The following is a 111505-nucleotide window of genomic DNA, read 5'->3' as shown; positions in this document are numbered from 1 at the left end:
CGCCGACGCCGCGCCCAGCTCGAAGCTGCGCTGGTTGAGCCGGTACGAGTCGCTCTGGCTCTGCAGCGTGTCGCGTGCCAGCTGCAGGCGGTCCTGGTCGGCGGCGAGTGTGAGGTAGGCGGTCGCCACCTCGGCCACCAGCGTGATCTGCGTGCTGCGGCGCGCCTCGGCCGTGGACAGAAACTGCTGCAGTGCCTGCGCGCTCAGGCTGCGCACGCGGCCGAACAGGTCGATTTCGTAGGCGCTGAAACCGAGCGATGCGCTGTACTGGTGAGCGGTCAGCGCCGAGCCCGTGGACGACAGGTCGGCCGGGGTCCGGCTGCCGCTGCCGCCGGCGCTGGCGCTGACGCTGGGGAACAGCGCCGCATCCTGCACCCGGTACTGCGCGCGGGCTTTCTCGATGTTCAGCACCGCCACGCGCAGGTCGCGGTTGTTGGCAAGGCTCATCTCGATCACGCGCTGCAGCGACGCGTCGGTGAACACATCGCGCCAGCCGAGATCGGAGACCGGCGTGGCGGCCGTGTCGGCGCCTGTGTCTCCGGCGAACCTGAGCGGCACGGGGGCCTCGGGTTGCTGGTAGGCGGGCATCAGGCTGCAGCCGGCCGTCAGGGCCGTGAGGGCGCAGAGCGCGAGGGGTGTGAAGCGGAACAGGTTCATGACGGACACCTCAGGATGCGGCCGCGGCCGGTTGTGTGTGCGATGCGGTCGGCGCGACCGGTGCGGACGTGCCCTTGAACAGGCGGCGCACCAGCACGAAGAAAAGAGGCACGAAGAAAATCGCGAGCAGCGTGCCTGACAGCATGCCGCCGATCACGGCCGTGCCCAGCGCATGCTGCGCGCCGGCCCCCGCACCGCTGCCCAGAACCAGCGGCAGCACGCCGAGGATGAAGGCCATCGATGTCATGAGGATGGGGCGCAGGCGCAGGCGCGCCGCTTCCAGCGCCGAATCGACCAGGCCCTTGCCCTGCGCATGCAGGTCTTTCGCGAACTCGACGATCAGGATGGCGTTCTTCGACGCGAGGCCGATGGTGGTCAGCAGGCCCACCTGAAAGTAGACGTCGTTCATCTTCCAGGTGAGGATGGCGCCGATGAGCGCACCCAGCACCCCGAGCGGCACCACCAGGATCACCGAGAACGGAATGGCCCAGCTCTCGTAGAGCGCGGCCAGGCAAAGGAACACGATCAGGATCGACAGCCCGTACAGCAGGCCGGTCTGCCCGCTCGACGCCTTTTCCTGGCGCGACAGGCCCGTCCATTCGTAGCCGATGCCCGCCGGCAACTGCGCCACTGCCGTTTCCACGATGGCCAGCGCCTCGCCGCTCGATGCGGCACCCGGCATGGCCATGCCCAGGATCTCCACCGACGGAACGCCGTTGTAGCGCTCCAGGCGGGGCGAGCCCGAGTTCCAGCTCGCCTTGGCGAACGAGGTGAAGGGCACCATCGTGCCTGCGCCGTTGCGCACATACCAGCGGTCGATGTCCGCGGGCAGCATGCGGTACTGCGCGTCGGCCTGCAGCATCACCTTCTTCACGCGCCCCTTGTCGATGAAGTCGTTGACGTAGCTGCTGCCCCATGCGGCCGAGAAGGTGTCGTTGATGTCGCTCATCGAAAGACCCAGGGCCTGCGCCTTGTGCGGATCGATCTCCAGCCTGAATTCGGGCGTGTCCTCCATGCCGTTGGGGCGCACGGCCACCAGGCGCTTGTCCTTGGACAGCGTGCCGAGCAGCTGGTTGCGCGCCTGCATCAGGGCCGCGTGCCCGAGGTTGCCGCGGTCCTGCAGCATCAGGTCGAAGCCGGTCGCGTTGCCGAGCTCGGCCACGGCCGGCGGCGCGAAGGCAAACACCTTGGCGTCGCGGATCGTGTTGAAGAAGGCGCCGGCCTTCGCCGCCACGCCCGTCACGCTCAGTGCCTCACCCTTGCGTTCGTCCCAGGGCCTGAGCTTGATGAAGGCAAAGCCCGTGTTCTGCCCGCTGCCCGCGAAGCTGAACCCCGCCACCGTGAAGATGCCCGAGACGGCGTCTTTCTGGTCGACCAGGAAGTGGTGCTCCACCTGGCGGATCACTTCTTCCGTGCGCGCGTTCGTGGCGCCCGGCGGCAGCTGCACCAGCGCATACATCGTGCCCTGGTCCTCGTCCGGCAAGAAGCCGACCGGCAGTTTCATGAAGCCGAACACCACGACGGCGAGCAAGACGGCGTACAGGGCCATGTAGCGCCAGCCCTTGCCCACCATGTGCCGCACGATGCCCTGGTAGCGATGGTTGCCGCGGTCGAAGCTGCGGTTGAACCAGCCGAAGAAGCCGGTGGTCGCCATCGCGTGGCCCTTGTGCACCGGCTTGAGCAGCGTGGCGCACAGCGCGGGCGTGAGCACCAGCGCCACCAGCACCGACAGCGTCATGGCGGAGACGATGGTGATCGAGAACTGCCGGTAGATCACGCCCGTGGAGCCGCCGAAGAACGCCATCGGCACGAACACCGCCGCCAGCACCAGGGCCACGCCGACCAGCGCGCCGGTGATCTGCCCCATCGACTTGCGCGTGGCCTCTTTCGGCGACAGGCCTTCTTCGGTCATCACCCGCTCGACGTTCTCGACCACCACGATCGCATCGTCCACCAGCAGGCCGATGGCCAGCACCATGGCGAACATCGTCAAGGTGTTGATGGTGAAGCCGAAGGCCGCGAGCACGCCGAAGGTGCCCAGCAGCACCACCGGCACCGCGATGGTGGGAATGAGCGTGGCGCGAAAGTTCTGCAGGAACAGGTACATCACCAGGAACACCAGCACCACGGCCTCGATCAGCGTGCGCACCACCTCCTCGATGGAGATCCGCACGAAGGGCGTGGTGTCGTAGGGCTTCTGCACCTTCATGCCCGGCGGAAAGAACTTCTCGAGCTCGGCCACCCGCGCGTCGATGCCCTTGACCGTGTCGAGCGCGTTGGCGCCCGCGGCCAGCTTGATCGCCAGGCCGGCGGCCGGCTTGCCGTTGTAGCGGCCAACGGTGCTGTACGACTCGCTGCCCAGCTCGATGCGGGCCACGTCGCGCAGGCGCACCTGCGCGCCGTTGGTCTGCGTGCGCAGCAGGATGTCTTCGAACTCCTGCGCGGTCTTCAGCCGCGTCTGCGAGGTGATGGTCGCGTTGATCTGCTGGTTGTCCGCCGCCGGCATGCCACCCAGTTGCCCCGCCGACACCTGTGCGTTCTGCGCCTGGATCGCGGTCTTCACGTCCAGCGGCGTGAGGCTGAAGTTGGCGAGCTTGTTCGGGTCTAGCCACACGCGCATGGCGTACTGGGAACCGAAGAGCGTGGTGTCGCCCACGCCTTCGACGCGGCTCAGGGCGTCCTGCACGTTCGCCGCCACGTAGTCCGACAGGTCGGAGCCGTTCATGCGGCCGTCCTCGGAGACGAAGGCCAGCACGTTCAGGAAGTTGGTGGCCGACTTGGTGACGGTGACGCCCTGCTGCTGCACTTCTTGCGGCAGCAGCGGCGTGGCCAGGGAGAGCTTGTTCTGCACCTGCACCTGCGCGGTGTCGGGGTCGGTGCCGTTCTCGAAGGTGAGCGTGATGGTGACCGAGCCCGACGACTCGCTGGTCGAGGCCATGTAGCTCAGGCGGTCCAGCCCCTTCATCTTCTGCTCGATGACCTGGGTGACGGTGTCTTCCAGCGTCTTGGCGGAGGCGCCGGGGTAGTTGGCGGTGATGGCCACGGCCGGCGGCGCGATGCTGGGGTACTGCGCGATCGGCAGGCTGGCAATGGACATGACGCCGCCCAGCATCACGATGATGGCGAGAACCCACGCGAAGATGGGGCGGTCGATGAAGAAACGTGCCATGGCGGTCTGTTCCGATCAGTTGGCCGTATCAGCCGGGGCGGCTTGGGCGGCCCTGGCGGTCTCGGTGCCCGCCTTGGGGTCGGGCTGGGCCTGCGCCTGGGCCTTCGGCTTGGGCGTCCATGGCACCGTCTTCACCTGCACGCTGGGCGCCGCGCTTTGCTGGCCGTCCACCACGAGCTGGTCGCCGGCCTGCAGGCCGCTGCGCACCAGCCACTGGTCGCCGATGGCGCGATCGGTCTCGAGCACGCGTTGCTGCAGCTTGTGCCCGGCGTCCACCACATAGGCCGTCGGCTTGCCCGCGCCGTCGCGCGACACCGCCTGCTGCGGCACCAGCAGCGCCTGTTCCTTCACGCCTTCCTGCAGCACCGCGCGCACGTACATGCCGGGCAACAGGTCTGCCTTGGGGTTGGGGAACACCGCGCGCAGCGTGATGGCGCCGGTGGTCTGGTCGACCGTGACGTCGGAGAACTCGAGCTTGCCTTCCAGCGGGTAGGTGCTGCCGTCTTCGAGCAGCAGCCGCACCCGGGCGGCATTGGCACCGCTTTTCTCGAGGTCGCCGCGCGCCATGGCCTGCTTGAGCCGGAGCATGGCCGTGCTGGGCTGGTTCACGTCCACGTAGATCGGGTCGAGCTGCTGGATGGTGGCCAGCGCGGTCGACTGGCTGGCCGTGACCAGCGCGCCGGGCGTGACCGACGACTTGCCGATGCGGCCCGAAATCGGCGCATCGATGCTTGAGTAGGCCAGGTTGATGCGGCTGGTTTCCACATTGGCCCTGGCCGCGGCGACGTCCGCCTCGCCCTGCTGCAACGAGGCTGCGGCGTCGTCGTAGTCCTGCTGGCTCACCGCCTTGATGGCCACCAGCTCCTTGTAGCGCTCGGCCTTGAGCCGCGTGGTGACCAGGCTGGCCTGCACCTTGGCCAGCGCGGCGACGTTGCTGTCGTAGGTGGCCTTGTATATGGCGGGATCGATCTGGTAGAGCGCCTCCCCGGCCTTCACGTCGCTGCCTTCGCGGAACTTGCGTGCCTTCACGATGCCGCCGACCTGCGGGCGCACGTCGGCAATGAGGAAGGGCACGGTGCGCCCCGGCAGCTCGGTCGTGAGGGCCACGCGCTGCGGCTGCACCGTGACCACGCCGACCTGGGGTGTGCCGGGCGCAGGCGCCGGCCCGCCCGGCGGCTTGCCGCAGGCCACGAGCATGCAGGTGGAGACGAGGGCCGCGGCACAGGTCAGGCCGTAGGTGAGAGGGGGGCGCATGGCGGTTCTCCGGGGGAAAAGCGACGGGACATGGAGGGCCCGATCGGCGGTTAAATAGACAGTACTGTACTGAAATGTATTTTGACTTCGAGGGCGTGTCAAACAATAATGATCAAACGTGTACAGAAATAGGAGACAACGACATGCGGGTGAAAACCGAAGCGAAGCGCGACGCCATCGTTCAGGTGGCGTCGGAGGTCTTCAGGGAACTGGGGTTCGAGGGCGCCTCCATGGTGGAGATCGCCGCGCGCGTGGGCGGCTCCAGGGCGACCCTGTACGGGTACTTCAGCTCGAAGGAAGAACTGTTCGTCGCGGCGATCCACGCCTCGGCAAGCCAGCATTTCGACCCCATCTTCTCGGTGCTGGCGCAGGAAGGGGAAGACGATCTGGCGCAGGTGCTGCAGCGTTTCGGCGAGAAGGTGCTCGCCGTGGTGTGCTCGCAGGAGGTCGTTCAGGGGCACAGGGCCGTGATCGCCGAGGCCGGCCGCAGCGACATCGGGCGGCTCTTCTACGAGGGCGGGCCCAAGAAGGGCGTGACCGCGCTGGCAGGCTTTCTGTCGCGGCAGATGCAAAGGGGCCGCTTGCGAACGGCCGACCCGGTCTCGGCGGCGCACCATCTGATGAGCCTGCTGGATTCGGAGACCGTCAAGCCGAGCCTGCTGGGCATCCAGGGGCCCTTGACCCGCAAGGAGCTCCGAGAGGCAACGCGGCGCGCGGTGCAGGTGTTTCTTGGCGGCTACGCCGAAAGAGGCGAGGTCGCCGAATAAGCCAACCGATGGCCCGGGCCGGGCCGGTGGCCATGGCCCGCGCGTTGAAGTTCAACGGTGCGTGCCGCGGCGATCTCACCGTGCGAAGAATTCCCTCAGTGCGCCTTCAGGCAAGCGTCCCCGCAGTCCGATGGCGACTACCCCCGCGCGCGCGTCGTCCGCAGGCGGCGCTGCCTTGCGCAGCGAGCCGTGGCGCCCGGCGAACTGAAGCTCCGACCATTCGCCGTCGGCGGTGCGCAGCAGCCCCTTCAACCGCAGCACGCCCGGCGGCATCTGGCGCAGCCAGGCGCGCAGCGCGGCCGCGGGAATCACGGCCTCGGGTTTCGCGCTCCAGGTCTGGAACATCGCGCCGTGGTCGGGCGCGTCATGTCCGTGGTCGGCGTGGCAGCCAGGGCCGCAGGCATGCGCTGCTTGCTCCGCATGCGGCAACCCCGACAGCAGCGCCAGCGGCACCGCCGCGTTGCGCGTCTCGATGCACGGCGTGCCGGGCACCGTCGCCTCGACCCAGGCCGTTGCGGCAGCCAGCGCCTCGGCTGACGCCAGGTCGGCCTTGTTCACCACCACGAGGTCGGCCGACTTCAGCTGCCGCACCAGCGTGTCGGCCAGCAGCGGGTCTTGCGCCTGCTGCGCCACCGCGCTCGCATCGACCAGCACGATCACGCCTTCCAGGCTCAGCTCCGGCGCGGCCATGCCGATCTGTGCAATGCGCCAGGGGTCCGACACGCCGCTCGCCTCGATCACCACTGCGTCGAACGGCGGGCTCGCCTCGATCACGCTGACCAGCGCGCGGCCCAGGTCGTCGCCGATCTGGCAGCACACGCAGCCGTTGGTCAGCGCGGTGGTGTCGCCGTGGGTGGCTGCGATCAGTTCGGCGTCGATGTTGAGCGCGCCGAAGTCGTTCACCAGCACCGCCATGCGCAGCCCGTTGGCCTCGCGCAGCCAGCGGTTGAGCAGCGTGGTCTTGCCCGCGCCCAGGAAACCGCCGATGACGGTGAGGGGCAGGCGCTTCTTGGTTGCGGTCGTCACGCGGCCTTCAACCCCTCTGTGCCTCGAACACGCGGCCCGACAGCACGGTGCCCCACACGCGCGCGTCCTTCAGCGCCATCGGGTCCATCTCGAGCGGGTCGTCTTCCAGCACGCAGAAGTCGGCGCGCTTGCCGCATTCGATGCTGCCGATCTCGCCGTCGAGCTTCAGCGTCCATGCCGCGCCGAGCGTGATGGCGCGCAGCGCCTGCGCCACCGTGATGCGCTCGGCCTCGCCCAGCAGCCGGCCCTTGGGCGTGACGCGGTTCACGGCGCACCACGCGGTGAACAGCGGCCCCAGCGGCGTGACCGGCGCGTCGGAGTGAATGGCCAGCGGCACGCCCGCCGCCAGCGCGCTGCCGCAGGCGTCCAGCCGGTTGGCGCGGTCGGGGCCCATGGTCATCTCGTAGTGCTGGTCGCCCCAGTACCAGATGTGGTTGGCGAACAGGTTGGCGCACAGGCCCAGTTGCGCCATGCGGCGGAACAGCGGCGCGTCGATCATCTGGCCGTGCTGCAGTGTGTGGCGGTGGTCGGGGCGCGGTGCGCGCGTGAGCACGCGCTCGATGGCGTCGATGGCCACTTCGCTGGCCTCGTCGCCGTTGGTGTGCGTGTGGATCGTGAGGCCGGCGCGGTGGTACGTTTCGAAATCGGCCTCGTACTGCGCGGGCGCGGTCACCCAGATGCCGTTGGGCGCGCCGTTGAAATGCCCGGGCCAGCGCAGCCGCGCCGAGAAGCCCTGGATCGAGCCGTCGAGCATCATCTTCACCAGGCCGTAGCGCAGGCGGTCGGTGTTGCGCGGCAGCAGCGCCTTCACATGCTCGGCGCCCTGCGGCGCACCGTGCGTGCCATGGAAGGCCTGGAACGCCGGCAGTATGCGCACGCCGAAGCCGTCGTCGCTCGTCGTCTTCTCCAGCACGCCGCAGTCTTCGGGCGTGAGCTTGTTGACGAGGTCGGTCGCGGTGGTCACGCCCTGCAGGCACGCCAGCCTGGCGAAGGAGCGCACGCCGGCCTCGGTCATCGGCGCGAGCAGGCCGGCGTTGCCGATCTTGCGCAGCACCAGGAACATGGCGGCCGGCTCCTGCAGCTCGCCGGTCGGCTCGCCTTCATCGGCGCCTTCAGCAAACTTGACCACGCCCTCGACCTCGTTGTCGCGGGTGATCTGCGCCATGTTCAACATTGCGCTGTTCACGTTCATCAGGTGCCCGTTGGCATGGCCGATGACGATGGGCCGCGTGGCGCTCGCGCGGTCGACGTGCCGCACCGTCATGCGCTCGCCGCCAAAGTAGATGGGGTCGAATCCCCAGGCGATCAACGGCTCGGTGTCCGGCACGCCGTCGGCGGTCATCTTCGCGGCCACGTCGCTCAGGCGCGACACCACCTCGTCCATGGAGCGCAGGCCGCTCCACACCTTGCCGGCCGGGTCTCGCCGGTCGAACCAGCCGAGGTACGTCCAGTCCCACATGCTGCCTTCCTTCAGGTGGCAATGGCCCTCCACGAGGCCGGGCATCAGCACCTTGCCGGCAAAGCGCTCGTCGAGCGTGAAAGTGCCCCAGGCCTGCATGTCCGCGAGCGTGCCGACGGCCAGCACGCGGCCGTCGCGCACCGCCACATGCGTGGCATGCGGCTGCATGGGGTTCATGGTGATGACCTTGCGGGCCGTGTAGACGGTGGTGGTTGCTTTGTTGTTGGGGCTCATGGCGATTCAGGGAGCGAAAGGGGCGGGCGCGCCAGGCCGTCGACCACGTCGACGCGCCGGCAGCGCACCCGATGATCGGGCGCGACTTCGCGCAGCGGGGGCGCCTCGGCCGCGCAGGCCGGCTCCGCCACCGGGCAGCGGCCGGCAAAGCGGCAGCCCTGGGGCGGGTCGATGGGGCTCGGCGGATCGCCGCTCAGCTTGATGCGGTGCGCCGCGCGACGCCGCCCGCCGCTCACGGTCGGCACCGCCGACATCAGCGCCACGCTGTACGGATGCAGCGGCCGCGCGAAGAAGCTGCGCCGCGGCGCGCGTTCGACGATCTGCCCCAGGTACATCACGGCGATGTCGTCGCAGATGTGCTCGACCACCGCCATGTCGTGCGAGATGAACAGGTAGGTGAGCCCGAGCTCGCGCTGCAGGCGTGCGAGCAGGTTCAGTATCTGCGCGCGAATGGCGATGTCCAGCGCCGACACCGGCTCGTCGCACACCACCAGCTCGGGGTTGGTGGCCAGCGCCCGCGCGATGTTGATGCGCTGGCGCTGCCCGCCCGAGAACTGGTGCGGAAACAGGTGCTGCTGTTCGGGCCGCAGGCCCACGGCCTCGAACAGCTCGGCCACGCGGCGCGTGCGCTCCTCGGGCGTGCCCACGCGCATCAGGTCGAGCGGCGCGCGCACGGCGGCGCCCGCGCGCTCGCGCGGGTTCAGCGAAGAGAACGGGTCTTGAAAAATGATCTGCATGCGCGTGCGCGCCTGGCGCAGCGCCTCGCCCTGCAGCGCGCCCAGGTCGGTGTTGCCCAGACGTATGCGGCCCGAGGTGAAGGGCGCAAGCCGCATCACCGCCAGCGCGGTCGTGGTCTTGCCCGAGCCCGATTCGCCCACCACCGCGAGCGTGCTGCCGCGCCGCACCTCGAACGAGACGCCGTCCACCGCCTTCACCACCTCGGGTGTGCGGCCCCAGCCGCCCTTGCCGCGCGGAAAGTGCACCTTCAGGTCGTCGACCGAGAGCAGGGTGTCGATGTTGCCGATGAATGTCATGCGGCCACCTTGTCGCGTCGATCCAGGGATTGCGATGGCGTTTCGGCATGCAGCCAGCAGGCCGCGCCGTGCGGCAAGCCTGCCGCCACCTCGCCATGCACCGCGAACATCGGCGGCACTTCCACCGCGCAGCGCGCCATGGCGCGCGGGCAGCGCTCGCGAAACGCGCAGCCGGTGCCCAGCTCCCAGATGGACGGCACCACGCCCGCGATCTCGGCCAGGTCTTCGCGCGCACCGTCGCCGTACGCGGCGCTGCTGCCGAGTTCCGGCAGGCAGTCGATCAGCCCGCGCGTGTAGGGATGGCCGGGCTCGCCCAGCACCTGCTCGGTGGTGCCCTGTTCGATCACGCGGCCCGCGTACATCACCATCACGCGGTCGGCCATCTCGGCGACCGCGCCCATGTCGTGCGTGATGAGCAGGATGGCCGTGCCCTTCTCGCGCTGCAGCTCGCGCAGCAGGTCGAAGATCTGCGCCTGCACCGTCACGTCGAGCGCGGTGGTGGGTTCGTCGGCAATCAGGATGTCGGGGCGGCAGGCCAGCGCCATGGCGATCATCACGCGCTGGCGCATGCCACCGGACAGCTGGTGCGGGTACTCGTCCACGCGCCGCTCGGGCGCCGGAATGCCCACCTGCCGCAGCATCTCGATGGCGCGCTGGCGCGCCGCGTGGGCGTTCATGCCGGCGTGCAGCTGCAGCGATTCGCCGATCTGGTCGCCCACGGTGAACACCGGGTTCAGCGAGGTCATCGGCTCCTGGAAGATCATGGAGATGCGGTTGCCGCGCACTTCGCGCATGCGCGCGTCGCTGGCCTGCACCAGGTCTTCGCCCTGGAACAGCACGCGGCCCTGGCGAATGCGCCCCGGCGGCGACGGAATGAGCCGCAGCAGTGCCAGCGCCGTCATGCTCTTGCCGCAGCCCGACTCGCCGACCACGCACAGCGTTTCGCCGGCGCGCACTTCGAAGTCGACCCCGTTGAGCACCAGCGCCTGGCCGCGGCGGGTCTTGAACTCGACGTGCAGGTCCTGCACGCGAAGCAATGCGTCGTGGGTGGTGTGGGTGCTTGCCATCAGCGTTCCCTCAGCTTGGGGTTGAGGGCATCGTTCAGGCCGTCGCCGATCAGGCTCACGGCCAGCACGGTGACGAAGATGGCCGCACCGGGAAAGGCCACCGCCCACCAGCAAGACAGCACGTACTGCCGGCTGGAGCCGATCATCAGCCCCCAGCTCATCTGGTTCGGGTCGCCCAGCCCCAGGAACGACAGCCCGGCCTCGAACAGCACGGCCGCGCCGATGGCCAGCGTGGCCGACACCACCAGCGGCGGCAGCGCGTTGGAAAGAATCACCTTCCAGATGATGCGTGCGTCGCGCGCGCCGATGGCCCGCTCGGCGCGCACGAACTCCAGCCCGCGGAACTTCATGAACTCCGCGCGCGTGAGGCGGGCGGTGCCCGTCCAGCTCACGATGCCGATGGCCAGCGTCACCGTCACCAGCGTGGGCGAGAACAGCGTGACCACCACCATCGCGAACAGCAGCGCGGGCAGCACCTGGAAGAACTCGGTCAGCTTCATCAGCGCCGCGTCGACCTTGCCGCCGTAGTAGCCCGCGAAGGCCCCCAGCGTGATGCCGATCACCACCGACAGCAGCGCGGCCACCGCACCCACCAGCAGCGTGGCGCGCCCGCCGTAGATCAGCGCGGTGAGCACGTCGCGGCCCAGGTAGTCGCTGCCCAGCCAGGCGTCTTCGCTGAAGGGCGGTGTGAGCGGCGCGGTCTTGATTTCGAACGGGTCGGCCGGGTAGAACCAGGGCCCGGCAATGGCCACCACGAGCACCGCCAGCAGCATCGCCATGCCGACGATGGCGGCGGGGTTGCGCAGGAACATGCGCAGCGCCTCCATGCCGGGGTGTTCCACGCGCACGGCGGGTGCAGCAACAGAAGGCATAGTGCTCACCTTGTTCATGAGGCCTTGATCCGTGGGTCGATGAAGCGATAGCACAGGTCGGTGAGCTGGTTCATCACCACCACCACGATCGAGGAGAACAGCAGCACGCCGAGGATGGTCGGGTAGTCGCGCCGCAGCACCGACTCGAAGGCCAGCCGGCCGAGGCCCGGCCAGTTGAACACCGTCTCAACCAGGATGGCGCCGGCCAGCACATTGCCGAACTGCAGCCCCAGCACCGTGACCACCGGCAGCAGCGCGTTGCGCAGCGCATGCTTGTAGAGCACCACGCGCTCGGCCAGGCCCTTGGCGCGCGCGGTGCGGATGAAGTCCGAGCCCAGCACGTCGAGCATCGACGAGCGCGCCAGCCGGCTGTATTGCGCCAGGTACACCAGGCTCAGCGTGAGCGTGGGCAGCACCAGGTGGTAGGCCACGTCGATCATGTCGGCGAGCCCGCCGGCGCCGCTCGAATCGATGGCGCGCATGCCCGCCACCGGCAATATCGGGAACACCGAGGCCAGCAGGATCACCAGCATGATCCCGAGCCAGAACACCGGTGCCGCGAAGCCCACGAGCGACAGCACCGTGATGAACTGCGACAGCCAGCCGTTCGGCTTGCGCGACGACAGCACGCCCAGCGCCGTGCCCACGAAGAAGGCCAGCAGCACCGAGCTCAGCACCAGCAGCAGCGTGGCCGGCACGCGCTCGGCGATCAGGTGCGTCACCGGCAGGTTGAAGAAGTACGAGTAGCCCAGGTCGCCCCGCGCCACCTTGCCCAGGTACACGCCCAGCTGCACCGGCAGCGACCTGTCCAGCCCGTACTGCGTGCGCAGCTGCGTCATCAGCTCGGGCGACATGCCGCCGCTGGCGCCGGCAATGGTTTCCACCGGGTCGCCCGGCGCGGCGTGTACCAGCACGAAGTTGAGGACCACCACCGCAATCACCAGGCCCAGCGCCTGAAGCAGTCGCGATGCGATGTAGCGCAGCGTGCCCATGACCCGCGCCTTACTTGAAGTACACCTCGTCCATCGGCGACATCGGTCCCCAGATGGTGGTCGGCACGTTGCCCAGCTTCTTGCTGGTGATGGTGTGGTACGGCACCTGGTTGATGAACTCGATGGGCAGCTCGTCGGTCACGATCTTCTGGAAGGTGGCGTAGTAGGCCTTGCGCTGCGTCGGGTCCGTCAGGCTGCCGGCGGTGTTGAGCAGCTCGTCCACCTTCGGGTTGGCGTAAGACTGGGTGTTGGTCCAGACGATGGGCTTGATGTTGGTCGACAGGTAGGTGCGATGCACGCCGATGATCGGGTCGCCCCAGTTGAACACCGTGTCCATCGACAGGTCGAAGTCGTGCGAGGCCAGCCGCTTGGCCCAGGCCGGAAAGTCGGCCGAGGCGCGCACCTCCACCGTGATGCCCACCTTCTTGAGCTGCCCGCGGATGTACTCGGCCACGTTCTTCTGCTGGTCGTCGGCGCCGGGCAGGTAGTCGATGGTGAGCTTGAAGCGCCCGCCGCCGGCACCGGCCTTGTAGCCCGCGGCGTCGAGCATCTCGCCGGCCTTCTTCAGGTCGAGCGGGTAGCGCACCAGGTCGGGCACCGCGAACGGGCTGCTGGCCACCAGCGGGCCGTCGGACACGGTGGCGAAGCCGCCCATCAGCGCCTTGGTGATGAAGTTCTTGTCGAGCGCCGTGGCAATGGCCTTGCGCACCTGCACGTCGGACAGGGGCTTCTTCGCGGTGTTGAAGGCCAGCCAGTTGAGCGCGCCGATGCCGTCGTAGCCCTTGGGCGTGAGCGACACCTTGGGGTCGTTGGCCAGGCGCTTCAGGTCGGTGGGCAGCGTGGCGAAAGGCACCATCTGGATGTCGCCGCGCTCCAGCCCGAGGATCAGGCTGGCCGAGTCGGGCGTGATGTTGACGATGATCTTGTCGAGGTAGGGCCTGTTCGGCAGAAAGAACTTGTCGAAGCGCTCCAGCACCACGCGCTGCGCCGGCTTGAAGTCGGTCACGCGGAAGGGGCCCGAGCCGATCACGTCGGTGCTGTTGCGCGGATGGTTCTTCAGGTCCTGCCCGTCGCCGTAGATGTGCTTGGGAAGAATGGGGCACAGCGCGGGCGACATCGCCAGCACGATGGCCGGGTGCGGCACGCCCATGCGCACGATGGCGGTGTAGGCGTCGGGCGTTTCCACCTTGTCCACCGGGCCCATCATGGTGGTGAAGGGGTGGTTGGCCTTGATGGCCATGATCGAGAAGGCCACGTCGGCCGAGGTGACGGGCTTGCCGTCGTGGAACACCGCGTCCTTGCGCAGCTTGAGCGTGAGCGACTTGCCGTCCTCGGCCAGCTTCCACGATTCGGCCAGGTAGGGCTGCGGGTTCCACTTGTCGTCGAAGCGCAGCGGGCTCGCGAAGATCTGCGTGGAGGGCAGGGCGGTGGCAATGCCCGACTGCACCGCGCCGTTCAGGTGCCGGGGCGTCTGCGTGCTGCCGATGACCAGCGTGCCGCCGCGCTTGGGCTCGTCGGCCGCGAACGCCGGCAGCGGCAGCAGGCTGCTCGCGGCCATGAGCGTGGCGGACAGCAGCGTGGTGCGGCGCGTGAAGACCGCATCTGCAGGATTCGAGGGCAGCGAGGGAAGCGTGGGGATCGGCATGACAGGACCTCAGGGAGTTCGACACAGGCAATCGGTTTCGGTCCGCGGCGTTGCAGGACCTCGGTGTCGAAGATAGGCGCTTGGTGCGTGCCGGCGAAGAGCCAACGCCGCGCGAGTCACAGGGCCAGAAGGCACGGGTTTGCCCCGTTGTGCGACGGGGCCGTGCGCCACATCGGGGAATGCGCGCGCGCGGTGCGTTTCCCGTCGTGGCGAGGCGCCTTCTTTTCTACTTTTCGTCGCGCAGCCAGTACCACTTGTAGAGCATGCGTTGCCCCATGCGCCGGAACGGCGCGAACGCGCGCGACTCCACCATGCCCAGCACGTTGGGAAAGGGCAGCGGCGAGTGGTAGATGGGCAGTTCGAACACGTCCTTGCCCGTGTCCTTGCCCGCCACGCGCTCGGCCAGCCGCTTGCCGGCCCAGGTCGAGAACGACACGCCGTTGCCGCCGTAGCCCACCGCGTACCAGACCTTCTTGTCCGCCTCGGGCTGGGTGATGCGCGGCATCATGTCGTGGCTCATGTCGACCCATCCCCACCACGAGTAGTCGATGCGGATGCCCGCCAGCGGCGGAAACTTGCGCGCGATGGCGTCGGTCAGCAGCTTCAGGTGCACCGGGTCTTCGGCGTCGGCGCCGGTCACGGCGCTGCGGCTGCCGATCTGCAGGCGGTTGCCCTTGAGCAGCCGGTAATAGAAGCGCAGCGTGCGCGTGTCGGTCAGGAAGGTCTTCGAGCGGAAGTTGGTGGCCTGCAGTTCCGCATCGGTCAGCGGCCGGGTGACCACCGAGTTCGACAGGATCGGCATGAGCCGGTTCTTCAGCAGCGGGCTCAGCGCCTGTCCCGTGTAGCCGCCGGTGCACACCGCCACGCGGCGCGCGCGCACCACCCCGGCCGGCGTCTGCAGGTGGTGCACGCCGTCGATGGTGTGCCAGCCCTGCACCGGGCTGGAGGTGTGCACCTTCACGCCCAGCGCACGGGCGCGCTGCATCAGGCCGAAGGTGAACTTCAGCGGGTGGATGCCGATGCCTTCGGCCTCGAACATCGCGCCCACGGTTTCGCGCTCGTCGCAGTAGTCGCGGCGCACTTCCTCCGCGCTCATCATGCGGGTGGCGTAGCCGAATTTCTCGCGCATGAGCCGCGCTTCGGCGTCGAGCACCGGCAGCTTCTCGGGCCGGTGCGCCAAGTAGAGGTGGCCGCCGTCGTACGCGTCGCAGTCGATCTGCGTGGTCAGGTGGCGAAAGTTCTCGAAGCCGCTGCGAATCTCGGCGTCGAGCCGCCTGGCGGTGTCCATGCCCCAGCGCTGGATCCATTGCGAACGCTTCAGGCGTCCGCTCGCGTTCTGCCCCTGGCCGCCGCTGCGGCTGGAGCAGCCCCACGCGGCCTGGTTGGCCTCCAGCACGGTGGCGCGAATGCCGTGTTCCTGCGCCAGGTAGAGCGCGGTCGACATGCCGGTGGCGCCCGAGCCGATGATGGCCACGTCGACATCGATGTCCTGCACCAGCGGGCCGTCGTCCTCCGGCGGGGTGCCGGCGCTGGCCACCCACCAGGTGGGCGCGTAGGCGCGGCCCGCGCCGGGGTCGGGCGCGTGCAGCGGGTCGTATTGCGGGTCGTAGGGGCGCATGGGCACCTGCAGCGGCTGCGGCTCGAACGATGCGGCGTCGATGGCTGCGCTGGCGGTGGCGAACTGCACGGTGCCTGTCATGGTCATGAAGGGCTCCAGGAAGGGGAAAAGGAAAGGGTTCGGCTTACTTCGCGGCGGGCAGGTTGGGCCGGGCCTTGCGGAACACGTTCTTCAGGTGGATCTTTGCGCCCCGGAAGGTGAACACGTCGATGCCGTCGGTCTCGATGCGGCTGCCGTCGGCGGCGGTGCCGGTGAAGGTCCATTGCGAGGTGCCGAAGTCACCGTGCACGAAGTGCTGGCCGTTCACCCACTGCGCGTCGGGCACCGCGGCCCACGCGGCGGCGAAGGCCTTGCGCACCGCCTCGGTGCCGACGTGGCGCGTGCCGCAGGCGTCGGGGCCGGCGGCGGTCTGGAAGATGCAGTCGTCGGTCATGAAGCCCATGAGCGCGTCGACGTCGTGGCGGTTCCAGGCGTCGCTGAAGGCGGCCAGGGTGTCGGTGGTCACGGTAGAGGAAGAAGAGGCGGTCACGCGGGAGCTCCGGAAATTGATGAGGCAAGCGTAGGCAGCCGGCTGCCTGCGCGATAGGGCCAGTTGCGGGAATTCGACCGAGCCAGAGCGCCGTTGAAGCGCACGAACGGCACCGGCTGCCCTAAACTGCGGCGCACCATGCCCCCGAACCCGCGAGCCACCCAATGGGCGCAGCTCTTCGCGCTGCCCGACCAGCCGGCCCTGCCGCTGCAAGCCCGCTTGCGCACCGCCGTGGTCCAGGCCATCCTCGAAGAACACCTGAGCCCCGGCGCGCCGCTGCCTTCGTCGCGCGAGCTCGCGGCCCTGCTCGGGCTGAGCCGCAACACGGTCACCTCCGCGTACCTGCAACTCATCGACGAAGGCTTCCTGGAAGCGCGCCCGCGCAGCGGCGTGTTCGTGGCGCGCAATGCGCGGCCGGTGTCCGCCGCGCATGCGGAGCCGCTGGTGAGCCGCAGCGGGCAGGCGAGCCAGCCGCCGGACTGGTCGGGGCGCGTGCTGCGCTCGCTGATGGACAAGCCCACGCTGTCCAAGCCCGACCGGTGGCGCGACTACCCGTACCCCTTCGTCTACGGCAACTACGACCCGCAGCTGTTCCCCACCGAAGACTTTCGCGAGTGCTGCGCGCGCAGCCTCGCGCGCTCGCAGCTGCCGCACTGGACGCCCGACTTCGAGACCGACGACGTGCCCGACCTCATCGAGCAGATCCGCACGCGGCTGCTGCCCAAGCGCGGCGTGTTCGCGCTGAAGGAAGAGATCCTCGTGACCATGGGCGCGCAGCACGCCTACTACTTGCTGGCCGAGGCGCTGTTCGACGAGCACACGCGCGTGGGGCTCGAAGAGCCGGGCCATCCGCATGCGCGCAACAGCTTCTCGTTGCGCCAGCCGAAATGGGTCGAGGTCGACGTCGATGAAGACGGGCTGGTGGTCGATGCGCTGCCCGCCGCCGACTACCTGTTCGTGACCCCGTCGCACCAGAGCCCCACGACGGCCACGCTGAGCCTGGAGCGCAGGCAGTGGCTGTTGCGCAAGGCGGAGCTGCAGGACTTCGTGATCATCGAGGACGACTACGAGGCCGAGAACCTGTACGAAGGCAAGCCGATGCCCGCGCTCAAAAGCCTGGACAAGACGGGGCGGGTGATCTACGTGGGGTCGGTGTCCAAGAGCCTGTCGCCGGCGCTGCGGCTGGGGTTCATCGTGGCGCCACGCGCGTTGATCAAGGAACTGCGCGTGATCCGGCATGCGATGGTGCGGCACCCGAGCGCCTTCCTGCAGCATGCGTATGCGCTGTTCCTTTCGCTGGGGCATCACGAGTCGCATGCGCGGCGCGTGAACCACGCCATGCAGGAGCGGCTCGCCCTGGCGGCCCAGGCGCTGCGCGACCATCTGCCCGATTTCGAATTCCGGCTGCCTTCGGGCGGGGCTTCGATCTGGGTGCAGGCGCCGACCTGGGTGGACGCGACCGAGCTGTCGCTGATGGCGCGCAGCCATGGTGTGCTGATCGAGGCGGGCGACGTGTTCTTTGCCAAGCCGCCGTACCCGTGCCCGTTCTTCCGGCTGCGGTTGTCGTCCATTGCGGCGGCGCAGATTCCGGCGGGCATCCGGGCGTTGGGGCTCGCGGTCGAAGAGTTGGCGCTGGCGCGGGGCGAGAAGCGCCCGGCGGGTGGTCGAACGCACTGAGCCTTGCGGCTTGCCGGAAGGCGGAGGCGCACCGCTGGCGTGCAGCACGCACCAGAACGAGGGTAAGTCCCGAGCCACTGGCTCCACGCCCGCGCAGGCGCTGGCACTTCCTGGCTGGCGGTGTTGGGTGCAAAGTCCGCAGCGAGATTCACCCTCCAGGAGAAAACAGATGACCTTGTCCCGACGTCTTTCCCTCCAGTGCGCAGCCCTCGCGGCGGCAATGACCCTTGGCGGCGCCGCCTTCGCGCAAACCAAGGAAGTCACCTTCGCCCACCAGGACATGCTGGTGCCGCTGCGCCTTGTCATGGAGTCCGGCGAGGTCGAGAAGGCCACGGGCTACAAGATCAACTGGCGCATGTTCTCGGGCGGCGGCGACGTGATTCGCGCCATGGCTTCGGGCGACGTGCAGATGGGCGAAACCGGCTCCAGCCCGCTGACCGCCGCGGCCAGCCAGGGGCAGGACATCAAGCTGTTCTGGATTTCCGCCGACATCGCGGACGCCGAGGCGCTGGTGGCGCGTAACGGCTCCAACATCAACAGCATGAAGGACCTGGCCGGCAAGAAGGTGGCCACGCCGTTCGTGTCGACCGCGCACTACCAGCTCATGGCCGGCATGAAGATGGACGGCGTCGACCCCAAGAGCGTGAACGTGATGAACCTGCGCCCGCCCGAGATCGCGGCGGCATGGGAGCGCGGCGACATCGACGCCACCTTCATCTGGGACCCGGTGCTCTCCAAGATCAAGGCCAGCGGCAAGACCATCGCCACCTCGGGCAGCATCGGCAAGCGCGGCGCGCCCACGTTCGAAGGCATCGTGGTCAACGCCAAGTGGGCTGCCGCCAACGAGCCGTTCATGGTCGCGTTCGTGAAGGCGCTGAACCGCGCCAACGAAGAATACAAGGCCACCGGCAAGAGCTGGAAGCCCGACTCGCCGCAGACCAAGGCCATGGCCAAGTGGACCAAGGCCGACCCGAAGGACGTGGGGCCGGCGATGGCGCTCTACACCTTCCCGACGATGGCCGAGCAGCTCTCTCCGGTGTGGCTCGGCGGGGGCGCTGCGAAGGCGATGGCCAACACGGCGGCCTTCCTGAAGGAACAGGGGCGCGTGCAGGAGGTGAAGCCTGACTACAACGCTTTCGTGACCACTGCTTATGTCGAGAAGGCGATGGGCAAGTAACACTGCCTGTGGTTTCGGGGGGCGCCTTTGTTCGGGGTGGCGCTCACGCCGACGGGGTACCTTGCTCCGCGAATGTCCCCCGGCCTTCGGCCTCCTCCTTTATTTCGCTGCGCAAGGCACCCCATCGACGTGAGCGTCGTCAGCAGCGGTGGTTGATCAGCCGCAAACCGACAGCGTGCCCGGGTGAACAGGGCGTCGGGTGCTCCCCGCAGCGAAATAAAGGAGGAGGGGCGCAGCCCCGGGGGACATTCGCGGAGGGGAGTACCCGGCGGCCTGTGCACCCGCCCCGAACAGCAGCGCGCAACAGCAACCCGCATTGGAGAAAAAGACATGCCCACGCTAGACATCCGAGACCTCACGGTCAACTACGCAGTCAAGGGCGGCACGCTGCAGGCGCTGGCCCCGGTCAACCTCACGATGCACGACGGCGACTTCGTCGTTGCATTGGGTGCGTCAGGCTGCGGCAAGACCACGCTGCTCAACAGCATCGCCGGCTTCCTGCCGCCTTCGACCGGCGAGATCCTGCTGGACGGCAAACCCGTCGTCGGCCCCGGTGCAGACCGCGGCGTGGTGTTCCAGAAGCATGCGCTCATGCCCTGGCTCAATGTGCGCGACAACGTGGCACTGGGCCTTCGGCTGGCCGGTGTAGGCAAGGCCGAGCGCGACCGCGTCGCTGAAGAAAAGCTCGCCCTTGTCGGCCTGGAAAAGTACGCCGACCGCGCCGTGTACGAACTCTCCGGCGGCATGCAGCAGCGCGTGGGCATTGCGCGCGCGCTCGCCAGCGACCCCGCCGTGCTGCTCATGGACGAACCCATGGGCGCGCTCGATGCGTTCACGCGCGAACAGGTGCAAGAGATCTTGCTGCACGCCTGGTCCAAGTCCAACAAGATGGTGTTCTTCATCACGCACTCGGTGGAAGAGGCGCTGTTCCTGGCCACCCGGCTGATCGTGATGAGCCCCAGCCCCGGGCGCATTTCGCACATCTACGACGACGTGCCGTTCTCTCGCCAGTTTTTGTCGCACGGCGATTCACGCAAGGTGAAGTCCGAGCCCGAATTCATTCGCATGCGCGAAGAAGTGCTGTCCATCATTCACCACCGCGAGGCCGCCCATGCCTGAGGTCACCATCGCATCGCCTCGAGTGGTCAACGCTGCCATGACGCCACCCTCCAAGCCCGCGGCATCGCCCGAATCTTCGGCGCAGGCGGCCGGCACCAAGCTCAAGACCAGCGCCTTCAAGGTGCCGGGCGAGGGCTCCAGCGTGGTCATCAGCGTGGTGACCGTGACCGTGCTGATCGCGCTGTGGTTCCTGGTCACGAACATGGGCTGGGTCAAGCCGCTGTTCCTGCCCACGCCGCAGGCCGTGTTCCAGCAGTTCTACGAATACCTGACCGGCCAGGCCAACGACAAGCCGCTGTGGCAGCACTTTCTGGCGAGCATGTTCCGCGTGTTCTCGGCCTTCTTCCTGGCCTGCGCCACCGCCATTCCGGTGGGCATTGCCATGGGCATGAGCCGCTTCTGGCGCGGCATTTTCGACCCGCCGCTGGAGTTCTACCGGCCGCTGCCGCCGCTGGCGTACCTGCCGCTCATCATCATCTGGTTCGGCATCGACGAGCTGCCCAAGGTGCTGCTGATCTTCCTGAGCTGCTTCGCGCCGCTGGCACTGGCCGCGCGCTCGGGCATGCGCAGCGCGTCGCAGGAGCAGATCAACGCGGCGTACTCCATGGGCGCGAGCTACATGCAGGTGATTCGCCACGTGATATTGCCGTCGGCGCTGCCCGACATCCTGGTGGGCATGCGCATTGCCATCGGCTTCGGCTGGACCACGCTGGTGGCCGCCGAAATGGTGGCGGCCAGCATGGGGCTGGGTCAGATGGTGCTGAACGCGTCGAACTTCCTGCGCACCGACATCGTCATCATGGGCATCATCGTCATTGGCGTGGTGGCGTACCTGTTCGACCTGCTGATGCGCTGGCTCGAGCGGCGGCTGGTGCCTTGGAAAGGGCGCATGTAGGCGCCAGGGTCGGCGCAAGCGGCGACACCTGCAATGCGGGCGGCAAGGTCGGCATCGTCTGGCCGGCCGGCACCATGGACTGCTCCAGAAAGTCGAGCATCGCGCGCATCGCAGCGCTGTTGTGGCGGCGCTGCGAGTAGGCCGCGTACAGCCAGTGGTCGCGCGGCATGTGCTCTCGCAGCACCGGCACCAGCGCGCCGCGCTCCAGGTGCGACTGCGCCAGCGGTTCGGGCACGTAGGCCACGCCCACGCCGCGCAGCGCCAGCTCGATCAGCGCCACGGCGTCGTTGGCTTCCATGCGGCTGTGCACCGTCACGTCGTGCGGCTTGCCGTCGGTCTCGAAGGGCAGGTGCGTGGTGGGCATCGACGAATAGCTCAGCATCTCGTGGCGGCCCAGGTCCGCGGGCACCTGCGGCATGCCGCGCTGGGCCCAGTAGGCCGGCGTGGCGCACACCACCATGTCGTACTGCACCAGCCGGCGCACGATCAGGTTCATGTCGTCGATGCGCCCGCCGGTCAGGTGGATGTCGATGCCCTCCTCGATCAGGTCGATGTCGCGGTTGGTGAACACAAGGCTCACGTACACGTCGGGGTAGAGGCGGATGAACCCGGCAATCACGTCCGACAGCCAGCCCGCGATCAGGCCGTTCGGCGCGCTCATGCGCAGCCGGCCGCGCGGGTGCGAGCCGTGGGCCTGCAGGTCGTTCAGGGTGTTTTCGGCCATGGCCACCAGCTCGGTGCTGCGGTCCAGCAGCACCTGGCCGGCGTCGGTCAGGCTCAATGATCGGGTGGAGCGGTTCAGCAGGCGCACGCCGCTGCGCTCTTCGAGCTCGGCCACGTAGCGGCTGACCGTGGCTTTGGACATGCCCAGCGAAATCGCCGCGCGGGAGAAGCTGCGTCGGAACGCGACTTCGCGGAATGTTTTGATGAGATCGAGGCCGTCCATGGATGGGCGGATTGTTCCAGCTTCGGGATGCCGGGGTCTTTCGCCGGGGCATCGCCGGTTTCCCCCTTCGAGGCGACGATGCCTCGTGGCTATACTGCCGCCGTCGCGCCAAAAACAGGCGTGATCGGGATTGGACTCCCGCTGAAATCACTGCGACGAAAGCCGCAGTCACCCCGCAGGGTCTGCGGCTTCGTCGTTCGTGCAACCTTTTTAGGCGGCTCGATGGGCGGGCGCAAGCTCGGCCGGTTTCACGCAAGTGGTTTCCCGGTAGTCCAACCCGTCGAGCCGCCGCCCCCGCCTGGACTCGGGTGCGTCGGTTTTTGCAAACCGAAACCCTTGGAGGCCATGCATGGCTCACGTTCCCCCGTTCCCCGAATCTTCTTCAGCAACCGCCCGCGCCGAATCACTCGCGCTGCAGGCATGCGACGACGTCGACAGCCTTCGCGTCGTGCAGCGTGCGTATGCGTGCATCGAGAAGCTCATCGATCCGCAGCCTGTGCAAGACACGGAAGAGGTCTGTCCGAACCGGTCCGAACTCAGCGCGCTGGTGCAGGTGGTCAATGAAGAGCTGCATCGGCGGATCGAGACGGCCGATGCTGCGGTGCGGTCGTTGCGTGTTGCTGTGAGTGAAGGCGGCGCGACATGAAGGCCTTCGATGCCGATTTCATGTCTCGGCTCGCGTCCGAGGAGTGAGAGGCGTTGAGGTCACAAACTGTGACCTCAAGCACCGGCCGGCTCACGGCCCGGCTGTCGTCCGAGCGGCTTTGAAATCACAAGCTGTGATCTCAAACGACGGCCAGCGCGTGGCGTTGCGTCTTTACCGAGCAGGGCTTGGCAATGCAGCAGCCGGCGGTGTCAGGAGGTACCGTCCGACACCTGTCTTCCAGGAGCGGAGAGGCAGGTTTCGTCGAACGCGCGCAGGGTGGCCTCGTCGATAGCGCCGACTTTTTGCAAGGCGCTCGCAGAAGCGTGAACTGCCTCGAAGGCATCGCTCTTGAACTCAGGCTGTTTCGTCATGGCATGTCTCCCCAAAATGTTTTTCGCTCACCGACGAGCGCGCTACTTCGGCCGGCGCAAGCGCACCGGTCCCCCCGGGGACGTCGCATCGACCTCGTCTGTGCCCCGCGTGACCCGCAGCGCTCCCTTCGCCGCCAATTTCGCGGCCACCCGACGCACGGCAGGCATCAGTGCGCGCCAGGCGACATCACTGCTCGCCAGCGCGCGTGCAACCTCCGACGGGCAGATCGAAGCGGATGCATCGCGCCGGTCGAGCAGCGCAAAGATGGTCTGTTCGATCTTCGGGTCGCTTGCAGGCATGGGCGCATCGCTTGTCATCGCGGTGCACCCTAAAGTGAATCCGGCCGCGCGCGCATGCCATCCGCAGTGCTTCGGATCGCGGCCCGCTCCTCGTCGCTGAAGCGCTGCAGGTTGCGGGTCATCATGAGCGTGCGCGGGTTGTTCTCCAGCAACTGCTCATGCCGCGCGACGAAGTCCCAGTACATCACCGTCATCGGGCATGCGCCTTCGCCGCTGCGCGTGGCCGGCTTGTAGCGGCAGCCGTCGCAGTAGTTGCTCATGCGCTTGATGTAGGCGCCGCCCGCCGCATAGGGCTTGGTCACGAAGCGCGCACCATCGGCAAAAAGCGACATGCCCACGGTGTTGGGCAGCTCGACCCATTCCACCGCATCGACGTACACCGACAGGTACCAGGCATGCACCTGCGCCGGCGCCACGCCGAAGGTGAGCGCGAAGTTGCCGGTGACCATCAGGCGCTGGATGTGGTGCGCATAGCCGGTGCGCAAGGTCTGGCCGATGGCCTGCTTCATGCAGTTCATGCCGACCTTGCCCGTCCAGTACCAGTCGGGCAGCGGGGCGTGGTGGCGGAGCGCGTTGGCCTCGGCCAGCTGCGGCATGCGCCACCAGTACACCCCCCGCATGAACTCGCGCCACCCGAGTATCTGCCGCACGAAGCCTTCCACCGACTCGATGGACACGGCGCCCGCGCGCCAGCGTGCCACGGCCGCATCGATTACCTCGCGCGGGTCGAGCAGCTTGAGGTTCAAGCAGGACGACAAGAGCCCGTGGTACAGAAAGGGCTCGTCGGTCCACATGGCGTCCTGAAAACGCCCGAAGTCCTGCAGCCTGCAGGCCATGAAGTCGTTTAGTGCCACAAGGGCCTGCTCGCGCGTCACCGGCCAGTCGAACTGCGCTGCGCTGCCGTAGTGGTCGCCGAAGTGCGCCTCGACGTCGGCCAGCACCCCGCGCGTGATGGCGTCCGGCGCGAACGAGGGCGGCGGGGGCAGCATGCCGGGACCGTTCCGGCCGAAGGCGCCGCGGTTGTCGTGGTCGAAGTTCCATTGCCCGCCCTCGGGCTGGCCGGCCTCGTCCAGCAGCACCTGGTGCTTCGTGCGCATGCGCCGGTAGAAGGCCTCCATCACCAGGCGCTGCTTGCCCTGCGCGTGCTCCGCGAACTCGGCGCGCGAGGCCATGAAGTGCAGGTCGTCCCGGACCAGCAGCCGCACGTCGGCCGCGTGGCAGACCTTGGCGATCGCCTGTTCGAGGCGCCATTCCCCGGCATCGACCGTCACGACCGCGCCGGGGCGGTGGCGCGACAAGGTGTCTGTCAACGCGGCCTCCAGCGAGGCGAAGGGGTGGGTCCCCAGCTTCAGGTAGTCGAGGGGCATGCCGCGCGCGGCGAGCGCCTCGGCAAAGTGGCGCATGGCCGACAGGAAGAGCGCGGTGCGCATCTTGGTGCTGGGCACATGCTGCGACTCTTGCGGCACCTCGGCCATCCACACGCGGTCTTGCGCGGCATCGAAGCCTTCGAAGGCCACGCTCGTGAGGCTCAGCTGGTCGCCGAGGACCACGATCAGGTTGCGCATGGGGAGGTAGGAATGTGGGGGCCGGGAATGTCCGAACCCACCGCATCGTAGCCCCGGGCGCGCGAATGCGCGTCCGCGCGGTCTTCAGTTGTTCCCCTTCGAGGCGGCGTCTTTCTTCTCTCCGGCCTGCTTGCGGCGGAACTGGGCGACGTCCGCGATCCGAAGGTCTTCGGGCAAGGCCTGGCGGTGCTTGCTGTGGCCGACGCGCTGTGCGTGATAGATGCCGGTGTGGCCCGAGACCAGGTAGCTCGCGATGCACGCGATGGCAGCGAGCGGGCCGATGGCCGGCCCGAACAGTTCCACGGCCATGACGATGGTGGCGACCGGCGTGTTGGCCGCGCCGGCAAAGACGGCGACGAAGCCGATGGCGGCCAGCATCGGGAACGGCAGTTGCAGCAGCGGCGCCATCGCATTGCCCAGGGTGGCCCCGATGTAGAAAAGCGGCGTGACCTCGCCGCCCTTGAAGCCCGTGCCCAGCGATGCCACGGTGAAGACCAGCTTGCCCAGGAAGTCCCATGGCGCGACAGGCGCCTGAAAAGACTCGACGATCGTCGGAATTCCCAGGCCGATGTAGCGGTAGCCGTCGACGGCCCAGACCGCCGTTGCAACGACGATGCCGCCCAGCAGCGGGCGCAGGGGCGGGTAGGCAACCCGGCGCTTCATCAGCGCGCCGAGCTTGTGCGTGGCCGTGGTGAACACCAGCCCGGCCAGGCCGAACACGATGCCCGCGGCGACGATGGCGACCACGCTCCAGAAGGCGACCGGCGCCACGGCGGTGACGACATAGTGCGTGTGATGCACGCCCCAGGCCAGCCCGACCTGGTCGGCCACGATGGCGGCCACCATGCAGGGGAACAGCGCGTCGTAGCGCATGCGCCCGATGGCCAGCACTTCCAGTCCGAAGATGGCGCCGGCCAGCGGTGTGCCGAACACGGACGCAAAGCCCGCGCTGATGCCGGCCATGAGCAGGATGCGCCGGTCTTCGTGCTTCAAGCGGAACAGGTGCGTGAGCTGGTCCGCCAGCGCACCGCCCATCTGCACGGCAGTGCCTTCGCGGCCCACGGAGGCCCCGAAGAGATGCGAGATCACGGTACCGCCCAGCACCAGGGGCACCATGCGCAAAGGCACGACCTTCTTCGGATCGTGGATCTCGTCGATCAGCAGGTTGTTGCCGGCGTCCACCGGCTTGCCCAGGCGGTGGTAGACCCACCCCACCGCAAAGCCGGCCAGGGGCAGCAGCCAGACGACCTGGCGGTGCGCCTCGCGCCAGTTGGTGGCCCAGTCGAGGGCGAAAAGGAAGAAGGCGGAAGCGGAGCCGGCCAGAAAGGCGACGACGCTGGCGATGACGAGCCACTTGCCGATGTAGGGCAGGAGCTCGAGCTGTTCGGGGCGGCGAAAACGGGTCATGTGGATCAGGTGCGAAAAACGAGGGGCCTGATCGACCGGCAGGGCAACGCGGTGTGTGAACGCGAACGCCTGCAGCCCTGCGATGTGATCAGGTGTCTGCAGGCATCATCAGCTGCGGGCGATGCCGCTGCGGTTCATGGAGGAATGCCATCTCCAGGGTGGGCGATGTTAGCCGCCCCGCCGCTCTCTAGCAAGGGTCGGACATGCCCAGCGAGTGCCCGCGCCTTTCCTTTTCAGTGCGTTCGTGCAGCCAGCGCAGCAGGGCGGTCTTGTCCATGGGCGGGGCGATGTAGTAGCCCTGGCCCTCGTCGCAGTCCATGGCCAGCAACGCCCGCAGGGCGGCTGCGTCCTCGATGCCCTCGGCCAGCACATGCAGGCCGAGCTTGCGGCCCAGCTGCGCGATCATTTCGGCAATGCGCGCGCCCTGCGCCTCGCCCAGGCGGCGCACGAAGGTGCCGTCGATCTTGATGCGGTCCAGCGGCAACCGTTCCAGGTAGCTGAGCGAGGAGTAGCCGGTGCCGAAGTCGTCGATGGCAATGGAAATGCCCTTGGCCCGCAAGGCCGTCAGGGTGGACTCCAGCAGCTCGGTGGGCAGCGCGGCCACGGACTCGGTGATCTCCAGTTCCAGGTGGTGGCCCTGCAGCCGGCTGTGCGCCAGCACCGCGCACACGGTGTCGTAGAACGCCGGGTCCTGCAGCTGCACGCTGGACACATTGACGGCCATGCGCAGCGGCGCGAGGTTCGCGTCCAGCAGCGCGCGCATGGCCAGGCAGGCGGTGGACAGCACCCATTGCCCCAGCGCCACGATCAGGCCCGAATGCTCCGCCACCGGAATGAAGCGGTCCGGCGGTATGAGGCTGCCGTCTTCGGCACGCCAGCGCACCAGGGCCTCCAGGCCCACCAGCGCATGGGTGTTCAGGTTGACCTGCGGCTGGTAGACCAGGAAGAGCTGCGCGTTGTCGACGGCCGCGCGCAGGCTGGACAGCAGCAGGGCGCGGTCGCGGGCCTCGGCGCCCATGTGGGCCGAGTACTGCAGGTGCCGGCCCCGGTGGTCGCGCTTGGCGCGCTTCAGGGCGATGGTGGCGTCCTTGACCAGGTCGGCGCCGGCCTGCGCGTCTTCGGGCAGCAGCACGTAGCCGCAGGTCAGCGACACCTTGTGCGGCACGCCGTCCACGGCCAGCGGCTGGCGCACGCAGTCCAGCAATTGCTGGGGCGCCACTTGCTGCAGCGGCCCGAGCACGCCGAAGGTGTCCGCGCCCAGGCGGGCGAGCAGCACGCCGGCCGGCAAGGCCTCGGCCAGGCGCTGCGCCACCGCCTGCAGCACGCGGTCGCCGAAGCGGTGGCCCATGACGTCGTTGGCGGCGCTGAAGTCGTCGATGTCGACCAGCGCCAGGATGTGCTCCCGCATGCCTTGCCGTGCGCAGTCGTCCACCTTCTCGACGAAACGGGTGCGGTTGGGCAGGCGCACGAGCGGATCGAAGTAGGCATATTCGTGCAGCCGCTCCATCAGGCCCCGCTGGTGCAGCAAGGTGCCGAGGTGGAGGCAGAGCACGTCCAGCAGCTGCCGGTCGAGCGCGCCGTGCAGGCAGGTGGTGTCGATGAAGACGGCCATGGGCTGCTCGCCCTTGCGGCCGATGTGCAAGGCCAACCCGCGGCCTTCGCCGTTTTCGCTGTCCTCGCTGCCCTCGCCGTGGACGTTGCAGCCGCATGCCAGCGCGCGGCGCAGCAGCGTCACCGCCGGCTGCTCGGGCACGGCGTCCAGCGGCAGGCCGAGCAGGGGAGCGAAGCGGCCGGTCGCCGCCAGCACCCGGTGTCCGCTCGCTGGCGGTGCTGGCGGTGCGCAGGCCAGGCCGTCGCCGCCGGCCAGCAGGGTGGTGAACTGCGCGATGACGCCGCGGGCGAAGGTGTGCAGGTCGGGTTCTTCCAGCAGCGAGGCGCTGGAGCGCACGATGAGCTCGAGCATGCGCGGATCGGGCGCCGTGTCCGGCGCAAGTGCAAGCGCAAGCGCAAGCGCTGGCGCGGGCCGGTCGGCGGCGTCCCCCGGCCAGCCCGCATCAGTCTCGCGCTTCATGCGGGCTGCGCGTGCACCTGGCCGGATGCGAGCGCCACCTGGTTGCGTCCGCCGCGCTTGGCGACGTACAAGGCTTCGTCGGCCAGGCCATAGGCCTCGTCGAAGCTGCTGCCGTGCGGCAGCCAGCTCACGCCGAAGCTGGCCGTGACGCTGCTGCCGTCGGGCAGGTCGAACGCAAAGCACTCGATGGCGCGGCGCAGGGCCTGCGCGACCTGCCCGTCGGCGTCGCTGCCCGGCCCGGGCAGCACCACGGTGAATTCCTCGCCGCCCACGCGGCCGATCTGCGCCGTGGCCGGCGCCGCATTTTTCAGGCAGGTGACCACGCCCTGGATCACGCGGTCGCCCGTGGGGTGGCCGAAGCTGTCGTTGATGCGCTTGAAGTGGTCGATGTCCAGCACGATCAGCGCGAGGTCATGGCGCTCGAAATGGCGGTTCACCAGCTCGATGACGGCCGCCCGGTTGAGCACGCCGGTCAGCGGGTCGTGCGTGGCGCGGTATTCGAGCTCGGCCGCCAGCGCCTGCAGGCGCAGGTTCAGCTGGTTCATCTCGAGTTCGGCCCGGTCGCTGCGGCGCACCAGCCGGCGCGTTTCGCGCAGCAGCCGCTCGTAGACGGTGAGCAGTTCGCCCAGGGCCAGGCGGCAGGGGGAGGGCTGCGCCGAAGCGCAGTCTTCATAGGCGGCGCGGGCGGCTTGCAGCGCCTGGTGCTCGGCATCGAACAGGTCCGGCGGCGCGGCGGTGGCGGCTGCGGTGTCCATTCAGGCGGGCCTCACCGGATGGCTGGCGAAATCGATTGCGGGAAAGTCTTCGCTCAGCTCCTGGCCGAATTCGAGAATGGTGTCGTCTTCCTCGTCGTGGTACCAGTTCAGGGCCACGCGGTTGCCCGCCGCCACGGCGTCGGCGAGCGCCGCAATCAGGTTGAACAGCATCTTGGTGCTGGAGCTGTTGAAGTAGGCCAGGGCAATGTTGACCTCGATGCGGCTGCCGCTCTGCCCGGCCAGGTAGTCCTTCAGGCGCGCGATGATTTCGCCATAGAAGGCGGCGGCATTCTCGGGGTACGACTCGCCGCGCAGGCCGAGCGTGTGGGTGTCGAACCTGAAGTCCACCTGGGGCGAACTGGGCGTCGGGGCGATGTAGAGGTTTTCCATCTGTGGTCTCGATTCGTTGCCGGGCGTGGCGCGCATCAGATTGCCGCCTTCAGGTAGAACACCGGGGCGCCGCCGGCGCTGTCGGCGGCGTCGAAGTCGAACTCCAGCGGCTCCCGTGCGTCGCGCGCGACCGTGAGAAGTCCCATGCCCGCGCCTTTGCTGCCTTCGGGCGTTTCCTCGCGCAGCGTCTGGCGGTAGGCCTGCTTGATTTCGTCCAGCGTCATGCTGCGCAGCATTTCCAGCTTCACGCGCAGCGCATCGGCGATCTCGGGCTCCACGGGGTTGGCGCACAGCAACAGAAAGCCGCCGTCGCTCTCGCGGCGGATGCACACCGAGCCGTGGCGCAGTTCGCCGCTCTGCTGGCTCGTGGCGGTCAGCGTGTCGGCCGAGTAATGAATGATGTTCTGCGCCATCTCCACGAACGAGGAGAACAGCCTGCGCCGGGTCGGCCCGGCCACGCCGGCCACCTCGAGCTGCAGCTTCACGGCGTCGGACATGGCGGCCACGATGTGCTGCGAAAAGTAGCCCACGTAGTAGAAGATGACCTGGTGCTGGCGCGCCAGGTTGAAGAAGGAGCCGTACTTGTCGGCGATCTGCGGGAACGGCACGGTTGGATTCCCCTGTCAGGTGCGAAAGCAGAAAAAGGTCAGGTCGTCGCGGCGGTGGTGCTCGCCCTGCCAGAGCCTCAGGGTGTCGAGCACGGCCTCGTTGATCTGCGCGGCCGTGCGCTCGCGCTGCGCGAGCAGCAGTTCGCGCACGCGCCGCTTGCCCAGCGCAATGGCGCGCGGGCCGCCGACCTGGTCGACCAGCCCGTCGGTGCTCACGAAGACGAGGCTGCCCGCGGGCAGCGTGAGTTCCTGGTTGCTCCAGGCGAAGTCGAAATCGCTGTCCATGTAGCCCACGCCCTTGCGCTGGCCCTCGACAACCTCCACGCCGTCGGCGCCGGGGCGCAGCACGAACAGCGACAGCCGCGCGCCGGCGAACACCAGCCGGCCGTGCGCGGGCTCGAACCAGAAGCACGCGGCATCCATGCCGTCGTCGGAGCCGGGCGTTGCGTCGTGTTCGCCCATCTGTCCCAGCATCTGCTTGATGCTGCGGTTGACGCTGCCCAGCAGCCGCGCCGGGTCGCGCGCGCCGTGCTGCTCGATGGCCTGGGTCAGGCTGGTGGAGGCGATCAGCGTCATGAAGGCGCCCGGCACGCCGTGCCCCGTGCAGTCGGCCACGGTGGCGAACCAGCCGTCGGCCTCGGTGCTGAACTGGTAGAAGTCGCCGCCGACCACGTCGCGAGGCTCCCACACCAGGTGGGCCTCGGGGCAGGCGCGCGCCAATGCGTCGAGCGAGCTGCGCAAGGTGGACTGCTGGATCACGCTGGCGTACTCGATGCTGTGCATGATCTGGCGGTTGCGCGAAACCTGCAGGTCCGCCACCACGCGCATGAGCTGCAGGCCGTTGCCCACGCCGGCAAACTGGCCGTCGCGGGTGATGATGAAGCCGTCGGTCAGGGCCTTCTCGCCGTATTCCACGGTCTTGAAGGTGAGGGACTCCAGGTCGAGCGCCGCATCGACGATCAACGGGTCCTTGTCCATGAAGGCGATGCAGCTCTTGCGGCCATACAGCTCCACGCGGAACGGCTGGCTCATCTGCGACAGGAAGATGTTCCGGTTGATCAGGCCGATCGGCTGCTGGCCTTCCACCACGGGCAGGCTGACGAGATCGCGATGCCGGCTGAAGACGTCCATCACCTTCTCGTTCGTCTCCTCGGTCGTCATGCACGGCACCGTGGTGCAGAGATCGCCCGCGCAGGGCTGGCGGAACCGGGGCCGGAAATCGCTCAAATATTCGGAGGTTTCGGGCATGACGGCTGCATTTGTTCAATAAGTGTGAACTTATGTTATGTTTTTAACATTTCGTGCCCATGACAAAAGGGGGTGTCGCCGCGCCAAGAATGGAACCGCCTCATCCAAAACCAGGACCGCTGCGTACAGGTGCCTATGGCACGCGCATCGACGTGCCGCTATCGAGGAACAGTCATGCCGCAGGACATCGCATTCGCCATTCGCTGGGTCGAAAAGGGCCTGGTGCCCGACACCGTGGTCCGCCGCGGCATTCGCCGCCTGCTGAAAGACCGGCTCCACGAGCTGCAGGCGGGCAATGCGCTGGCCGTGGCCGAGCTGACGCAGGACTTCGTCGCCCGCATGGGCAAGGCCAACCTGGCGCCGCTGCCCGAGAAGGCCAACGAACAGCATTACGAAGTTCCGGCCGCCTTCTTCGGCGAAGTGCTGGGAAACCACCGCAAATACAGCAGCTGCTACTGGCCCGAAGGCACGCAGACGCTGGAAGAGGCCGAGTCCGCCGCGCTGGCCGCCACCTGCGAACGGGCCGGCCTGGCCGACGGGCAGGACGTGATGGAGCTGGGTTGCGGCTGGGGCTCGCTCACGCTGTGGATGGCGGCGCACTACCCGAACAGCCGGATCACCGCGCTGTCCAACTCCAATTCGCAGCGTGAATACATCGAGGCGCAAGCGGCCCAGCGCGGCCTGCGCAATGTGCGCGTGCTGACCCGCGACATCAACGTGTTCGACACCGACCAGCGCTTCGACCGCGTGGTGTCGGTCGAGATGTTCGAGCACCTGCGCAACTGGCCGCAGGCCTTTGCCAACGTGGCGCGCTGGCTCAAGCCGGGCGGCAAGTTCTTCATGCACGTGTTCGCCCACCGGGAGGCGCCGTACCCTTTCGAGGTGCGCGACCCCAGCGACTGGATGAGCAAGTACTTCTTCTCCGGCGGCATGATGCCCAGCGACGACCTGGCGCTGCACTGCCAGGACGACCTGCGCCTGCTGCGCCGCTGGCGCTGGGAAGGCAGCCACTACCAGCGCACGGCCGAGGCCTGGCTGCGCAACATGGACGAGCGCCGCGACACGCTGCGCCCGCTGTTCCAGGCCACCTACGGCGCCGACGCGAACATCTGGTGGACGCGCTGGCGGCTGTTCTTCATGTCGGTGGCCGAGTTGTTCGGCTTTGACAACGGCCAGCGCTGGTGGGTGAGCCATTACCTGTTCGAGCGCCGCGCATGAGCGGTTCCATGGAAGTGGCCCTGGCCGGCCTGGCACTGACCGCATCGCTAGCGTTCCTGACCTGGGTGGCCAGCCTGGTCCGCCACGACGCCAGCCTGATCGACCGCATGTGGCCCTTGTGCATCGTGGGTGCGGGGCTGGTCTATTTCGGTCTGCTGCCGGTGCAGACGGTGCGCGGCCTGTGCATGGCGGTGATCGGCGCGGCGTGGGCGGTGCGGCTGTGCCTCTACATCACCTGGCGCAACTGGGGGCACGGGGAAGACCGGCGCTACCAGGCGATCCGCGCGCGCAACCAGCCGAATTTCGGTTTCAAGAGCCTGCACCTGGTGTTCGCGCTGCAGGCGGTGCTGGCCTGGGTCGTGTCCGCGCCGTTCCTGCCGGGCATGGCGGCGCCGCGTGCGCTGGGCGCGCTCGACGCGCTGGGCATCGCGCTGGCGCTGTTCGGCACCTTCTTCGAGGCGATCGGCGACGCGCAGATGGCGCGCTTCAAGGCCGATCCGAAGAGCAAGGGGCAGGTGATGGACCGCGGCCTGTGGCGCTACACCCGCCACCCCAACTACTTCGGCGAAACCTGCGTCTGGTGGGGGCTGTGGCTCATGGCCATGGGCGGGGCGGGCTGGGGCGGCGCGTGGAGCGTGGTGTCGCCGCTGCTCATGACCTGGCTGCTGCTGAAGGTGTCGGGCGTGCGCATGCTCGAAGGCGACATCGGCGAGCGCCGCCCGGCGTACCGCGACTACATCGCGCGCACCAATGCCTTTCTTCCGGGGCCGGTGCGCGGCAACCACAAGGCGTCATGAGAAACAACAAGCACCGGGTCCTCGTGGTGGCCGCACTGGCCGCACTCTCGAATGGGGCGGCCACCGCCTCGGCGGCCGGGCCCGCCGGTGGCGAATGGGACTTTCGCGTGCTGCTGGACGATGCGCCCATCGGCGAGCACCGCTTCGCGCTGGCCACCTCCGGCGACGAGCGCAAGCTCACCAGCGAGGCGCGCTTCGCGGTCAAGCTGCTCGGCGTGACGGTGTACCGCTACCAGCACAACGCCTCCGAGATGTGGCGCGGCGACTGCCTCAAGCGCCTGAGTTCGAAGACCGACGACGACGGCACCCCCGAGCGGGTGAACGCCGAGGCGGCCGGCGACAACGCGCTGGCCGTGACCACGCCCAAGGGCACGCAGTCGCTCGAAGGCTGCGTGATGAGCTTCGCCTACTGGAACCCGGCCATCCGCACGCAGGACAAGCTGCTGAACGCGCAGAGCGGCAAGTTCGAGGCGGTGAAGGTCAGCCGCGCCGGCAACGGCACGGTCGAGGTGCGCGGCCAGCAGGTGGCCGCCACGCGATGGCGCATTGCGACCGACGCGCAACCCATCGACGTCTGGTATTCGCAGCAGGGCGAATGGCTGGGGCTCGATTCCATGGTCAGCGGGAACCGAAAGCTCAGTTATCGGCTCAAGTAGGTGTGCATTGGTTGTACTTTGTGAACTATTCCATGGTTCCGGCCTTGGAATGCCCCGGCGGCGCGCACAGACAGGCTGCGTTCAGCTCTGGTACTTATAAGCAAGGACAGCAGACCATCTGCAGTGCCGAAAGGGAAGCGATGAACGGTTCGAAATTCCAGCTGCTCGACAGCTACTTCGACGCAAGGCTCCTCGAGCCTCGCCAGGACGCGGACGTGGCCGACCGGGCCCGGCGGGCGCGGCGCATGTCGCAACGGCTCAACGACCTGGCCTATCCCGTCTTTTGCGAGTTCGCCGAATACTTTGCGGCCAAGCTCGGCGACGCGGCCGAGTGCTACGTCGACCGGGAAGAAGGCCTCAGCCGCGACGCGCACCCGCATGTCGGCTTTCGCTGGGGCGCCCAGGGCGGGCGGCTCAACGCGGTGGTCTTTACCGGCGACATCGAAAGCGGCGAAGTCCACGCCACGTGGCGCTGCTGGAGAAACGGCATTCCGGCGCACGGCGACAAGACGCTGGACCCGTTCTGGTCGCCCGAACTGGTGCATTCGATGCTGCAGGAGCTGATCTTCCAGTTCCCGCCGGTGTGATGCGCCGGTGACCGCGCGCATCGCCCTGGGCGCCGTGGCCGTTCTGGCGCTGGCCCTGCTGCTGGGCGCGGTGTACGAGCAGGCCGGCCGCTACCGCGCCGCGCGCGACTTTCCGCCGCCCGGGCGCATGGTCGACATCGGCGGGCGGCGCATCCAGCTGGATTGCCGGGGCTCGGGCTCGCCCACCGTGGTGTTCGAGGCGGGTCAGAGCGTCGACGGCGCGCTGAGCTGGTCGGCCGTGCAGCCGAAGGTGGCCGCGCACACGCGCGCTTGCGCCTACAGCCGCGCGGGGTTGATGTGGAGCGACCCTTCGGATGCGCCTTCCACTGCGAGGCAGGTTGCGCAGGACCTGTATGCCGCATTGACCGGCGCCGGCGAACACGGCCCGTTCGTGATGGTGGGCCAGTCGATCGGCGGACTTTATGCCGTCACCTTCACGCGGTACTTCGGCGCCGAGGTGGCGGGGCTGGTGCTGGTCGACCCCTCGCATCCGGACCAGGTGGCGCGCGTGGCGAACTACATGACGGAGTCGCGCTCGCTGCGCTCGCGCATCGTCATGAGCCTGGGGTGGTCGGGCCTCTTGCGCGCGGCGGCACCGGTGCTGCTGCCGCAGGCGCCGAACCAGACGGCGCGCGACCTGCAGGCGGTTCGTGCCTTTGCACCGCAGTCGTTCCGCACGCAGTGGGCCGAGGGTGACGCGACCGACCGCACGCTGGCCGAGGCAGGCGCCTTTCGCGACCTGGGCAACCGCCCGCTGGTGGTGCTCACGGCGATGGCGCCCTATGCCGAGGGCGAACTGCGCGGCATGAAGATCACGCCCGGGCAGGGAACGCAGGTGCAGGCGCTGTGGAAGCAGATGCACGACGACATTGCCCGCTGGTCCACGCGCGGCACGCACCGGCTGCTGCCCGGCTCGGGGCACGACATCCAGTTCGACGACCCCGAGGCGGTGGTCGATGCGGTGCTGTCCGTGGTGCGGCAGGTGCGCGCGGCCGCCCCCGCCGTGGCCTCACCGTGAGGCCGAGGCCTGGGGCGCGTCGGCCGGCGACGGCGAGCGCCCGATCAGCCACGCGCACAGGGCAGACACGGCACCCGCGAACAGCACGTACATGCAGATCTGCCACGGCTCGCCCGCGCCCGACTTGAGCAGCGCGGTCGCGATGATGGGCGTGATGCCCGAGGCGAAGATGCCCGAGAACTGGTAGACGAAGCTGATGCCCGTGTAGCGCACCTTCGCGTCGAACAGGTCGCAGAACAGCGCCGCCTCCGGCCCGTACACCGACGCATACAGGATGCCGAAGGGCACGATGATCGCAAGCCACACCAGCAGCACGTTGCCCCCGCTGTGCGTCATGAGCCAGAAGCCCGGAAAGGCCGACACCGCCGTGACGATCGACCCCCACATGTACACCTTGGGCCGCCCGATCCTGTCGGACAGCCGGCCGAAGAAGGGAATGAAGAAGATCATCACCACCGCCGCGGCCATCACGCCCAGCAGCGCGTCGGTGCGGCTGATCTTGAGCGTGCTGGTGAGGTAGTTGATCGAGAACACGCCGAAGATGTTGAAGAACACGCCGTCGATGTAGCGCGCGCCCATGCCCTTCAGCACATTGCCCGGGTAGCGCCGGATCATGTCCATGAACGGAATGCGCAGCTCGGCGTTGCGCGCCTTCACGGCCGCGAACTCGGGCGTTTCCTGCACGTGCAGGCGGATGTACATGCCCACCAGCACCATCACGCCGGAGATGAGAAAGGCGATGCGCCAGCCCCAGGCCATGAACTGCGCGTCGGTCAGCAGCGACGACAGCAGCGCCACCACGCCCGAGGCCAGGCACAGCCCGATGGCCAGCCCGATCTGCGGCAGCGAGGCATAGAAGCCGCGCTTTTCCTTCGGTGCGTACTCGTACGCCATGAGCACCGCGCCGCCCCATTCGCCGCCCAGGCCGATGCCCTGTGCAATGCGAAGCAGCAGCAACAGGATGGGTGCGGCGACGCCGATCTGCGCATAGGTGGGCACCAGCCCGATCAGGAAGGTGGCCACGCCCATGATCATCAGCGTGATGATCAGCATGCTCTTGCGGCCGATCTTGTCGCCGAAGTGGCCGAAGATCACGCCGCCCAATGGCCGCGTGACGAAGCCCACGGCAAAGGTGGTGTAGGCCAGCAGGACCGACACCACCGGGTCGCTGCCCGGGAAGTACAGCTTGCTGAACACGATGCCGGCCACCACGCCGTACAGGAAGAAGTCGTACCACTCGATGGTGGCTCCCACCAGGGCCGAGATGACCACCCTGCGAATCGCTTTTTCGTCGGTTGCGCTCATGTGTTTGTCTCCAATGCGTTGTTGTCTGAATGGCCTCTTCGGGCCTTCGGGTGCTGTTATTGCCTGGCGTCCTCCCTGATCAGGTCGACGGCCTTCTCGGCCATCATCACGGCGGGGGCGTTGGTGTTGCCCGACACCAGCGTGGGCATGGCCGAGCAGTCGATCACGCGCAGGCCCGCGATGCCGTGCACGCGCAGGCGCGCGTCGACCACGGCGAGCGGATCGCTGCCCATGCGGCAGGTGCCGGTGGGGTGGAAGATGGTGGCGCCGTTGTTGCGGCAGAACTCGAGCAGGTCTTCGTCGCTGGCCGCGGCGGGGCCGGGCTTGACCTCGCGCTTCACGTAGGGCCGCATCGCGGGTGCATCGGCGATGGCGCGGGCCGCCTTCACGCCGGCCACGGTGGTCGCGCGGTCGAGCGCGGTGGCCAGGTAGTTGGGCTGCATCTCGGGCGGCTCGGCCACGTCGAGCGAGCGAATGCGCACGTGCCCGCGCGACTCCGGCCGCAGCTGGCACACCGACATGGTGAAGCCCGAGTACGGATGCACCTTGCCGCCGGCCATGTCGGCCGAGAGCGTGGCCACGTGGAACTGGATGTCGGGCGTGGCCGCCACGGGCTTGCCGTCGGCGCCTTTCAGCGCGCGCATGAAGCAGCCGCCCTGGTTGATGCCCACGGCCAGCGGGCCGGTGCGGTGCAGCAGCCATTCCATGCCCATGCCCATCTGGCCGAACCAGGAGTTGAGCTGGTCGTTGGTGGTGATGGGCTTGGCGCACTCGTAGCCCAGGCGGATCTGCAGGTGGTCCTGCAGGTTCTCGCCTACCCCGGGCAGGTCGTGGACCGGCGCAACACCCACGCGCTCGAGCAGCGCGCGCGGCCCGATGCCCGAGAGCTGCAGCAGTTGCGGCGACTGGATCGAGCCGGCCGCGAGCAGCACCTCGGCGCGGCAGCGCGCGGCCTTGAGTTCGCCGCCTTGGCGGTAGGTGACGCCGGCGGCGCGCCTGCCTTCGAACACCAGCTTGCCGGCCAGCGCCTCGGTCTCGATGCGCAGGTTGGGACGGCGCTTCACGGCCGGCGTCAGGTAGGCCGTGGCCGTGCTGCAGCGCCAGCCCTTGTGCGTGGTCAGCTGGTAGTAGCCCGCGCCTTCCTGTGCGGCGCCGTTGAAGTCGCGGGTGCGGGGCACGCCGGTCTGTTCGGCGCCGCCGATGAAGGCCTCGATCAGCTCGTGCTTCGCGGCGATGTCGGACACCTTCAGCGGCCCGCTCCCGCCATGGAAGGCGTCGCCGCCGCGCTGGTTGCCCTCGGACTTGATGAAGTAGGGCAGCACGTCGTCGTAGCCCCAGCCGGCGTTGCCGAGCGCGGCCCAGTGGTCGTAGTCCTCGCGCTGGCCGCGGATGTAGATCAGCCCGTTGATGGCGCTCGAGCCGCCCAGCGTCTTGCCGCGCGGCCAGTAGATGCGCCGGCCGTTCATGTTGGGGTCGGGGTCGGTTTCGAAGCGCCAGTTGTAGGTGGGGCTCCACATCGTCTTGCCGTAGCCGATGGGCAGGTGGATCCACAGCGAGCGGTCGGCCGGACCGGCTTCGAGCAGCAGCACGCGCACGGCCGGATCTTCGCTGAGCCGGGCGGCCAGCACGCAGCCGGCGGAGCCGGCGCCGACGACGATGTAGTCGAACTCTTGGTCAGGCATTCGGCGAGGTCCGGAGGGATCCTGTGTTGAGGGAGTGGAACAATCGAAGGGCTCGGCCGCATCCTAGGCCAATGATTTTCGGAACGCAATGTTCCACTTTTAAGGTTTACCCGCATGCCCCGTCCCGCGAGAGCCGCTGCCGCCGTGATGTCCCCCGTGGAGCCGGAGCCCGGTTCCGGTTCTTCCGCCGAGCGCAGCCTGCGCCTGCTGGCGTTGCTGGCCAACGAAGGCCGCGCCCTCACGCTGGCCGAACTGGCCGCGCAACTCGGCCTGCCCAAGGGCACCGCGCACCGCATCTGCACACAGCTTCTGGCCACCGGCTTCCTGGCGCGCGACGTAGACGAGCGCTCCTTCAGCGTCGGCCCGGCGCTGCGCAAGCTGGCCTTCGACACGCTCAACCACGGCGTGGTGCGCGGCCTGCGGCACGAGGTGCTGTCGGAACTGGTGCGCGAGGTGGGAGAAACCTGCAACCTCACCACGCTCGACGGCGCAGGGGTGCTCTACCTCGACCGCGTCGAGGCGCAATGGCCGCTGCGCCTCACGCTGGACGTGGGCTCGCACGTGCCGTTGCACTGCACGGCCAGCGGCAAGCTGTTCCTGGCGCTGATGCCGAAGAAAGAGCGCGACGCGCTCGTCGACCGCCTGCCGCTGGAGCGCATGACAGCCAACACGATGACGACGGCCGATGCGTTGCGCGCCGAATGCGAGGCCATCGCGAAGGGCGGCTACGCGTGCGACCGCGAGGAGTTCATTGCCGGGCTGGTGGCGGTGGCCGTTCCCGTGCGGGACGCCGAAGGCGCGGTGCGCGCCGCGCTGGCGGTGCATGCGCCGACGGCGCGCATGTCGATGGCCGACGCCTTGACGCGCATCGATGCATTGAAGACCGCCGCGGGCAAGATGAGCACGCTGCTCTGAGCAGCCGCGCCGCGCCGGCTGCCCGCGAAGGCGGCTACTTCACCAGGCGGCACTGCGTGAGCTTGGGCGAAGGCACCATGGCGGTGGCCAGGAAGCCTTCGTTGAGGCAGTCGAACACGATGCTCGACGATGGCTGGAACGGGGTCAGCTTCTGGTCCTTGAACTTCGGCTTCAGGGCCTCCTGGTCGCTCACTGCGAACTGCGTGTCGAACTGCGCGCCGTCGTCGGCCACCGCGCCGAAATAGGTGGTGTCCGCGCTGCTGCCCATGCGCATCACGCGGCCGCTGAATGCCAGGCGCTTCTGCGTGTACTTTGCCGCCGCCTCCTTGGGGTTGGCCTTGTACGCCTCGACGAGCTTGCCGTAGCTCAGCACGGGCGCGGCGTTGTCGGCCTGCGCGTTGCCGTGCCACAGGGAGGCCGCAACGATCAACGGGAGCGCGGGAAGAAAGGCAGCGAGCCTGCCGGTGTTTTTCTGCATGTGATTCACCCTGAATTTTTTGGATACGGCGCTGCCGTGCGCCGCATTTTTCGCGTGGCGGGCAGCGCCCTCATGCCTTGATGGCCGGGCGAATATACAGGGTGAATGCGGGGCGAAAAGACGTCGCTTCGCCCCAGTAGAAGCTTCCCTTTACGGGGCTGACGTCGGGTGGCTTGCCGCGGCCCTCAGGCCTTCGGAACGTCGAGCGCGAGCTGCGGGAGACATGGCCGGGGTGGCATGCGCGGATCGCGTCGCAGAAGCAGGCTCGCAGGCTTGAACGGATGCGCCAAGGGCGCCCCACAGGCTGGCAAAACGAACGTCGGCTTCCTTGCGCAACCGGGCGATCTGTTCGATGCGGTGGTCCGGCGGCGCGAAGCGCCCGCCTTGCGTTCGCTGGTGGAGCGCATGAATGGCAGAGTAGGCGGCCGTCTCTGCGGCGATCCAGGCGGCCAGATCAGGGTTGCGTTCTTCGGGCATGGTTTCTTGGGGCGGCGTAACGGTAAGGATGGGGCAATCTAGGGCGTCCCCGCGCCGCAACTTGTAGGCTTGCGCCGTCAAGCCGGGCCGGACGGGCCGTACCCGGCACCGTCGTGGCCCACAATCCCCCAACCACGCACTGCGCGCCGTGCGCGTGCGACGCAAGGAGCCCATGCCGAAAGTCGTCGACGCCATCCGCAACTTCAACGCAGGCCGCGACCCCGAGCGCTTGGCGATGAAGTACGCCAACCTGCGCAGCAACGCCTTCGTGTTCCTGCGGGGCACCTGCCATCTCTTCTACGACCGCCTGCCGAACGATGCGCTCTTCGCCAAGGCGCCGGCGGGCTGGCTCTGCGGCGACGCGCACCTGGAGAACTTCGGCAGCTACAAGGGCGACAACCGGCTCGTGTACTTCGACCTCAACGACTTCGACGAGGCTGCGCTGGCGCCCGTCACCTGGGAGCTGGTGCGCTTCCTGTCGAGCATCCTGGTGGCGGGCGACAGCCTGTGCGCGGCCGGCGACGCCGATGCCTTGTGCAAGACCTTCCTCGATGCCTATGCGGCCGCGCTGGTGCCCGGCAAGGCCCGCTGGGTGGAGCGCGACACCGCGGACGGGCTGATCGGGCAACTGCTGGACACCCTCAAGGCGCGCACGCGGCCGGCCTTTCTCGACCGGCGCACCGACAGGAAGGGGCGCGGCCGTGTCATTCGCTGCGACGGCGAGCACGCGCTGAGCGTGAGCGACGACGCGCGTGCGAAGGCAACGGCGCTCATCGACGCCTTCGCGGCCTCGCAGGACAAGCCCGGCTTCTTCAAGGTGCTCGACGTGGCGCGGCGCATCGCGGGCACCGGCAGCCTGGGGGTCGAGCGCTACATCGTGCTGGTCGAAGGCAAGGGCTCGCCCGACGGCAACTACCTGCTCGACCTGAAGCAGGCGCTGCCGTCTTCGCTGGCGCCGCACCTCGCGCTGAAGCAGCCCGCGTGGCCGTCGCAGGCACACCGCGTGGTGGGACTGCAGCAGCGCATGCAGGCGGCATCGATGGCATTCCTGCACCCCATCGTGGGGGCCAAGGCTACGTCTGCTTCGTATGTGCTGCGCGGCCTGCAGCCGAGCGAAGACCGGGTGAGCCTCGATGCCCGCCGCAACAGCCTTGCGCAGATTCGCGGCGTGATTGGCGAGATGGGGCAGCTCGTGGCGTGGGCGCAGCTGCGCAGCGCGGGCCGGCAGGGATCGGCCGTTGCCGACGCGCTGGTCGATTTCGGGGGCTCGGCCAAGTCGTGGCGCAAGGACCTGCTCGGGGCCGCCCACGAATGCGCCGCACAGGTCGAGAAAGACTGGAAGACCTACAGCGCGGCTTTCGATGCGGGGGCAATGGCCCCCTGAGCGGACCGGCGCTCGGCTCGGGGCCGGCGCAGGGGCTCAAGCCCACCCGATGGCCAGCGCGCGCACCACGCTGAACGTCGCCAGCGCGATCAGCAGGTTCAGCACATGCCGCCTGAACTGCGCCGGCGACACACCCTTGAACGAGCGCTGCCCGTACCAGATGCCCGCGAGCATTGCCGGTGCGAGCCACAGCGCCCACTTGAGCGTGTCCGGCCCGATGAGGTTGCCGGAGGCATGCGCCGGCGAGGGCATGAGCGCCGCGCAAACCAGCGACACCACGTCGCTGAACAGCAGCAGCGCAATGAGCGTGGCGCGCAATGCCGCGGGCGCCATCTTCGCGGTGCTCAGCAGCACCGCGATCGCAATGCCGCCGATGGCCGCCACGCCGTTGATGAACCCCGACGCCAGGCCCGCGGCCAGCCGCACGCCGCGCGTTGGCACCAGCGTGAGGTGCGCGCCCGCCCGCAGCAGCAGCGCGGCCGCCATCAGCAGCACACCGATCAGCAGGCGCAGCGGCGTCTCGGGCAGCCAGGCGAGCAGCGCCACGCCCAGCGGAATGCAGACCAAGTTGCCCAGCATCAGCCAGCTCAGCCACGGCATGTCGATGTCGCGCGCAATGCCGCGCAGCTGGCTCAGGCTCGCAAGAATCTCCAGCATGAAGATTGCGGGCACCACCAGCGCGGGCGACACCACCAGCGACATGCCGGCCACCGTGATGGCCGAGAAGCCGAAGCCCGCGAAGCCGCGCACGATGCCGGCCGCGAATACCACGCACAGGCTGTAGGCCAGCGTGGCCGGGGCCAGTGGCGGCACCAGCAGTTCGGCCGTCGTCATGCCTCGAACAGCGGCAGCAGCTTCAGGCGCTGCACCTTTCCGGAAGGCCCGCGCGGCAGGTCGCGCACGAAGCGGTAGTGGCCGGGCGCCTTGTAGCGGCCGAGCGCGGCGGCGCTGAACTCGCGCAGCTCTTCCTCGGTGCAGGCGCAGCCTTCGCGCAGCACGATGCACACGCCGATCTCCTGGCCGTAGTGGCGGTCGGGCACACCCACGGCGGCGGCTTCGCGCACGGCGGGGTGGCGCAGCAGCGCCTCGTCGATCTCGCGCGGCGCGATGTTCTCGCCGCCCTTGATGATCAGTTCCTTGATGCGGCCGGTGACGAAGAAAAAACCGTCCGCGTCGCGGTGGCCCAGGTCGCCGGTGCGCAGCCAGCCGTCGGGCGTGAAGGCAGCGCGGGTGGCTGGCTCGTTCTTGTAGTAGCCCAGCATCACCTGGGGCCCGCGGATCACGAGCTCGCCGGTCACGCCGTCGGGCACGGCCGCCAGCTTCGCGTCGACCACGCCGGCCATGCAGCCCGAGGCGCGGCCCACCGAGCCGAGCTTGCGCGCGGCCGGGTCCATCGGGTTCGAGAAAGAGGGCGCGGCCGTTTCGGTGAGCCCCATGGTTTCGACGATGCCGATGCCGAACATCTGCTCGAAGGCGCGATGGTGCTCGGGCGGCAGCGCGGCCGAGGCCGAGCGGCAGAAGCGGATGCCCAGCGTCTGCGCCAGCGGCGGCTTCGCACCTTCGAGCAGGTACGAGATCATGGTGGGCACCACGTTGATCCAGCTGCACTGCGCGCGCGTGGCCTGCGCCCAGAAGCGGCCGGCCGAGAACCTCGGCGGCATCGCCAGGCTGCCGCCGTGCGCCAGCGGCGCGAGCATGGTCACCGCAAAGGCGTTGATGTGATACAGCGGCAGCACCGCGAGCACCCGGTCCGACGGCTGCAGCGCGTGCTCGGCGCTGATGGCGTGCGCATTGGCCGCGAGGTTGCGCTGCGTGAGCATCACGCCCTTTGGCATGCCGGTGGTGCCCGAGGTGTACATCAGCAACGCGACGGCGTCGGGAGAAGGCGGCGACGCCGCCTGCGCCATTTCTTCTTCGTCCGGCAAGGCATTGCCTTCGGGGTCGGCCACGATCACCTTCACCGGCCGGCCGAAGCCGTGCACGATCTCGCGCACGCGCGCTTCCCATTCGGGCGCGACGCAGACCACGCGGCAGTCGGAATGCGCGAGCACGTAGCGCATCTGCTCGGGCTGCGACAGCAGGTTGACGGGGTTCACGCAGAAGCCGCCGTGCATCGCACCCAGCAGCACCCGCAGCGTCTGCAGGCCGTTGGGCATGACGACCGAGACGGTGTCTCCCGCCTGCATGCCATGCCCCTCCAGCACCGCGGCAACGCGGCGGCACGCGCGCGCGAGCTCACCGTAGCCGAGATGCCGCTCCGACTCGGTGGCGCGCGCATACACCGCGTGCGGCTGGCGAAGCGCCTGCTGCTCGATCAGCGCATGAACGGTGAGGGCCGGCGCCGCCATGCTCAGTCGGCGCCGTGCGCGGCGAAGAACGCGCCGAAGATCTGCTCCTCGGTCGGCACCACCTCCGGAATCGACCGCGACACGCGCGTGATGTTCAGGTAGTGGCGGTAGTTCATGTTGTCCGAGAAGTTGTTCTTGCCCCAGGTGCCGCAGCCCATCGACAGCGAGAACGGCAGGCCGTTGTCGAAGCTGCCGCCGGTGGCGATGCAGTGCGCCTGGTCGACGATCACGCGAGCCACCGGCAGCGTGAGCCCGAGCGTGAGCGCGCGTTCGGGCACCGCGCTGTGCAGGCCCACCGAGTGGCCGGCGCCTTCGTAGGCGTAGATGCGCGCGACGGTCGCCATGGCGTGCGCGAAGTCGGGCGCGGCGTACACCGCGAGCACCGGGCTGAGCTTCTCGCCGGAGAACGGATGGTCGTGGCCCACGCCGTCTTCGGCCACCATGAGGATGCGCGGGTCGGCCTCGGCAATGGCCTGCCACGCCGCGCGGTTGGCCCCGTCGAGCGCCGCCGCGCGTTCGGCGATGGCGCGTGCCGACTGGCCGATGACGGCGGGCGAGAGTTTTCCTTCCGGCCACATCAGTGCCTGCAGCGTGGCTTTCTGCGGGGCGGCGAGCATCACTGCGCCCCGGTCCTTCAGCGCGGCGAGCATCTGCGCGCGCACCGCATCGACGATGACCAGGCTGTTCTCCGACGAGCAGCTGGTCGCGTTGTCGAAGGTCTTGGAGCGCACGATGCGGTCTGCCGCGGCCGCCACGTCGGCCGTTTCGTCGACGATGCCGGCCACGTTGCCCGCGCCCACGCCGAAGGCCGGGGTGCCGCTCGCATAGGCCGCGCGCACGTTGGCTTGCGAGCCGGTGGCCACCACCAGGTCGCACAGCCGCATCAGCTCGGCGGTCGATTGCTTGTTGACAGGCGAGGGCAGCAACTGCACCAGGTCGCGCGGCGCGCCGATGCGGTCGAACTGCGCGTGGATGAACCCGATGAGCCGCGCCGCCGTCGACCAGCCCTTCGGCGAAGGCGCCACGATGACCGCGTTGCGCCCTTTGAGCGCGTTGATGATCTTGTTGGCCGGCGTGGCGCCGGGGTTGGTCGAAGGCGTGATGGCGCAGACCACGCCCACGGGCCGCGCGATCTCGACGATGCCGCGTGCCGGGTATTCTGCAATCACGCCGACCGAGCGCGCCCCGTGCAGGTCGCGCAGCAAGCCGAAGGTCTTGCGGTGGTTCTTGCGCACCTTGTCCTCGACGTTGCCCACGCCGGTGTCGGCCACGGCCAGCTCGGCCAGTTCGCGGTTGCGCGCCGGCTCGACGATGGCCCAGCCGGCCGCGACCACGGCGGTGTCGACCTGCGCCTGCGACCAGGTTTCGTAGATGCGCTGTGCGGCGCGCGCGCGCGCCACGAGTTCGGCGATGGGGGAGGGATTCGAATGTTCCATGGCGTCTGTCCGTGTCGGTCAATCGACTTTGATGCTGGCCTCTTTCGCCAGCTTTTGCCAGCGCACGAGTTCGGTGGTGACGACCTTGCCCAGCTGTTCGGGCGTGCCGCCGACGCCTTCGCTGCCCTGGGCCAGCAGCTTGTCGCGGATGTCGGGTTCCTTCACCACGGTGTTGATCACGCGGTTGAGCTTGTCGATGGCGGGTTGCGGCGTCTTCGCGGGCACGAACACGGCGTACCAGGAGTCGACGTCGAAGTCGGCAATGCCGGCCTCCTGCATGGTGGGCACGTCGGGGAAGGCCGCGCTGCGCCGGGTGGTCGACACCGCGAGCGCCTTCAGCTTGCCGGCCTTCACGAACTGCGCCGCGGCGGGAATGGACACCCACAGCAGCGGCACCTGCCCGCCCATCACGTCGGTCACTGCGGGGCCGCCGCCGCGGTAGGGAATGTGCGTCATCTGCGTGCCGGTGCGCAGCTTCAGCAGCTCGCCGGCCAGGTGCCCGGGCGAGCCGTTGCCGACCGAGGCGAAGGAAATGCTGTCGGGCTTGGCCTTGGCCATGGCCACCAGCTCGGCCACCGTGCCGGCCGGAAACTGCATGTTGGCCACCAGGATCTGCGGCAGCGAAGCGACCATGGCGACCGGTGCGAAGTCTTTCGCGGTGTCGAAGCCCAGCTTGTTGTAGATGGCCGGGTTGATGGTGTGCGACGACAGCGTGAACAGCACCGTGTAGCCGTCGGGCGCCGACTTGGCGACCAGCTCGGTGCCGATGGAGCCGGCCGCGCCGCCGCGGTTGTCGATGAGCACCGGCTGGCCCAGCAGCGTCTGGAAGCGCTCCTGCACGATGCGCGCGATGACGTCGGTGCCGCCACCGGGCGGGTAGGGCACCACCAGGCGGATCGGTTTGGTGGGGTAGTCGGCGCCGGTGTCGGCGTGCGAAGAATGGGGCGTCAGCAGCGCCGGGATCGCGGCCGCCGCCCACAGCAGGGGGCGCAGGCGGGAGGTGAAGAACAGCGTCATTCGAGTCTCCTTTTCTTCGGGGTGTCAGCCACGGGGCCTGCCGCCGCACGCGCGCGGTAGCCCAGCGTGACGCTGGCGTCGCGCGCGCAGGCCGTGAGGCGCCCGGCCAGCAGGCGCGCCTGCGTGCGTGCGAAGCGGATCGACGGCACGCTCATGCCCACGGCCGCGATCGCTTCGCCGCGTGCGTTGAACACCGGCGCCCCGAGGCCGCATACGCCCAGGCGCCATTCCTCGCGGTTCTCCGCATAGCCGCGTGTGCGTGTGCGCGCCAGTTCCAGAAGAAGGGCATCGACGTCGGTGATGCTGTTCCCGGTGTGTGCCACCAGCGCCCCGAGGCGTTGCCGCAGCGCGGCGGCATCGAGCGACGCGGCCGCCAGCAGCGCCTTGCCCGAGGCCACGCAGTACGCCGGGGCCCGGCCGCCGACGCGTGAGTACGCGGCCACGGGCAGGGGGCTGTCGAACTTGTCGAGGTAGACGATGTCGGCGCCGTCGAGCACGGCCAGGTGGATGGTCTCGCCCGTGGCCTGCGCCAGCGCGGCCAGGTGCGGTCGAAGCAGGGCCCCCACATCGGCGGCCTCGCCGACCAATGCGCCCAGTTCGAAGAGCTTGAGGCTGGGACCGTAGGCGCTGGTGCCGGGGTCTTGCACGGCCCAGCCGCATTCGACGAGTGTCTGCAACGTGCGGTGCGCGTTGCTGCGCGCCATGCCGAAGGCCTGGGCCAGGTCTGTGACGCGGCAGTCGCGCTGCTGGCGCGCCATCCATTCGAGGGCGGCCAGGCCCTTGGCAAGCGTGGAGTCCATGGATTTGTCTCCGGCGTTCCAAATGTTGGAACAGCGTTCTTGGATTTGAAACGCACTGTAGGAATGTCGGTGGCGCTTTGTCAACCAGGGACCTGGATGCAGTGCCAAACGCTTCAGCGCCGGTGTCGCCCGGCCATGAGGTCGATCACTTCGCGAAAGATCGTGTTGCCGCTGGAGGCCGCGAGGTCGAGCACATGGCTGCGGCTGTAGTACGGGCTCAGGTCGAGGCCCACGCCGATGCCGGCAATGGCGATGTCGCCGCGCTGCTCCTGGCGCGCCACCACGTCGCGCAGGTGGTGGTCGAGGTAGTGCGCGTCGTTGGCCAGGTGGGTGGCGCTGTCCATCGGGGAGCCGTCTGAAATGACCAGCAGCAGCTTGCGCGACTCGCTGCGCGCGCGCAGCCGCGTGCAGGCCCAGTCGAGCGCCTCGCCGTCGATGCCTTCGCGGAACAGGTCGGGCTTGAGCAAGGCGGCCATGGCCGGGCGTGCGCGGCGCCAGGGCGTGGCCGCGGCCTTGAAGACGAGGTGGCTGCGTTCGTTCAGGCGCCCGGGGTGGGGCGGGCGGCCCGCGCGCACCCACTCGCGTTGCGGGCGTCCGCCGTTCCACGCGCCGGTGGTGAAGCCCAGCACCTCGCTGGTCACGCCGGCCTGTTCGAGTGCGCGCGCGAACACGTCGACCATCATCGCCACCGACTCGGCGTGCTCCTTCATCGAGCCCGAGCAGTCGATGAGAAAAGTGACCATGCAATCGGCCACCGGCTCCATGCGCTCCGTGCGGAACAGGCGCCGCTCGGTGGGCGAGGCGACGAGCTGTGCGAGCCGGCGCCCGTCGATCAGGCCTTCTTCCTGCCCGCCGCTCCAGCCGTCGCGCTCGGGCTCGGCCAGCAGGGTGCGCAGTTCGCGCGCGAGGCGGGCGATGTTCACGCCCTGCGCGGCAATGCGGCGGTCGAGCCTGTCGCGGTGCTCGGCCAGCACGTCCTTGCGCGCGAGCGTGGCGGCGTCCTGCTCGCGGTCGTAGGCACTGGTGAACACGCGGTAGCTGCCGCCCGCCTCGTCGAGCACCGTGCTGCGGCCCGACTCCGCGGTGGTGAAGCGCTCGATGATCTCCCGGTCCATGTCCGTGACCAGGCTGAACACGCTGCGCTTGTCGTCCACATGCGGGTCGCGCGCGGCTGCGCTTTCTTCGCCGGCCTCGTGCAGCATCGCGGCGACGGTGCGTGCGATGGCCAGCGCGTGCACCGCATAGGCGGCCTGGTCGGTGCGGTCGCGGCGAAGGCCTGCCAGCGCATGGCCAATCAGCGGCGCAAGCGCGAAGCGGGTGGCTTCGAGCATGTCTTCGGTTGCCTCCACCACCTGCTGGCCGCTGACGCGGGCGCGGCAGATCTGTGCCACGGCATACAGCAACAGGCCGCGCGCGGTGTCGGTCAGCCCCGAGTGATGGAAGGCCAGCGACCACTGTTCATGCCGGTGGCGCAGGTTGCGGCGCATGCCGGCCATGACCTCGGGCGCCATCGCCTCGGCGCGGAACTGCTCGAGCATCTCGAACAGCATGCGCTCGACGGGTTCTTCGGGCCGCAGGCTGTCGTGCAGCGCCGCGTTCGATTCGGTGAGCCGCAGCGCCAGGCCGTCGGCCACGCCGCGGAACGATGCGAAGTCGTCGGTGTCTGGCGACGGATGCAGGTGCGGTGCGAACCACGGGAGCGCCACGCGTCCCCGATGCAGCCGCCGACCGCGAAAGTGCAGGTCGCGCTCGCCGCTGAAGGCGCGCACCACGCCCGCGCACAGCTCGGCCACCAGCTCTTCCTGCCGCACCTTGCGCTGCATCGCGCTGGCCGATGCAGGCGCTTGGCTCATTCGCGCGCGCCCGCCGACAGCTGGTGCGACTCCTGCAGTTCGCGGTCGAAGCAGCGCTGGAAATACTCGGCGACCAGGGGCCGTTCGGCGTCGTCGCACTTGTTGACGAAAGACAGGCGAAACGCCAGCGCCGGGTCCTTGAAGATCTCGACGTTCTCGGCCCAGGTGATGACGGTGCGCGGCGACATCAGCGTCGACAGGTCGCCCGCGGCAAAGCCCTTGCGGGTGAGGTCGGCCACCGCGACCATCGAGGCGACCAGCCGGGTGCCGGCCTCGTCGGCCAAAGACGGCACGCGCGCCTGCACGATCGCGATCTCTTCGGCGGCCGGCAGGTAGTTGAGCGAGGCGACGATGTTCCAGCGGTCGATCTGCGCATGGTTCAGGCGCTGCGCGCCGTGGTAAAGCCCGTTGAGGTTGCCCAGGCCCACCGTGTTGGCCGTGGCGAACAGGCGGAAGAACGCGTGCGGGCGCAGCACCCGGTTCTGGTCCATCAGCGTGAACTTGCCGTCGCGCTCCAGGATGCGCTGGATGACGAACATCACGTCGGGCCGGCCCGCGTCGTACTCGTCGAAGATCAGCGCCACGGGCCGCTGCAGCGCCCAGGGCACGATGCCCTCCTGGAACTGCGTGACCTGCTGGCCGTCGCGCAGCACCACCGCGTCCTTGCCGACGAGGTCGAGCCGGCTGATGTGGCCGTCGAGGTTCAGGCGCACGCAGGGCCAGTTCAGCCGCGCGGCCACCTGCTCGATGTGCGTCGACTTGCCGGTGCCGTGCAGCCCCTGCACCATCACGCGCCGGTCGCGCGTGAAGCCCGCGAGGATGGCGAGCGTCACGTCGGGGTTGAAGCGGTAGACCGCGTCGACCTCGGGCACGTGGTCTTCGAGGCCACCGAGTCCTTCGCGATGGCTGAAGGCGGGCACCTGCAGGTCGGTGTCGATGCCGAACACCTCGCGCACGCTGAGCATTCGGTCCGGTCGGAGGTCTGCGGTATCGGTCACGGGGGGCTTTCTGTGGATTCTGTGGAAGAGGTCAGGCCTGCGCGCGCTCGGCGGCCGCATCGGTGCCGATGCGGCTGAGCGCAAGCGCTGCGCGTTGCAGTGCGGGCAGCAGCGCCTTCGCCTTGGCGGCGTCGAGCCGCATCACCGGCGCCTGTACGGCAATGCACAGGTTGGAGGGCGCGTCGTCGCCGGACGGCACCCGCGTGGCGATGCACAGCAGGCCGGGCAGGAACTCTTCATGGTCGATGGCGTAGCCGTCCTTGCGCACGCGCTGCACTTCCTTTTCGAGCGCGTCGGGGTCGGTCAGGGTGCGGGGCGTGCAGGCTTCCAGCGGCGCGCTCTGGAGCAGGCGGCGGCGCTGCGCCGCGCCCATCTGCGAGAGAAAGATCTTGCCGCTGGCCGAGCAGTGCACCGGCACGCGCGAGCCCGGGTGCAGGTAGAAGCGCAGCGGCGCGGCGGTCTCCACGCGGTCGAGGTACACCACCTCGCTGCCCGACAGCGCCGTGAGGTTGCAGCTTTCGCCGATTTCTTCCACCAGTTGACGCAGCACCGTATGGCGCGCACCGTGCAGGCTGTCGTTGAGCAGCAGGTTCTCGGCCAGCCGCCGCAGCCGCGTGCCGATGCCGTAGTGGCGCCCGTCGCCTTCGCGCTGCAGCAGGCCCGCGCCTTCGAGCTGCTGCAGCATGCGGTGCAGCGTGGGCTTGGGCAGGCCGGTCTGCTCGACCAGGCCTTGCAGCGAATGGCGCTGGTCCTTGGCCGCCATGACTTCGAGCAGCGCGAACAGGCGCATGGTGGGCGAGTCGCCGTCCAGGCCGGCGGGTTCGGCGGCGTCGACGGTCTCCGACGGGAGCGCTTTGACGATCTTCATGGCGCGGATCATAGTCTTTTCACAAAAAAAGAGACGTGGCGTATCGAATTTTGTAAATTGTTTGACGAGATGCCAGTGGCGTCCTATATTCCGCCGAAACGAATTTCGGAACAAGCAGTTCCGACTTTCAAGTTTCAACCCGACCGCCCCATTCCACCAGGAGACGACTTCCATGAGCCAGAAGCAACCCGCCGCCCCTGTTCGAGCCTCGCGAGAAGCCGTCACAGGCGTGCAGAAGATGACCCCCTCCGAGGCCTTCGTCGAGACCATGGTCGCCAACGGCGTGACCGACATCTTCGGCATCATGGGCTCGGCCTTCATGGACGCGATGGACATCTTTGCGCCCGCCGGCATCCGCCTCGTGCCGGTGGTGCACGAGCAGGGCGGCGCGCACATGGCCGACGGCTATGCGCGCGTGTCGGGCCGCCACGGCGTGGTGATCGGGCAGAACGGCCCCGGCATCAGCAACTGCGTGACGGCCATCGCGGCGGCCTACTGGGCACACAGCCCGGTCGTGATGATCACGCCCGAGACCGGCACCATGGGCATGGGCCTGGGCGGCTTCCAGGAGGCCAACCAGCTGCCGATGTTCCAGGAGTTCACCAAGTACCAGGGCCATGTGAACAACCCCAAGCGCATGGCCGAGTACACGGCGCGCTGCTTCGACCGCGCCATCTCCGAGATGGGCCCGACGCAGCTCAACATTCCGCGCGACTACTTCTACGGCGAGCTCACCACCGAGATCCCGAAGCCGATGCGCGTGGAGCGCGGCGCGGGCGGGGAGAACAGCCTGAACGCGGCCGTCGAACTGCTGGCCTCGGCCAGGTTCCCGGTGATTCTTTCGGGCGGCGGTGTCGTGATGGGCGACGCCGTGGAAGAGTGCAAGGCGCTGGCCGAGCGCCTGGGCGCCCCGGTGGCCAACGGCTACCTGCGCAACGACTCGTTCCCCGCGAGCCATCCGCTGGCGGCCGGCCCGCTGGGCTACCAGGGCTCCAAGGCCGCGATGAAGCTCATCGCGCAGGCCGACGTGGTGCTGGCGCTCGGCTCGCGCATGGGCCCCTTCGGCACGCTGCCGCAGCACGGCATGGACTACTGGCCCAAGGACGCGAAGATCATCCAGGTCGAGGCCGACCACACCAACCTCGGGCTGGTGAAGAAGATCACCGTGGGCATCCACGGCGACGCCAAGGCCACCGCCAAGGAGCTGCTCAAGCGCCTGCAGGGCAAGACGCTGGCGTGCGACGCCACCAAGGCCGAGCGCGCGGAAAAAATCAAGGCCGAGAAGGCCGCCTGGGAAAAGGAACTCGACGAGTGGACCCACGAGCGCGACCAGTACAGCCTGGACGCCATCGAAGAGGCCAAGGGCGAGAAGACGCCCACCGGCGGCACCTACCTGCACCCGCGCCAGGTGCTGCGCGAGCTCGAGAAGGCCATGCCCCCGCGCGTGATGGTGTCCACCGACATCGGCAACATCAACGCCATTGCCAACAGCTACCTGCGCTTCGAGGAGCCGCGCAGCTTCTTCGCGCCGATGAGCTTCGGCAACTGCGGCTACTCGCTGCCCACCATGATCGGCGCCAAGTGCGCCGCGCCCGACCGCCCGGCCGTGGCCTATGCCGGCGACGGCGCCTGGGGCATGAGCATGTCGGAAATCATGACGGCCGTGCGCCATGACATTCCGGTGACGGCCGTGGTCTTCCACAACCGCCAGTGGGGCGCGGAGAAGAAGAACCAGGTCGACTTCTACAACCGCCGCTTCGTGGCCGGCGAGCTCGAAAGCGAAAGCTTCGCGGGCATCGCCAAGGCCATGGGCGCCGAAGGCATCGTGGTCGACAAGATCGAAGACGTGGGCCCGGCGCTGAAGAAGGCCATCGACATGCAGATGAACGAAGGCAAGACCTGCGTCATCGAGATCATGTGCACCCGCGAGCTGGGCGACCCGTTCCGCCGCGACGCGCTGTCCAAGCCGGTACGCTTCCTCGACAAGTACAAGGACTACGTCTGAACGCATGACCGATTCGCTGCTGACGCTGAACGCGGGCTCCTCGTCCATCAAGGTCGCATTGTTCGATGCGATGCAGCCGGGCAGCGACGGCGCGTTGCCGCCGGCACGCTGGTCGGGCCAGGCCGACGGCCTGGGCGCGGGCCTGAAGGCGCGGCTGCGCGTGCACGACGCGCAGGGGCAGCCGCTGCTCGACGAGGCGCTGGACGGCGCGCAGGCCTCGCACCAGGGCGCGCTGGCCGCCCTGCTCGAATGGCATGCGCACGAGGCCGGCAGCGGGCGCATCGCGGCGGTGGGGCACCGCATCGTGCACGGCGGCACGGACTTCGTGGCGCCGGTGCGCGTCGATGCGGCGTTGCTCGACGCATTGGCCGAACTCGAGCCGCTGGCGCCGCTGCACCAGCCGCACAACCTCGCGGGCGTGCGTGCGGCAATGAAGGCGTTCGAGGGCGTGCCGCAGGTGGCGTGCTTCGACACGGCCTTCCACGCGGTGCAGCCCGAGGTCAACCGGCGCTTCGCGTTGCCGCGTGCCCTGCATGACGCGGGCGTGCGGCGCTACGGCTTCCATGGGCTGTCGTACGAATCGATCGTTGCGCAGTTCACCGCCCTTGCGCCGGCGCTCGCGCAAAAGCGCGTGATCGTCGCGCACCTGGGCAACGGTGCGTCGATGTGCGGCATGGTGCAGGGCCGCTCGGTCGCGACGACGATGACGTTCTCGCCGCTCGACGGGCTGACCATGGGCACGCGCTGCGGCCACATCGATGCGGCCGTGGTGCTGTACCTGCTGCGCTCGCGCGGCATGACGGCCGACGAGGTCGAGACGCTGCTGTTCCGCGAGTCGGGGCTGCTCGGCCTGTCGGGCGTTTCCAGCGACATGCGTGCGCTGCATGCCTCCGCCGAGCCTGCCGCGGCCGCAGCCATCGACCATTTCGCCGAGCAGGTCGTGCAGCACATGGGAAGCCTCGCGGCCGCGCTGCGCGGTGTAGACGCCATCGTGTTCACCGGCGGCATCGGCGAGAACGACGCGCTATTGCGGGGCCGCATTCTTGAAGATTGCGAGTGGCTGGGCGTGAATGTCGACGGGGCTGCCAAGGACGGCGCCGCTGCCCTTCTCACCACAGCAGAAAGCCCTGTCAGCGCGTGGGTGCTGCGCACCGACGAAGAAGCGGTGATTGCCCGGCACACCGCGCGCGTGCTGCGCGCGGGCTGATCACTCAACGCGCCGTGGCCGCGCGCGGCACGCTGGCGCCGCAGTGGCGAAGAAAGTCCGCCGTCGCGCCCCCCAGCAGCTTGTCGCGGTGCATCACCGTGGCCAGCTTGCGCATGCCCGCGGGCAGGCGCGTGCGCAGCTCGACCAGGTGCCCGTCTTCCAGCGCCTGCGCCACCGTGTAGCGCGACAGGCAGGCCAGGGCGGTGCCCGAGGCCACCACCCGCTTGATGGCCTCGGTGCTCCCGAGCTCGAAGCCCACGATCACCTGTTCGAGGTTCTGGATCAGCCACGCGTCGGTCACCTGCCGCGTGCCCGAACCATGCTCCCGCAGCACCCAGGTCGCTTGCGACAGCTGCCTGTGCGTGGCCACGCGGCCCGCCAGCGCGTGGCCCGGCGCGGCCACGATCACCAGTTCGTCGCTGCGCCAGGCGCGTACCACCAGGTCGGGGTGCGTCTGCGGCCCTTCGATGAAGCCGACGTCGACGTCGAAGCCCGCCACGGCCTCGATCACGTCGCGCGTGTTGGCGATGTGCAGGTGCACCTGGCTCTGCGGATGCAGCGCCATCCACTGCGTCATGCGCTCGGGCAGCAGGTACTCGCCGATGGTGAAGCTCGCGGCCACGCGCAGCGGCGCCGCATGTTCGCCGCTGAACAGGGCCTGCACTTCACCGGCCTGGTCGAGCAGCCCCTGGGCCTTGGGCAGCAGGGCGCGGCCGTTCTCGTTGAGCACCAGCCGCCGGCCGATGCGGTCGAACAGCAGCACGCCGACCGACACCTCCAAGTCGGCCAGCGCGCTGCTGGCCGCCGACTGCGAACGCGCGATGCGGTCGGCCGCGGCGCGCGTGCTGCCACCGCGCGCGGTGGCCACGAACACCTCGAGCTGGCGCAGGTTCAGGCGCAGCCGCTGCGCGGGAAGTTGATCTGTTTTTCCGGTCATGGTGAAAGATATTCTGCGCTTTTCCGATTGATGACGGGCCCCTACGATCGGTCTTGCCACGCATGAAAACAAAGGACCGACCGTGTTCAAGTTCCTGTCTCGCGAGCCGGTGCACGACCCGCTGTCGGCACCCACCCCCACGGCCGAGACCACGGTCAAGACCACCACCTGCTACATGTGCGCGTGCCGCTGCGGCATCCGGGTGCACCTGCGCGACGGCGAGAAGGGGCCCGAGGTTCGCTACATCGACGGCAACCCGGACCATCCGCTGAACCAGGGCGTGATCTGCGCCAAGGGGTCGTCGGGCATCATGAAACAGGTGTCGCCCGCGCGCATCACGCAGCCGCTGTTGCGCAAGCCCGGCAGCGAGCGCGGGGCGGGGGAGTTCGAGCCCATCAGCTGGGACCGCGCCTTCGACATGCTGACCGAGCGGCTCGGCAGGATTCGAGCGACCGACCCGAAGAAGTTCGCGCTGTTCACGGGGCGCGACCAGATGCAGGCGCTCACGGGCCTGTTCGCGCGGCAGTTCGGCACGCCCAACTACGCGGCGCACGGCGGCTTCTGCTCGGTGAACATGGCCGCGGGAATGATCTACACCATCGGCGGCAGCTTCTGGGAGTTCGGCGGGCCGGACCTGGATCGGGCCAGGCTGTTCGTGATGATCGGTACGGCCGAAGACCACCACAGCAATCCGATGAAGATTGCCATCGCCAAGTTCAAGCGCGCGGGTGGGCGCTTCATCTCGATCAACCCGGTGCGCACCGGGTACTCGGCGATCGCGGACGAGTGGATTCCTATCAAGCCGGGCACCGACGGCGCGCTGTTCATGGCGCTGCTGCACGAGCTGATTGCAAGCGACCTGCTAGACCATGCGTTCCTGAAGCGCTTCACCAATGCGCCGCAGCTGGTGGTGCTCGACGACTGCGAGCGGCAGGGGCTGTTCGCTTTCGACCCCGACCCTGGGCGCGGCCCGCCCGGCGACGGGCGCAACCCGCACAACAAGCTGGTGTGGGACACGGCGAGCGGCAGCGTGAAGAACGCCTACCCCGAAGGCATTGCAGACGGCTGCGATCCGGCGCTGGAAGGCCACTACACACTGGCAGACGGCACGCGCGTGGCGCCGTCGTTCCAGCTGCTGCGCGAGCGCGTGGCCAGCTGCACGCCCGAGTGGGCGCAGGCCATTACCGGCATCGACGCGGCGCGCATTCGCCAGCTGGCGCGCGAGATGGGCGAGACGGCGCTCAAGCAAGCCTTCGAGCTGCCCATTCCATGGACCGACGCCTGGGGCAAGAAGCACCCGAGCACGCAGGCGCGGCCCGTGGCCTTTCATGCGATGCGCGGCCTGGCGGCGCACTCCAACGGCTTCCAGACGGTGCGTGCGCTCGCGGTGCTGATGAGCGTGCTCGGCACCATCGACGCGCCGGGCGGCTTCCGGCACAAGGCACCGTACCCGCGCCACATCGTGCCCAACTACCGGGCCTTCAACGACCCCGGCATGATCCAGCCGAACACGCCGCTCAATGCGGCGCCGTTGGGCTTTCCGGCCAGCCCCGACGAGCTGGCCATCAACCCCGACGGCTCGCCCATCCGCATCGACCATGCGTTTTCATGGGAGCACCCGCTGTCGGCGCACGGGCTCATGCACAACGTGATCACCAACGCGGCGAAGGGCGACCCATACCGCCTCGACACGCTGATGATCTTCATGGCCAACATGGCGTGGAACTCCAGCATGAACACCATGGGCGTGCGCGAGATGCTCAACCGCAAGGACGAGAAGGGCGAACACATGATCCCCTTCCTGGTGGTGTGCGATGCCTTCCAGAGCGAGACCGTGGCATTTGCCGACCTGGTGCTGCCCGACACGACGTACCTGGAGCGCCACGACGTGATGGGCATGCTCGACCGGCCGATCTCGGAGTTCGACGGGCCGGTCGATTCGGTGCGCGTGCCGGTGGTGCCGCCCACGGGAGAGTGCAAGCCTTTCCAGGAGGTGCTGATCGAGCTGGCCTCGCGGCTGAAGTTTCCGGCCTTCACCACGCCCGAGGGCGGGCGCAAGTACACGGGCTACCCGGACTTCGTCGTCAACTTCGAGCCGCAGCCGGGCATCGGCTTTTTGATGGGCTGGCGCGGCAAGGACGGCACCGAGCACCTGCGCGGCGCGCCGAACCCCAGGCAGTGGGAGGCCTACGCGCAGAGCAACTGCGTGTTCCAGTACCACATGCCCGAGACCATGCACTACATGCGCAACTGGAACCGGGAGTACCTGGACTTTGCGAAAGACAAGGGCTGGCGCCAGCGCAACGACCCGGTGCAGCTGGCGCTGTACTCCGACACGCTGCAGAGCTTTCGCCTTGCGGCGCAGGGCAAGAGCGCAGGAAGGCAGCCGCCCGATGCGCTGCGCGAGCGCATCGACACGTACTTCGATCCGCTGCCGTTCTGGTATCCGCCGCTGGAAGAAGCCGCGACCGATCTCGCCGCGTACCCGCTCAATGCGCTCACGCAAAGGCCGATGGCGATGTACCACTCGTGGGACTCGCAGAACGCGTGGCTGCGGCAGATCCACAGCCACAACTACCTGCATGTGAACCCGCTGACCGCGCAGGCCGCAGGCATTGCCGACGGCGGCTGGTGCTGGGTGGAAAGCCGCTGGGGCCAGGTGCGCTGCATGCTGCGCTACAGCGAGGCGGTGGAGCCGGGCACGGTGTGGACGTGGAACGCGATCGGCAAGGCCGATGGCGCGTGGCAGCTCGCACCCGGCTCGGACGAGGCGCGCAAGGGCTTCCTGCTGAACCACCTGATCAGCGAGGAGCTGCCTTGTGCGGGAACGGCGAGCGGGACCATCAGCAACTCGGACCCGATCACCGGGCAGGCCGGGTGGTACGACGTGCGGGTGCGCATACGGCCGGCGGAGCCGGGCGAGCCGGAAGAGAGCTTTCCGCAGATGGGGAGCATGCCGTCGGTGCCGGGGGTGCTGGGGAAGGCGGCGAGTGTGTTGACGTACTTTGCGGGGAGGGGGAAGAAATGATGCAGTGGTTGAAGGATTTGATGGCCCCGGTATCGCTCCCTCCCCCAGAGGGGGAGGGAGTCATGCCAACACCGTGCGCGCCGAGCCCGGCGAAACCCTGGCCAAGCAACTCGCCCTCGTCATCGACCTCAACGTCTGCGTCGGTTGCCACGCCTGCGTCACCTCCTGCAAGCAATGGAACACCTCCGGCAGCGCCGGTCCGCTGGCCGACGAGCGCCCTTACGCCGCCGACCCCACCGGCACCTTCTTCAACCGCGTGCAGACCTACGAGGCCGGCGCCTTTCCCGCCACCGAGACCATCCACTTCCCCAAGAGCTGCCTGCACTGCGAAGACCCGCCGTGCGTGCCCGTGTGCCCCACGGGCGCAAGCTACAAGCGCAAGGAAGACGGCATCGTGCTGGTCGACTACGACAAGTGCATCGGCTGCAAGTACTGCGCGTGGGCCTGCCCCTACGGCGCGCGCGAGCTCGACGAAGAACGCCAGGTCATGACCAAGTGCACCCTGTGCGTGGACCGCATCTACGACGAGCAGTTGCCCAAGGAAGACCGCAAGCCCGCCTGCGTGAAGGCCTGCCCCACGGGCGCGCGCATCTTCGGCGACGTGAAGGACCCGGACTCCGATGTCTCCAAAGCCATCCGCGAGCGCGGCGGCTACCAGCTGATGCCCGAGTGGGACACGAACCCGGCCAACCAGTACCTGCCGCGGCACATCACGCAGCCGGCGCAGGCACCGGAGTAGCCGCATGCATCCCGCGTTCTCGATTCTTTTCTTCACCACGCTGGCAGGCGCCGCGCAGGGGCTGGTGTTCACGCTCGCGCTGGCCGCGCTCTTCGGGCTGGAACTGGCGCCGGGCTTCTTGAGCCTGGCACTGGGTGTTGCCGAGGTGCTGTTGGTGGCGGGCCTGGCCGCATCGTTCATGCACCTGGGCCGCAAGACACGCGCATGGCGCGCGGTGCTGATGTGGCGCACCTCGTGGATGTCGCGCGAGGTCATCGTGCTGCCGGCGTTCATTGCGCTGGTGGGGCTGTGGTGGCTGTCGCTGCACTTCGGCTTCGGCGCGCCGTGGTCGTGGCTGTTGCCGCTGGGGGTGCTGTGTGGCGCTGTGCTGCTCTGGTACTGCACCGCGATGATCTACGCGTGCCTGCGCTTCATCGAGGAATGGGCGCATCCGCTGACCGTCGTCAACTTCACGCTGATCGGGTTGTCGTCGGGGCTGATGCTGGCCTGTGCGATGGCGGCGCTGGCTGGCGAAGCGCGCTTCGTGCAGGTGTTCGGGCCGTGGGCGCTGGTCGCCACGCTGGCGGCCTGGGCGGCGCGCGGCAAGGCGCTGCGTCGCAATGCAGGCATCCGCCACAAGTCCACGCTGCAGTCGGCCACAGGCATCCGTACGCACAAGCTGGTGCAGAAGTCGATGGGCATGTCGGCCGGGTCGTTCAACACGCGCGAGTTCTTTCATGGTGCGTCGCTGGTGGCGCTGAAGAACATGAAGCTCGGCTTCCTGCTGCTGGCCTTCGTGGTGCCTGCGCTGCTGGTGGTGTGGGCCATGGCGAGCGCGGCCGTCGTGCCCTGGTTGCTCGCGGTGGCGGTGCAGGCGCCGGGCCTGCTGGCCGAGCGCTGGTTCTTCTTCGCGCAGGCGAAGCATCCGCAGAACCTGTATTACCAGGTGGTGTCGTAGCTCTCGAAACCCCGAAGCCGTGGCACGATGCGCCGCCATGAACTTCCGTCAATTGCGCTACTTCTGCGAGGTGGTCGACAGCGGCACCCTCGCGCGGGCTGCGGAACGCTTGTTCGTCGCGCCCACCGCCATCAGCATGCAGATCGCTCAACTGGAGCAAGGCCTCGGTGGTGCCTTGTTCGATCGCACCGCCAAGCCCATGACGCTGACGCCGCTCGGGCTGTTCTTCCTGCCTCGGGCCAGGGAATTGCTGGCCAACGGCCAAAGGCTGGAAGAAGAGACCCGCGACGTGGCCACGGGCAAGAGCGGCTGGCTCGGCATCGGCTTCGTTCGCTCGCTGCTCAACTCCATCGTGCCGGCCGCGGTGCGGGCCTTTCGGCACAAGCACCCCGACGTCAAGCTGGAACTTGTCGAACTGCTGTCCGAACACCAGCCGGCGCAGCTGCGCAGCGGACGCATCCACATCGGCCTGTCGCGCTTCGCCGCGCCGCCGGAGCCGCCCGCGGACCTGCGGCATGTGGCGCTTTTCGAAGATCCGTTCGCCGTCGTCGTTCCAGCGGATCACCGGTCGGTCAAGCGCGGCAGGATCTCCCTGGCCGAGCTGTCGAAATTGCCGCTGATCAGCTACCCCAAGGACCCGCAAAGCTCCTTCGCACAGCAGGTGATCGCGCGGCTGCGCGAGGCAGGTGCCGAGCCGCGCGTGGGGCACGAGGCCATCGAGATCCACACCGCGCTCGGACTCGTCGCCGCAGGCCTTGGCTTTGCAGTCGTGGGCGCCTCGGTGGCGCAGCGCGGGCAGAGCGACGTGGCCTTCGTCAGGCTGGCCGAACTCAAGGCCTGTACCACGGTGGTGGCCGTGACGCGCGTCGACGAAGAGGGACCGCTGGTCGCTTCGATGCTCAAGACCCTGGCATCCGCGCGGCCTGCGTCGTAGAACTTCAGAATAGCTGAAGATATCTGCAGAAAACGGCAATATCGTTCACGAGTTCATGGGGTGATCATCCGCACCCATGAGACAAGAATCACACGACACGGCCCTTGAGCGCCTGCGCCAGCTGGGCACGGCCACCGTCTACGAGGCGCAGGGTGCGCGCGGCGCGTTCGACAGCGGGCTGAAGCCGCTCGATCCGGCCAGCCGCCTCGTGGGCCCGGCCCTCACGGTGGACATGCGGCCCGCGGACAACCTCATGCTGCACTATGCGCTGCTCAAGGCGAAGCCGGGCGACGTGCTGGTGGTCGACGCCAAGGGCTTCATGGAGGCCGGCCCGTGGGGCGATGTGCTGACGGAAGCGGCCTTGGCGCGCGGCGTGGCGGGCCTCGTCATCCACGGCGCGGTGCGCGATGCCGAGGCCATCGTACGGACGGGCTTTCCGGTGTTCTGCCGAGGGCTTTCGATCAAAGGCACCGGCAAGCACCAGCCCGGGCTGTTGAACGTGCCCTTGTGCATCGGCGACGTCTTGGTTCGGCCGGGCGACATCGTCGTCGGCGACCGCGACGGCTTGGTGATGGTGGAGCGCGATGCCGTCGACCTCGTGCTGGCGAGCGCAATGGCCCGCGAGGAGAAGGAGGCCGGATTCCGCCGCGCGATCGCGAACGGAAGTTCCACCGCGGAACTGCTCGGCCTGACCGACACCCTGCATCGCCTCGGCCTGCATTGAGGCGCGTGCGCACCACGGCCAGAACAACGAAACCCCCAGGAGACAAAACCCATGAACAAGCGAACCGTCCTCAGGCTCTGCGCATGCGCAGCCGCGTTGGCAGCCACTGCATCCGCACTCCCGGCCTTCGCGCAGGCCTATCCGCAAAAATCCATACGCCTGATCGTTCCGTGGCCTGCGGGCGGTGCGACTGACTCGGTGGGCCGGTCGGTCGCCGAAGCCTTGCGTGTGCAACTGGGGCAGCCCGTCATCGTCGACAACATTGCCGGCGCAGGCGGCAACATCGGCACGCAGCAGTTCGTGCGGCAACCGCACGATGGCTACACGCTGCTGCTGGCCACGAGCTCGACCAACTCCGCCAACCCCTACCTCTACAAGCGCACTGGCTTCGACCCGATCAAGGACTTTGCGCCGGTCGCATCCCTGGCCGTCATACCGAGCGTGATGGTGGTGGCGGCCGGCTCACCCTACAAGACGCCCGCGGACATCGTCAATGCCGCCAAGGCCAAGCCGGGCTCGCTGTCCTTCGGTTCGGGCGGTGTCGGCAATTCGGCGCATCTGGCGGGTGAGCTCTTCAAATCGGTGGCCGGCATCGACGTCATTCACGTGCCCTACAAGGGCAGTGCGCCGGCGTTGACCGACGTGATGGCAGGCCAGCTTGACTACATGCTCGACACCGGCGCGTACGGCCAGGTCAAGGGCGCAAAGATCCGCGCGATTGCCGTTGCCTCGGACAGGCGTCATCCGATGCTGCCGGGCGTGCCGACCTTCGACGAGCTCGGGATCAAGGGCATGCACATGAATGCCTGGTATGGACTGGCCGCACCGGCGGGCACACCACCCGCGGTGGTCGAGCGGCTCAACGCGGCGGTGCAAACGGCCTTCAAGAGCGGGGACCTGAGCAAGCGGCTGGCTGACATCGGCGCCGAAGTGAAACCTGGCGACGCCGCAAGCTTCGCCGGCTTCTGGAAGTCCGAGCTCGAGCGTTACGCGGGTCTTGTGAAGCTCACTGGCGCATCATTGGATTGATGAGCACAGGCATCGCGCTGCTAGACGCACCGGGCGCTCGTCGACCGCCCAGCGACGCAGTGAAGCCCGAGCTCACGCTCGAGTGCAGCACCTGCGCTGTCATGAGCGCGCTAGGCCGTAGGGGCCGCTATGCAGGCGAGGTCGACAACGACCAGCGCGTGCAGCGGTTCACGTGCGATGGAAGCGCGATTGGGGGAGCAGGGCAGCCGGCTCAGGCCCCGTAGTTCAGCGCCAGCCCCGGCGTGGGCCAGTCGTCGATGGCAATCAGCCGTCCGCTGCCCGAGAGCGTGATGAACGCCGTGCGGCGGTCGGGGCCGCCGAAGCAGATGTTGGTGGTGTAGCGGTCGGGCAGCGGCACGTGCTCGACGGTGGCGCCGTCGGGCGCGACGATGCTGATCCCGCCGTGCAGCAGCGTGGCCACGCAGAGGTTGCCCAGCGCGTCGACGGCCATCGAATCGAAGCGCTGGTAGTGGCCGCCCGGCGAGGCGCAGAGCATGCGCCCGCCATGCGGCGACGGGCAGCCGTCCTTTCGCACGCGGCCTGGCGCGTCGATGTCGAAGGCCCAGACGCGCGCACCTTCGGTCTCCGCGTAGTAGAGCGTTTGCCCGTCGGGCGACAGGGCGATGCCGTTGGGCGTCATCACCGGCCGCGCGATGGCGTGTGCTGCGCCGCCGTCGGCGTGGCCGTAGAACAGGCCGCCGCGGTCCATGTCTCGCTCGCGGGTCTTGCCCAGGTCGGTGAAGTAGAAGCCTCCGTGCGCGTCGAACACGATGTCGTTGGGCCCGCACAGCGCGCTGCCATCGACCGTGTCGTACAGGCGCTCGGCGCGTCCGGTGGCGAGGTTTACGCGTTCGACGCGGCCGCCCGAATAGTCTTTGGCCTGGCCGACGGGGCGCAGGCAGCCGTCGGCTTCGGTGTGCCATTGGAAGCCGCCGTTGTTGCACACGTACACCGCGCCGTCGGGCCCTATGGCCGCGCCGTTGGGCCCGCCGCCCAGGTCGGCCACCTTCTGCACCAGGCCGTCGGCGCGCACGCGGGTGAGGGTGCCGCGCGCAATCTCGACCAGCAGCACCGAGCCGTCGTCCATGGCAATCGGGCCTTCGGGAAACTGGAGGCCGGTGGCGAGTTCACGGATGCGCATCGGAGCTCCTTGAATGGGCTTTGAGGCCGACCAGTTTGCTACGGGCTGCCTGCGTCGTGAGGATGGTCGTGCGTTTTTTTTGCGCCAAGTCCTACGCCCGCCCACTGCCGAGAAACAGTCAGATGGGGCCACCATGCAATCAAGCTTTCTGGACCACGCGCTCCTTCTTCTTCAGCAGCACGCCTATGCAAGGGTCTTGTGCGAGTTTCATCGCATGGAGGAGTCGCGGTGTCGGGCGGTCGATGTCACGACCCACGGCATGGTGAAGGCACAGGTGCGTTTGGCAGTCTGCGAACGGCGTCTGGCGGCGTACCGGGACCAGCTGACGGACCCAGACAAGGCGGCCGCCGTTCGGGTGGCGCGGGCGTTGTACCTGCGGTTTCTGTTGAGCAGCGCGGCTACGCGGCTGCAGCCTTGGTGCGACGGCGAAGACCTGTCGCACATGCCGCGCTCGCACATGTTCGAATGGATCGCGCACGACTACGAGCAGCTCGAACTTGCTGCGCTGGAAGATGCGATGACGCCGGCTGAAACGGCGTTGTACGCGCGGTCCCTGGAGGGCGTGGACGACTGAAATCCGGGGTTCAGGGCGGCGCTACCAGCGCTTCCACCAAGGGCTGCGCGCCTGGCGCAGTTCCAGGTGGCGGGTGTCCAGCTCGTGCCTCGGCGGTGGCGGCGCACCCGCCATTCGTCTCAGTTCGACCTCCAGCGCATGCGCGATGCCGCGCGCGTTGTGATCACCTCGCAAGGCGCGCCTGCGCCACTCCGCAGCGAGGGTTGCAAGGCCGTTCTGGTCCAGGTTTTGTGCTTCCACCATGGGCGGTGAGTCTTCCATGGCGCCCTGCAGGTGCTTGTAGGCGCAACGGTCGAACGCGCGTGCGTGGAAATTACATGGCGCTACATCCTGGCCGTCTCACGAGTTCGCTACAATTGAGAACTATTCGTATTAATCCAGGGCGCGGTGCATTCTGCTGCGCGTAGAACCCATGCCGGCCGCCGAGTTCGTGTTGCAGCACGAGGTGCAATCGCTTTACAGCAACCACCACGGGTGGCTGCACGGCTGGCTGCGCAAGAAATTGGGCTGCTCGCACCACGCGGCCGACCTCGCGCACGACACCTTCGTGCGTGTGCTGAGCAAGACCGGGCCGGTGGCCGCGGCCGAACCGCGCGCTTACCTCGCAACCATCGCGCACGGCCTGGTGGTCGACTTCCACCGGCGCCGCGCGCTCGAACGCGCCTATCTCGAGACGCTCGCCGCGCTGCCGGAGCCGCAGACGCCGTCGCCCGAGGAGCGCGCCCTGGTGCTGGAAGCGCTCACCGCCATCGACGCGATGCTCGACGGCATGAAGCCGCCGGTCCGCCAGGCTTTCATCCTGTCGCAGCTCGACGGGCTGACCTACAAGGAGATCGCCGAGCGGCTCCATGTGACGGTGCGCACGGTGAACAACTACATGCTCAAGGCGCTGGAGCACTGCTACCTGCTGGCGCCGTGAAGCCCGCCTTCGAACGCACCCCGGACAGCGGTGGCATCGCGCTGCTGGCCCCCCGCGAAGCCGAGGTCCGCCGGCATGCGATTGCCTGGTACGCGCGCCTGTGCTCGGGCGAGGCGACCGATGCCGACCGCGAGGCCTGGCAAAGCTGGCACCACGCACACCCCGACCATCGGCGCGCGTGGCAGCGGTTGGCGTCGATGCAGACGACCCTCAGGCGCGTGCCCGGGCACATCGCCGCGCCCACCTTGCGCGCGGCCCAGCCCGAGCGGCGGCGCGTGCTGCGCGGCCTGGCGGTCCTGGCCTCGGGCGGCTCGCTCGCGTACCTGTCCTGGCAGGCGGCGGACATGGGCGGCGTGCAGGGCGGCTGGCGCGCCTGGCTGGCGGACTACCGCACGGGCACCGGCGAGCAACGTTCCGTGCTGCTGGCAGACGGATCGCAGCTGATGCTGAACACCCGCACCTCGGCGGACGTGGCCATGGACGCATCGCATCGGCTCGTGACGCTGCGCGACGGCGAGATCCTCGTCGAGACGGCCAAGCCGCAAGCGCCCGCCGCCAGGGATGCGCGGCCCTTCATGGTGGCAACGCCGCAGGGCCGCATCCTTGCGCTGGGCACGCGCTTCACCGTGCGCACCGAGGGCGAGCGAACGGCCGTCACGGTGCTGGAAGACGCCGTCGAGATTCGCGCCGCGCAACGGCCCGGGCAGGTGGTGACGCTGCGCGCGGGCCAGCAGGTGAGCTTGGGCAGCGACGGCATCGGCGAGCCGGTGCAGGCCGATGCCGGCGCGGCCGACTGGTCGCAGGGCAGCCTGGTCGTGAACGACTGGCGGCTCGACGAGGTGGTGGCCGAACTCTCGCGCTACCGGCGCGGACGGCTGGTGTGCGACGCGGCGGTGGCCGGCATCCGGGTGTCAGGGGCGTTTCCGCTGGACGACACCGACAAGGCGCTGGCCGTCCTCACGCGGGCGTTTCCGGTGCGTGCGAGCGGCATGACGCGCTACTGGGTGTCGCTGGTGCCGGCCTGAGCGCGCGGCTGCTCTTGCCGCGTTGCAAAAAAATTCTTCGCCATTTCTTTCATCTTTTTCGGTTTCGTTCGGCCTACCCCTAAGAACCATGGCGAGTGCCATGGACAGCCCTCCATGCCGAAGGAAGCCCGAATGCCCGTGCCCCCGTCTCCCACCCCCGTTCGCAAGGCGCTGTGCCTGCTGGCGGCCGTCCTTGCGATGCCGCTTGCGGCCGCTGCCGCCGAGCCCGCCGCCGGCGCCCCTGCGCAAAGCGCTGCAACCAAGGCCTACCGCATCGAGGCCGGACCGCTGGCGTCAGTGCTGGGGCGCTTTGCCGCGGCCTCGGGCGTGGCGCTGTCGTTCGACCCCGCGAGCACGAAGGACCTGAAGTCGGGCGGCCTGCAAGGCCACTACACGGTGCGCGCGGGATTCGCCGCGCTGCTGTCGGGCACGGGCCTGGAGGCGGTGGAAGGTGGCGCGGGCGAGTTCACGCTGCGCAAGTCCGCACCGGCGCAGGCGGCGTCCGCGGCAGACGCCGAGGACGCCGACGGCACGCTGCCCGCGGTGCGCGTGGTGGCCCGCGCGGCGCCCGTGCCGGCGGACGCCGACGACCGCTACCAGCCCACGCCCGACGCATCGACCCTGCGCACGACCGCGCCGGTGCTGGAGATTCCGCAGGTGGTGAACGTGGTGCCGGCGCAGGTGGTTCGCGACCAGCGCCCGCGCAACATCGACGACGCGCTCACCAACGTCAGCGGCATCAACCAGGGCAACACCCTGGCCGGCACGCAGGACACGATCATGAAGCGTGGCTTCGGAGGCAACCGCGACGGCTCGATCATGCACAACGGCATGCCGCTGGTGCAGGGCCGCGGCATGAACGCGGCGGCCGAGAGCGTCGAGGTGCTCAAGGGCCCGTCGTCGCTGCTGTACGGCCTGATGGACCCGGGCGGTGTGGTCAACGTGGTCAGCAAGAAGCCGCAGTTGCGCCAGCGCACCTCGCTGTCGCTGCTGGGCTCGGGCTATGCGGGCGGGCGCAACGGCAGCGGCGCCACGCTGGACACCACCGGTCCCATCGGCGAGAACGGTCTCGCGTACCGGTTGATCGCCGACCATGTGGACGAGGACTACTGGCGCAATTTCGGCAGGCACCGCGAGACGCTGGTGGCGCCCTCGCTCGCCTGGTACGGCGACGACACGCAGGCCGTGTTCTGGTACGAGTACCGCAAGTACGTGACACCCTTCGACCGCGGCACCGCGCTCGACCCGCGCACCCAGCGCCCGCTCGAGCTGCCCAGGACGCAGCGCCTGGACGAGCCCTTCAACGAAATGAGCGGCGAGACGCATCTGGCGCAGCTGTCGGTCGACCACCAGTTCGGCGGCGGCTGGGCCGGCCATGTGAACCTGAGCTACAACCGCGAAACCTACGACGCCAACCAGCTGCGCGTGAACGGCATCAACACCACGCGCGGCACGCTCGCGCGCAGCAACGACGCCACGCACGGGGCGCTGAGCACCGACAGCTACGCCACGGCATACGTCGACGGCACGCTCGAGGCGGCCGGCATGCGCCACGACCTGCAGCTCGGCTGGGACGCCGAGTACCGCAAGATCTACCGCGCCGACCTGCTGCGCCAGGCGACCACGCGCACCTTCAACTACATCTTCCCGGTGTACGGGCTCGAGGCCCCGTCCAGCACCGTGTCTGCCAGCGACAGCGACCAGACCGACCGCTTGCACAACCAGTCGCTGTTCCTGCAGGACTCGATTCACCTGAGCGACCGCTGGATCGCGGTGGCCGCGCTGCGCTATCAGGCATGGACCCAGCTGGCGGGGCGCGGGCGCCCGTTCAAGGTCAACACCGACACCGACGGCTCCAAGCTGCTGCCGCGCCTGGGGCTGATCTACAAGTGGAGCGACACGGTGTCGCTGTACGGCAGCTACACCCAATCGCTGAAGCCGGCCTCGACCATCGCGCCGCTGTCGAGCGGCTATGTGCTCGACGCGTCGGTGAAGCCCGAAGAGGCCAAGTCGTGGGAGCTGGGCGCCAAGCTCGACCTGCCGGGCGGCATGACGGGCACCGTGGCGCTGTTCGACATCCACAAGAAGAACGTGCTGGTCTCGCAGTTCAACGACGTGACCAAGCTGACCGACTGGCGCACCTCGGGCGCGGCCCGCTCGCGCGGCCTGGAGGTGGACGTGGCGGGCCAGCTGAGCAAGAACTGGAGCGCGATTGCAAGCTACGCCTACATCGACGCCAAAACCACGGAAGACCCGTTGTACGCGGGCAACCGGCTGTGGAACGTGGCGCGCCAGACAGCGTCGGTCTCGGTGGTGTACGACTTCGGCCAGGTGTTCGGCGGCGAAGGCCGGCTGCGCCTGGGGGGCGGTGCGCACCACGTGGGCAAGCGTGCGGGCGATTCGGCCAACAGCTTCGAGTTGCCGGGCTACACCACCGTCGACGCATTCGCCACCTACGACACGCGCCTGTACGGCAAGAAGGTGAAGTTCCAGTTGAACGTGAAGAACCTGTTCGACAAGACCTACTACCCGTCGGCGGCGAACACCTATTTCATTTCCATGGGCGATGCACGGCAGGTTTCGTTCCTGACCACCTTCGAGTTCTGAAGATGAAGGACGTGTTTCACGCCAAGAAAATCAACCGGCGGCTCGCCGTCTTCCTGCTCGCGTGCGGCCTTGGCGCCGGCGTCCATGCCGTGCAGCCGGCGGGCCAGGAACGCAAGTTCGTGGTGATGCTGGTGCAGCGCGACGGACCGAGCCTGCCGGTCGACGAGAAGCTCAGGCAGCACCTCGAGAGCCGCGGTTTTGCCGTGGCCTTGCAAGACCAGTCGGCCGCGCCCACCGTGGCGGCCGGCGCGGACCTCGTCGTCGTCTCGTCCAGCGTCGCGGCCAAGGACGTGAACCCCGCGTGGCGCCAGCTGCCCGTGCCGTTGCTCACCTGGGAGAACGACCTGCTCGACGACCTCGCCATGACCGGCAAGCGGCACGACACCGACTTCGGCGAGGCCGCGAAAGAACGCTACGTGTGGCTCGTCAACGCGCCGCATCCGATGGCGGCGGGTTTGCCGGCCGGTGTGACCAACGTCCACGTCAAGCAGGCCGGCATGAGCTGGGGCAAGCCCGGGCTGGGCGCCACCACCATCGCCACGCTGTACGGCCAACCCGAGAAGGCGGCGATCTTCGGCTACGAGAAGGGCGCCACCATGGACTACGAGTCACTCGCGCCGGCGCGGCGGGTGATGTTCTTCCTCGGCAACGACACCTTCACCAACCTCTCGCCGGCCGGCCGGCTGCTGTTCGACGCAGCGGTCGACTGGGCCGCCGGCAACCGCTGAAACAACAGATGAAATTTCCCTCGCTGCGCCAGCTCTGGTTCCAGTTGCACTGGTTCGTCGGCATCACCGCTGGCACGGTGCTGATCGTCATCGGCCTGAGCGGCGCGGTGCTGTCGTTTCGCGAGGAAATCATCGATGCCCTCAACCCGCACGGGCGCCATGTGCCGGCGCAGGCCGTGCAGCCGCTCACGCCGCCGCAACTGCTGGCGGCCGTGCGGCAGGCGTGGCCCGAACGGCAGGTCGGCACGCTCGCGCTGTTCGCAAAGCCCGGCGCTGCGGCGCGCGTGATCTTCGTGCCGCCGAAGGGCGAGCGGCGCGGCGAAACCGTCTACCTCGACCCCTACACGGCCACCGCGCTGCCGCCGCTGGCCGGCACGACGTTCTTCGAATGGGTCGAGGCGCTGCACCGCTGGCTGCTGTTGCCACGCGAACCCGGGCGCGTGGCCACCGGCGTGATGGCCGTCGGGCTGCTGCTGCTGTCGCTGTCCGGCCTGTACCTGCGCTGGCCGCGCCGCGTGCGCGACTGGCGCGCCTGGTTCACCTTCGACCCCGCGCTCAAGGGGCGCTCGTTCCTGTGGGGCCTGCATTCGGTGATGGGCACCTGTGCGCTGCTGATGTACGTGGTGTTCACCACCAGCGGGCTGTACTGGGCCTTCGATGGCCTGCGCGATCGCGTGGACGCATGGGCCGGCTACCCGCGCGTGGCCGCGCAGCAGGCGCGCACGGCGCCGCGCGTGCGCAACATGGCGCGCGACGATGCCGCCGCGGTGGACATCGCACCGGCATGGGCCACCTTCGATCGGCACGCGAAAGAGACCGGTGGCTGGAGCGAAGTCATCCTGCGCGTGCCTTCCGGCGCCGCGCCGTCGGTGCTGTTCACCTGGCTCGACACGGCGCCCGCGCACGAACGCGCGCGCAACCGCATGACGGTGAAGCTGCCCGGCGGCGACGTCGCGCAGGACGAACGGCATGACGCCAAGTCGGCGGGCGGGCGCTTCCTGGCAGCGATCTATCCGCTGCACATGGGCTCCTATTTCGGCCTGCCGGGTCGCATCGCGATGATGCTGGCGGCCTTGATGCTGCCGGTGTTCTCGGTGACCGGATGGCTGCTGTACCTCGACCGGCGGCGCAAGAAGCGCGTGGTGCGCGCCGAGCGGAGCGCGCTCGCGGCGACGCTGCGCCCGGCCGATGGCACTGCATCCGCATTCGCACCGGAGCGCGTGCTGGTGGCTTTCGCGAGCCAGTCGGGCACGGCCGAAGGCATCGCGATGCGCAGCGCCGCCGCCCTGGAAGCGGCCGGCCTGCCCGTGACCGTGGCATCGATGGCGCGGCTCGACCCCGCGCAACTGCGCGAGCACCAGCGCCTGCTGATCGTCGCCAGCAGCTTCGGCGAGGGCGGCCCGCCCGACGCCGCGCGGCGCTTTGCACAACGGCTTGCGCAGGTCGGTGGCGAGGCGCTGTCGCACCTGCGCTATGGCCTGCTCGCGCTGGGCGACCGGCACTACGAGCGCTTCTGCGGCTTCGGCCACACGCTCGACCACGCGCTGGTGTCGGCCGGCGCGCAGTCGCTGTTTCCGATGGTCGAGGTGGACAACGGCGATGCCGGGGCGCTCGCGCTGTGGCGGCGGCAACTGGGCGCGCTGCGGGGGGCGTCGACCGGCGCCGGCGGCGAGCTTCTGGCTGATGCGGGCGATGCCGACGATGCGGTCGACGCCGTCGAGCCCTTCGCGGTGTGGACGCTGGCCGCGCGCCGCCTGCTCAACCCAGGCAGCCTGGGCCCCTCACTCTACGAGATCGAACTCGCTGCCGGGCAGGGCGGCCTGCCGAACTGGGAACCCGGCGCGCTGGTCGAACTGCGGCCGAGCCCCGCCGTCGCAGCGCGGCGTTACTCGGTGGCGTCGGTGCAGACCGAGGGGCACCTGCGGCTGCTGGTCCGACAGGCGCGCCATGCGTCGGGGTTGGGCCTTGTTTCCGGCTGGCTCACCGCGCAGGCGTCGCCGGGCGCGGACGTGGAACTCCGGCTCGTGGCCAATCCAGGCTTCGCGCTCGTGGCGGACGAGCGACCGTGCATCTTCATCGGCAACGGCTCGGGCTATGCGGGCCTGCGGGGGCATTTGCGTGCGCGCGTGGAGCGTGGGCATGGCCGCAACTGGCTGCTGTTCGGCGAGCGGCAGCGCGCGCACGACGCCTTCTTCGCGCAGGAGGTGGCGCAGTGGCAGGCGGAAGGCCGGATAGAGCGCGCGGACTTCGCCTTCTCGCGCGACCAGCCCGAGCGCATCTACGTGCAGGACCTGCTGCGCGACGCCTCGGTCGAGCTGCGCCGCTGGATCGACGAAGGCGCGGTGGTGTACGTGTGCGGCAGCCTGAACGGCATGGCCGGCGGGGTCGATGCCGTGCTCGAGGACATGCTGGGGCGCGCCGCCCTCGACGACCTCGTCGCGCAGGGCCGCTACCGCCGGGACGTGTACTAGGAGGTAGCGGACCCGCCCAATCGGATGACGCTGGGCCTGACTCAGGCCTGGGCCCATTCCCGGCTCAGCTCTTCGTGCCCTTTCGCCGTGATGCGCGACACCACCGCAGATTGGTAATCGCGAAAGCGACCGCACAGCTCCAGCGGCGGATAGATCTCCGCCTCGACCAGCCCGACCGCCTTCAGCACCGCGATGTGCTTGATGGCGGCCGGTTCATTGACGCGAAAGGGGAATGGCGCGTTCTCGATTTCCATGAGGTATTCGATGGGCATTTCATTCGCATGCAGGCCTCGTTGGTTCTGTTGGAAAAAACCTTCCGGCCGTACGCGGGGCCGGAACGTGCGCGATGGTCGCAATGCGGCGTGGGAGATGGCGCATCGGGCGGCCTCGTTGCGTGCCAGAGATTTGGCTAATTTAGCCATTTTTGCCATAATGACGTCAAAGGAGCATCCCATGGCCGCCGTCCTGCCCAGCCTCAACGACCTGCCGCGTCAAAACGCCTCCCACGTCAAGAACCGCTGGGGCGACGTGGTGCGCCAGGTGCAGGAGTCCGGCAGCGTGGCCGTCACCAACCATTCGACGGTGGAGATGGTGCTGCTGACCGCGGCCACCTACAACCAGCTGGTGGAAGACGCGCAGGCGCTCAAGGCGCGAGAGCAGTCGGTGCTCGACGAACTCGGCCGCCGCTTCGATGCGCGGCTCGGCGTGCTGCAGCAGCCGGGCGCGGCGCAGCAGGTGGGCAGCCTGTTCGCGGCCAAGGGAAAGCTGGGGCGCCGCCCCAAGGCGGGTGACACCTTCTGATGGCGGCGGCCGAGCGCCCGTTCATCCTGGTGCTGGCCGGCGTCAATGGCGCCGGCAAGAGTTCGGTGGGCGGGGCATTGCTCGCCGAGCACGGGCTGAGCTGGTTCAACCCCGACACCTGTGCCCGCGAACTCATGGCGCAGCTGGGGCTGACGCCCGAAGACGCGAATGCCCAAGCATGGAACCTGGGGCGCGACAGGCTCGAGGCCGCGATCGCTCGACGCAGCAACTACGCCTTCGAGACCACCCTGGGCGCGAACACGATTCCCGCCATGCTGGCCGCAGCCGCGGCGACCCACGACGTGGTCATGATTTTTTGCGGGCTCGCGTCGCCGGAGCAGCACCTGGCCCGTGTGCGCGCAAGGGTGGCGCACGGCGGCCACGAAATTCCCGAGCACAAGATCCGCGAGCGCTGGGTGGCGTCTCGCGCCAACCTGATCCAGTTGATGCCGGCGCTGGCGCGGCTGCAGGTGTTCGACAACAGTGCCGAAGCGCTGCCCGGCGGCGAGATCGGAGACCCCGTGCTGGTGCTGGAGATGAGCCAGGGGCAGGTCGATTTCCCCCAAGCCGATGACGCCGTGGCGCTGGCGGCAACGCCGGGATGGGCCAGGCCCATCGTCCAGGCCGCCTTCGAATTGCGGGGCTGAGGCGCGCAGCAGGCCAAGCCTGAGGCCTTCAAGCGGTCAGATGCGCTGCGTTCGAAGCCTTGGCGCTGCGCCGTTCGACATCTGGCGCAACCACTCGAGCTGGCTTTTCTCCTGCGCGTCACGCAGGCTCTTCGCGGCGCGGGCCGCGGCGTAGCCGGCAAACAGGGCCTCGATGGCCCGGTGCCAGGCCTGCATCGCCGGGGCCGGCTCCAGGGATTGGGCCTGGGTCAGCGACGGCTCGGGGGGCGCATCCGGCACCGCGAAGCCGTTCTTTCGCAGGATGATGGCTTTCTGGATGGATGTAAGCATGAAGAAGGCATTGCGATCTTCGTGCCAGCTTTGTCCAGCGCCTTCATCCGAGGCCTCAGCTGCAGGAAAGCTTCATGGCCTCGATGCGGCCGCCGAAGCCCAGCTTGCGCACCAGGCCGCCTTCACGGCTGTTCGGCGCAAAGCTCACCGTGCGGTCCTTGAACATGGCGTGCTCGTACACCTCGAGGGTGGCGCGCGGGCCGACGCTCACGCTGTCGATGTCGCGCTTGAGCTGCCTGGCGGTTCCCTTGTCCATGCTCTGCACCTGAGCTGGTCCGACCAGTGTGACGAAGTCGCCCTGGAAGTCGCGCTTCGAATAGAACTGGGCCCAGCATCCCGAGGCCAGGGCCGGATCCTGGATGCGCACGGGCACCAGCAGGATGGTCGGGTCGGGTTGGTTGTCGATCCCCGATGCGGTGCTCGCGGTGGGCGCATTGCTGGCGCATGCACCGAGTGCGAGTGCGCCGGCGATCAGGAGGGTGCGGGAAACGAGGGAACTGGAGACGGAAAAATTCATGGGTCTGTGCCGGAGGCAAGCTTTCGATTTCGAAGCGACAACCTTAACGACCCGCCGCGCCGCGGGCGTAGGAGGGAGCCCCAAAGGGCCGTGGCCGCCGCCCGCGCCGCCGTCAGATGACATCCGCCGGGCCGACCACCACGCGGCTGTACTTGCCCATCGCCTCCGGATCGATGCCGAGCCATCTGGCAACCTGCTCGACCGGCGTGCCGCGGCGCAGCTGGCGCAGCGCAAAGGTGTGCCGCAACCGGAACGATCCGCCATCGGCGGCTTCCACGCCTGCTTCTTCCAGCACTGCCCTGGCCGCCTTGTAGTGCGCCTCCTTGCTCCAGGGTTTGCCGCTGAGCGTCGATGGCAGCAGGTTGTCGCCGAGGATGCGCGCCTCGGCGCGGACTTCGAGCCAGTGCTGCAGCAACTCGCCGGCCCAAGGCGCGATGGGTGTCTCGCGCGGGGGCAGGTTGCCGTTGCCCGGCACCGAGACTTTCCAGGGCCTGCCGCGCACACGTCCGCCCGCGGACACCGGCGCAAACATCGTCAATGCGCGCACGTCCCCCGGGGCGAGCCCGCCACCCAGCTGCAATGCCACCGCGGTGCGGTTGCGAAGCTGCTGCCAGCTGAAGGCGCGATGGGCGTCGCGCCGCGGTCCCGAAAGACCGGGCCGCGGCCGCGCTTCGGAAAGGAAAGTGATCAGCCGTCGCGCCTCGGGCACCGAGAGAAAGTCGGGCAGGGGGTCGGACTGCGCCGCTTCGGCGTAGCGGATGTCCGGATGCACCGCGAGCCAGTCGGACGCCGCGGTGTTGGGCGGCTCACCGGTTTGTGCCGCGTGGTGGCGCAGCACCCGATCGATGAGCCGCAGCAGCCGCAGCGCATGGCGCGGCGAGAGCGACTGGTCGGCGGCCTTCATGCCATAGCGCGCGGCCTGGAACGCCTCGAGATCGCGCACGTCGAGCGTGTCGAGGTCGACAACTGGCGACTGGCCCAGGCACCACGCGACGAAACTGCCCCACATGTCGCGATAAACCGCAATCGATCCCGTTTGTCGCAGCGAACCCGCCGCGCGCTGGTCCGCCAGCCAGCGGTCGAAGGCCAGGCGATGGTTTTCGTCGGAGTGCGGGGCAAAGAGTGAAAGGGTGCTCATGGAAATCACTAACGGCCAAAGTGTCTCTTGCTAGCGGGATGGTTTTTGCTTCATCGAGTTAGAGGGTTGCGTTGGTTGGGGCGCAGTGTCATGAAGGCCCTGAGCGATGCGTCTTGCCGCCTACGATACATATGGCTTTCCAGCTTCCCAGGGAGACGCTGGGGATGAAATATCGAACATCCGACTGAAGTCGCAGCACTCCTGCGACAGCATGACGATCGAGGAGATCAGCGTGCTCCGCTGGTCTCCCTTGTACATTGCCACGTAGGTCATTTCGGGCGGAGCCGGCGTGCACGGAACGACCATCAGCGAGCCGTTGGCCACCATGGGTGCCAAGCACTCCTCTGGCATGCAGCCGATGCCCAGGCCGGACATGGTCAGACCCATCATCGCCACGAGGTTGTTCACGATGATGACGTCGCTCGGCTGCACGCCCAGCGACTTCATCCAGCTGTTGTGTGCCGTCCCTGCACCCGACCGGCTGCCCTGCAGCAGCAGCCGGCGCGATGCCAACTCATGCAGCCTGAAGCGCTTACCCGGCTCCACGAAGCCGGGCTTGCACATCCACACGCTGGAGAACCGGCCTACCACGTGGTTCGGCAGGTGAGCCTCCGCGAACACATCCGGCACAAGTACCAGATCGAGTTCGTCGCTCAGCAACTTGTCCTTCAAGTTGCCGCTTGCATCCACGTCGGGCTCGATGGTCACCTTGGGGTAGTAGCGCTGGATCGCCTCCACGACACGGTGCAGCCATGTCATGGCGGTGAACTCGGTCACGCCGATGCGCACGCGGCGCTCGATGACTTCGGGCTTCCCGATCTGGTCGATGGCTGCGTCCCTTTGCTCCAGCAACTTCTTGGCGAGCACGAACATTTCCTCGCCTTTTTCCGTCAGGCGTGCGGTGCGCTGGGTGCGGTCGAACAACTCCAGGTCGAAGCCAGCTTCCAGCTCGTGCACGCGTTTCGACACGGCGGAGGTCGAGGTGTGCAGTTTCTGGGCGGCTTGTGAGAAGCCGCCCGACTGCACGACCCAATACAGGGCCTCCAACTGCTTGAACGTCATCATGGTCAGGCAAAACCCTTGTCGGTTTCTTTTTCTTCCACAAAACTACCGGAAAAAATTCGCTTTTTGAAATTTTAGGCAACTTTCACAATCCTGACATTCAATCGATTTCGAGGGCTGTGTCCATGGTTACTTCCAGTTTTGCCGTTCATCCCACGCCGGCGGCCGCCTCGCTGGAGATGCTGGCCGCGTTCCAGAACGTGGCCACGCCGCACATCAGCGACAACCTGCAGCGCCTGAGTGGCATCGTCGGCTTGCAGCGCTTTCACCGGCAGCGCAAGCTGGTGGGCACGGCGATCACGGTCAAGACCCGCCCGGGCGACAACCTGCTGATCTACAAGGCGCTGATGAACGCCGCGCCGGGCCACGTGCTGGTGGTCGACGGCGGCGGCGACACGACCAACGCGCTGGTGGGAGAACTCATCATGCGTTACGCCCTGCAGCGCGGCTGCACCGGCATCGTCATCGACGGCGCCATCCGCGACGCCGCCGCCTTCCACCACGCCGACTTTCCCTGCTATGCCCGCGCGGCCACTCACCGGGGCCCCTACAAGAACGGGCCCGGCGCGGTCAACGTGCCGGTGTGCGTGGGCGGGCAGGTCGTGCAGCCAGGTGACATGGTGGTGGGCGACGAGGACGGCATCGTGACCTTTGCGCAGGCCGAGGCGCCGCGCCTGCTCGAAGCGGTGGCACAGACCGAGCGCTTCGAAGCCGCCATCAAGGCGGAGATTGCCAACGGCAACGCGCAGCAGTCGTGGCTCACCAAGGCATTCGCGCCGCACGGCCTCTGACGGTGCCGAGCGCCCCGCATCGTTCCCTTTCAATTTTTTCGGAGAGTCCCGTGAACACCTTGTTGGCCCATCGCCTTGGCGGCGTCAAACCTTCTCCCAGCATGGCCGCGAAGACGCGTGTGGATGCCATGCGCGCGGCAGGCCGCCGCATCGTCGACTTCACCATCGGCGAGCCCGACTTCCCAACGCCGCCCCACATCGTCGAAGGCGGGGTCGCGGCCCTGCTGGCGGGGCACACGCGCTACACAGCCTCCAACGGCACGCCGGCCCTGCGCCAGGCCATTGTCGACAAGCTGCTGCGCGAGAACGCGCTGACGTACAAGCCCGAGCACATCGCCGTGGGCAACGGCGCCAAGCACATCATCTACAACGCCTTTGCCGCCACGCTAAACGAGGGCGACGAAGTGATCGTTCCCGCGCCCTACTGGGTCTCGTACCCGGACATGGTGGCGCTGCACGGCGGCACGCCGGTGGTTGTGCCCAGCAGCGCCGCCGAAGGCTTCAAGCTGACGCCCGCCGCGCTCGAGGCAGCCATCACGTCGCGCACGCGCTGGCTGGTGCTGAACACGCCCAACAACCCCACGGGCGCGGTTTACACGCGAGGCGAACTGGCCGCGCTCGGCGAGGTGCTCGAGCGCCACCCGCAGGTGTGGCTGATGACCGACGAGATCTACGAGCACTTCGTGTACGGCGGCGCGGCGCATGTGTCGCCGCTGAACGTGGTGCCCGCGTTGGCCGAGCGCACGCTGATGATCAACGGCGTGTCCAAGGCCTACGCCATGACGGGCTGGCGCATCGGGTACGGCGCGGGGCCGGCGGCGCTCATCAAGGCCATCACGCTGCTGCTGTCGCAGAGCACCTCGTGCCCCGGCTCGATGAGCCAGGCCGCAGCGGCGATCGCGCTAGACGGGCCGCAGCACACCGTGACCGAGGCAGCAGCCCTGTTCGAAACGCGCCGAGACCGCATGGTGCAGATGCTGCAGGCGGTGCCGGGCTTCACTTGCTCGCCGCCGGACGGCGCGTTCTATGTGTTCCCCAGCGTGGCGGGGCTCATCGGGCGGCGCACGCGGGCGGGGCAGCTTCTTGCATCCGACGTCGATGTGGTGCTCTACCTGCTGGAGCACGCCGGCGTGGCAGCGATCGACGGAACCTCATACGGCATGCCCAATCATCTGCGCATGTCCTTCGCCACGGGCATCGACGTGATCGACCAAGGTGGCCAGCTGCTGCAGGCCGCAGTGGCCGAGTTGAGCTGACCTGATCTGACATCTTTTTTGTTCCACGCAACCTTTCGGAGTAGACCATGAACAAGACCGCATCGACGCTCATCGCCGGCGCCTGCCTGGCGCTGTTGTCCAACCTGGCGTGTGCAGACCAGCTCGCCGACATCAAGGCCAAGGGGGTGTTCGTTTGTGGCACCCTGGGTACGGCGGAGCCGTTCAGTTTTTCCAACGCGCAGACGCGCGAGGTGGAAGGCTACGACGTGGACTTCTGCAAGGCCCTGGCCAAGGCGATGGGCGTGAAGCTGGAGCTGAAGCTCATCTCGGTGGCCGCGCGCATTCCGGAGTTGCAGCAAGGCCGTGTCGACTCGGTCATTGCCAACCTGGGCTGGAGCGCCGAGCGCGCCGAGCAGATCGCCTTCAGCAACCAGTACTTCGCCAGCGAGCAGAAGGTGGCAGCCCGCAAGGACAGCGGCTTCACCACGCTAAAGGACCTGAACGGCAAGCGTGTAAGCGCGGTAAAGGGATCGAGCTCGGAGATGCTGGTGCGGAAGGTGATTCCGGGCGCGACCACCATCACCTTCCAGGACCCACCGAACGCCTTCCTGGCCATGCAGCAGGGCAAGGCGGACGGGTTCGCGGTGTCGGAGCTGAACCTTGTGAAGTTCCGCCAGCAGTCCGAGGCTACCGTGCCCATCGTGATGCTGGAGCCCTCGCTGGTGCTGGAGCCCTGGGGCATCGGCATGCGCAAGGAAGAGGCGGGCTTCATCCAGCAGGTGAACGCCACGCTGGAGGCCATGGAAAAATCCGGTGAGGCGCAGCAGATCTTCAACAAATGGCTGGGCACCGGCACGCCGTACAAGATGCAGCGCGGCTTCAAGATCGAGCCAATCAAGGGCTGAGCGGGGCCATGCAGCAAGGCGCACGCCATGGGTAGCAAGCTCGATTTTTCCGTTCTGACGCGCGGCGAGTATCCGCAGTGGATATGGCACGGCGTGCTCACCATGTTCGAGCTCACGGCGGCAGTCTGGCTGTTTGCCATGGTTCTGGGCGTGGTGCTCGCGGTGGTGCGCATGTCGGACAGCCGCGTGGCGAAGGCCTGCGTGGCCAGCTACGTGGAGTACCACCAGAACGTGCCGATGCTGGTGCAGGTTTTTCTCTGGTACTTCGGCATGCCGGCGCTGTTGCCGCACGCGGCGCAGCAGTGGCTCAACGCGCACAACAGCGAGTTCCTGCTGGCCTTCATCGCCATCGGCCTGTGCATGGCGGCCTATGTATCCGAAGGGCTGCGCGGCGGCATCCGGTCGATTCCGAAGTCGCAGCTGGAGGCCGCGCGCGCCATGGGCCTGTCGTACCTGCAGGCGTCGCGCCTGGTGGTGGTGCCGCAGGCGCTGCGCATCGCGCTGCCCACGCTGGTGAGCCACACGGTGCTGCTGTTCAAGAACACCAGCCTCGCGATGACGGTGGGCGTGGCGGAGCTGACCTACGCCACGCGCGAAATCGAAAGCCAGTCGTTCAAGACGGTGGAGGTGTACCTGCTCTCGACGGTGATCTACCTGGGCGTGTCGCTGCTGATCATGAGCGCCGGCGCCGGGCTTGAAAACCGCTACCGCATCCGCACGAGGTAAGCCGTGGACAGCATTCTTTTCATCCTGCGCGAGTACGGCGTGCTGCTGCTCGTGGGGCAATACCCGAACGGGCCGCTGGGCGGGCTGGCAATCACGCTGGTGCTCTCCGGGCTGGGCCTGGCGCTCGCCTTTCCGCTGGGCGTGGCCATTGCGCTGGCGCGCATGAGCGCATCCGGCTGGCTGCGCTTTCCCGCCGCAGCGGTCGTGTACGTGGTCCGCGGCGTGCCGCTGCTCATGTTCATCTTCTGGGTGTACTTCTTCGTGCCGGTGATCACGGGCCGCACGGTGAGCGGGTTCACGACGATGGTAATCACGCTGGTGATCTACCAGGCGGCGTACCTGGCCGAGATCGTGCGCGCGGGCATCGAGGGCCTGCCGAGCGGGCAGACCGAAGCGGCGCGCGCCGTGGGGCTGAACTACCGCCAGACCATGACCAAGGTGGTGCTGCCGCAGGCGCTCTACAACATGGTGCCGGCGTTGGTGAGCCAGTTCGTCTCCACCATCAAGGAAACCTCGCTGGGTTACGTGATCAGCGTGAATGAGGTGACCTTCGCGGCCAACCAGATCAACAGCTCTCTAATGACGCAGCCGTTCCAGGTGTACTTCGTTCTCGCGGCCATCTACTTCTGTCTGTGCTTCTCGCTCACGCGGCTGGCACGCTGGCTCGAGCGCCGCATCACCAGGCGGCGCGAAGGCAGCTACAGGGCCACGCCCACCGCCGTCGCCGCCGCCACGTCTGTCACCTACCCGCCCATCGTTCCCAAGCAGGCCGCATGATCATGTCTTCCAGCAACACCCCCCTCATCGCCTTCGATCTCGTGAACAAGTGGTACGGCGACTACCGCGCGTTGAACGACATCAGCGCGGAGGTCCGCAAGGGCGAGGTCGTGGTGGTGTGCGGGCCCTCGGGCTCGGGCAAGTCGACGCTGATACGCACGGTGAACCGACTGGAGAACATCCAGGGCGGAACCATTCGCTTCGATGGGCAGGACGTGCACGCGCCATCGGTCGACCTGAACAGCTTCCGCAGCCAGGTGGGCTTTGTGTTCCAGAGCTTCAACCTTTTTCCGCACCTGTCGGTGGCGCAGAACATCATGCTCGGCCCTGTGACGGTTCGAAAGCACAAGCGCGCGCAGGCACGTGCCCGCGCGCTGGAACTGCTCGAGCGCGTGGGCCTGGCTTCGAAGGCCGATGCGTTTCCTGGCCAGCTGTCTGGTGGCCAGCAGCAGCGCGTGGCCATCGCGCGCGCGCTGGCCATGGACCCGCCGGCCATGCTGTTCGACGAACCCACCAGTGCGCTCGACCCGGAGATGGTGGGCGAGGTGCTGCAGGTGATGAAGTCGCTGGCGCGCGACGGCATGACGATGATGTGCGTGACGCATGAGATGAACTTCGCGCGCGAAGTGGCCGACCGCGTCTGGTTCATGGACCAGGGCTGCCTGGTGGAAGCGGGCGCGCCGGGCGAATTCTTCTCGAAGCCGCGCAGCGAACGAGCCCGCAAATTCCTTGCGGATTTGCGCTCGCACTAACTTGCACTGGTGGGTGCATTCAGAAACCACACAGGGCGGTTATTACAAGACTACGACAAACATAACAGCAGAAGTTCAAGCCAGAATGGTTCGCAGACGGGCGATTTCGCTCGCCATGGGCCTTTTGATGACCCATGCGGACGTTGATGCGCGAGGCACGTTTCCGATCCGGGCCATCACATTGGTCGTTGGCTGGCCCGCAGGGGGCCCGGCCGACAACGTGGCTCGGCTCATCGCAACGCAGATGTCGACCGACTTTGCCGGACGTCCCGACCTTCGAGCAGATAGGGTGAAAGGCTTCTTTACCGAAAACTTGTGTGGCCTCACGGCGCCCGCAAAGACGCCCTGCCCATTCTGAAAACGTTGAACTCCGCACTGGCCAAGACGCTGGTGGATCCAGAAGTACAAAGGCAGTTTGTTGAGCAAGGCGCGTTCCCTTCTGCGCCGATGTCGGTTGACATCTTTTGGGGATACGTCAGGAAGCAGATGCCCGAAGCTGCAGAATTGCGCTGGCCTCAGGCGCGAAGCTAGAGTGAATTTCTAACGCAGTCTCAGGAGTCCATGGCTTCCATGGCTCCGCCAACTTGTGCAGTGCGTCGGTGGTTGCGCGCAGTTCGATGGGTACGGCCCCCATTGCCGGCTAGTGCACGTGGTGGCGGGCTCATTTCACCAAACCGATTCGAACGAAGGGCATCGAGTTGGCTTCCATGCGTGCTTTTGCGAAGGCGCTAACGTCGCTGGCCTGAGCACGTCGGGTGTCCGCTTTGGAGACATATGTATTGCCGCTTTGGGCGGCCAAAGCAGCCGGGCGCAAAATGTGCCGAGCGTCCTGCGTTCGACGAACTCACGGGGGCGAGGGGGAAATGCAGCGGTGCTCGCCTCAGCGCCAGTCCAGCCATCGCTTCTCCGCCATAGTGATGAGCGAAGACAGGGTGAGACCAAGGCTGCACAGCAGAACGACCCCGGCAAGCAGCCTGTCGACCTGGTAGAGATTGCCCGCCGCAAGGATGAAAGCGCCGATGCCCTCGTTGGAGCCGATCATCTCGGCCGTCACCAGCAATATGATGCCGATCGAGATCGAGACGCGGAACCCTGACAGGATGCCGGGCAACGCCGCGGGCAGCACCACCTTGCGCACAATGCCTGCACTGTTCACCTCAAAACTCTGCGCCATGCGGATCAGGCTCTTCGAGACATTGTCGACGGCCCCATAGGTGCTGATGACTGTGGGGAAGCAGACGCCGAACGAGATGATCATGATCTTCGACCACTCGCCGATGCCGAACCACACGATAAACAGCGGCAGCAGCGCAACCTTGGGGATGGTGATCAGCGCGGAGACCAGCGGCACCCCGACCGATCGAGCGGTCGAATAGAGCCCGAGCGCCAGGCCTGCCAGCACGCCCGTGAAGGTGCCGGCTGTCCACCCGACGGCCAATCGCGTGATGGAAACGACCAAATGGTTCCAAAGAGCGCCTGTGGCTAGCAAGTGCCAGAGCACCTGTGAGATCGCCCAGGGGCTGGGAAGAAAGACCGCATCAACCCATCCAAGGCTGCTCGACGCTTGCCAACCGAAAACGATCAGACAAAGACCCGCGATCGACACAGCGGGCAAGCGCCGAGGCGCAAAGCCGCCACCACGGAATGCAACAGGCCGGGGGGTGGGGCCAAGGGGGATGGTTGAATCAGACAAGTTCACGCTCCGCGTCGAGCGCGTCTTCACGCAGCAGGTTCCAGATCAGACGGGACTGCGCGTGCAGCCCGGGGTCGTCCGCCTCGCGCTCGAGCAGCGGCGTGTCGATGGTGATGAGGGCCTTGACGGCGCCCGGACGTCGCGAAAGCACCAGCACTGCGTGGCCAAGGCGGATGGCCTCGGCGAGGTTGTGCGTGACGTAGACCCCGGTGAAGCCTTCATGCGCAGACAGCTGGGCGATGTCGTTCAAGAGCAATTCGCGTGTCTGCGCGTCGAGCGCGGAAAGCGGTTCATCCATGATGAGGACGGCAGGCCGCACAACCATGGCGCGCGCGATGCCGACGCGTTGGCGCATGCCGCCTGACAACTGCCTGGGCAGCGCTGCCGCGAACGTCGTCAGGTTCGTGCGATGCAGCGCGTCGTCCACCAGCCGCCGGCGCTCCTCCCTTGACAGGCCCTTATCCTCGAGCGGGAACTCCACATTGCTGCGCACGGTGCGCCATGGCAACAGCGCGAAGTCCTGAAAGACGAAGGTCAGCGGATTGATGCACCCGGCTGGCTTCGCACCCGTTAACCTCACGTTCCCACTGTCGGGTGCCTCGAGGCCGCCGATGATGCGCAGCAGTGTGGATTTGCCCGATCCCGAGGGCCCCACGATTGCGAGGATCTTGCCGGACGGCACGCTGACCGATATGTTGGAAAGAACGGGCAGAGCACCGTAGCTGTGGGAGATGTTGTCGATATCGAGACGCATCGAAATCCTTTTGAGAAAAGTGTCACGTCGCAGGCACGCGGCCGGTGAGGGCATCGGTCCTGGGACCACATCGTTCAGCGCGAGAACGACAGGTCGATGATCCGGCTTGTGCTGACCGTCGCGTCGATGAAGCCCTGTGACCGGTACCAGTCCACCTGACGCTGTACATCGGCCGCATCGAGCGGCGCGTCGGGCTCCACGTAGTACGCGCCATCGGTCACCAGTTGCGCGACCCGCTCGCTGGCTGCATCGTTGGGCATGATGTGTTCGCCAATCATGAGCGCGACCTCCTTGCGACGCAGGCCCGAGCCGAAGAATGCGTCGTTGTAGAGAGCCGCGCCGCGGCGATAGGCCTTGACGAAGCGGGTGACGGCATCTCTTTGCCGCTCTAGCACCCGGGTGGCAGCGAAGAGTGCGCCGAAGCGGTAGTCGCCGGCATCTGCGACCCGCGCGATGAGCTTGGCTTCGCCGCTCGCTGTGAGCTCCGCGGCAGCCTGCGGCGAGACGATCGCACTGTCGACCTGGCCTGTCTTGAGTGCGGCCATCATGTTCGACATGCTCTGCAGCGGACGCAGTGTCACCCGCTGAATGTCAAAGTGTTCGGCTCCGGCGAACATGCCGAGCTCGTAGTGGAAGGACGATCCGGTCTGGGTGATCCCGATGGAGCGACCCGGAAGGTCGGAAGCCTTGCGCAGGCCTTGCGCATGGGCAGCGTTGGAAGCCATCAAGATGTCGCCGGGACGGCCCTTGACGATGGCAGCTTGCCCGGCGATGACCTTGAGTGCCCCCTTGCCTGCGATGTTGAAGAAGCCCGCCGTCATGGCGGTCACGCCCAGATCGACATCCCCGGCAGTGACCGCGAGCGCGATCGGCTGCGCCGCGTCGAAGTATCGGATCTGGACCACGATTCCCTCGTCCCGGAAGAAGTTCTCATGCTGGGCGATGAACAGCGGCCCCGCAGAGGCCAGCCGCAGTGCGCCGACCTTCAACGGGGGAGGCTCTGTCGCCAGCGAGGTCAAAGGGGTGCCGCTCAGCGCGACAAGAAGAAAGGCCAGCACACCACGCTTGCTTGCCATCGGCGTTCGCAAGTAGCGCCTGCGAACGGGCGACAGGGAGGAAAGGCGCAGGGCGCACCAGGGAAAAAGATTGCGCATGGGGTCCTTGTTGAGAATGGCCGTGATCACGTGCATACAGCAAAGCTGCGCCGCTGCCCGGGTGCTTCCTGATGAGAGGCGTCAAGCTCGCTCGAGGGCAGGTGAATCTAGTTTTCACAACAACAGGAATCAACCGTTGCACCCGACGCAACCCAAAGCCCTTTTCCTGGATCACTTGCCGGCTGATTTGTCTGGAGTGGACGGCGCGACGCGCGGGTTGCATGCGGTACAGCAGTCTTGCACTGCAGACAAAATCCCGATCGTGAACATGCCGGGCACGAGCGTGGCATTCAACACTCACGGACGGCGGCGTCGCTAGATGAAGATCCAGGCTGATCCGGCATCGAACGCCACCAGGGACGGCCGGCAGCCCGGCTGTCCTGTGGCACGGACACGCACAGGCTCGTCGCTTTGCGGAAGGCAAGGCTCTGGCGGGCCCGCGATGAAACAGGAGGTGTGTCCGCAATCGCCGCGTCGCCTGATCGGATCCGGCCGGGCCGACAGCCGCATCCAGCCGGCAATGGGCCAAACAGGCATTGGGGCCCGTGCGACGCAGTGCCGGAGCACCTGTGACGCCGAGCTGCCTAAACCTTACCGTAGAACATCTGGCGGTACTGCGACGGCGACATCCCGAGCACACGCAGAAAGGCCCTGCGCATCACCTCCTCCGATGAGAAGCCGCTGCGTTGCGCGATCTCCTTGAACGACCTGAGTGTTATTTCGGCGGCATGACAGGCATGTTCGAGCCGTATGCGCTCGACGGCGCGCGCCGGCGTGAGACCCGTGGCACGCCGGTAAAAGCGAGAGAACGTACGTACGGACATTGCGAGGTGCTGAGCCAGCCTTTCGTTCGTCAAAGACTCTCGAATGTGCAGCACGATCCATCGGTTCAGCGCGAGCACGCGCTCGTCGCCCGTCACCTGCGCGCGAAAGCGGAACGGTGCGCCGAACCGCTCAGGCGCGGGCGCGACTTGCTGCGCGATATGCATGGCGATCCGATGACCCGCATCTTGCGTGATGAAGCGCAAAGCGAGCTCCATGCCCGACAACGTCGCCATGGCCTCAACGTCGAAGGAACGGGCTGCCGCACGCGCGGAGCCGATCGCCGATTGCATCACCACGAACGCGTCTTCCCCGATCGATGCCAGCTGCCCGATGCGCGGGCGCTGGCGGGAGATCCAAGCGATGAGCGGCTGATAGGTCGACAAATCGCGAAGCGCCTGCGTAGCGCTTCGACCGCCCGCCACGACAAGCCGCTCGACCCGCCGCGGGATGTCCCTCGGGAGCGCGCTGACCTTGAGCGCGGGCTCCGCATGGCTGCGGACGGGCGTTGCTGCAGTGGCGAACGTGCGTACCTTGTAGGTCATCGACGGTTTCTCTTGGCGCAGCGTGTCGTTTGCGAGCTCGAACGCGCGCATTGCCGAGCTGGCTTCGTACAAATCAAAACCGTCTAGGAAGATGAACCATACCTCTGACATTGGCTTAGCACGGCAGGACGCACCCCCAACGGTCGCTGGCGTTGCAAACACCGGCGCCGAATCTGTGATGCTTTCGTTTTACGTGTCAGTAGCTCGTGAGCGCCGGTGGCCGGAACCGTGGAACATTTGTCGCTGTCGACCTTCGCAGCTTTCCTTAGACTCTTTGATCGACGGGCCGTCGTCGCCGCATGCATCTTATGCCGGTGTGGCGATGGGGCATACCCCGGCGGCTGCAGCCGGTCGCACTGCCTCGCTGAAAGGGTTGACGATGAAAACTCAAGAGCGCTTCTTCGACGCGGTGCACGAAAGCCAAGTTCGGGTCCGCAGGCCATGGCCTCACGCTCCCGTGTGTCCCGACGCCGGCCTGGACCTCGACATCCGGGCTGCGTTGGCACAGGCCGAGGGTGTTGCGGACGTGTTCGATGTCGTCGCCGAGAGCGTGCGCAGGTTGGGGTTCGAGCAGTGCGCGTATGGCTTGCGCATCTGGGTGCCCTTCACCCAGCAGAAGACGCTCATGATCAGCAACTATGACCCGCGCTGGACTCGCCGGTACCAGGATGCAGACTACCTGAGCATCGATCCGACGGTCACGCATGGGGTGCGCTCGAACGCGCCGCTCGTATGGAGCAACGGACTCTTCAAGCACACTCCCAAGTTGTGGTCCGAGGCACGTGCTTTCGATCTTCGCGTCGGCTGGGCACAGTCCTGTTTCGAGGCTGGTGGCTCTGTGGGGATGCTGACGCTCGCGCGTTCGCACGAGGCGCTGTCTCGCGTGGAGATCCGAACGCGCGAGCCGAATCTGAGCTGGCTGGTCGCCATCGCACACGCCGCACTCTCTGCAGCCTTCCGCAGGGCTCATTGCGTGGGGCACCCTGGGCTGACCGCGCGCGAGATCGAAGTCCTGCGGTGGATGGCTGACGGAAAGACCGCGGTGGAGGCGGCTATCCTTCTGCGAATCTCCGTGAACACCGTTAACTTTCATATCAAAAATGTGAAGGACAAGCTGCAGGCGGCCAACAAGACGTCTGCCGTCGCCCGCGCCGTAGCCCTGGGTCTTTTGAACTGAGTGCCGAGCCGCAGCGTCGGTCGCCTAGGCCTCCTGAGATGCGCGTGCGGGATGGCAAAGGGATGCACCAAGTTCAATGCGGCAGGCGAAAAGGTGATGGCGCCCGACGTGCATGGGTGGTGCCAAGCGACGAGCCGGGATGCCGGCATGCCGAAGGATGCGTTCGATGCCCACCGGAGAGACAGTCACCAGCGTCTGCGCACCCGCTTCACGGGCGACCCGCATGGTGCTTGCAAGCAAGGCCAAAGCATCGTCGGAGGCGCCGAATCGAGGAACATCTTGCGCCGGTGCATCAGGATCGATCGCAGCGAAGCGAGATAGCTCCCAGACTGCGGAATTGCGCGGCGCCGGGCAGGGGCCCAGCAGCTGCGGAAACGCATCGGCCAAAAGATAGGGGCGATTCGTGGGCAGCAGGCGCGCAACTCCGCGCACGCCCCCGTCGTCTTTCCGTGCGATCACGTACAGGGTGTCGCGGCCATCGAATCGGTCCAGTTCGAGCCGGCCGCGGGGCGACAAGTCCCATGCCAGCTTCTCCACAAAGACTTTGTAGCGATAGTGCGCCATGTCGAACAGTTGACCTGCCGTCAATGAGTCGCCCGTCCCGGTCACGATGTTCATGCGGACTCCCATGAGTGGATTACGTACCCATTAGAGGCAAACAGCGATTGCCGCGAAACTACCTGAACTGGCAGTTCCTAAAGCCTGACGGCACGCTGCGCTAAGCAAGAGCGCAATGCGACGATGCGCGCCGGGCGCTCAGGACCTTTCAGCTTGCAATTGCATCTCGTGCACCTCGCGCGTCGTACCACCGGTCATGCAGCCTCGGCGGCGGGTTGCGCGGGTGGTCTAGGGGCAGCCACGTGGTGCGCGTGTGCACCGCATGCAAGACTTGTAGAAAGCGGCAGCGCGCGCAAGGATCGGCACATCGACAACCCACTCCAGAGTGCCACCATGGAAACTTCCGCCGCGTCAGGCGGCGCCTCTCGCGCCGACCACCCGAAAGACAACCCCGAAGTCCTCAGCGCGTTGCAGGGACTGCGCGATGAACTTGACGGCATTGATTGGCGTTTGCTGGAAACCCTCAGGCAGCGACTGGATTGCTGCTGCCGCATCGGCCTTCACAAGCGCATGCACGAGATCCCGATGATGCAACCGCAACGCGTCGGTGTCGTACAGGCGCGGGCAGCCGAGTTTGCCGTCAATCACGGCATACGCGGCGAGTTTCTGCGCGCACTGTATGTCCTGATCATCGAGGAAACCTGCCGTCTCGAGCTCGAAGTCATCAGCGCCCCTGGGGAGACCTGGACCGCATGACGGTATCCGCACGATGGACGCGGTCGCTGCGTGCCGGGTCATTGCACGGCCTGGCAGGCGGCGGGCACTGCCGGTACTTAGCCGCTTGTCCAGAGCGTCGAATCTCATACACGCGCCGCCCATGAGCCGCATGCCTTCGCCATTCCCTACCGCAAGGGTTCTCAAGCTGCCGGCGCGGCTGACGTCCGCGAGCCCGGTGCCAGCGCGCGCCGCGCGCAGCGACTGCGCATCCATGATCGGCGCGCAAATTCACGCGCTGCGTACCGCGACGCGCACATCGGGCGGTGAACTCGCCACCCGCGCTGGAGTGTCCCGCTCGATGCTCTCGCGGGTCGAGCGTGGCCTCGCATCGCCATCCATCGAGACGCTGGAGCGTATCGCCGACGGGTTGGGCGTATCCATTTCTCAGTTCTTCATGAAGCACACCGACCGGCTCGACTTCCAGCATGTGCCGGCAGGCCGAGGGATCCCGGTCGACAGCCTTGCGGGCGCGACGGGTGGATGCTATGAACTCCTGGGCCACCTCATTTCTGGCGACATGGAAATTTCACCGAGCCTGGTGCGAATGGATGCATGCATAACGCAGCCAGGTGGCCTGACGCAAGACGGCCTGAAGTTCATCTATGTGCTCGCTGGCAGAGCGCGCTATCGGTATGGGCCGAAGCGGTTCGTCATCGGACAGGGCGACGCGTTGTTGTTCGACGCCTTGATGCCGCATGGCGTCGAGAGCGTGATGGAGGCGCCCTTGCGCTACCTGTGCGCTGTTTTCGCCCTGCGCCGATGAGCGTGCGAGGCGAACGAGGTCGCGCGAGTTTGCCGCGTCCGAGGGATCGCGGCGCCGGCGCTGTGTCTGGTGCGAAGACCTCGCGCTTCCGCGCCCGTCAGGCGAGCCCATCGCTCCGATCGTGTTGAGCCGCACGTCAATCCAGGATCGTCATTGGTCGCGTGCGAGTGTTCGCCGCGGTCATCTTGCCCCGACGACTGCGAGCAGCGCAGCTTCCCGCCGTGTGGCACAACATGGCGGATCTCGAAGAATTAAACATGCAAGATGTGCGGCCAGGCCGAGCGATCTTCGATTTGAGCCTGCGATGTCGCGACGCTTAGCCGTTGTGCGCGTTGGCATGGCGCTCCCACTCCATCATTGGCCCGTCGAAGAGTTCCACAACCCGGCGCATCCGGCGCGCCATGGAGTCCTGTGTAGCGCGTCGATCTCGCAGGCCGGGCGCGGGATGCTTCGACGCAAGAGCCAGAAGTCCCTTGGCTTCGCAGGTGCAGGCATCAGTCGTGACGCGCGCAGCGAAGCGTCATCAGGCCGGCAACCGTGATCAGCACGATCCCTCCGAGACGCGGCAAGTCCGGTATGTCGTCCCATACCAGGTAGCTCAGCAGACATGACCACACCACCAGCGTGTAGCGGAAAGGTGTGACGGCTGACAAGTCGCTCTTGCGGCATGCTGCGATGAGCGCATAGTTGCCCGAGGCCGAGCAGATCGCGGCGCCTGTGAGCGCCAGCGTTTCGCGGCGCGCGAGAGAACTCCATGACCCGTCCGACGCGACGCCAATCACCAGACCTGCTGCGCAGACCGCAAGAGTCGTGGCGGTGGCCACCGCCGCAGAACTCAGCGAGGCGGGTAACCGACGGGTGACCATGTCTCTGGCGGCCAAGGATGCTGCGCAGAGGCACGCAAAGCCGACGCCTTCGCTTGCGGCAGGTTCGAACGGTCGCAGGACCAGAAGTGCGCCTGCAAGGCCGACCAACGCTCCCAACAACCGGACAAGACGCGCGGGCTCCCATCGCAGTGCGATGCTGGCCACCACGATCAGCAACGGCGCCGTCATCATGAGCGAACTGACGATTGCCAAGGAAGCGCGCGCGAGTGCGAGCACCGACGTGACGGCCGTGGTGATCTCCAGGATGCATCGCAGGGCCAGCATAGGCTGACACAGATCGCATCCTGATCGCGGCGTATCGACACGGCGCCATGAGACCGCCGCAAGCACCGCGACAGCGGCCACGCTGCGGACGGTGAGAACCTGACCCGTGGGAAATGCGTGGAGCGTCAGTTTGACGAACGCGTCGTTGAGGGCGTAGCACGCCATCGCGATGATCATCAGCGCGATGCCGCGGCGGTTCTGCGCCGACGTCATTCCCCGGCGACATCGTGCGATGCAGGAGGGAACAACGGCGGCGGGATTGGCTCGGGAACCTGGATCGGGCCTGGAGCGCTACCGCACTGCAGCAGCACCTCCCTTGGGGCACGGGCCTTGAGAATGATCTCGGCCACCTCCGCGTCGGGCCGCGACTGCGCGACGATGGCGCCGCCCGTGCCGATCGACACGCGCCCGGCCGCGCTGACGATGGTCCGGATCACGATGTTCAATTGCGCGGTCCCGTCGAGCGAGAGATAGCCTATGCTGCCGGCGTACACCCCCCGCGCTGCGTCTTCGAGCGCGTCGAGAATGCGCATCGTGCGCTCCTTTGGCGCTCCAGTCATGGACCCACCCGGAAATGCTGCCCGCAGGCAATCGATCGCATTCAGTCCAGCGCGCAAGCGCCCACGGATCGTGCTGACCATCTGATGGACGGAGGCATAGGTCTCGATGTCGAACAGCGCGGGCACGTGGACGGTGTCCACGTCGCAGACCCGATTGAGGTCATTGCGCAGCAGGTCCACGATCATGAGGTTCTCTGCGCGTGTCTTTTCATCGCCCGCCAGTTCTTCCATGATGTGCCGGTCCTCGTCGGCATCATCGCTGCGGCGCGCGGTTCCCTTGATCGGACGGGATTCCACGCTGCCGTCTGCGTGGATGCGAAGGAACAGTTCCGGCGATGCGCACAGCACCGCCAACTCCGGCGTCTTCAAGAAGACCGCATACGGTGCAGGACTGCGCGCGCGCAGGGCTCGATAGACGGCCCACGCATCCATGGAGCCCGATCCGATGAGCTGGTTGGTCAAACACACCTCGTAGGTCTCGCCCTGGAGGATTTCGTCTTGTGCGCGCATGATGCGTTGCCTGTAGTCCGGCAAGTCGACGAGCCAGCGAAGCGGTCCCACCGCACGCGCGGCATCCGCCGTACTGAGCGGTTCAGCTGGCATGCCCTCCTGGAGTCGCCGCGTGACCGTGTCGACCCAGTGCGCATTCGATGTCGAAAGCCGCGCCCCGTCGAGACACACCACCCAGCTGCGCTGATCGAGGTGGTCGAATGCGATGAATCGATCGGCGAGGATCCACACCGCATCCGGTGTGGCCGCACGGTGCGTATCGCCTCCGCCAAACTCGCGCTTGAGTTCGTAGCCAAAATACCCGACAAAGCCACCGGTGAAGTCGAAGGGCAGGGCTGTCGATGGAGGATGGGGCGGTGGCAGTTGCTCATGCAGATAGTCGAAGATGCTCTGGCGGCGCATGTCGACCGCGCCATGGGCGTGGATCGCGAGTTCGGCGCCGTCCGTCCGATAAGTGACGCGCTTAGCGAATGGACCTGTATCGTCCCCCATGAAGGAGAAGCGCGCGCGTGTGCCGTCGACCAAGCTGCTGTCGAGCCAGAACGACGTCGAGGCATCTGCAAAAAGTGTTGCGTAGACAGCCTCAGGGTCTGGAAAGACGTCGATGCAATGTGCATGAACGGAGAGGGCAGGTGTCTTGCCGAGCTTGAATTCGGGCAGGAAACTGCCCATCGTGCTGGCGGGACTCTGGCGATCTCGCCAGGCCAGCGTGAGTTCGCGAAAGTTGTTCAGCAAGCGTGCCCCGTATTCGGTGCAAATCGATTCTGGATGAAACTGTACGCCCCACCAGGGTCGCGACCTGTGGCGCAGGGCCATCAAAGTCCCGTCGCCGGCCCAGGCGAGCGCCTCGAGTTCGATCGGCAGATCGTAGACGGCCAGCGAGTGGTAGCGCACCGCTTCGAAATGGTTGGGAATGCCGCGAAAGATATCTGTCGCGCGGTGGTCGATGCGATCGAGTCGCCCGTGCATCGGCCGTGTGGCGAGATCAACTCTCGCGCCGCAATGATGGGCAATGGCCTGGTGGCCGAGGCAGACACCCAACACAGGGACTCGGGCGTGCTGCAGCGCGTCGGCCGAAATACCAAGGTCCCCCGGACGCTGAGGACGCCCCGGTCCCGGCGAGATCACGATGTTGTCAAATTCGAGCTCTTCGATTTTGCTCCAGGCCCTCTCATCGTTCTTGACCACCAGCGGTGTCTCGCCATTGCATGCGGCGAGATACTGATACAGGTTGTAGGTGAAGGAGTCATGGTTGTCGATCAAGAGTGTGCGCATCGCTGGCTCCATGCAGGAAGGAGCCTGATTTTTGTTGACCGATGGCTGCGCGACAACTGCCAGATCAGGTAGTCGGTTGCGAAACAGAACCGCTGCCAGCGTGTTGCATTTCGCGCTTTTTGCCTGCACAGGGGCGCATCGAGGGTTTCGACTTGGCAGTCAATTCAGTCCGGCGCGCCGACGCGGGGAACTGCGGCTGCGCGGTGGCCAGACGGGGGCGCCGTTCGCCGACTTGCGCGTAGACGTCCGCGACCTGGAGTGCCACCAAATTGGGCGCAAGCAACATGCGCACGAACGAAGGGGCATGGCGGCCAGGACCGTGACAACCCGGCCCTTCAGCGAAAGGCGGTTCCATGTGCTTCGCCCAGCCCGCTCCGCGCTGCGCCCGGGGCTTCGCACCATGCTCCCAAGATCAGCGTGTCGTTGTCCTCGAGAAAGGCCAGCCTCTCACCGTTCGGCAGCTCGATGAGCGCCTTGCCGCCGGTCGTCAGCTCCATCAGCGATCCGGGTTCCGAACGCGCCGGCCCTGACAGCGTGCCCGAGCCCATCAAGTCGCCGGGAGGCAGGTTGCAGCCGTTCTTCGTGTGATGCGCAACGAGCTGCGCCGGTGTCCAGTAAGCCGCGCTGGCCATGTGCGGGCCATCGTGACCATCCAGGGTGAGATGGTGCTCGCGAAGTTCTTAGACAGGAACGGGCCCAGAAGTTGATATTCCCAGCCTTGAGCGGGGCAGCGCGAGCCATCGCTCGAACGGCGCAACCTGGTACCCGGCGCTTCACAGGCGCTTTGGGAGCAAGCCGGCGGCGATCGCGGGCCGGCCGCCGCTGGAACGTCGCTACCTGAGGACGCCGAATCCGAAGGCGGTGAGCTTGGCCTGTTCGGAGTCCGCTTTCTGCCGGTGCCTCGTAGTCCGCTTGGCGCGCTTGCCGGAGCGCGGGTCTTCAGATCCGGAATCGGCGAGTAACGGTGCTCGAGGCCCGATGTCCAGGTTATTCGTGAGCGATTCGAGGGCGGCCAGCCCCTCTGCCATCGCCGCATGGAAAGTGCGCTCGGCTTTGCGCGCTCGTTTCAGGGCGTGCCAGTCGTCAGCGCCGTCTGAGCCGGCCTCGCTCAACACCCATTTGAAGGCGCCGGGCTCGGGTTCCTCCACATGGACGGATATGCGTCGCAGCTCATTTTGCGAGGGTTCAGTCATGCAGGGCTCCCAACGCGGTTGGATTGCAATGAATCTTCCGGGACTTCACGATGAGAAGTGAAGCTTGCCGCAGTGTGCCCTTGATCTCCTGTTGCAGGGGCGGCGACAGGCTGCGCTGTCCGCCTGCTGTTACCGAGCAGGCGTCAGGCCGCACGAGCGCATGCCGGCAAGGACTTCGCTATGGCTGCGGCGCGCGCGCTAGGCCGGCGTAGACCGGTCACATAGTCCGGATGAAAGCAGCGCTCGCTTCCATCGTCAAACCCGATCGTGACCGAGCTGCCGTCCCATGCAATCACCGTGCCCCGGCCGAAGCGTTGGACCTTCACGGCGTCGCCGATACAGAAGGCCGACAACACTTCCGAAGACGGCGCTGCGTTCCCGGTGCTCACGATGATGGGTTGCGCCAGGGCCGCCTCGTGGGCCGCAATACGGCGGCAGTTGTCGCACGTGGCGCAGCGCTCAAGGCGCGCTGACTCGTCGAGATCGCCCAGCAGCAGCTGCCACCTGCACCGACCGGACTGCGCATACGCGACCATGCGTTCGAGCGTCTCGCGGTCCTGCTCTCGCCGCTGCGTGTAGGTTTCGAGCAAGGCCTGCAACTCGGCTTCGGTGGTCTCGGTCTTGCGCACCCACAGGCGTCCGCGCCGGTCGGCCTTGAGCACCTGTGCCTGCTTGAGCAGCGCGATGCCGGCCTGCACCCGCGTGCGCGGCCGCTCCAGCGCGTCGAGCAGGCCATCGGCGTTCCAGCCCAAGGGATCGGGCGATGACGCCAACAACTGCCGGTAGATCGCGTCGAGGTCTTCGAGCTGCGGATATTTGCCGGCGAGAAAAAACTGCTGCACCGTCCGGTCCTTGGCGTGAAAGAGCAGGGTGCAGCGCGCACGCTGGCCGTCGCGCCCGGCGCGTCCCGCTTCCTGGTAGTAGGCGTGTAAGCTCGAAGGCATCTGGCCATGCAGCACGAAGCGTATGTCGGGCTTGTCGATGCCCATGCCGAACGCATTGGTCGCCACCATGACCCGCACGTCGCCTGCCATGAAGGCCTCTTGTGCGGCGGTGCGCTCGCGCGAACCGAGTTTGCCGTGATAGAGCGCCACCGACACATCGCGTGCCTTCAGCGCATCAAAGGTGCGCTGAGCGGCCTTCACGGTCGAGGCATACACGATGCCGCTGCCCGGCTCCTGGGCGACGAGCTCGACGGTGCGGCGCAGACGCTCGCCCTCGTCGGCAAGTTGCTCGACCGCGAATTGCAGGTTGTCGCGGTAGGCGCCGGTATCCACCAGGCCCGTGCGGGGAATGCCCAGTTGCTTCATCACGTCGGCGACCACCTCTTCCCCGGCTGTGGCCGTCAGCGCAAGGACGCCCGGGCTGCGCAGCGCCTTGATGGCCGGCCCGATCTCGAGGAAGGCAGGGCGAAAGTCATGCCCCCACTGCGAAATGCAATGCGCCTCGTCCACGACGACCAGCGCGGTCGGGTGCGCACCCATGCGCTCGAGGAAATCGGGCTCCGCCAGCCGCTCGGGCGTCGTGAGCACGATGCGCGCGCTGCCGTCTGCGATGTCGCGCTCGGCCTGCGCGAGTTCGTCGGCGTTGAGCGCGCTGTTGACCTGCACCGCGTGGATGCCCAACTGCCGCAGCCGGTCGCACTGGTCCTTCATGAGCGCGATGAGCGGTGATACCACCACCGTCTTGCCCTCGAGCAGCAGCGCCGGCAGTTGGTAGCACAGCGACTTGCCTGCGCCCGTTGGCATCACCGCGAGGGTCGGCAAGCCCGCCATGACGCGCTCGATCACCTCCGCCTGGCCGCGGCGCAGGTGCACGTGGCCAAAGACGCTGCGCAATACCTCTTCGACGCCGCGCGCGGGCGGCCTGGATCTCGTCGATGCCCCTTCCGTGTTGCGTGGCATCAGGCGTCCTCGGTATTGCTGTCGTCTCCTTCGTTCTGTTCGCCTTCGGCGGCAAGTTCGTCGGCGCTTGCAGCATCGAGGTCGTCGATGGAGGTCGACGCTTCGAAGGCGTCATCGGGCAAGACTCCCACCCTGTCGGGCAGGATGTCCGCATTGGTGGCTTCCTCGAAGCCGGCCTCGCCGCCCTCGGTGGCCGCGCGGTCGCCCGTGCCCAGGGCATCGCTGCCGCTGTCGCTCGAGTCGCTGGGGCCCAGGCTTTCTTCGTCGGTTCCCTTGGGTTCGAGGGGAGGGCGCTCACCGCCCAGGATGCTGCTCGTCGCCATGTTCAAGTTCCTTGGTCCGGGGTGGTGGCGTTTGCCTTCTGGTTGACTTCCTGCTCGGCTTGCAGCCAATCCTGTTCTTCGCTGCCGGCGCTGCCGCCCTCACGCTCACGCCGCTGATAGGCCTCGTAGGCCGCGCGACGGATTGCGGCCTCGCGTGAGTTTTTGTCGGGCGCGGCGTCTGAAGCGGCACCCTGGCCGGCACCGGGCTCGCGATTGGACGCCGGCGTCAGGTCCTCGGTCAGGCCGAACGCCGCGGAGTCGTCCTGCTTCGTGGCTTCCACGTTTTTGCGCTTGTCCTGCATACGCTCGGCAGGACCGGGGCCGGACACGTCTTCGCCTGCTGCGGTCTTCTTGCCGGTGAAGCTTTCACCCGCTCCCATGTTGTCCACGCCGCCGCTGGTGGCGGGGCGGGTTCCGTCGCCGGAACCGCTGACGGGTATGTCGCTCATTTCATTCTCCTGTGCACTGGGGTTGGTCGTTCAATTGATGGTTTCAGGGTGCTCATTGGCTTGGCGGTCGACTGGGCCGTCAAAGATCACCAAGCTGACCATGGCACTTCCCGGCTCAACGGTCGGTGCGACGGCGCCGCTCGTTGGAAAACCGTGAGAGGTGATGCCAGGCAAGAGGTGCTCATGGCCGAAGGTTCAATCTAACCTCTGCGCTAACGCGTAGGCGCACTTCGACGCACCGTGTCTGAGATTGGAGCTTGAGCGCATTCCCAGGCGCAGACCGAAGACGAGCCTGCAGAGACTGCGAACCCTGCGCTGGGACGCACGTCATAGCGAGCAGCTGCGTGCGGTGCGCTTGGGTTTCTAGCGCATCGAAGCATGGGCGCAGCGGCCGCAGACCGAATCGTCGCGGCGCACGGCGCCGGGCCGTCGAGGAACTGACCCGGCGGACGCGGTTCGCGCAATGCAAATGGGCCAAGGCACGCCAGCAGAACTTTCAGCATGCCAGCACGCCGGGGAGGTCCGCCTTCCGGCGCGGACGCTGGCGAATGCCGAGGCTATGCATGGGCATAGCTTCCTCTTGGCAATCCCGATGCCTGTCAACGCTTGTACCCCAGCAACTTCATCGCCTCTGCCAGCGGCTGGCGCGCCTTCCAGTAACCGGCCCACGGGTCGGAAATCTGGAATGACAGGTGCTCGCGCGCGGTGCGCACGTTCCACTGCGCGCCGCTCTTGAGCTTCGGGAGGTCGTCCCAGCTCACCGGAATCGAAACACCCAGACCCGGGCGCGCGCGCGCTGAGAATGCCGCCGCAGTGGTGGCGCCATGACCGTTGCGCAGGTAGTCGATAAAAAGTTTTCCCACGCGGTTGCTTGGCCCGCTCTTGGCGACGAAGCGCATGGGAATCGTCTTGGCCATGTGTTGGACGATGGCCTGGGAGAAGCCTTTGACCGTGTCGTAGTCATAGCGCGGTGCCAGCGGCACCACGACGTGCAGACCCTTGCCGCCGCTCGTTTTCAGCCAAGACTCGAGCCCGAGGGCGTCGAGCATCGTTCGCATGAGCGTCGCCGCTTCCTGGATGTGCTCCCAGGTCGTCCCCTCGCCAGGATCGAGGTCGAAAATCATCCGATCAGGCTTGTCGATGGCCTTGGCCGTCGAATTCCACGTGTGAAATTCGATCACGTTCATCTGCGCGGCGCCGACCAGCGCCTTCGCATTGCCCACCTCGAGGAGCGACGTGTGTCCCGGCCAGAGGCTTTCGGGCAGTTCGGTGATGCCCGGGATTCCGATCTTCTCGCCATGCTTCTGGAAGAAGAGCTCGCCCGTCACGCCGGAAGGTCCGCGCACAAGCGAGCAAGGACGACCTTTCAGGTGTGGAAGGATGAACTCGGCAACAGATTCGTAGTACCGCACCAGGTCGAGCTTGGTCACGCCTGTGCTCGCGTCGATCACGCGCTCACCATGGCTGACTTTCACGCCCGTGCCGGTGCCTGTCCCGGCCACGGCAAGCTTGCTGCCGGCGCTGGCCGCGGCCGGTGCGCCCTCAACCTTCGGCTGTTCTCTCACGATGGCCTCGGCCGGCTTGTCGTCCCGTAGCCCGATGAAGGATGCATGTCTGACCTGACCATCAGGCGTCCACTCGGCAAAAGAAACCTCCGCAAGCAGCACTGGCTTCACCCAGTGCTCGCTTCCTGCCTTCCTCTTCGACCATCGCCCCGGCTTCGACGCGCCCTTGCCGAACGGGGATGCCGCTACGGCCAGCGGCAGGAGCTTTCGCATGATTTCCTCGGCCTCGACTCCGCTCCAGCCAGTCCCTACGCTGCCGGCGGGCACCAGATCGCCGTTGTCGTCGTGGATGCCGAGAAGCAGGCTTCCAATCTGAGCACTGTTGTCGGTCCGATCGGTGTAGCCACAGACAACAAACTCCTGCCGAAGCTTGCACTTCAGCTTCAGCCACATCTCGCTGCGGCGAGAGACGTATGGCGCATCAGCCCGCTTTGCGATCACGCCCTCCATCTGCATTTGGCAGGCAGACCGAAGAATAGAAGCGGGATCTGCCGGGAAGTCGGCGCTGAACCGCACGTGCTCCGTGGCGCGTTGCTCGAAAAAATCGCGCAGCAGCGCGCGGCGATCCTTCAACGGTACGTCCCTCAAGTCGGCGCCTTCGAAGAAGGGCGCATCGAACACGAAGTAGACGATCTGATCAGCGCCTTGTTTGCGGTCGAAGGCGTTCTGCAGGGCACTGAAATCGGGTGCGCCGTTCGCGCCGAGCACGACGATCTCACCGTCAAGAAACGTGGAGTTCAAGCTTAGCGTTTTGAGCTCCGCCACCAACCCGGGCATCTTCGCCGCCCAGTCATGTCCGCCGCGTGTGATGAGAGCGGCTTTACCCTTTTCGATCCTGGCCATCAGCCGGTACCCGTCGAACTTGATTTCGTAGAGCCATTCGCCGGCAGACGGGATCCCAGCTGCCAGAGTGGCGAGCTGCGGCTTGATGGTCTGGGGTAGAGGCGCCTTGCGCGCACCAGCCGGCGGGTTCGATGGCACCGCCTGCGTCTTCGACAGCGCGAGCTGCCGGGTCTTTTTCTTCAGCGGCTTGGCGATCACGCTGTCCGGCAACGTCGTCACGACGTCATATTCAGCGTGCGGTCGCGCAAATTCATCCTTCTTCTTAAACAAGATCCATGGCTCTTGTTTTTCACCGCCTTTGGCAATGTTGACCAGCTCCCAGAGGCCTTCGAGTTTCTGGCCATGCAGGCGGAAGACCAGCTTGCCCGCAGCGAGTCCCGCACGCGGGTCGCCTACGGGTTCCCAGGTGCCGTTGTCCCAGACGATGACGGTGCCGGCGCCATATTGCTTCGGCGGGATGGTCCCCTCGAAGGAAGAGTAGGAGATCGGGTGGTCCTCCACATGGATGGCCATCCGCTTCTGCTTCGGGTCGAAGCTGGGGCCTTTGGGAACCGCCCAAGACAGCATCACGCCATCCAGCTCAAGACGGAAATCGTAGTGAAGGCGAGAGGCGGCGTGCTTTTGAATCACGAACGAGAGCGCACCGGGGTTGGCCTTGCCACCTTCGGCGGGCTCGCTCGTGATCGTGAAATTGCGCTTCGCTCGATAGAGCGACAGCGCGTCCCCTTGAGTCACAGTGTCGCCGCCGTGCTATTTTTTTGCCAAGTGCTCGCGGACTTTCTCGGCGGAATTGCCTACCGCCTTTACCGCCGCGCGAAGCTCGCCGGGAGTGCATCCCAGGCTTTTGGACCCATCACGCACTTCGTAGTCTTGTTCAAGCGAAACAAGCTTGCGGTCGAGCGCGGTTTTGTTGCTGTCGTCCGTCATGGCGGGTCACTCCAAAAAAGCCACCTTGCGAGGCTTCGCAGGCTGCCGATGTAGGCGGTCGTCGCAAGCGCGGCTCAGAGAGAGACAGTTCGCGCAACCCGCGATCTTGAAAGCGCCCGACGCGTCATAGAGAAGCGGTCCTACCGCGGCGCTCCGGCCGAACTGCAATCTACGGTACTCCACAACACAGGAGATTCCACGATGACCACCAAACGCGCAGCACCAGATGCATGTTCCTTGCTGGATACGGATCACAAGAACGTCAAGAAAATGTTCGCCGCCTATGAAGAGCTGACCTCCTCGAAGTCGGCCTCCGCACGCGCCAAGAGGCGCGATTTGGCGATGCAGATCTGCATGGAGCTGACCGTCCATACCCAGATCGAGGAAGAAATCTTCTATCCCGCAGTGCGCGAAGCCATCAAGGACACCGACCTGCTGGATGAGGCCGACGTCGAGCACGCCAGCGCGAAGGACCTCATTGGCCAGTTGCAGGATGCTGCCGAGGTCGACGACATGTTCGACGCCAAGGTCAAGGTTCTGGGGGAGTACATCGATCATCACGTCAAGGAGGAGCGGAACGAACTCTTCCCCAAGGCGAGGGCGGCGCGCAAGCTCGACCTCGTCGGGATGCGCGAGACGCTCGCGGCCCGCAAGGAAGAGCTGATGGCCGAGATGGCAGTTATGGCTTAGTGCCGGCGACGGCGCAGCCCTCTCGAAGCCGCCTTGAAGGGCGGCTTTGTCATTCATGCGAGAGGCAAATGACAAGCAAGAATGCCGATGAAGGCCAGCCGTTGCTCCCACCGGATCGATACCCAGCGCGACGAGCGAGCTGAATGCACCCCGGTCGCGCTTTGAACTTTCAGGACGGCCAAGCGCGAGCAGCTATCGGCAATGGCGGAGCGGCGCGCACGCCGACTGCTTGTGCTCCTACAACGAGGCCGGGTTGCTAGACCTAATTTTCACCGTTGGGGCAGCCCATCAATGAATCTCTTCACGCTTTCCACCCCATCAAAGGAACACCCCGCCATGAAAGCCCTGACCTACCAGTCATCCAAGAACGTCAGCGTCGAAACGGTACCTGATCCGGTGCTGGAGCAGGACGACGACGTTCTGCTGCGCGTGACCGCTACGGCCATCTGCGGCTCCGACCTGCACATCTTCCGCGGCAAGATTCCCGACATGGAGTCCGGCGACATCCTGGGCCACGAGTTCATGGGCATCGTGGAAGAAACCGGCAAGGGCGTGACGCGCCTGAAAAAGGGCGATCGTGTGGTCGTCCCGTTCACCATTGCCTGCGGCCAGTGTTTCTTCTGCAACAAGACGCTGTTTGCCGCGTGCGAGACCACCAACCCTGGGCGCGGGGCCATCCTCAACAAGAAGAATGTGCGTTCCGGCGCCGGGCTCTTCGGCTACTCGCACCTGTACGGCGGGTATCCCGGCGGGCAGGCAGAATACGTGCGCGTGCCCAAGGCGAACGTGGGTCCGCTGGTGATCCCGCCGGGACTGGCCGACGAGCAGGTGCTGTTTCTCTCGGACATCCTGCCCACCGGCTACCAAGCGGCCGTGAACGGAGAAGTGGGGCCGGGCTCGACGGTGGCCATCTTCGGCGCCGGGCCGGTGGGCCTGATGGCAGCGGCTTCGGCACGGCTGCTGGGGGCCGAGCGCATCTTCATGGTCGACGAACACGCCTATCGGCTCGAGTTCGCACGCGCCACGTACGGCGTTGAACCGATCAACTTCAAGGACATCGACGACCCCGCAGGCGCCATCATCGAGCGAACCGATTTCCGCGGCGTCGATGCCTCCATCGACGCGGTCGGCTTCGAGGCCAAGGGCAGCACGCTGGAGACCGTGATGACCGACCTCAAGCTGGAAGGCTCCAGCGGCAAGGCGCTGCGCCAGGCCATCGCGGCCACGCGCCGTGGCGGCGTGGTCAGCGTGCCCGGCGTGTACGCGGGCTTCATCCACGGCTTCCTGTTCGGGGATGCCTTCGAGAAGGGCCTTACTTTCAAGATGGGCCAGACGCATGCGCAGCAGCACATGCCCAAGCTGCTCGAACACATCCAGGCGGGCGACCTGAAGCCCGAAGTAATCATCACCCACCACATGGCGCTGGAAGACGCGGCGCGCGGCTACGAGATCTTCGAAAAGGCGGAGGAGGAGTGCCGAAAAGTCGTGCTGACGCCTTCGGGGCCGCGACCCCTGGCGCCTCTCGCCGCCGACGCCGAGCGGACGCTGCCGCTCTGAGCGGAACTTCTTTCAGCACCAAACAGGAGACCTCATGACAAATCCGAACGAATCCACGACACCCCGCATCGACAGGCACGACGCATCGCAGGTCGAGCGATGGACCCGCGAATTCGGCGTGACCGACGAACAGCTGGCTGAGGCCATAACCAAGGTCGGCGACAAAGCGGCCGATGTGGAGTTGTACCTCAAGGGCAGCCGCAGCTCGACCAATGCAGACACCGCGGACGCCGCTGAGAAGGCGAAGTAGCTCTCCACCCGCTGGCGCGATGGGGGCCCAGCGTTTGAGGCTTGGGGTTGGGGCGCATCGAGCTGGAAGCCGCAACATGCGTGTTCGCGACGGTGGCGAGGGCCGCCGGATGCTGCGCGGCCATCCGCGCACACAGGCGATCTGCAAAAGTGCTTAGAACTGGCCTCGCCGGTCGCCGGTGCGGTCGTGAACCCAGCGCATCGCTTGTTGCTCTCCATGTCGAATTGCCTCCGCCGCGGTGCTGTAGACGATCTCTTCCGTGTCGTTCGGAAGTTGCGTCTCTTCCTCATCCGCGGGCGTACGCACAAGAACGATGACCGGGCGATAGCCGCCTCGCTGCGCCTCCACGCGAAGTTCGAATCGGAAGCCGCGGTACTCCAGGGAGTGGCCGTCGGAGCTGGGTATGTTGTCGTTTGTCATGGGTGTGCCTTCGCGAGATGCGCAAAGCGTGCGCTACTGCCGGCGAGACGGGATGCAGGCACGCGGGGGCTGAGTCTGAAGGACGGGGCCCCGTGCGAGCCCGAGGTTGGGGAGTGGCCGAAGTCGCGCGCCCCCGATTCGCGGCAAGGAGGCGCGAGGTCGAGCACTTGTCCGATGGAAGCACGCGGGCCGAAGGGTAGCTTGGGAGCCGAACCCATTCGAACCCGCAACCGAAACGGAGCGCACCATGACAGACCCACAGCACGCAGGCCCCCGTCCGCCCTTCGACACACCGGAGCAGTCGCCGCCCGGGTTGGAGTCGAAGATGGAGCCCAAGCCGGACTTCGGCGAGACCTCTTATGTCGGGAGCGGCAAACTCAAGGGGAAAGCGGCACTGATCACAGGCGGAGACAGCGGCATTGGCCGCGCCGTGGCGCTTGCCTTCGCGCGGGAAGGCGCAGACGTGCTGATCTCGTACCTGGCGCAGGAAGAATCCGATGCACAGGCCTGCAAGGAACTGATCGAGCGCGAAGGCAGGGTGTGCGTCGCGGTGCCGGGCGACATCTGCGAGGAGGCGCATTGCAGGAAGCTGGTCGACACCGCCGTGCAGCGCTTCGGCAAGCTCGACATCCTCGTGAACAACGCGGCGTTTCAGATGAGCCACAAGGACTTGGGGGAGATCAGCGCCGAAGAGTTCGACCGCACCTTCCGCACCAACGTCTATGCCAACTTCTTTCTCTGTAAGGCGGCCGTGGCGCACATGAAGCCGGGCAGCGCGATCATCAGCACCGCCTCGGTCAACGCCGACAAGCCGAACGCCACGCTCGTCGCTTACGCGGCGACGAAGGGTGCTATCCAGAACATGTCGGGCGGCATGGCGCAGCTGCTGGCCGACAAGGGCATCCGCGTGAACTGCGTGGCGCCGGGCCCCTTCTGGACACCGCTGATTCCTTCGACCATGCCGCCGGACAAGGTGAAGGAGTTCGGCACGCAGACGCCCATGAAGCGCCCGGGCCAGCCCGCCGAGCTGCAGGCGGTGTACGTGCTGCTGGCGTCCGACCAGGCGAGCTACATCTCCGGCGCGACCATTCCGGTGACGGGCGGCGTGCCTTTCATCTGAGGCAACCGTGATATTCGCGCCTGTGCAGATCGGCGCGAACCACCCGCCCCGGACTTGTGCGTTCTACGACTGCGTGCTGATTCATGTCGGCCTTCAGCGGGCACAGGCGGCTTCGACTGGCCCTCATCGGGCTGCATTCATTCGCCGAGTTTCGACGATCTCTTCGAGCACTTCTTCAAGGCTCGACCAAGTCGGAAACAAGATGGCGTCGTCCGAAGAACTCCAGCGGCCACCGGCGGATATCAGTTGCGTGGCGAGTTCCCCTGTGGCTCCCACGAGGGCGGACTGTGACCACCCAACTCTTGGCAAGGTTTCTCGCACATCGCAGCCCAGTCGTATGGCCAGTTTCTGAGCGCGCAGTCCGCTCCGACCTGCAGGAGAAAGCATGGCAGTCCTCCAATTTCCCGGCGTCAGGTGCCGTGTTCGCTCGCTGCACGAGCCTCCCACTCCTGGATGAACTGGTCGGCGCGAAACTGCAAGCGGGCTCGGGCTGCCTCTCGGCTGCCTTGCAGTGCAATGACGAAGACACAAAGAGTCTCTCTGCCTTGCCGCAATTCGGCCTTCCCCGACACCGCGCCGTCGGCGTTCTGCGTCAGCACGACATCGCAGTGCCAGCCGACTGGCAGATCGAGGTCGAGACCAAGAAGAGGCATGGCAGCAGGATAGGCCTTCTGGTGGGGCGCCGCCAGTTTTCCATGGCTCGCATGGTTTTTTGACGCTTGGCCAAAAGACTCATCCCTGTTCGGACGAAGAGTGCGCGCGCCGTCTTTCGTGGGGCTGCGTCTGCAGTTCGCTGTGGCTTTTCCGCGATGTCGCTGTGTCTGTGTAATGGAGCGGCGCGCTCAGTGCCGGCATGTCAAGCGGGCACAGCCGAGGCCTGACTTGGAACCGCCGCCTCGGCAATGCGCTGTGCTACGGCGTTCAACAGCGCGCCCGCGAACCCGCCCGGTGCTCGTGCTTCAACACGCGCGCTCGTTACCACTCGGGGCAGTGAGCTCCACGCGATCTGTCGACCGGCAGCGACCAGCGCGGCGACCAATGCCTCGTCTTCTCCGCAAGTGAGATGCTTGAAGCCGCCGACCTCACGGTATGCCTCCGCGGACACACCGAGGTTGGCCCCGTGCACATGACGATGACCGTCGCGATCAAAGTATGTTTCACCGAAGTGCGCCTGCAGCAGGTCGGCGTTGGAGCCGTGCGGTGACCAGTCCTGCACGCAAACCGTGCCACAGACCACATCCACCTGCAACGCGAGCTGGTTCGCCAGCCACGCTTCCGACACCACGGTGTCCGCATCGGTGAAGGCGAGCCAGCGAGCGCCGCGTGCCAGCATGGCTTGTGCACCGACGGCGCGGGCCATGCCCACGTTTCGCGCGCGAACGCTGACAGTCATTGCACCGGTGGCGGCAGCAAGTACACAAGTTGCGTCGGTGCAATCGTCCAGAACGACGATCGTTTCCACCAGTTCGCCCTTCAAGGCGGGATGTTGCCCAGCACATTGAACTGCGGCGAGACAGCTGCTGATGACCTGCTCTTCGTTGTGTGCCGGGATGACGATGCCGATCATGGGAATAGCTCCGCTGTATTGCTTGTTTGGCGTGGTGGGCCGGGAATCTCGATGCTATGTGCCGCTCTTTGGATCCATCTTCGCTTCGGCCTCAAGCCAATCGCTTGTTTCGTCGCCTGGCCCCCCATTGCGGCGCAGATATGCCTCGTACGCGGCCCGCCGGATCGCGTCATCACGCGTATCGGCGCTCGAAGGGAACACTGTCGAATCAGCGTGCCCTTCGCTGGAGGAGACCTCGGCCTGCGAATCTTCCGCGTCTGCCTGCTCGGCCTCACCCGGGTAACCATGCGACTTGTTTGCCTCGCGTCCCATTCGGCTCCCCTCGGCAGGGCTGTCCTGACCAACGGCCCGAGCTTGGTCAAGATTGACCGGTGACATCTGCTTTTGACTACCACTCTGCTTCATCAAAACTCCTTGAAAGGTGAGCGTCACGCAGGGTAGGGACCGTGGCGTGCCTTTTTATGTAGGACGCAATCCCCCTCCGCGGCAGGGCGCAAATTCAGTTCGGAACTTAATCTGGGTTAATGCAGCCACCAATGACATGACGCACGATGGCGCCCTCGCCCGATCCAAGCGTTGGAGAGGTCCTGATTGATGATGCTGCGCTGGCCAGGCGCCTCTGGTTCGTCACGATGCTCGATGCCGTTCAGCATCGACAAGAGATCTATGACTTTTCAGCCTCACGGCGCTGCGGCGGGTGGCGCACTTTTTTTGCGGGACCCATGCCCGGCTCCTGGCGGTAGGTCGGTCCCGCGGCTGTGAGGGCCAGGTTCGCTCATCACAGGTCCAGGTCCTCGACAGTCGGCGTCGGGCCGTGAGCTTTGCGCAGAAAGCGCGCCCAGTCCGTGCATTCGCCTCTTGCAATTCCCACCGCAAGGTTAGCGTCGGCTCGTTGCAGCGCGCACCACGGCGGCTGTCGCAAGAAGAATGCTGGCAGTCAACGCAGCAATTGCCAACAATCCTTCCGGCGTCACCTGCACTCGCGCCTCGATTTGCAAAGGCTTCGTCTTCAAAATGAACGCCGCCGTCTGAGAAGGAGCCGGACGAACGTCCGGTGTCTGTTCTTCCAAAGCCGTCTCCTAGCCTGGCGAGCGAGCAGTGCCGGCCGACAACGTCGTGCTCGGAACTAAAAATAGTTCTGTCAATGTCCGGACATCGACAACTGGCACGCCCGAATCACGCTCTCTTTGGACGGCGAGGTGCAAAAGCGCGAGCGTCGCGAGCAACGTCAAAATTGCGACGAGCAACCAAAATTCGCCGCCGGGTCCGCGGCGAAAGGGGCGGTGTGGGCTGTCCATCATTCAACGTCCTTTTTCTGCAAATGTTGTTGAGTCGTTTGGAGGCATCATGAGTTTTACGGGCGGGTATGAACTCAGCAAACAGATGATTTCTGTGACCTCCAAGCTCCTACATAGCCCCGACCTGGATCGCATCGCGGTGGCTTTGCAATCAGCCGAGCCGCCGCGGCTTGCCACGAACGGCAGTCATCTACGCTGGGACGCGTGCTGCGTGCGCAACGACGTACCGACGCCCGGGCCCCCTTTTGGCGAATGCGTCCATTGCCCTGCATTTCCGCCTTGCAGCGCTCAATATGCTGCCCGTCCAAAACCGAGCAAGTCGGCTCCGAACGCGGCAATCTGCCGAAACGGTTGGTCGCCTGAGGATCACGGGAGATCAAGGCGCGATGAGCGACGCCGTGTCCAGCGCAAGCTGCGCGTTACGACCTCAAGCGGAACTTGCTCACGCGCAAAGACCTAACTTTCCTACGTAGCTTGGACTTTCATGGCCCGACACCGAAGGTATGAAAAACCTATTTCTTCGCACGGTTGCCCCGATGCTCGTCTGTGGCGCGCTGGGCGCAGTAGCAACGGGCCAGGCGACGGCCCAGTCCACTGGAAACCCGAAGGGAACGGCCGCGCCTCCCTCCAGCGATGCGCAGAAGGCGCCTGCGGCTCGGCCGCCTACGAGCGGATTTGGCGATAGCGGCAAGATCATCACGGACGAGAGCACTGCCAGGGCACGCACCCAGACAAGCAAGCCGCCAGCTTCCATCGGCGGCGGCAAGGCGACCCGGGACGGCGAGCCCGGTAAGTCCGGAAGCGGGTCCACCGCCGGCGGCGCCAACCCGTCTGCCAAGCCAGTGCCTCAATAACTGCCGCCGAAGGGCGGGCAACTGATCGTTTTTCAACAAGGATTTCCATGGCCACCAGCAGCAGAACCCTGTGGAAGGGCGCGATCACCTTCGGCCTCGTCCACATTCCCGTGGGCTTGCACACTGCCAGCATCGAGCAGGGCGTCGACTTCGACTGGCTCGACAAGCGCAGCATGGACCCCGTGGGTTACAAGCGCATCAACAAGAAGACGGGCAAGGAAATAGACAAGGACAACATCGTCAAGGGCGTGGAATACGAGGACGGCAAATACGTGGTGATCTCCCCCGACGAGATCGAGGCGGTGTATCCGCGCACCACGCAGACCATCGAGATCCAGCGCTTCATCGACGCCAACGAGATTCCGTTCGTGTTCTTGGAGCGACCCTACTACGTCGCGCCGATCAACAAGGGCCAGAAGGTGTATGCGCTGCTGCGCGAGGTGCTCATCAAGACCGGCAAGGTCGGCCTGGCCAAGGTGGTGATCGCGACAAAGCAGCACCTGGCCGTGTTGGTGCCTTCGGGCAAGGCGCTTGTCCTGAACCTTCTGCGCTGGGGCGACGAGGTGAAGACGCTCGAAGGGCTCGACCTGCCTGCGGCCGGTGTCAAAGGTGCCAACGTCACAGCCGCCGAGATGAAGATGGCCGAGCAACTGGTCGGCGACATGTCGGGCAAGTGGAACCCCGACGACTTCAAGGACGAGTTCAAGCACGCGGTGATGAAGATCGTCGACAAGAAGGTGAAGGCCGGTGAAACCGAGACGGTGATCCAACCAGAGGAAGAGGCCCCCGGCGATTCCGCGCAGATCATTGATTTGACCGAGCTGCTCGCGCGCAGTTTGAAAAGCGGGAAGAGCGCAAAGGCTCCCCCGAAGGGCACGGCTACGGCGAAGAACGACGGAAAGGACAAGCGACCGGCCCGCAAGGCTGCGGCGAAAAAGGCCCCGCCTGCAGCCAAGCGCAAGGCTGCGTAGACGACGCGCAAAGCGGTTCGTGCGCGTAGCCACCTACAACGTCAACAACGTCGTCGCGCGACTTCCTCAGCTGCGCGCCTGGCTTGAAGTGACCAAGCCAGACGTGGTTTGCCTGCAGGAGCTCAAATGCGTCGAATCGAATTTTCCGTATGAAGAGCTCGCCACCCTCGGCTACGAGGCGCTGGTTCACGGCCAGAAAACATGGAATGGCGTAGCAATCCTCTCTCGAGGGTCCACCCCTTTGGAAATACGCCGCCAGCTACCCGGTGACCCGGCGGACAAGCAGAGTCGATACCTCGAAGCAGCCGTCGATGGCATCGTGGTGGCGTGCCTGTACCTTCCCAACGGCAATCCCTTGCCGGGCCCGAAATTCGACTACAAGATGGCTTGGTTTGACCGCTTGTATCGCCATGCGTCGACATTGATCCGATCCGGCCATCCCGTAGTGCTTGCAGGGGACTTCAATGTCGTCCCCACGGACGACGACATCTATTCCACAGCGTCCTGGAAAGACAACGCGCTTCTGCAGCCGGAGCCGCGCGCGGCATTCCGAAAATTGGTGAAGCAGGGATGGACGGACGCGCTCAAGCCAAAGCAGGGCCAGGTGACCCCGTACACGTTCTGGACCTACCTTCGCAACAGGTGGCCACGTGATGCGGGCTTGCGCATCGATCATCTTCTGGTGAGCAAAGCGCTCCTGCCGCGGCTGGTATCCGCTGGCGTTGACAAAGCCATGCGTGGTCTGGAAGGGGCCAGCGATCATGCCCCAGCATGGATAGAACTGGATCACCCTGCCTAGAGCTTGCTGCCCAAATTGATCGCCACCGCGCGTCTTGCGGCGCGCGGTCGCCGGGATCGATGCGTTCCACCAATCAGCTCGGGCTCTTTGCGTTTTTCTGTCCAGAACGACGCAAAGCGAAACATGAATGGGCACCGCACGCACGTTGGACGCAAGCTGGGCGGGCGCTGATGCGTATGAGCAATGCAGATGCGAACGGCACCGTGCATGCCGCTCGCAAGGCTTCTATTTGGGGGGGTGAAATCGACCACGCCGTCATCGGCAATCACGATCGGCCAGTCGGTTACCGTGATGTCCTTGAGAAGGACGCTGTCGGTAGCCGCGTCGTTGGCCGTGACGACCGCAGCTGACGTGGTGTACAGCATCCGGTACACGGAACGACTCGGCGAGGCTGGCATTGAGCCATCAGTGGGCAGCAAAGGCGACTCCTGTGACAACGCCCTCGCCGAGACGATCAACGGCCTCTACAAGGCCGAGCTGATCCATCGCCGGGCACCGTGGAAGACCAAGGAGTCGGTGGAGTTCGTGACGCTCGAATGGGTGTCCTGGTTCAACCACCATCAACTGCTCGAACCCATCGGCTACATCCCGCCCGCAGAAGCTGAGGCAAACTATTTCCGGCAACTCGCCAGTCAGTCCGCCAAGACGGCGGCATGACTTAAACCAACTGGCCTCCATGAAAGCCGAGGCGATTCACAGAGGTGGCGCGCGTGACTTTGAGAGCCAGCCGAAGGCGGCGGACCTCAACCTGCATTGACGCAACTAGGGTCTCGACGAACGTTCTTCGAAGAGGGGCCCCGATCTTCCAGTTGTAGATTTAAGCTGCGCGTGGGCGAGACCTCCTAGACTCTTGATAGCCCCTTCCAAGCGCGGGTCGTCGAGATACCCATAGTTAATGCGCAGATGCCGGGTATATCGGCGGTCGGCTGAAAACAAATGGCCCGGCGCTACGCCTATGCCGAGCCGAAGAGCGTCCTGGTGCAGTGCGAGCGAGTCGACACCTTCTGGCAGCGCGAGCCACAGGAAATAGCCACCCTCGGGGCGCGTGACCCGC

General features: G+C 66.9%; 104 protein-coding genes, 2 pseudogenes and 1 riboswitch (1 of these 107 cut by a window edge). Of the genes and pseudogenes, 45 read left to right on the top strand and 61 right to left on the bottom strand.

The genetic code is table 11. The annotated features are described in order from the left end of the window. The 3 genes in view from adeC to AC0IYU_RS09135 are tightly spaced (at most 15 nt apart) and all read right to left on the bottom strand, a layout consistent with a single transcriptional unit that may run on beyond the window. A protein-coding gene (gene adeC / locus AC0IYU_RS09145) for an AdeC/AdeK/OprM family multidrug efflux complex outer membrane factor (protein ID WP_472115499.1) crosses the window boundary here: on the bottom strand, positions 1-657 show its 5' end (the start). The gene continues 810 nt to the left of window position 1, outside the view; 657 of the gene's 1467 nt are visible here — the first part of the coding sequence; it begins with the start codon at positions 655-657; its stop codon lies off the left edge, out of view. Positions 658-667: 10 nt separating this feature from the next. After that, on the bottom strand, positions 668-3826 hold the full coding sequence (locus tag AC0IYU_RS09140; protein ID WP_472115496.1) for an efflux RND transporter permease subunit: 3159 nt from the start codon (positions 3824-3826) through the stop codon (positions 668-670). A 15-nt stretch (positions 3827-3841) separates the two neighbouring features. Further along, positions 3842-5080, bottom strand: a complete 1239-nt coding sequence (locus AC0IYU_RS09135; RefSeq protein ID WP_472115493.1) for an efflux RND transporter periplasmic adaptor subunit — start codon at positions 5078-5080, stop codon at positions 3842-3844. 143 nt (positions 5081-5223) lie between these two features. On the opposite strand from AC0IYU_RS09135, the gene AC0IYU_RS09130 reads away from it, so the two are divergent. Continuing rightward, positions 5224-5847 carry a TetR/AcrR family transcriptional regulator gene (locus AC0IYU_RS09130; RefSeq protein ID WP_472115490.1) on the top strand — a complete coding sequence of 208 codons (624 nt, stop codon included), beginning with the start codon at positions 5224-5226 and terminating at the stop codon, positions 5845-5847. Between the two features lie 75 nt (positions 5848-5922). Here the strand turns inward: AC0IYU_RS09130 and AC0IYU_RS09125 are convergent, their stop codons facing one another. The 9 genes from AC0IYU_RS09125 to AC0IYU_RS09085 all read right to left on the bottom strand — a co-directional run bounded on the left by AC0IYU_RS09125 (position 5923) and on the right by AC0IYU_RS09085 (position 16323). Further along, the gene (locus AC0IYU_RS09125) at positions 5923-6873 is read right to left on the bottom strand and encodes a CobW family GTP-binding protein (RefSeq protein ID WP_472115487.1); all 951 of its coding nucleotides are present in this window, start codon (positions 6871-6873) and stop codon (positions 5923-5925) included. 7 nt (positions 6874-6880) lie between these two features. Next, positions 6881-8566: an amidohydrolase gene (locus AC0IYU_RS09120; protein ID WP_472115484.1), complete on the bottom strand. Its 1686-nt coding sequence runs from the start codon at positions 8564-8566 to the stop codon at positions 6881-6883. Continuing rightward, complete coding sequence (locus AC0IYU_RS09115) at positions 8563-9600, bottom strand: ABC transporter ATP-binding protein (RefSeq protein WP_472115481.1); 1038 nt, start codon at positions 9598-9600, stop codon at positions 8563-8565. Before AC0IYU_RS09115 ends, AC0IYU_RS09120 begins: the two co-directional genes overlap by 4 nt. Next, entirely contained in the window at positions 9597-10667 is a 1071-nt protein-coding gene (locus AC0IYU_RS09110) for an ABC transporter ATP-binding protein (protein WP_472115478.1), read from the bottom strand. Before AC0IYU_RS09110 ends, AC0IYU_RS09115 begins: the two co-directional genes overlap by 4 nt. Next, positions 10667-11557, bottom strand: a complete 891-nt coding sequence (locus AC0IYU_RS09105) for an ABC transporter permease (protein ID WP_472115475.1) — start codon at positions 11555-11557, stop codon at positions 10667-10669. Before AC0IYU_RS09105 ends, AC0IYU_RS09110 begins: the two co-directional genes overlap by 1 nt. Further along, on the bottom strand, positions 11554-12531 hold the full coding sequence (locus AC0IYU_RS09100; RefSeq protein ID WP_472115472.1) for an ABC transporter permease: 978 nt from the start codon (positions 12529-12531) through the stop codon (positions 11554-11556). Before AC0IYU_RS09100 ends, AC0IYU_RS09105 begins: the two co-directional genes overlap by 4 nt. 10 nt (positions 12532-12541) lie before the next feature. Beyond that, on the bottom strand, positions 12542-14089 hold the full coding sequence (locus AC0IYU_RS09095; RefSeq protein WP_472116135.1) for an ABC transporter substrate-binding protein: 1548 nt from the start codon (positions 14087-14089) through the stop codon (positions 12542-12544). Positions 14090-14402: 313 nt separating this feature from the next. Then, entirely contained in the window at positions 14403-15881 is a 1479-nt protein-coding gene (locus tag AC0IYU_RS09090) for an NAD(P)/FAD-dependent oxidoreductase (RefSeq protein ID WP_472115469.1), read from the bottom strand. 37 nt (positions 15882-15918) lie between these two features. Next, complete coding sequence (locus AC0IYU_RS09085; protein ID WP_435439153.1) at positions 15919-16323, bottom strand: nuclear transport factor 2 family protein; 405 nt, start codon at positions 16321-16323, stop codon at positions 15919-15921. Between the two features lie 138 nt (positions 16324-16461). Here AC0IYU_RS09085 and pdxR point away from each other — a divergent pair, with 138 nt between their 5' ends. The 4 genes from pdxR to AC0IYU_RS09065 all read left to right on the top strand — a co-directional run bounded on the left by pdxR (position 16462) and on the right by AC0IYU_RS09065 (position 21191). Continuing rightward, complete coding sequence (gene pdxR / locus AC0IYU_RS09080) at positions 16462-18000, top strand: MocR-like pyridoxine biosynthesis transcription factor PdxR (RefSeq protein ID WP_435439152.1); 1539 nt, start codon at positions 16462-16464, stop codon at positions 17998-18000. Positions 18001-18169: 169 nt separating this feature from the next. Then, positions 18170-19177, top strand: coding sequence for a taurine ABC transporter substrate-binding protein (gene tauA, locus AC0IYU_RS09075; protein ID WP_435487808.1), 1008 nt, complete (start codon positions 18170-18172; stop codon positions 19175-19177). 330 nt (positions 19178-19507) lie between these two features. Continuing rightward, positions 19508-20296 carry a taurine ABC transporter ATP-binding protein gene (locus AC0IYU_RS09070; protein ID WP_435495951.1) on the top strand — a complete coding sequence of 263 codons (789 nt, stop codon included), beginning with the start codon at positions 19508-19510 and terminating at the stop codon, positions 20294-20296. A 37-nt stretch (positions 20297-20333) separates the two neighbouring features. Beyond that, positions 20334-21191, top strand: coding sequence for an ABC transporter permease subunit (locus AC0IYU_RS09065; RefSeq protein ID WP_472116132.1), 858 nt, complete (start codon positions 20334-20336; stop codon positions 21189-21191). On the opposite strand, the gene AC0IYU_RS09060 is transcribed toward AC0IYU_RS09065, so the two are convergent. After that, positions 21109-22137, bottom strand: a complete 1029-nt coding sequence (locus AC0IYU_RS09060; protein WP_435487809.1) for a LysR family transcriptional regulator — start codon at positions 22135-22137, stop codon at positions 21109-21111. The genes AC0IYU_RS09065 and AC0IYU_RS09060 overlap by 83 nt on opposite strands. 349 nt (positions 22138-22486) lie before the next feature. Between AC0IYU_RS09060 and AC0IYU_RS09055 the strand changes: the two genes are divergently transcribed. Beyond that, complete coding sequence (locus tag AC0IYU_RS09055) at positions 22487-22783, top strand: hypothetical protein (RefSeq protein ID WP_472115467.1); 297 nt, start codon at positions 22487-22489, stop codon at positions 22781-22783. Between the two features lie 209 nt (positions 22784-22992). Here the strand turns inward: AC0IYU_RS09055 and AC0IYU_RS09050 are convergent, their stop codons facing one another. From AC0IYU_RS09050 to AC0IYU_RS09010, 9 genes are all read right to left on the bottom strand, one after another. After that, positions 22993-23154 (bottom strand): hypothetical protein, encoded by a 162-nt coding sequence (locus tag AC0IYU_RS09050; RefSeq protein WP_472115465.1) that lies wholly within the window; start codon positions 23152-23154, stop codon positions 22993-22995. Between the two features lie 42 nt (positions 23155-23196). After that, entirely contained in the window at positions 23197-23454 is a 258-nt protein-coding gene (locus AC0IYU_RS09045) for a DUF3253 domain-containing protein (protein WP_472115462.1), read from the bottom strand. Positions 23455-23483: 29 nt separating this feature from the next. Further along, on the bottom strand, positions 23484-25019 hold the full coding sequence (locus AC0IYU_RS09040) for a cryptochrome/photolyase family protein (RefSeq protein WP_472115459.1): 1536 nt from the start codon (positions 25017-25019) through the stop codon (positions 23484-23486). A gap of 84 nt (positions 25020-25103) precedes the next feature. Next, complete coding sequence (locus tag AC0IYU_RS09035; protein ID WP_472115456.1) at positions 25104-26426, bottom strand: voltage-gated chloride channel family protein; 1323 nt, start codon at positions 26424-26426, stop codon at positions 25104-25106. A 92-nt stretch (positions 26427-26518) separates the two neighbouring features. Beyond that, a riboswitch (Fluoride riboswitch) is annotated at positions 26519-26590 on the bottom strand. Positions 26591-26613: 23 nt separating this feature from the next. After that, complete coding sequence (locus AC0IYU_RS09030) at positions 26614-28497, bottom strand: putative bifunctional diguanylate cyclase/phosphodiesterase (RefSeq protein WP_472115453.1); 1884 nt, start codon at positions 28495-28497, stop codon at positions 26614-26616. Continuing rightward, entirely contained in the window at positions 28494-29252 is a 759-nt protein-coding gene (locus AC0IYU_RS09025; RefSeq protein ID WP_435439142.1) for a GGDEF domain-containing protein, read from the bottom strand. The genes AC0IYU_RS09030 and AC0IYU_RS09025 overlap by 4 nt, the downstream gene beginning before the upstream one ends. Beyond that, on the bottom strand, positions 29253-29642 hold the full coding sequence (locus AC0IYU_RS09020) for a DUF1987 domain-containing protein (RefSeq protein ID WP_435439141.1): 390 nt from the start codon (positions 29640-29642) through the stop codon (positions 29253-29255). 35 nt (positions 29643-29677) lie between these two features. Next, positions 29678-30250: a SiaB family protein kinase gene (locus AC0IYU_RS09015; RefSeq protein WP_472115450.1), complete on the bottom strand. Its 573-nt coding sequence runs from the start codon at positions 30248-30250 to the stop codon at positions 29678-29680. Between the two features lie 15 nt (positions 30251-30265). Continuing rightward, the gene (locus AC0IYU_RS09010) at positions 30266-31498 is read right to left on the bottom strand and encodes a SpoIIE family protein phosphatase (RefSeq protein ID WP_472115447.1); all 1233 of its coding nucleotides are present in this window, start codon (positions 31496-31498) and stop codon (positions 30266-30268) included. 174 nt (positions 31499-31672) lie between these two features. On the opposite strand from AC0IYU_RS09010, the gene AC0IYU_RS09005 reads away from it, so the two are divergent. The 5 genes from AC0IYU_RS09005 to AC0IYU_RS08985 all read left to right on the top strand — a co-directional run bounded on the left by AC0IYU_RS09005 (position 31673) and on the right by AC0IYU_RS08985 (position 35774). Further along, positions 31673-32716 (top strand): SAM-dependent methyltransferase, encoded by a 1044-nt coding sequence (locus AC0IYU_RS09005; protein ID WP_472115444.1) that lies wholly within the window; start codon positions 31673-31675, stop codon positions 32714-32716. Next, complete coding sequence (locus tag AC0IYU_RS09000) at positions 32713-33513, top strand: DUF1295 domain-containing protein (RefSeq protein ID WP_472115441.1); 801 nt, start codon at positions 32713-32715, stop codon at positions 33511-33513. Before AC0IYU_RS09005 ends, AC0IYU_RS09000 begins: the two co-directional genes overlap by 4 nt. Further along, positions 33510-34169, top strand: coding sequence for a DUF6134 family protein (locus AC0IYU_RS08995; protein ID WP_472115438.1), 660 nt, complete (start codon positions 33510-33512; stop codon positions 34167-34169). Before AC0IYU_RS09000 ends, AC0IYU_RS08995 begins: the two co-directional genes overlap by 4 nt. A gap of 140 nt (positions 34170-34309) precedes the next feature. After that, positions 34310-34756 carry a hypothetical protein gene (locus tag AC0IYU_RS08990; RefSeq protein ID WP_472115435.1) on the top strand — a complete coding sequence of 149 codons (447 nt, stop codon included), beginning with the start codon at positions 34310-34312 and terminating at the stop codon, positions 34754-34756. A 7-nt stretch (positions 34757-34763) separates the two neighbouring features. Next, positions 34764-35774, top strand: a complete 1011-nt coding sequence (locus AC0IYU_RS08985; RefSeq protein ID WP_472115432.1) for an alpha/beta fold hydrolase — start codon at positions 34764-34766, stop codon at positions 35772-35774. On the opposite strand, the gene AC0IYU_RS08980 is transcribed toward AC0IYU_RS08985, so the two are convergent. Next, entirely contained in the window at positions 35766-37079 is a 1314-nt protein-coding gene (locus AC0IYU_RS08980; protein WP_435439133.1) for an MFS transporter, read from the bottom strand. The genes AC0IYU_RS08985 and AC0IYU_RS08980 overlap by 9 nt on opposite strands. 56 nt (positions 37080-37135) lie before the next feature. Beyond that, positions 37136-38761: a GMC family oxidoreductase gene (locus AC0IYU_RS08975; protein WP_472115429.1), complete on the bottom strand. Its 1626-nt coding sequence runs from the start codon at positions 38759-38761 to the stop codon at positions 37136-37138. 114 nt (positions 38762-38875) lie between these two features. Here AC0IYU_RS08975 and AC0IYU_RS08970 point away from each other — a divergent pair, with 114 nt between their 5' ends. Beyond that, on the top strand, positions 38876-39676 hold the full coding sequence (locus tag AC0IYU_RS08970) for an IclR family transcriptional regulator (protein WP_472115426.1): 801 nt from the start codon (positions 38876-38878) through the stop codon (positions 39674-39676). A 34-nt stretch (positions 39677-39710) separates the two neighbouring features. On the opposite strand, the gene AC0IYU_RS08965 is transcribed toward AC0IYU_RS08970, so the two are convergent. Then, positions 39711-40154, bottom strand: coding sequence for a hypothetical protein (locus AC0IYU_RS08965; RefSeq protein WP_472115423.1), 444 nt, complete (start codon positions 40152-40154; stop codon positions 39711-39713). A 150-nt stretch (positions 40155-40304) separates the two neighbouring features. Beyond that, a complete protein-coding gene (locus tag AC0IYU_RS08960; protein WP_472115420.1) occupies positions 40305-40631 on the bottom strand; it encodes a hypothetical protein in 327 nt (108 codons plus the stop codon). 172 nt (positions 40632-40803) lie between these two features. Here AC0IYU_RS08960 and AC0IYU_RS08955 point away from each other — a divergent pair, with 172 nt between their 5' ends. After that, positions 40804-42015, top strand: coding sequence for a DUF2252 domain-containing protein (locus AC0IYU_RS08955; protein WP_472115417.1), 1212 nt, complete (start codon positions 40804-40806; stop codon positions 42013-42015). A gap of 36 nt (positions 42016-42051) precedes the next feature. Here AC0IYU_RS08955 and AC0IYU_RS08950 read toward each other — a convergent pair whose 3' ends face one another. From AC0IYU_RS08950 to AC0IYU_RS08915, 8 genes are all read right to left on the bottom strand, one after another. Further along, positions 42052-42849 carry a sulfite exporter TauE/SafE family protein gene (locus AC0IYU_RS08950; protein WP_472115414.1) on the bottom strand — a complete coding sequence of 266 codons (798 nt, stop codon included), beginning with the start codon at positions 42847-42849 and terminating at the stop codon, positions 42052-42054. Beyond that, entirely contained in the window at positions 42846-44363 is a 1518-nt protein-coding gene (locus tag AC0IYU_RS08945) for an AMP-binding protein (protein ID WP_472115411.1), read from the bottom strand. Before AC0IYU_RS08945 ends, AC0IYU_RS08950 begins: the two co-directional genes overlap by 4 nt. A gap of 2 nt (positions 44364-44365) precedes the next feature. Further along, a complete protein-coding gene (gene sauS / locus AC0IYU_RS08940) occupies positions 44366-45799 on the bottom strand; it encodes an acylating sulfoacetaldehyde dehydrogenase (RefSeq protein ID WP_472115407.1) in 1434 nt (477 codons plus the stop codon). An 18-nt stretch (positions 45800-45817) separates the two neighbouring features. Then, positions 45818-46816 (bottom strand): tripartite tricarboxylate transporter substrate binding protein, encoded by a 999-nt coding sequence (locus AC0IYU_RS08935; RefSeq protein WP_472115404.1) that lies wholly within the window; start codon positions 46814-46816, stop codon positions 45818-45820. Next, positions 46813-47616: an IclR family transcriptional regulator gene (locus AC0IYU_RS08930; RefSeq protein WP_472115401.1), complete on the bottom strand. Its 804-nt coding sequence runs from the start codon at positions 47614-47616 to the stop codon at positions 46813-46815. Before AC0IYU_RS08930 ends, AC0IYU_RS08935 begins: the two co-directional genes overlap by 4 nt. A 113-nt stretch (positions 47617-47729) precedes the next feature. Continuing rightward, complete coding sequence (locus AC0IYU_RS08925) at positions 47730-49469, bottom strand: cobaltochelatase CobT-related protein (RefSeq protein WP_472115398.1); 1740 nt, start codon at positions 49467-49469, stop codon at positions 47730-47732. After that, the gene (locus AC0IYU_RS08920; RefSeq protein WP_472115394.1) at positions 49466-50467 is read right to left on the bottom strand and encodes an AAA family ATPase; all 1002 of its coding nucleotides are present in this window, start codon (positions 50465-50467) and stop codon (positions 49466-49468) included. The genes AC0IYU_RS08925 and AC0IYU_RS08920 overlap by 4 nt, the downstream gene beginning before the upstream one ends. Positions 50468-50498: 31 nt before the next feature. Next, positions 50499-51347 carry an IclR family transcriptional regulator gene (locus tag AC0IYU_RS08915; protein WP_472115391.1) on the bottom strand — a complete coding sequence of 283 codons (849 nt, stop codon included), beginning with the start codon at positions 51345-51347 and terminating at the stop codon, positions 50499-50501. A gap of 160 nt (positions 51348-51507) precedes the next feature. Between AC0IYU_RS08915 and xsc the strand changes: the two genes are divergently transcribed. Together xsc and AC0IYU_RS08905 are read left to right on the top strand one after the other, a co-directional pair. Continuing rightward, positions 51508-53340: a sulfoacetaldehyde acetyltransferase gene (gene xsc / locus AC0IYU_RS08910; RefSeq protein ID WP_472115389.1), complete on the top strand. Its 1833-nt coding sequence runs from the start codon at positions 51508-51510 to the stop codon at positions 53338-53340. A gap of 4 nt (positions 53341-53344) precedes the next feature. After that, complete coding sequence (locus AC0IYU_RS08905; protein WP_472115386.1) at positions 53345-54547, top strand: acetate/propionate family kinase; 1203 nt, start codon at positions 53345-53347, stop codon at positions 54545-54547. 4 nt (positions 54548-54551) lie between these two features. On the opposite strand, the gene AC0IYU_RS08900 is transcribed toward AC0IYU_RS08905, so the two are convergent. Next, positions 54552-55484, bottom strand: a complete 933-nt coding sequence (locus AC0IYU_RS08900; protein WP_472115383.1) for a LysR family transcriptional regulator — start codon at positions 55482-55484, stop codon at positions 54552-54554. A gap of 82 nt (positions 55485-55566) precedes the next feature. Between AC0IYU_RS08900 and AC0IYU_RS08895 the strand changes: the two genes are divergently transcribed. From AC0IYU_RS08895 to AC0IYU_RS08870, 6 genes are all read left to right on the top strand, one after another. Beyond that, the gene (locus tag AC0IYU_RS08895; RefSeq protein WP_472115380.1) at positions 55567-58512 is read left to right on the top strand and encodes a molybdopterin oxidoreductase family protein; all 2946 of its coding nucleotides are present in this window, start codon (positions 55567-55569) and stop codon (positions 58510-58512) included. 73 nt (positions 58513-58585) lie between these two features. Next, positions 58586-59251 (top strand): 4Fe-4S dicluster domain-containing protein, encoded by a 666-nt coding sequence (locus AC0IYU_RS08890; protein ID WP_472115377.1) that lies wholly within the window; start codon positions 58586-58588, stop codon positions 59249-59251. A gap of 4 nt (positions 59252-59255) precedes the next feature. Further along, positions 59256-60188, top strand: coding sequence for a dimethyl sulfoxide reductase anchor subunit family protein (locus tag AC0IYU_RS08885; RefSeq protein WP_435487843.1), 933 nt, complete (start codon positions 59256-59258; stop codon positions 60186-60188). 37 nt (positions 60189-60225) lie between these two features. Then, complete coding sequence (locus AC0IYU_RS08880) at positions 60226-61122, top strand: LysR family transcriptional regulator (RefSeq protein ID WP_435487844.1); 897 nt, start codon at positions 60226-60228, stop codon at positions 61120-61122. A gap of 76 nt (positions 61123-61198) precedes the next feature. Continuing rightward, entirely contained in the window at positions 61199-61846 is a 648-nt protein-coding gene (locus tag AC0IYU_RS08875; RefSeq protein WP_472115374.1) for a 4-carboxy-4-hydroxy-2-oxoadipate aldolase/oxaloacetate decarboxylase, read from the top strand. A 51-nt stretch (positions 61847-61897) separates the two neighbouring features. Continuing rightward, a complete protein-coding gene (locus AC0IYU_RS08870; RefSeq protein ID WP_472115370.1) occupies positions 61898-62875 on the top strand; it encodes a Bug family tripartite tricarboxylate transporter substrate binding protein in 978 nt (325 codons plus the stop codon). 211 nt (positions 62876-63086) lie between these two features. On the opposite strand, the gene AC0IYU_RS08865 is transcribed toward AC0IYU_RS08870, so the two are convergent. Further along, on the bottom strand, positions 63087-64016 hold the full coding sequence (locus AC0IYU_RS08865; RefSeq protein ID WP_472115367.1) for an SMP-30/gluconolactonase/LRE family protein: 930 nt from the start codon (positions 64014-64016) through the stop codon (positions 63087-63089). A gap of 133 nt (positions 64017-64149) precedes the next feature. On the opposite strand from AC0IYU_RS08865, the gene AC0IYU_RS08860 reads away from it, so the two are divergent. Continuing rightward, positions 64150-64590 carry a hypothetical protein gene (locus tag AC0IYU_RS08860; RefSeq protein ID WP_472115364.1) on the top strand — a complete coding sequence of 147 codons (441 nt, stop codon included), beginning with the start codon at positions 64150-64152 and terminating at the stop codon, positions 64588-64590. 21 nt (positions 64591-64611) lie between these two features. Here AC0IYU_RS08860 and AC0IYU_RS08855 read toward each other — a convergent pair whose 3' ends face one another. Continuing rightward, on the bottom strand, positions 64612-64833 hold the full coding sequence (locus AC0IYU_RS08855) for a hypothetical protein (protein WP_472115361.1): 222 nt from the start codon (positions 64831-64833) through the stop codon (positions 64612-64614). 169 nt (positions 64834-65002) lie between these two features. Between AC0IYU_RS08855 and AC0IYU_RS08850 the strand changes: the two genes are divergently transcribed. The 5 genes from AC0IYU_RS08850 to AC0IYU_RS08830 all read left to right on the top strand — a co-directional run bounded on the left by AC0IYU_RS08850 (position 65003) and on the right by AC0IYU_RS08830 (position 72340). Next, positions 65003-65509, top strand: coding sequence for a sigma-70 family RNA polymerase sigma factor (locus AC0IYU_RS08850; RefSeq protein ID WP_435495917.1), 507 nt, complete (start codon positions 65003-65005; stop codon positions 65507-65509). Then, on the top strand, positions 65506-66534 hold the full coding sequence (locus AC0IYU_RS08845; protein WP_472115358.1) for a FecR domain-containing protein: 1029 nt from the start codon (positions 65506-65508) through the stop codon (positions 66532-66534). The genes AC0IYU_RS08850 and AC0IYU_RS08845 overlap by 4 nt, the downstream gene beginning before the upstream one ends. Positions 66535-66666: 132 nt before the next feature. Further along, complete coding sequence (locus AC0IYU_RS08840; RefSeq protein WP_472115354.1) at positions 66667-69141, top strand: TonB-dependent siderophore receptor; 2475 nt, start codon at positions 66667-66669, stop codon at positions 69139-69141. Between the two features lie 2 nt (positions 69142-69143). Next, positions 69144-69869, top strand: coding sequence for a hypothetical protein (locus AC0IYU_RS08835; protein ID WP_472115351.1), 726 nt, complete (start codon positions 69144-69146; stop codon positions 69867-69869). A gap of 8 nt (positions 69870-69877) precedes the next feature. Beyond that, positions 69878-72340, top strand: a complete 2463-nt coding sequence (locus tag AC0IYU_RS08830) for a PepSY domain-containing protein (RefSeq protein ID WP_472115348.1) — start codon at positions 69878-69880, stop codon at positions 72338-72340. A 41-nt stretch (positions 72341-72381) separates the two neighbouring features. On the opposite strand, the gene AC0IYU_RS08825 is transcribed toward AC0IYU_RS08830, so the two are convergent. After that, on the bottom strand, positions 72382-72795 hold the full coding sequence (locus AC0IYU_RS08825) for a hypothetical protein (protein ID WP_472115345.1): 414 nt from the start codon (positions 72793-72795) through the stop codon (positions 72382-72384). On the opposite strand from AC0IYU_RS08825, the gene AC0IYU_RS08820 reads away from it, so the two are divergent. Together AC0IYU_RS08820 and AC0IYU_RS08815 are read left to right on the top strand one after the other, a co-directional pair. After that, positions 72794-73141: a type II toxin-antitoxin system prevent-host-death family antitoxin gene (locus AC0IYU_RS08820; RefSeq protein ID WP_472115342.1), complete on the top strand. Its 348-nt coding sequence runs from the start codon at positions 72794-72796 to the stop codon at positions 73139-73141. The genes AC0IYU_RS08825 and AC0IYU_RS08820 overlap by 2 nt on opposite strands. Then, the gene (locus AC0IYU_RS08815; protein ID WP_472115339.1) at positions 73141-73788 is read left to right on the top strand and encodes an AAA family ATPase; all 648 of its coding nucleotides are present in this window, start codon (positions 73141-73143) and stop codon (positions 73786-73788) included. Before AC0IYU_RS08820 ends, AC0IYU_RS08815 begins: the two co-directional genes overlap by 1 nt. Positions 73789-73824: 36 nt before the next feature. Here AC0IYU_RS08815 and AC0IYU_RS08810 read toward each other — a convergent pair whose 3' ends face one another. The 4 genes from AC0IYU_RS08810 to AC0IYU_RS08795 form a co-directional block, all read right to left on the bottom strand. Next, positions 73825-74097, bottom strand: a complete 273-nt coding sequence (locus AC0IYU_RS08810; RefSeq protein WP_472115336.1) for a hypothetical protein — start codon at positions 74095-74097, stop codon at positions 73825-73827. Between the two features lie 55 nt (positions 74098-74152). Next, a complete protein-coding gene (locus AC0IYU_RS08805) occupies positions 74153-74614 on the bottom strand; it encodes a hypothetical protein (RefSeq protein WP_472115333.1) in 462 nt (153 codons plus the stop codon). A 112-nt stretch (positions 74615-74726) separates the two neighbouring features. After that, a complete protein-coding gene (locus AC0IYU_RS08800; RefSeq protein ID WP_472115330.1) occupies positions 74727-75752 on the bottom strand; it encodes a tyrosine-type recombinase/integrase in 1026 nt (341 codons plus the stop codon). A gap of 120 nt (positions 75753-75872) precedes the next feature. Next, positions 75873-76814: a LysR family transcriptional regulator gene (locus AC0IYU_RS08795; protein WP_472116129.1), complete on the bottom strand. Its 942-nt coding sequence runs from the start codon at positions 76812-76814 to the stop codon at positions 75873-75875. Positions 76815-76939: 125 nt separating this feature from the next. Here AC0IYU_RS08795 and AC0IYU_RS08790 point away from each other — a divergent pair, with 125 nt between their 5' ends. From AC0IYU_RS08790 to AC0IYU_RS08765, 6 genes are read left to right on the top strand one after another with little or no spacing between them, the layout of a single operon-like run. Beyond that, positions 76940-77605: an RraA family protein gene (locus AC0IYU_RS08790; protein ID WP_472115327.1), complete on the top strand. Its 666-nt coding sequence runs from the start codon at positions 76940-76942 to the stop codon at positions 77603-77605. Between the two features lie 59 nt (positions 77606-77664). Next, a complete protein-coding gene (locus tag AC0IYU_RS08785) occupies positions 77665-78861 on the top strand; it encodes a pyridoxal phosphate-dependent aminotransferase (RefSeq protein ID WP_472116126.1) in 1197 nt (398 codons plus the stop codon). A 47-nt stretch (positions 78862-78908) separates the two neighbouring features. Then, a complete protein-coding gene (locus AC0IYU_RS08780) occupies positions 78909-79727 on the top strand; it encodes an ABC transporter substrate-binding protein (RefSeq protein WP_472115325.1) in 819 nt (272 codons plus the stop codon). A 27-nt stretch (positions 79728-79754) separates the two neighbouring features. Beyond that, the gene (locus AC0IYU_RS08775) at positions 79755-80453 is read left to right on the top strand and encodes an amino acid ABC transporter permease (protein WP_472115322.1); all 699 of its coding nucleotides are present in this window, start codon (positions 79755-79757) and stop codon (positions 80451-80453) included. A gap of 3 nt (positions 80454-80456) precedes the next feature. Then, entirely contained in the window at positions 80457-81230 is a 774-nt protein-coding gene (locus tag AC0IYU_RS08770; protein WP_472115319.1) for an amino acid ABC transporter permease, read from the top strand. Further along, positions 81227-81982 (top strand): amino acid ABC transporter ATP-binding protein, encoded by a 756-nt coding sequence (locus tag AC0IYU_RS08765; RefSeq protein ID WP_472115315.1) that lies wholly within the window; start codon positions 81227-81229, stop codon positions 81980-81982. The genes AC0IYU_RS08770 and AC0IYU_RS08765 overlap by 4 nt, the downstream gene beginning before the upstream one ends. Positions 81983-82862: 880 nt before the next feature. Here AC0IYU_RS08765 and AC0IYU_RS08760 read toward each other — a convergent pair. The 4 genes from AC0IYU_RS08760 to AC0IYU_RS08745 all read right to left on the bottom strand — a co-directional run bounded on the left by AC0IYU_RS08760 (position 82863) and on the right by AC0IYU_RS08745 (position 87022). Beyond that, the gene (locus AC0IYU_RS08760) at positions 82863-83675 is read right to left on the bottom strand and encodes an ABC transporter permease (protein ID WP_472115312.1); all 813 of its coding nucleotides are present in this window, start codon (positions 83673-83675) and stop codon (positions 82863-82865) included. Beyond that, positions 83668-84429 carry an ABC transporter ATP-binding protein gene (locus tag AC0IYU_RS08755; protein WP_472115309.1) on the bottom strand — a complete coding sequence of 254 codons (762 nt, stop codon included), beginning with the start codon at positions 84427-84429 and terminating at the stop codon, positions 83668-83670. The genes AC0IYU_RS08760 and AC0IYU_RS08755 overlap by 8 nt, the downstream gene beginning before the upstream one ends. Positions 84430-84503: 74 nt before the next feature. After that, positions 84504-85619: an ABC transporter substrate-binding protein gene (locus AC0IYU_RS08750; RefSeq protein WP_472115307.1), complete on the bottom strand. Its 1116-nt coding sequence runs from the start codon at positions 85617-85619 to the stop codon at positions 84504-84506. A 548-nt stretch (positions 85620-86167) separates the two neighbouring features. Then, the gene (locus AC0IYU_RS08745; protein ID WP_472115304.1) at positions 86168-87022 is read right to left on the bottom strand and encodes a helix-turn-helix domain-containing protein; all 855 of its coding nucleotides are present in this window, start codon (positions 87020-87022) and stop codon (positions 86168-86170) included. Between the two features lie 307 nt (positions 87023-87329). Here AC0IYU_RS08745 and AC0IYU_RS08740 point away from each other — a divergent pair, with 307 nt between their 5' ends. After that, a complete protein-coding gene (locus tag AC0IYU_RS08740) occupies positions 87330-88127 on the top strand; it encodes an autoinducer binding domain-containing protein (protein ID WP_472115301.1) in 798 nt (265 codons plus the stop codon). 24 nt (positions 88128-88151) lie between these two features. Here the strand turns inward: AC0IYU_RS08740 and AC0IYU_RS08735 are convergent, their stop codons facing one another. Then, the gene (locus AC0IYU_RS08735) at positions 88152-88745 is read right to left on the bottom strand and encodes an acyl-homoserine-lactone synthase (RefSeq protein ID WP_472115298.1); all 594 of its coding nucleotides are present in this window, start codon (positions 88743-88745) and stop codon (positions 88152-88154) included. Between the two features lie 333 nt (positions 88746-89078). On the opposite strand from AC0IYU_RS08735, the gene AC0IYU_RS08730 reads away from it, so the two are divergent. Next, positions 89079-89441, top strand: a complete 363-nt coding sequence (locus AC0IYU_RS08730; RefSeq protein WP_472115295.1) for a chorismate mutase family protein — start codon at positions 89079-89081, stop codon at positions 89439-89441. A 121-nt stretch (positions 89442-89562) separates the two neighbouring features. Beyond that, positions 89563-90225 (top strand): helix-turn-helix domain-containing protein, encoded by a 663-nt coding sequence (locus AC0IYU_RS08725; RefSeq protein ID WP_472115291.1) that lies wholly within the window; start codon positions 89563-89565, stop codon positions 90223-90225. Positions 90226-90719: 494 nt separating this feature from the next. Here the strand turns inward: AC0IYU_RS08725 and AC0IYU_RS08720 are convergent, their stop codons facing one another. The 9 genes and pseudogenes from AC0IYU_RS08720 to AC0IYU_RS08680 all read right to left on the bottom strand — a co-directional run bounded on the left by AC0IYU_RS08720 (position 90720) and on the right by AC0IYU_RS08680 (position 100925). After that, positions 90720-91589 carry a DMT family transporter gene (locus AC0IYU_RS08720; RefSeq protein ID WP_472115288.1) on the bottom strand — a complete coding sequence of 290 codons (870 nt, stop codon included), beginning with the start codon at positions 91587-91589 and terminating at the stop codon, positions 90720-90722. Continuing rightward, positions 91586-93721 (bottom strand): aminodeoxychorismate synthase component I, encoded by a 2136-nt coding sequence (gene pabB / locus AC0IYU_RS08715; protein WP_472115285.1) that lies wholly within the window; start codon positions 93719-93721, stop codon positions 91586-91588. The genes AC0IYU_RS08720 and pabB overlap by 4 nt, the downstream gene beginning before the upstream one ends. Positions 93722-94056: 335 nt before the next feature. Beyond that, positions 94057-94466 (bottom strand): annotated as a pseudogene (locus AC0IYU_RS08710) (fumarylacetoacetate hydrolase family protein); the annotation flags it as partial. A gap of 88 nt (positions 94467-94554) precedes the next feature. Then, the gene (locus tag AC0IYU_RS08705; RefSeq protein WP_472115282.1) at positions 94555-94914 is read right to left on the bottom strand and encodes a hypothetical protein; all 360 of its coding nucleotides are present in this window, start codon (positions 94912-94914) and stop codon (positions 94555-94557) included. Between the two features lie 143 nt (positions 94915-95057). Next, positions 95058-96818 carry a RecQ family ATP-dependent DNA helicase gene (locus tag AC0IYU_RS08700; RefSeq protein WP_472115279.1) on the bottom strand — a complete coding sequence of 587 codons (1761 nt, stop codon included), beginning with the start codon at positions 96816-96818 and terminating at the stop codon, positions 95058-95060. Continuing rightward, entirely contained in the window at positions 96818-97141 is a 324-nt protein-coding gene (locus AC0IYU_RS08695) for a hypothetical protein (RefSeq protein WP_472115277.1), read from the bottom strand. Before AC0IYU_RS08695 ends, AC0IYU_RS08700 begins: the two co-directional genes overlap by 1 nt. A 2-nt stretch (positions 97142-97143) precedes the next feature. Further along, entirely contained in the window at positions 97144-97590 is a 447-nt protein-coding gene (locus AC0IYU_RS08690; RefSeq protein WP_472115274.1) for a DUF2934 domain-containing protein, read from the bottom strand. 599 nt (positions 97591-98189) lie between these two features. Further along, positions 98190-100733 carry a DNA ligase D gene (gene ligD, locus AC0IYU_RS08685; RefSeq protein WP_472115272.1) on the bottom strand — a complete coding sequence of 848 codons (2544 nt, stop codon included), beginning with the start codon at positions 100731-100733 and terminating at the stop codon, positions 98190-98192. 15 nt (positions 100734-100748) lie between these two features. Further along, positions 100749-100925, bottom strand: a complete 177-nt coding sequence (locus AC0IYU_RS08680) for a DUF3606 domain-containing protein (protein WP_472115269.1) — start codon at positions 100923-100925, stop codon at positions 100749-100751. 201 nt (positions 100926-101126) lie between these two features. Here AC0IYU_RS08680 and AC0IYU_RS08675 point away from each other — a divergent pair, with 201 nt between their 5' ends. The 3 genes from AC0IYU_RS08675 to AC0IYU_RS08665 all read left to right on the top strand — a co-directional run bounded on the left by AC0IYU_RS08675 (position 101127) and on the right by AC0IYU_RS08665 (position 103422). Beyond that, on the top strand, positions 101127-101615 hold the full coding sequence (locus tag AC0IYU_RS08675) for a hemerythrin domain-containing protein (RefSeq protein ID WP_472115266.1): 489 nt from the start codon (positions 101127-101129) through the stop codon (positions 101613-101615). 336 nt (positions 101616-101951) lie between these two features. After that, a complete protein-coding gene (locus tag AC0IYU_RS08670; RefSeq protein ID WP_472115263.1) occupies positions 101952-103172 on the top strand; it encodes a zinc-dependent alcohol dehydrogenase in 1221 nt (406 codons plus the stop codon). A 34-nt stretch (positions 103173-103206) separates the two neighbouring features. After that, positions 103207-103422 (top strand): DUF3606 domain-containing protein, encoded by a 216-nt coding sequence (locus tag AC0IYU_RS08665; RefSeq protein WP_472115260.1) that lies wholly within the window; start codon positions 103207-103209, stop codon positions 103420-103422. Between the two features lie 153 nt (positions 103423-103575). Here AC0IYU_RS08665 and AC0IYU_RS08660 read toward each other — a convergent pair whose 3' ends face one another. Continuing rightward, complete coding sequence (locus AC0IYU_RS08660; protein WP_472115258.1) at positions 103576-103842, bottom strand: hypothetical protein; 267 nt, start codon at positions 103840-103842, stop codon at positions 103576-103578. A gap of 247 nt (positions 103843-104089) precedes the next feature. Between AC0IYU_RS08660 and AC0IYU_RS08655 the strand changes: the two genes are divergently transcribed. Next, positions 104090-104962: a glucose 1-dehydrogenase gene (locus tag AC0IYU_RS08655; RefSeq protein ID WP_472115255.1), complete on the top strand. Its 873-nt coding sequence runs from the start codon at positions 104090-104092 to the stop codon at positions 104960-104962. A gap of 410 nt (positions 104963-105372) precedes the next feature. Here the strand turns inward: AC0IYU_RS08655 and AC0IYU_RS08650 are convergent, their stop codons facing one another. The 4 genes from AC0IYU_RS08650 to AC0IYU_RS08635 form a co-directional block, all read right to left on the bottom strand. Next, positions 105373-105615 carry a hypothetical protein gene (locus AC0IYU_RS08650; protein ID WP_472115253.1) on the bottom strand — a complete coding sequence of 81 codons (243 nt, stop codon included), beginning with the start codon at positions 105613-105615 and terminating at the stop codon, positions 105373-105375. 203 nt (positions 105616-105818) lie between these two features. Continuing rightward, a complete protein-coding gene (locus AC0IYU_RS08645; RefSeq protein WP_472115251.1) occupies positions 105819-106529 on the bottom strand; it encodes a glycosyltransferase family 2 protein in 711 nt (236 codons plus the stop codon). Between the two features lie 54 nt (positions 106530-106583). Then, complete coding sequence (locus tag AC0IYU_RS08640) at positions 106584-106961, bottom strand: DUF2934 domain-containing protein (RefSeq protein ID WP_472115248.1); 378 nt, start codon at positions 106959-106961, stop codon at positions 106584-106586. Positions 106962-107407: 446 nt separating this feature from the next. Further along, entirely contained in the window at positions 107408-107599 is a 192-nt protein-coding gene (locus tag AC0IYU_RS08635) for a hypothetical protein (RefSeq protein WP_472115245.1), read from the bottom strand. 1129 nt (positions 107600-108728) lie between these two features. On the opposite strand from AC0IYU_RS08635, the gene ku reads away from it, so the two are divergent. The 3 genes and pseudogenes from ku to AC0IYU_RS08620 form a co-directional block, all read left to right on the top strand. Then, entirely contained in the window at positions 108729-109652 is a 924-nt protein-coding gene (ku, locus tag AC0IYU_RS08630; protein WP_472115243.1) for a non-homologous end joining protein Ku, read from the top strand. Between the two features lie 19 nt (positions 109653-109671). Beyond that, positions 109672-110451, top strand: a complete 780-nt coding sequence (locus AC0IYU_RS08625) for an exodeoxyribonuclease III (RefSeq protein ID WP_472115241.1) — start codon at positions 109672-109674, stop codon at positions 110449-110451. Positions 110452-110811: 360 nt separating this feature from the next. Then, positions 110812-111108, top strand: a pseudogene (locus tag AC0IYU_RS08620) (integrase core domain-containing protein); the annotation flags it as partial. Positions 111109-111505 lie beyond the last annotated feature (397 nt).

Source organism: Variovorax sp. AC103 (assembly GCF_979254005.1).
Note: the sequence above shows the minus strand (reverse complement) of the source record. Positions and strands in the feature narration are given on the sequence as shown.

What these genes read in the sequence shown, in the direction of transcription:
- AC0IYU_RS08660 (WP_472115258.1), bottom strand. Translation starts at nt 103,842, where the DNA reads ATGACAAACGACAACATACCCAGCTCCGACGGCCACTCCCTGGAGTAC.
- AC0IYU_RS08695 (WP_472115277.1), bottom strand. Translation starts at nt 97,141, where the DNA reads ATGGCGACGAGCAGCATCCTGGGCGGTGAGCGCCCTCCCCTCGAACCC.
- AC0IYU_RS09035 (WP_472115456.1), bottom strand. Translation starts at nt 26,426, where the DNA reads ATGACCCGTTTTCGCCGCCCCGAACAGCTCGAGCTCCTGCCCTACATC.
- AC0IYU_RS08975 (WP_472115429.1), bottom strand. Translation starts at nt 38,761, where the DNA reads ATGCCTGACCAAGAGTTCGACTACATCGTCGTCGGCGCCGGCTCCGCC.
- AC0IYU_RS08790 (WP_472115327.1), top strand. Translation starts at nt 76,940, where the DNA reads ATGGTTACTTCCAGTTTTGCCGTTCATCCCACGCCGGCGGCCGCCTCG.
- AC0IYU_RS08915 (WP_472115391.1), bottom strand. Translation starts at nt 51,347, where the DNA reads ATGATCCGCGCCATGAAGATCGTCAAAGCGCTCCCGTCGGAGACCGTC.
- AC0IYU_RS08955 (WP_472115417.1), top strand. Translation starts at nt 40,804, where the DNA reads ATGCCGAAAGTCGTCGACGCCATCCGCAACTTCAACGCAGGCCGCGAC.
- AC0IYU_RS09135 (WP_472115493.1), bottom strand. Translation starts at nt 5,080, where the DNA reads ATGCGCCCCCCTCTCACCTACGGCCTGACCTGTGCCGCGGCCCTCGTC.
- AC0IYU_RS09005 (WP_472115444.1), top strand. Translation starts at nt 31,673, where the DNA reads ATGCCGCAGGACATCGCATTCGCCATTCGCTGGGTCGAAAAGGGCCTG.
- AC0IYU_RS08925 (WP_472115398.1), bottom strand. Translation starts at nt 49,469, where the DNA reads ATGAGCCAAGCGCCTGCATCGGCCAGCGCGATGCAGCGCAAGGTGCGG.
- AC0IYU_RS08850 (WP_435495917.1), top strand. Translation starts at nt 65,003, where the DNA reads ATGCCGGCCGCCGAGTTCGTGTTGCAGCACGAGGTGCAATCGCTTTAC.
- AC0IYU_RS08755 (WP_472115309.1), bottom strand. Translation starts at nt 84,429, where the DNA reads ATGCGTCTCGATATCGACAACATCTCCCACAGCTACGGTGCTCTGCCC.
- AC0IYU_RS08825 (WP_472115345.1), bottom strand. Translation starts at nt 72,795, where the DNA reads ATGGGATGCTCCTTTGACGTCATTATGGCAAAAATGGCTAAATTAGCC.
- AC0IYU_RS08820 (WP_472115342.1), top strand. Translation starts at nt 72,794, where the DNA reads ATGGCCGCCGTCCTGCCCAGCCTCAACGACCTGCCGCGTCAAAACGCC.
- AC0IYU_RS09010 (WP_472115447.1), bottom strand. Translation starts at nt 31,498, where the DNA reads ATGCCCGAAACCTCCGAATATTTGAGCGATTTCCGGCCCCGGTTCCGC.
- AC0IYU_RS08805 (WP_472115333.1), bottom strand. Translation starts at nt 74,614, where the DNA reads ATGAATTTTTCCGTCTCCAGTTCCCTCGTTTCCCGCACCCTCCTGATC.
- xsc (WP_472115389.1), top strand. Translation starts at nt 51,508, where the DNA reads ATGAGCCAGAAGCAACCCGCCGCCCCTGTTCGAGCCTCGCGAGAAGCC.
- AC0IYU_RS08690 (WP_472115274.1), bottom strand. Translation starts at nt 97,590, where the DNA reads ATGAGCGACATACCCGTCAGCGGTTCCGGCGACGGAACCCGCCCCGCC.
- AC0IYU_RS08730 (WP_472115295.1), top strand. Translation starts at nt 89,079, where the DNA reads ATGGAAACTTCCGCCGCGTCAGGCGGCGCCTCTCGCGCCGACCACCCG.
- AC0IYU_RS08990 (WP_472115435.1), top strand. Translation starts at nt 34,310, where the DNA reads ATGAACGGTTCGAAATTCCAGCTGCTCGACAGCTACTTCGACGCAAGG.
- AC0IYU_RS08870 (WP_472115370.1), top strand. Translation starts at nt 61,898, where the DNA reads ATGAACAAGCGAACCGTCCTCAGGCTCTGCGCATGCGCAGCCGCGTTG.
- AC0IYU_RS08720 (WP_472115288.1), bottom strand. Translation starts at nt 91,589, where the DNA reads ATGACGTCGGCGCAGAACCGCCGCGGCATCGCGCTGATGATCATCGCG.
- AC0IYU_RS09120 (WP_472115484.1), bottom strand. Translation starts at nt 8,566, where the DNA reads ATGAGCCCCAACAACAAAGCAACCACCACCGTCTACACGGCCCGCAAG.
- AC0IYU_RS09130 (WP_472115490.1), top strand. Translation starts at nt 5,224, where the DNA reads ATGCGGGTGAAAACCGAAGCGAAGCGCGACGCCATCGTTCAGGTGGCG.
- AC0IYU_RS08655 (WP_472115255.1), top strand. Translation starts at nt 104,090, where the DNA reads ATGACAGACCCACAGCACGCAGGCCCCCGTCCGCCCTTCGACACACCG.
- AC0IYU_RS09025 (WP_435439142.1), bottom strand. Translation starts at nt 29,252, where the DNA reads ATGGACACCGCAGCCGCCACCGCCGCGCCGCCGGACCTGTTCGATGCC.
- AC0IYU_RS08980 (WP_435439133.1), bottom strand. Translation starts at nt 37,079, where the DNA reads ATGAGCGCAACCGACGAAAAAGCGATTCGCAGGGTGGTCATCTCGGCC.
- AC0IYU_RS09110 (WP_472115478.1), bottom strand. Translation starts at nt 10,667, where the DNA reads ATGGCAAGCACCCACACCACCCACGACGCATTGCTTCGCGTGCAGGAC.
- AC0IYU_RS08855 (WP_472115361.1), bottom strand. Translation starts at nt 64,833, where the DNA reads ATGGTGGAAGCACAAAACCTGGACCAGAACGGCCTTGCAACCCTCGCT.
- AC0IYU_RS08735 (WP_472115298.1), bottom strand. Translation starts at nt 88,745, where the DNA reads ATGAACATCGTGACCGGGACGGGCGACTCATTGACGGCAGGTCAACTG.
- AC0IYU_RS08840 (WP_472115354.1), top strand. Translation starts at nt 66,667, where the DNA reads ATGCCCGTGCCCCCGTCTCCCACCCCCGTTCGCAAGGCGCTGTGCCTG.
- AC0IYU_RS09040 (WP_472115459.1), bottom strand. Translation starts at nt 25,019, where the DNA reads ATGCGCAACCTGATCGTGGTCCTCGGCGACCAGCTGAGCCTCACGAGC.
- AC0IYU_RS08965 (WP_472115423.1), bottom strand. Translation starts at nt 40,154, where the DNA reads ATGCAGAAAAACACCGGCAGGCTCGCTGCCTTTCTTCCCGCGCTCCCG.
- AC0IYU_RS08860 (WP_472115364.1), top strand. Translation starts at nt 64,150, where the DNA reads ATGCAATCAAGCTTTCTGGACCACGCGCTCCTTCTTCTTCAGCAGCAC.
- AC0IYU_RS08670 (WP_472115263.1), top strand. Translation starts at nt 101,952, where the DNA reads ATGAAAGCCCTGACCTACCAGTCATCCAAGAACGTCAGCGTCGAAACG.
- AC0IYU_RS09050 (WP_472115465.1), bottom strand. Translation starts at nt 23,154, where the DNA reads ATGACGAAACAGCCTGAGTTCAAGAGCGATGCCTTCGAGGCAGTTCAC.
- AC0IYU_RS08705 (WP_472115282.1), bottom strand. Translation starts at nt 94,914, where the DNA reads ATGACTGAACCCTCGCAAAATGAGCTGCGACGCATATCCGTCCATGTG.
- tauA (WP_435487808.1), top strand. Translation starts at nt 18,170, where the DNA reads ATGACCTTGTCCCGACGTCTTTCCCTCCAGTGCGCAGCCCTCGCGGCG.
- AC0IYU_RS08880 (WP_435487844.1), top strand. Translation starts at nt 60,226, where the DNA reads ATGAACTTCCGTCAATTGCGCTACTTCTGCGAGGTGGTCGACAGCGGC.
- AC0IYU_RS09105 (WP_472115475.1), bottom strand. Translation starts at nt 11,557, where the DNA reads ATGAACAAGGTGAGCACTATGCCTTCTGTTGCTGCACCCGCCGTGCGC.
- AC0IYU_RS08875 (WP_472115374.1), top strand. Translation starts at nt 61,199, where the DNA reads ATGAGACAAGAATCACACGACACGGCCCTTGAGCGCCTGCGCCAGCTG.
- AC0IYU_RS08960 (WP_472115420.1), bottom strand. Translation starts at nt 40,631, where the DNA reads ATGCCCGAAGAACGCAACCCTGATCTGGCCGCCTGGATCGCCGCAGAG.
- AC0IYU_RS08865 (WP_472115367.1), bottom strand. Translation starts at nt 64,016, where the DNA reads ATGCGCATCCGTGAACTCGCCACCGGCCTCCAGTTTCCCGAAGGCCCG.
- AC0IYU_RS09070 (WP_435495951.1), top strand. Translation starts at nt 19,508, where the DNA reads ATGCCCACGCTAGACATCCGAGACCTCACGGTCAACTACGCAGTCAAG.
- AC0IYU_RS08795 (WP_472116129.1), bottom strand. Translation starts at nt 76,814, where the DNA reads ATGACGTTCAAGCAGTTGGAGGCCCTGTATTGGGTCGTGCAGTCGGGC.
- AC0IYU_RS08815 (WP_472115339.1), top strand. Translation starts at nt 73,141, where the DNA reads ATGGCGGCGGCCGAGCGCCCGTTCATCCTGGTGCTGGCCGGCGTCAAT.
- AC0IYU_RS09100 (WP_472115472.1), bottom strand. Translation starts at nt 12,531, where the DNA reads ATGGGCACGCTGCGCTACATCGCATCGCGACTGCTTCAGGCGCTGGGC.
- ku (WP_472115243.1), top strand. Translation starts at nt 108,729, where the DNA reads ATGGCCACCAGCAGCAGAACCCTGTGGAAGGGCGCGATCACCTTCGGC.
- AC0IYU_RS08835 (WP_472115351.1), top strand. Translation starts at nt 69,144, where the DNA reads ATGAAGGACGTGTTTCACGCCAAGAAAATCAACCGGCGGCTCGCCGTC.
- AC0IYU_RS08650 (WP_472115253.1), bottom strand. Translation starts at nt 105,615, where the DNA reads ATGCCTCTTCTTGGTCTCGACCTCGATCTGCCAGTCGGCTGGCACTGC.
- AC0IYU_RS08970 (WP_472115426.1), top strand. Translation starts at nt 38,876, where the DNA reads ATGCCCCGTCCCGCGAGAGCCGCTGCCGCCGTGATGTCCCCCGTGGAG.
- AC0IYU_RS09045 (WP_472115462.1), bottom strand. Translation starts at nt 23,454, where the DNA reads ATGCCTGCAAGCGACCCGAAGATCGAACAGACCATCTTTGCGCTGCTC.
- AC0IYU_RS08945 (WP_472115411.1), bottom strand. Translation starts at nt 44,363, where the DNA reads ATGGCGGCGCCGGCCCTCACCGTTCATGCGCTGATCGAGCAGCAGGCG.
- AC0IYU_RS09090 (WP_472115469.1), bottom strand. Translation starts at nt 15,881, where the DNA reads ATGACCATGACAGGCACCGTGCAGTTCGCCACCGCCAGCGCAGCCATC.
- AC0IYU_RS08765 (WP_472115315.1), top strand. Translation starts at nt 81,227, where the DNA reads ATGATCATGTCTTCCAGCAACACCCCCCTCATCGCCTTCGATCTCGTG.
- AC0IYU_RS08645 (WP_472115251.1), bottom strand. Translation starts at nt 106,529, where the DNA reads ATGATCGGCATCGTCATCCCGGCACACAACGAAGAGCAGGTCATCAGC.
- AC0IYU_RS09000 (WP_472115441.1), top strand. Translation starts at nt 32,713, where the DNA reads ATGAGCGGTTCCATGGAAGTGGCCCTGGCCGGCCTGGCACTGACCGCA.
- AC0IYU_RS08750 (WP_472115307.1), bottom strand. Translation starts at nt 85,619, where the DNA reads ATGCACGTGATCACGGCCATTCTCAACAAGGACCCCATGCGCAATCTT.
- AC0IYU_RS08900 (WP_472115383.1), bottom strand. Translation starts at nt 55,484, where the DNA reads ATGACCGGAAAAACAGATCAACTTCCCGCGCAGCGGCTGCGCCTGAAC.
- AC0IYU_RS09055 (WP_472115467.1), top strand. Translation starts at nt 22,487, where the DNA reads ATGGCTCACGTTCCCCCGTTCCCCGAATCTTCTTCAGCAACCGCCCGC.
- AC0IYU_RS08740 (WP_472115301.1), top strand. Translation starts at nt 87,330, where the DNA reads ATGAAAACTCAAGAGCGCTTCTTCGACGCGGTGCACGAAAGCCAAGTT.
- AC0IYU_RS09020 (WP_435439141.1), bottom strand. Translation starts at nt 29,642, where the DNA reads ATGGAAAACCTCTACATCGCCCCGACGCCCAGTTCGCCCCAGGTGGAC.
- AC0IYU_RS09095 (WP_472116135.1), bottom strand. Translation starts at nt 14,089, where the DNA reads ATGGCCGCGAGCAGCCTGCTGCCGCTGCCGGCGTTCGCGGCCGACGAG.
- sauS (WP_472115407.1), bottom strand. Translation starts at nt 45,799, where the DNA reads ATGGAACATTCGAATCCCTCCCCCATCGCCGAACTCGTGGCGCGCGCG.
- AC0IYU_RS08830 (WP_472115348.1), top strand. Translation starts at nt 69,878, where the DNA reads ATGAAATTTCCCTCGCTGCGCCAGCTCTGGTTCCAGTTGCACTGGTTC.
- AC0IYU_RS09030 (WP_472115453.1), bottom strand. Translation starts at nt 28,497, where the DNA reads ATGAAGCGCGAGACTGATGCGGGCTGGCCGGGGGACGCCGCCGACCGG.
- AC0IYU_RS09140 (WP_472115496.1), bottom strand. Translation starts at nt 3,826, where the DNA reads ATGGCACGTTTCTTCATCGACCGCCCCATCTTCGCGTGGGTTCTCGCC.
- AC0IYU_RS08950 (WP_472115414.1), bottom strand. Translation starts at nt 42,849, where the DNA reads ATGACGACGGCCGAACTGCTGGTGCCGCCACTGGCCCCGGCCACGCTG.
- AC0IYU_RS08725 (WP_472115291.1), top strand. Translation starts at nt 89,563, where the DNA reads ATGAGCCGCATGCCTTCGCCATTCCCTACCGCAAGGGTTCTCAAGCTG.
- pdxR (WP_435439152.1), top strand. Translation starts at nt 16,462, where the DNA reads ATGCCCCCGAACCCGCGAGCCACCCAATGGGCGCAGCTCTTCGCGCTG.
- AC0IYU_RS08810 (WP_472115336.1), bottom strand. Translation starts at nt 74,097, where the DNA reads ATGCTTACATCCATCCAGAAAGCCATCATCCTGCGAAAGAACGGCTTC.
- AC0IYU_RS09065 (WP_472116132.1), top strand. Translation starts at nt 20,334, where the DNA reads ATGACGCCACCCTCCAAGCCCGCGGCATCGCCCGAATCTTCGGCGCAG.
- AC0IYU_RS08800 (WP_472115330.1), bottom strand. Translation starts at nt 75,752, where the DNA reads ATGAGCACCCTTTCACTCTTTGCCCCGCACTCCGACGAAAACCATCGC.
- AC0IYU_RS08665 (WP_472115260.1), top strand. Translation starts at nt 103,207, where the DNA reads ATGACAAATCCGAACGAATCCACGACACCCCGCATCGACAGGCACGAC.
- AC0IYU_RS08995 (WP_472115438.1), top strand. Translation starts at nt 33,510, where the DNA reads ATGAGAAACAACAAGCACCGGGTCCTCGTGGTGGCCGCACTGGCCGCA.
- AC0IYU_RS09060 (WP_435487809.1), bottom strand. Translation starts at nt 22,137, where the DNA reads ATGGACGGCCTCGATCTCATCAAAACATTCCGCGAAGTCGCGTTCCGA.
- AC0IYU_RS08780 (WP_472115325.1), top strand. Translation starts at nt 78,909, where the DNA reads ATGAACAAGACCGCATCGACGCTCATCGCCGGCGCCTGCCTGGCGCTG.
- AC0IYU_RS08775 (WP_472115322.1), top strand. Translation starts at nt 79,755, where the DNA reads ATGGGTAGCAAGCTCGATTTTTCCGTTCTGACGCGCGGCGAGTATCCG.
- AC0IYU_RS08675 (WP_472115266.1), top strand. Translation starts at nt 101,127, where the DNA reads ATGACCACCAAACGCGCAGCACCAGATGCATGTTCCTTGCTGGATACG.
- AC0IYU_RS08905 (WP_472115386.1), top strand. Translation starts at nt 53,345, where the DNA reads ATGACCGATTCGCTGCTGACGCTGAACGCGGGCTCCTCGTCCATCAAG.
- pabB (WP_472115285.1), bottom strand. Translation starts at nt 93,721, where the DNA reads ATGCGCACACTCTTGATCGACAACCATGACTCCTTCACCTACAACCTG.
- AC0IYU_RS09115 (WP_472115481.1), bottom strand. Translation starts at nt 9,600, where the DNA reads ATGACATTCATCGGCAACATCGACACCCTGCTCTCGGTCGACGACCTG.
- AC0IYU_RS08885 (WP_435487843.1), top strand. Translation starts at nt 59,256, where the DNA reads ATGCATCCCGCGTTCTCGATTCTTTTCTTCACCACGCTGGCAGGCGCC.
- AC0IYU_RS08935 (WP_472115404.1), bottom strand. Translation starts at nt 46,816, where the DNA reads ATGACGCTGTTCTTCACCTCCCGCCTGCGCCCCCTGCTGTGGGCGGCG.
- AC0IYU_RS08930 (WP_472115401.1), bottom strand. Translation starts at nt 47,616, where the DNA reads ATGGACTCCACGCTTGCCAAGGGCCTGGCCGCCCTCGAATGGATGGCG.
- AC0IYU_RS08700 (WP_472115279.1), bottom strand. Translation starts at nt 96,818, where the DNA reads ATGCCACGCAACACGGAAGGGGCATCGACGAGATCCAGGCCGCCCGCG.
- AC0IYU_RS08680 (WP_472115269.1), bottom strand. Translation starts at nt 100,925, where the DNA reads ATGACGGACGACAGCAACAAAACCGCGCTCGACCGCAAGCTTGTTTCG.